Annotated in this window: 97 protein-coding genes, 1 tRNA gene and 1 pseudogene (1 of these 99 only partly in view); 52 read left to right on the top strand and 47 right to left on the bottom strand. The window is 48.1% G+C overall.

Annotation, left to right across the window (positions count from 1 at the left end; all coding sequences use genetic code 11):
• The first annotated feature begins 29 nt into the window (after positions 1-29).
• Positions 30-560: an MltR family transcriptional regulator gene (locus tag BZG76_RS08555; protein WP_077460924.1), complete on the top strand. Its 531-nt coding sequence runs from the start codon at positions 30-32 to the stop codon at positions 558-560.
• Between the two features lie 299 nt (positions 561-859).
• Here BZG76_RS08555 and BZG76_RS08550 read toward each other — a convergent pair whose 3' ends face one another.
• The 3 genes from BZG76_RS08550 to BZG76_RS08540 form a co-directional block, all read right to left on the bottom strand.
• Positions 860-2047, bottom strand: coding sequence for an acetate kinase (locus tag BZG76_RS08550; protein ID WP_077460923.1), 1188 nt, complete (start codon positions 2045-2047; stop codon positions 860-862).
• A 142-nt stretch (positions 2048-2189) separates the two neighbouring features.
• Positions 2190-2576, bottom strand: a complete 387-nt coding sequence (locus BZG76_RS08545) for a hypothetical protein (RefSeq protein ID WP_021024432.1) — start codon at positions 2574-2576, stop codon at positions 2190-2192.
• A gap of 330 nt (positions 2577-2906) precedes the next feature.
• Positions 2907-3392, bottom strand: coding sequence for a TetR/AcrR family transcriptional regulator (locus tag BZG76_RS08540; protein WP_021024431.1), 486 nt, complete (start codon positions 3390-3392; stop codon positions 2907-2909).
• 367 nt (positions 3393-3759) lie between these two features.
• Between BZG76_RS08540 and BZG76_RS08535 the strand changes: the two genes are divergently transcribed.
• Positions 3760-5415, top strand: a complete 1656-nt coding sequence (locus tag BZG76_RS08535; protein WP_077460922.1) for an AMP-binding protein — start codon at positions 3760-3762, stop codon at positions 5413-5415.
• A 249-nt stretch (positions 5416-5664) separates the two neighbouring features.
• The gene (locus tag BZG76_RS08530) at positions 5665-5961 is read left to right on the top strand and encodes a DUF406 family protein (protein WP_021024429.1); all 297 of its coding nucleotides are present in this window, start codon (positions 5665-5667) and stop codon (positions 5959-5961) included.
• Positions 5962-6102: 141 nt separating this feature from the next.
• Here the strand turns inward: BZG76_RS08530 and BZG76_RS08525 are convergent, their stop codons facing one another.
• Entirely contained in the window at positions 6103-6717 is a 615-nt protein-coding gene (locus BZG76_RS08525) for a DNA-J related domain-containing protein (protein ID WP_077460921.1), read from the bottom strand.
• 461 nt (positions 6718-7178) lie between these two features.
• On the opposite strand from BZG76_RS08525, the gene BZG76_RS08520 reads away from it, so the two are divergent.
• The 3 genes from BZG76_RS08520 (at position 7179) to BZG76_RS08510 (ending at position 10073) form a co-directional block, all read left to right on the top strand.
• The gene (locus tag BZG76_RS08520) at positions 7179-7952 is read left to right on the top strand and encodes an EAL domain-containing protein (protein ID WP_077460920.1); all 774 of its coding nucleotides are present in this window, start codon (positions 7179-7181) and stop codon (positions 7950-7952) included.
• A 166-nt stretch (positions 7953-8118) separates the two neighbouring features.
• Positions 8119-9501 carry a multicopper oxidase family protein gene (locus tag BZG76_RS08515; protein ID WP_077460981.1) on the top strand — a complete coding sequence of 461 codons (1383 nt, stop codon included), beginning with the start codon at positions 8119-8121 and terminating at the stop codon, positions 9499-9501.
• 224 nt (positions 9502-9725) lie between these two features.
• On the top strand, positions 9726-10073 hold the full coding sequence (locus tag BZG76_RS08510) for a carboxymuconolactone decarboxylase family protein (RefSeq protein WP_077460919.1): 348 nt from the start codon (positions 9726-9728) through the stop codon (positions 10071-10073).
• 72 nt (positions 10074-10145) lie between these two features.
• Here BZG76_RS08510 and gcvT read toward each other — a convergent pair whose 3' ends face one another.
• The gene (gcvT, locus tag BZG76_RS08505) at positions 10146-11264 is read right to left on the bottom strand and encodes a glycine cleavage system aminomethyltransferase GcvT (RefSeq protein WP_077460918.1); all 1119 of its coding nucleotides are present in this window, start codon (positions 11262-11264) and stop codon (positions 10146-10148) included.
• A gap of 60 nt (positions 11265-11324) precedes the next feature.
• A complete protein-coding gene (locus BZG76_RS08500; RefSeq protein ID WP_077460917.1) occupies positions 11325-11927 on the bottom strand; it encodes a helix-turn-helix domain-containing protein in 603 nt (200 codons plus the stop codon).
• Between the two features lie 596 nt (positions 11928-12523).
• Between BZG76_RS08500 and BZG76_RS08495 the strand changes: the two genes are divergently transcribed.
• The 5 genes from BZG76_RS08495 to BZG76_RS08475 all read left to right on the top strand — a co-directional run bounded on the left by BZG76_RS08495 (position 12524) and on the right by BZG76_RS08475 (position 19235).
• Positions 12524-13924 carry an L-serine ammonia-lyase gene (locus BZG76_RS08495; RefSeq protein WP_077460916.1) on the top strand — a complete coding sequence of 467 codons (1401 nt, stop codon included), beginning with the start codon at positions 12524-12526 and terminating at the stop codon, positions 13922-13924.
• Positions 13925-13950: 26 nt separating this feature from the next.
• Complete coding sequence (locus BZG76_RS08490) at positions 13951-15249, top strand: serine hydroxymethyltransferase (RefSeq protein WP_077460915.1); 1299 nt, start codon at positions 13951-13953, stop codon at positions 15247-15249.
• 128 nt (positions 15250-15377) lie between these two features.
• Positions 15378-15755, top strand: a complete 378-nt coding sequence (gcvH, locus tag BZG76_RS08485) for a glycine cleavage system protein GcvH (RefSeq protein WP_021022957.1) — start codon at positions 15378-15380, stop codon at positions 15753-15755.
• 15 nt (positions 15756-15770) lie between these two features.
• Positions 15771-18635, top strand: coding sequence for an aminomethyl-transferring glycine dehydrogenase (gene gcvP / locus BZG76_RS08480; RefSeq protein WP_077460914.1), 2865 nt, complete (start codon positions 15771-15773; stop codon positions 18633-18635).
• A gap of 192 nt (positions 18636-18827) precedes the next feature.
• Positions 18828-19235 carry a hypothetical protein gene (locus BZG76_RS08475; RefSeq protein ID WP_077460913.1) on the top strand — a complete coding sequence of 136 codons (408 nt, stop codon included), beginning with the start codon at positions 18828-18830 and terminating at the stop codon, positions 19233-19235.
• Between the two features lie 86 nt (positions 19236-19321).
• Here BZG76_RS08475 and BZG76_RS08470 read toward each other — a convergent pair whose 3' ends face one another.
• The 3 genes from BZG76_RS08470 to BZG76_RS08460 all read right to left on the bottom strand — a co-directional run bounded on the left by BZG76_RS08470 (position 19322) and on the right by BZG76_RS08460 (position 22034).
• Positions 19322-20974 carry a phosphoethanolamine transferase gene (locus BZG76_RS08470; RefSeq protein WP_077460912.1) on the bottom strand — a complete coding sequence of 551 codons (1653 nt, stop codon included), beginning with the start codon at positions 20972-20974 and terminating at the stop codon, positions 19322-19324.
• Positions 20971-21336 (bottom strand): diacylglycerol kinase, encoded by a 366-nt coding sequence (locus tag BZG76_RS08465; protein ID WP_077460911.1) that lies wholly within the window; start codon positions 21334-21336, stop codon positions 20971-20973. The genes BZG76_RS08470 and BZG76_RS08465 overlap by 4 nt, the downstream gene beginning before the upstream one ends.
• A gap of 263 nt (positions 21337-21599) precedes the next feature.
• Positions 21600-22034 carry a hypothetical protein gene (locus tag BZG76_RS08460; protein ID WP_077460910.1) on the bottom strand — a complete coding sequence of 145 codons (435 nt, stop codon included), beginning with the start codon at positions 22032-22034 and terminating at the stop codon, positions 21600-21602.
• A gap of 215 nt (positions 22035-22249) precedes the next feature.
• Between BZG76_RS08460 and BZG76_RS15235 the strand changes: the two genes are divergently transcribed.
• Positions 22250-22423, top strand: a complete 174-nt coding sequence (locus tag BZG76_RS15235) for a DUF6435 family protein (protein WP_108743183.1) — start codon at positions 22250-22252, stop codon at positions 22421-22423.
• Here BZG76_RS15235 and BZG76_RS08455 read toward each other — a convergent pair.
• Positions 22420-24231 (bottom strand): ABC transporter transmembrane domain-containing protein, encoded by a 1812-nt coding sequence (locus BZG76_RS08455; RefSeq protein WP_077460909.1) that lies wholly within the window; start codon positions 24229-24231, stop codon positions 22420-22422. The genes BZG76_RS15235 and BZG76_RS08455 overlap by 4 nt on opposite strands.
• A gap of 276 nt (positions 24232-24507) precedes the next feature.
• On the opposite strand from BZG76_RS08455, the gene BZG76_RS08450 reads away from it, so the two are divergent.
• The 5 genes from BZG76_RS08450 to arfB all read left to right on the top strand — a co-directional run bounded on the left by BZG76_RS08450 (position 24508) and on the right by arfB (position 30276).
• Positions 24508-24990, top strand: a complete 483-nt coding sequence (locus BZG76_RS08450) for a DUF3015 domain-containing protein (protein ID WP_021022964.1) — start codon at positions 24508-24510, stop codon at positions 24988-24990.
• Positions 24991-25096: 106 nt separating this feature from the next.
• Positions 25097-27019, top strand: a complete 1923-nt coding sequence (locus BZG76_RS08445; protein ID WP_077460979.1) for an Lnb N-terminal periplasmic domain-containing protein — start codon at positions 25097-25099, stop codon at positions 27017-27019.
• A gap of 256 nt (positions 27020-27275) precedes the next feature.
• Complete coding sequence (locus BZG76_RS08440; protein ID WP_077460908.1) at positions 27276-28901, top strand: HAMP domain-containing methyl-accepting chemotaxis protein; 1626 nt, start codon at positions 27276-27278, stop codon at positions 28899-28901.
• A 163-nt stretch (positions 28902-29064) separates the two neighbouring features.
• Positions 29065-29760 (top strand): pirin family protein, encoded by a 696-nt coding sequence (locus tag BZG76_RS08435; protein ID WP_077460907.1) that lies wholly within the window; start codon positions 29065-29067, stop codon positions 29758-29760.
• 102 nt (positions 29761-29862) lie between these two features.
• The gene (arfB, locus tag BZG76_RS08430; protein WP_021022988.1) at positions 29863-30276 is read left to right on the top strand and encodes an alternative ribosome rescue aminoacyl-tRNA hydrolase ArfB; all 414 of its coding nucleotides are present in this window, start codon (positions 29863-29865) and stop codon (positions 30274-30276) included.
• 14 nt (positions 30277-30290) lie between these two features.
• Here the strand turns inward: arfB and BZG76_RS08425 are convergent, their stop codons facing one another.
• On the bottom strand, positions 30291-31421 hold the full coding sequence (locus BZG76_RS08425) for an HlyD family secretion protein (RefSeq protein ID WP_077460906.1): 1131 nt from the start codon (positions 31419-31421) through the stop codon (positions 30291-30293).
• Entirely contained in the window at positions 31421-31804 is a 384-nt protein-coding gene (locus BZG76_RS08420) for a DUF3302 domain-containing protein (RefSeq protein ID WP_077460905.1), read from the bottom strand. The genes BZG76_RS08425 and BZG76_RS08420 overlap by 1 nt, the downstream gene beginning before the upstream one ends.
• A gap of 159 nt (positions 31805-31963) precedes the next feature.
• On the opposite strand from BZG76_RS08420, the gene BZG76_RS08415 reads away from it, so the two are divergent.
• A complete protein-coding gene (locus BZG76_RS08415; RefSeq protein WP_077460904.1) occupies positions 31964-32965 on the top strand; it encodes a substrate-binding domain-containing protein in 1002 nt (333 codons plus the stop codon).
• A 21-nt stretch (positions 32966-32986) separates the two neighbouring features.
• On the opposite strand, the gene edd is transcribed toward BZG76_RS08415, so the two are convergent.
• Together edd and BZG76_RS08405 are read right to left on the bottom strand one after the other, a co-directional pair.
• A complete protein-coding gene (edd, locus tag BZG76_RS08410; protein WP_077460903.1) occupies positions 32987-34780 on the bottom strand; it encodes a phosphogluconate dehydratase in 1794 nt (597 codons plus the stop codon).
• A complete protein-coding gene (locus BZG76_RS08405; RefSeq protein WP_077460902.1) occupies positions 34777-35298 on the bottom strand; it encodes a gluconokinase in 522 nt (173 codons plus the stop codon). Before BZG76_RS08405 ends, edd begins: the two co-directional genes overlap by 4 nt.
• Positions 35299-35450: 152 nt before the next feature.
• On the opposite strand from BZG76_RS08405, the gene BZG76_RS08400 reads away from it, so the two are divergent.
• The 4 genes from BZG76_RS08400 (at position 35451) to BZG76_RS08385 (ending at position 41188) form a co-directional block, all read left to right on the top strand.
• On the top strand, positions 35451-36830 hold the full coding sequence (locus tag BZG76_RS08400; RefSeq protein ID WP_077460901.1) for a GntP family permease: 1380 nt from the start codon (positions 35451-35453) through the stop codon (positions 36828-36830).
• A gap of 9 nt (positions 36831-36839) precedes the next feature.
• Complete coding sequence (locus BZG76_RS08395; RefSeq protein ID WP_077460900.1) at positions 36840-37448, top strand: bifunctional 4-hydroxy-2-oxoglutarate aldolase/2-dehydro-3-deoxy-phosphogluconate aldolase; 609 nt, start codon at positions 36840-36842, stop codon at positions 37446-37448.
• Between the two features lie 159 nt (positions 37449-37607).
• Positions 37608-39533 (top strand): RecQ family ATP-dependent DNA helicase, encoded by a 1926-nt coding sequence (locus BZG76_RS08390; RefSeq protein WP_077460899.1) that lies wholly within the window; start codon positions 37608-37610, stop codon positions 39531-39533.
• A 230-nt stretch (positions 39534-39763) separates the two neighbouring features.
• Positions 39764-41188, top strand: a complete 1425-nt coding sequence (locus tag BZG76_RS08385; RefSeq protein ID WP_198532318.1) for a transporter substrate-binding domain-containing diguanylate cyclase — start codon at positions 39764-39766, stop codon at positions 41186-41188.
• 4 nt (positions 41189-41192) lie between these two features.
• Here BZG76_RS08385 and BZG76_RS08380 read toward each other — a convergent pair whose 3' ends face one another.
• The 5 genes from BZG76_RS08380 to BZG76_RS08360 all read right to left on the bottom strand — a co-directional run bounded on the left by BZG76_RS08380 (position 41193) and on the right by BZG76_RS08360 (position 45512).
• Positions 41193-41378: a DUF2798 domain-containing protein gene (locus BZG76_RS08380; RefSeq protein WP_274532499.1), complete on the bottom strand. Its 186-nt coding sequence runs from the start codon at positions 41376-41378 to the stop codon at positions 41193-41195.
• Positions 41379-41599: 221 nt separating this feature from the next.
• On the bottom strand, positions 41600-42736 hold the full coding sequence (locus tag BZG76_RS08375) for a M20 family metallopeptidase (protein WP_021022979.1): 1137 nt from the start codon (positions 42734-42736) through the stop codon (positions 41600-41602).
• Between the two features lie 8 nt (positions 42737-42744).
• Positions 42745-43212 carry a YjiG family protein gene (locus BZG76_RS08370; protein ID WP_021022978.1) on the bottom strand — a complete coding sequence of 156 codons (468 nt, stop codon included), beginning with the start codon at positions 43210-43212 and terminating at the stop codon, positions 42745-42747.
• The gene (locus BZG76_RS08365; protein ID WP_021022977.1) at positions 43209-43946 is read right to left on the bottom strand and encodes a nucleoside recognition domain-containing protein; all 738 of its coding nucleotides are present in this window, start codon (positions 43944-43946) and stop codon (positions 43209-43211) included. The genes BZG76_RS08370 and BZG76_RS08365 overlap by 4 nt, the downstream gene beginning before the upstream one ends.
• Positions 43947-44264: 318 nt before the next feature.
• Entirely contained in the window at positions 44265-45512 is a 1248-nt protein-coding gene (locus BZG76_RS08360) for an aromatic amino acid transport family protein (RefSeq protein WP_021022976.1), read from the bottom strand.
• A gap of 443 nt (positions 45513-45955) precedes the next feature.
• Between BZG76_RS08360 and rihA the strand changes: the two genes are divergently transcribed.
• On the top strand, positions 45956-46891 hold the full coding sequence (gene rihA, locus BZG76_RS08350; RefSeq protein WP_021022974.1) for a pyrimidine-specific ribonucleoside hydrolase RihA: 936 nt from the start codon (positions 45956-45958) through the stop codon (positions 46889-46891).
• 135 nt (positions 46892-47026) lie between these two features.
• Here rihA and BZG76_RS08345 read toward each other — a convergent pair whose 3' ends face one another.
• The 3 genes from BZG76_RS08345 to BZG76_RS08335 all read right to left on the bottom strand — a co-directional run bounded on the left by BZG76_RS08345 (position 47027) and on the right by BZG76_RS08335 (position 51059).
• Positions 47027-48610 carry a S8 family peptidase gene (locus BZG76_RS08345; protein WP_077460896.1) on the bottom strand — a complete coding sequence of 528 codons (1584 nt, stop codon included), beginning with the start codon at positions 48608-48610 and terminating at the stop codon, positions 47027-47029.
• A gap of 369 nt (positions 48611-48979) precedes the next feature.
• Positions 48980-49483 (bottom strand): hypothetical protein, encoded by a 504-nt coding sequence (locus BZG76_RS08340; RefSeq protein WP_077457301.1) that lies wholly within the window; start codon positions 49481-49483, stop codon positions 48980-48982.
• Positions 49484-49622: 139 nt separating this feature from the next.
• Positions 49623-51059 (bottom strand): coniferyl aldehyde dehydrogenase, encoded by a 1437-nt coding sequence (locus BZG76_RS08335; RefSeq protein ID WP_077460895.1) that lies wholly within the window; start codon positions 51057-51059, stop codon positions 49623-49625.
• 341 nt (positions 51060-51400) lie between these two features.
• Between BZG76_RS08335 and BZG76_RS08330 the strand changes: the two genes are divergently transcribed.
• From BZG76_RS08330 to BZG76_RS08315, 4 genes are all read left to right on the top strand, one after another.
• Positions 51401-51742: a (2Fe-2S)-binding protein gene (locus BZG76_RS08330; protein ID WP_077460894.1), complete on the top strand. Its 342-nt coding sequence runs from the start codon at positions 51401-51403 to the stop codon at positions 51740-51742.
• Complete coding sequence (locus tag BZG76_RS08325) at positions 51735-53114, top strand: FAD/NAD(P)-dependent oxidoreductase (RefSeq protein ID WP_077460893.1); 1380 nt, start codon at positions 51735-51737, stop codon at positions 53112-53114. The genes BZG76_RS08330 and BZG76_RS08325 overlap by 8 nt, the downstream gene beginning before the upstream one ends.
• The gene (locus BZG76_RS08320; RefSeq protein WP_077460892.1) at positions 53111-54367 is read left to right on the top strand and encodes an NAD(P)/FAD-dependent oxidoreductase; all 1257 of its coding nucleotides are present in this window, start codon (positions 53111-53113) and stop codon (positions 54365-54367) included. The genes BZG76_RS08325 and BZG76_RS08320 overlap by 4 nt, the downstream gene beginning before the upstream one ends.
• Positions 54368-54590: 223 nt before the next feature.
• Positions 54591-55586: a chemotaxis protein gene (locus BZG76_RS08315; protein ID WP_021022971.1), complete on the top strand. Its 996-nt coding sequence runs from the start codon at positions 54591-54593 to the stop codon at positions 55584-55586.
• A 120-nt stretch (positions 55587-55706) separates the two neighbouring features.
• On the opposite strand, the gene BZG76_RS08310 is transcribed toward BZG76_RS08315, so the two are convergent.
• Positions 55707-57095, bottom strand: a complete 1389-nt coding sequence (locus tag BZG76_RS08310; protein WP_198532316.1) for an alanine/glycine:cation symporter family protein — start codon at positions 57093-57095, stop codon at positions 55707-55709.
• A 405-nt stretch (positions 57096-57500) separates the two neighbouring features.
• Between BZG76_RS08310 and trhO the strand changes: the two genes are divergently transcribed.
• Positions 57501-58487 carry an oxygen-dependent tRNA uridine(34) hydroxylase TrhO gene (gene trhO, locus BZG76_RS08305; RefSeq protein ID WP_077457313.1) on the top strand — a complete coding sequence of 329 codons (987 nt, stop codon included), beginning with the start codon at positions 57501-57503 and terminating at the stop codon, positions 58485-58487.
• Between the two features lie 113 nt (positions 58488-58600).
• Here the strand turns inward: trhO and BZG76_RS08300 are convergent, their stop codons facing one another.
• Positions 58601-59932 (bottom strand): sigma-54 interaction domain-containing protein, encoded by a 1332-nt coding sequence (locus BZG76_RS08300; protein ID WP_198532315.1) that lies wholly within the window; start codon positions 59930-59932, stop codon positions 58601-58603.
• Between the two features lie 233 nt (positions 59933-60165).
• On the opposite strand from BZG76_RS08300, the gene BZG76_RS08295 reads away from it, so the two are divergent.
• From BZG76_RS08295 to BZG76_RS08285, 3 genes are all read left to right on the top strand, one after another.
• Positions 60166-60744: a BON domain-containing protein gene (locus tag BZG76_RS08295; RefSeq protein WP_077460891.1), complete on the top strand. Its 579-nt coding sequence runs from the start codon at positions 60166-60168 to the stop codon at positions 60742-60744.
• A 32-nt stretch (positions 60745-60776) separates the two neighbouring features.
• On the top strand, positions 60777-61058 hold the full coding sequence (locus BZG76_RS08290) for a hypothetical protein (protein WP_077457317.1): 282 nt from the start codon (positions 60777-60779) through the stop codon (positions 61056-61058).
• Positions 61059-61172: 114 nt separating this feature from the next.
• Entirely contained in the window at positions 61173-62024 is an 852-nt protein-coding gene (locus BZG76_RS08285; protein WP_077460890.1) for an EamA family transporter, read from the top strand.
• Between the two features lie 100 nt (positions 62025-62124).
• Here BZG76_RS08285 and glpD read toward each other — a convergent pair whose 3' ends face one another.
• The 4 genes from glpD to BZG76_RS08265 all read right to left on the bottom strand — a co-directional run bounded on the left by glpD (position 62125) and on the right by BZG76_RS08265 (position 67410).
• Positions 62125-63666, bottom strand: a complete 1542-nt coding sequence (glpD, locus tag BZG76_RS08280; RefSeq protein WP_077457321.1) for a glycerol-3-phosphate dehydrogenase — start codon at positions 63664-63666, stop codon at positions 62125-62127.
• A 295-nt stretch (positions 63667-63961) separates the two neighbouring features.
• Entirely contained in the window at positions 63962-65485 is a 1524-nt protein-coding gene (gene glpK, locus BZG76_RS08275) for a glycerol kinase GlpK (protein WP_077460889.1), read from the bottom strand.
• 63 nt (positions 65486-65548) lie between these two features.
• On the bottom strand, positions 65549-66418 hold the full coding sequence (locus BZG76_RS08270) for an MIP/aquaporin family protein (protein ID WP_077460888.1): 870 nt from the start codon (positions 66416-66418) through the stop codon (positions 65549-65551).
• Positions 66419-66705: 287 nt separating this feature from the next.
• Positions 66706-67410 (bottom strand): riboflavin synthase, encoded by a 705-nt coding sequence (locus BZG76_RS08265; protein WP_025744340.1) that lies wholly within the window; start codon positions 67408-67410, stop codon positions 66706-66708.
• 153 nt (positions 67411-67563) lie between these two features.
• On the opposite strand from BZG76_RS08265, the gene BZG76_RS08260 reads away from it, so the two are divergent.
• Both BZG76_RS08260 and BZG76_RS08255 read left to right on the top strand, forming a co-directional pair.
• Entirely contained in the window at positions 67564-69738 is a 2175-nt protein-coding gene (locus BZG76_RS08260) for a TonB-dependent receptor domain-containing protein (RefSeq protein ID WP_198532314.1), read from the top strand.
• A 168-nt stretch (positions 69739-69906) separates the two neighbouring features.
• Positions 69907-70920 (top strand): 2-hydroxyacid dehydrogenase, encoded by a 1014-nt coding sequence (locus tag BZG76_RS08255; RefSeq protein WP_077460886.1) that lies wholly within the window; start codon positions 69907-69909, stop codon positions 70918-70920.
• A 96-nt stretch (positions 70921-71016) separates the two neighbouring features.
• Here the strand turns inward: BZG76_RS08255 and yiaY are convergent, their stop codons facing one another.
• A complete protein-coding gene (gene yiaY / locus BZG76_RS08250) occupies positions 71017-72165 on the bottom strand; it encodes an L-threonine dehydrogenase (protein WP_077460885.1) in 1149 nt (382 codons plus the stop codon).
• Positions 72166-72448: 283 nt separating this feature from the next.
• Here yiaY and BZG76_RS08245 point away from each other — a divergent pair, with 283 nt between their 5' ends.
• Positions 72449-73087, top strand: coding sequence for an OmpA family protein (locus BZG76_RS08245; protein ID WP_025744343.1), 639 nt, complete (start codon positions 72449-72451; stop codon positions 73085-73087).
• Between the two features lie 82 nt (positions 73088-73169).
• On the opposite strand, the gene BZG76_RS08240 is transcribed toward BZG76_RS08245, so the two are convergent.
• A complete protein-coding gene (locus BZG76_RS08240; protein ID WP_241824065.1) occupies positions 73170-74726 on the bottom strand; it encodes a cryptochrome/photolyase family protein in 1557 nt (518 codons plus the stop codon).
• Between the two features lie 196 nt (positions 74727-74922).
• Between BZG76_RS08240 and BZG76_RS08235 the strand changes: the two genes are divergently transcribed.
• Together BZG76_RS08235 and BZG76_RS08230 are read left to right on the top strand one after the other, a co-directional pair.
• A complete protein-coding gene (locus BZG76_RS08235) occupies positions 74923-75459 on the top strand; it encodes a hypothetical protein (RefSeq protein WP_077460883.1) in 537 nt (178 codons plus the stop codon).
• 87 nt (positions 75460-75546) lie between these two features.
• Entirely contained in the window at positions 75547-76209 is a 663-nt protein-coding gene (locus BZG76_RS08230) for a glutathione S-transferase (protein ID WP_077460882.1), read from the top strand.
• 23 nt (positions 76210-76232) lie between these two features.
• Here BZG76_RS08230 and BZG76_RS08225 read toward each other — a convergent pair whose 3' ends face one another.
• Positions 76233-76883 (bottom strand): glutathione S-transferase family protein, encoded by a 651-nt coding sequence (locus BZG76_RS08225; RefSeq protein ID WP_077460881.1) that lies wholly within the window; start codon positions 76881-76883, stop codon positions 76233-76235.
• A 338-nt stretch (positions 76884-77221) separates the two neighbouring features.
• On the opposite strand from BZG76_RS08225, the gene BZG76_RS08220 reads away from it, so the two are divergent.
• Complete coding sequence (locus BZG76_RS08220; RefSeq protein ID WP_077460880.1) at positions 77222-78829, top strand: peptide ABC transporter substrate-binding protein; 1608 nt, start codon at positions 77222-77224, stop codon at positions 78827-78829.
• 104 nt (positions 78830-78933) lie between these two features.
• Here BZG76_RS08220 and BZG76_RS08215 read toward each other — a convergent pair.
• Positions 78934-79009 (bottom strand) — tRNA-Asn (locus BZG76_RS08215).
• A gap of 205 nt (positions 79010-79214) precedes the next feature.
• On the opposite strand from BZG76_RS08215, the gene BZG76_RS08210 reads away from it, so the two are divergent.
• The 3 genes from BZG76_RS08210 (at position 79215) to BZG76_RS08200 (ending at position 82615) form a co-directional block, all read left to right on the top strand.
• Positions 79215-81131: an alkaline phosphatase family protein gene (locus BZG76_RS08210; protein ID WP_338013085.1), complete on the top strand. Its 1917-nt coding sequence runs from the start codon at positions 79215-79217 to the stop codon at positions 81129-81131.
• Between the two features lie 103 nt (positions 81132-81234).
• Positions 81235-81474, top strand: coding sequence for a YdcH family protein (locus BZG76_RS08205; protein ID WP_025744348.1), 240 nt, complete (start codon positions 81235-81237; stop codon positions 81472-81474).
• 13 nt (positions 81475-81487) lie between these two features.
• Complete coding sequence (locus BZG76_RS08200) at positions 81488-82615, top strand: PQQ-dependent sugar dehydrogenase (protein WP_077460879.1); 1128 nt, start codon at positions 81488-81490, stop codon at positions 82613-82615.
• A gap of 7 nt (positions 82616-82622) precedes the next feature.
• Here BZG76_RS08200 and BZG76_RS08195 read toward each other — a convergent pair whose 3' ends face one another.
• The gene (locus tag BZG76_RS08195; protein WP_077460878.1) at positions 82623-82970 is read right to left on the bottom strand and encodes a hypothetical protein; all 348 of its coding nucleotides are present in this window, start codon (positions 82968-82970) and stop codon (positions 82623-82625) included.
• Between the two features lie 133 nt (positions 82971-83103).
• Between BZG76_RS08195 and BZG76_RS08190 the strand changes: the two genes are divergently transcribed.
• Positions 83104-84111, top strand: coding sequence for a glycine betaine ABC transporter substrate-binding protein (locus BZG76_RS08190; RefSeq protein ID WP_077460877.1), 1008 nt, complete (start codon positions 83104-83106; stop codon positions 84109-84111).
• 80 nt (positions 84112-84191) lie between these two features.
• On the opposite strand, the gene BZG76_RS08185 is transcribed toward BZG76_RS08190, so the two are convergent.
• Positions 84192-85031, bottom strand: a complete 840-nt coding sequence (locus BZG76_RS08185) for a 2OG-Fe(II) oxygenase family protein (protein ID WP_077460876.1) — start codon at positions 85029-85031, stop codon at positions 84192-84194.
• A gap of 191 nt (positions 85032-85222) precedes the next feature.
• On the opposite strand from BZG76_RS08185, the gene BZG76_RS08180 reads away from it, so the two are divergent.
• The gene (locus tag BZG76_RS08180) at positions 85223-85603 is read left to right on the top strand and encodes a glutaredoxin family protein (protein WP_077460875.1); all 381 of its coding nucleotides are present in this window, start codon (positions 85223-85225) and stop codon (positions 85601-85603) included.
• A 123-nt stretch (positions 85604-85726) separates the two neighbouring features.
• Here the strand turns inward: BZG76_RS08180 and BZG76_RS08175 are convergent, their stop codons facing one another.
• Both BZG76_RS08175 and BZG76_RS08170 read right to left on the bottom strand, forming a co-directional pair.
• Entirely contained in the window at positions 85727-87142 is a 1416-nt protein-coding gene (locus BZG76_RS08175; protein WP_025744878.1) for a Na+/H+ antiporter NhaC family protein, read from the bottom strand.
• Entirely contained in the window at positions 87139-88299 is a 1161-nt protein-coding gene (locus BZG76_RS08170; RefSeq protein WP_077460874.1) for a trans-sulfuration enzyme family protein, read from the bottom strand. The genes BZG76_RS08175 and BZG76_RS08170 overlap by 4 nt, the downstream gene beginning before the upstream one ends.
• A 234-nt stretch (positions 88300-88533) precedes the next feature.
• Here BZG76_RS08170 and BZG76_RS08165 point away from each other — a divergent pair, with 234 nt between their 5' ends.
• Positions 88534-89046 (top strand): hypothetical protein, encoded by a 513-nt coding sequence (locus tag BZG76_RS08165; protein WP_077460873.1) that lies wholly within the window; start codon positions 88534-88536, stop codon positions 89044-89046.
• An 89-nt stretch (positions 89047-89135) separates the two neighbouring features.
• Entirely contained in the window at positions 89136-91055 is a 1920-nt protein-coding gene (locus tag BZG76_RS08160) for a putative bifunctional diguanylate cyclase/phosphodiesterase (RefSeq protein WP_077460872.1), read from the top strand.
• Here BZG76_RS08160 and BZG76_RS08155 read toward each other — a convergent pair.
• Positions 91056-92410 (bottom strand): annotated as a pseudogene (locus BZG76_RS08155) (hypothetical protein).
• A 492-nt stretch (positions 92411-92902) separates the two neighbouring features.
• On the bottom strand, positions 92903-93847 hold the full coding sequence (locus BZG76_RS08150; RefSeq protein WP_077460871.1) for a chemotaxis protein CheV: 945 nt from the start codon (positions 93845-93847) through the stop codon (positions 92903-92905).
• Between the two features lie 415 nt (positions 93848-94262).
• Here BZG76_RS08150 and BZG76_RS08145 point away from each other — a divergent pair, with 415 nt between their 5' ends.
• Together BZG76_RS08145 and BZG76_RS08140 are read left to right on the top strand one after the other, a co-directional pair.
• The gene (locus BZG76_RS08145; RefSeq protein WP_025744876.1) at positions 94263-95192 is read left to right on the top strand and encodes a chemotaxis protein CheV; all 930 of its coding nucleotides are present in this window, start codon (positions 94263-94265) and stop codon (positions 95190-95192) included.
• A gap of 282 nt (positions 95193-95474) precedes the next feature.
• Positions 95475-95780: a DUF496 family protein gene (locus BZG76_RS08140; RefSeq protein WP_077460870.1), complete on the top strand. Its 306-nt coding sequence runs from the start codon at positions 95475-95477 to the stop codon at positions 95778-95780.
• Positions 95781-95828: 48 nt separating this feature from the next.
• Here BZG76_RS08140 and BZG76_RS08135 read toward each other — a convergent pair whose 3' ends face one another.
• The gene (locus tag BZG76_RS08135; RefSeq protein ID WP_077460869.1) at positions 95829-97544 is read right to left on the bottom strand and encodes an IucA/IucC family protein; all 1716 of its coding nucleotides are present in this window, start codon (positions 97542-97544) and stop codon (positions 95829-95831) included.
• Positions 97545-97748: 204 nt separating this feature from the next.
• Between BZG76_RS08135 and BZG76_RS08130 the strand changes: the two genes are divergently transcribed.
• From BZG76_RS08130 to BZG76_RS08115, 4 genes are all read left to right on the top strand, one after another.
• Complete coding sequence (locus tag BZG76_RS08130) at positions 97749-99941, top strand: TonB-dependent receptor (RefSeq protein WP_077460868.1); 2193 nt, start codon at positions 97749-97751, stop codon at positions 99939-99941.
• A 111-nt stretch (positions 99942-100052) separates the two neighbouring features.
• Entirely contained in the window at positions 100053-102719 is a 2667-nt protein-coding gene (locus BZG76_RS08125) for a GNAT family N-acetyltransferase (RefSeq protein ID WP_077460867.1), read from the top strand.
• Between the two features lie 10 nt (positions 102720-102729).
• A complete protein-coding gene (locus BZG76_RS08120; RefSeq protein ID WP_241824064.1) occupies positions 102730-104049 on the top strand; it encodes a lysine N(6)-hydroxylase/L-ornithine N(5)-oxygenase family protein in 1320 nt (439 codons plus the stop codon).
• The gene (locus BZG76_RS08115; protein ID WP_077460865.1) at positions 104049-105245 is read left to right on the top strand and encodes an MFS transporter; all 1197 of its coding nucleotides are present in this window, start codon (positions 104049-104051) and stop codon (positions 105243-105245) included. The genes BZG76_RS08120 and BZG76_RS08115 overlap by 1 nt, the downstream gene beginning before the upstream one ends.
• Positions 105246-105323: 78 nt before the next feature.
• On the opposite strand, the gene BZG76_RS08110 is transcribed toward BZG76_RS08115, so the two are convergent.
• The 5 genes from BZG76_RS08110 to BZG76_RS08095 all read right to left on the bottom strand — a co-directional run bounded on the left by BZG76_RS08110 (position 105324) and on the right by BZG76_RS08095 (position 110769).
• Positions 105324-106331, bottom strand: a complete 1008-nt coding sequence (locus BZG76_RS08110) for a sphingomyelin phosphodiesterase (protein WP_025744874.1) — start codon at positions 106329-106331, stop codon at positions 105324-105326.
• Between the two features lie 161 nt (positions 106332-106492).
• The gene (locus BZG76_RS15540) at positions 106493-107404 is read right to left on the bottom strand and encodes a response regulator (RefSeq protein ID WP_241824063.1); all 912 of its coding nucleotides are present in this window, start codon (positions 107402-107404) and stop codon (positions 106493-106495) included.
• 7 nt (positions 107405-107411) lie between these two features.
• Positions 107412-108764 (bottom strand): sensor histidine kinase, encoded by a 1353-nt coding sequence (locus tag BZG76_RS15535; RefSeq protein WP_241824062.1) that lies wholly within the window; start codon positions 108762-108764, stop codon positions 107412-107414.
• Between the two features lie 144 nt (positions 108765-108908).
• Positions 108909-109994 carry a 4-hydroxyphenylpyruvate dioxygenase gene (hppD, locus tag BZG76_RS08100; protein ID WP_077460864.1) on the bottom strand — a complete coding sequence of 362 codons (1086 nt, stop codon included), beginning with the start codon at positions 109992-109994 and terminating at the stop codon, positions 108909-108911.
• Between the two features lie 430 nt (positions 109995-110424).
• The gene (locus tag BZG76_RS08095; protein WP_077460863.1) at positions 110425-110769 is read right to left on the bottom strand and encodes a hypothetical protein; all 345 of its coding nucleotides are present in this window, start codon (positions 110767-110769) and stop codon (positions 110425-110427) included.
• A 207-nt stretch (positions 110770-110976) separates the two neighbouring features.
• On the opposite strand from BZG76_RS08095, the gene fabG reads away from it, so the two are divergent.
• Together fabG and BZG76_RS08085 are read left to right on the top strand one after the other, a co-directional pair.
• Positions 110977-111708 (top strand): 3-oxoacyl-ACP reductase FabG, encoded by a 732-nt coding sequence (fabG, locus tag BZG76_RS08090; protein WP_021023758.1) that lies wholly within the window; start codon positions 110977-110979, stop codon positions 111706-111708.
• 34 nt (positions 111709-111742) lie between these two features.
• Positions 111743-112450 (top strand): SDR family oxidoreductase, encoded by a 708-nt coding sequence (locus tag BZG76_RS08085; RefSeq protein WP_077460862.1) that lies wholly within the window; start codon positions 111743-111745, stop codon positions 112448-112450.
• A gap of 17 nt (positions 112451-112467) precedes the next feature.
• Here the strand turns inward: BZG76_RS08085 and BZG76_RS08080 are convergent, their stop codons facing one another.
• From BZG76_RS08080 to BZG76_RS08070, 3 genes are all read right to left on the bottom strand, one after another.
• Positions 112468-113157 (bottom strand): hypothetical protein, encoded by a 690-nt coding sequence (locus tag BZG76_RS08080; protein WP_077460861.1) that lies wholly within the window; start codon positions 113155-113157, stop codon positions 112468-112470.
• A 190-nt stretch (positions 113158-113347) separates the two neighbouring features.
• On the bottom strand, positions 113348-114538 hold the full coding sequence (locus tag BZG76_RS08075; RefSeq protein WP_199878835.1) for an acetate/propionate family kinase: 1191 nt from the start codon (positions 114536-114538) through the stop codon (positions 113348-113350).
• A gap of 6 nt (positions 114539-114544) precedes the next feature.
• Positions 114545-115343, bottom strand: partial view of a bifunctional enoyl-CoA hydratase/phosphate acetyltransferase gene (locus tag BZG76_RS08070; protein WP_077460859.1) — the 3' portion only. 623 nt of this gene lie beyond the right edge of the window; only the last 799 of its 1422 coding nucleotides appear in the window; its start codon lies beyond the right edge, outside the window; it ends in the stop codon at positions 114545-114547.

The following is a 115343-nucleotide window of genomic DNA, read 5'->3' as shown; positions in this document are numbered from 1 at the left end:
CCGTTATAACAATAAGCAGTATTGAGTCTATGGCAGAAAATTTCGACGAAACAGACATCATTGAACGATTAAACCAAGCGACAACCGTGCGTGGCTTTTTTGTTGCCGCGGTCGATACGTTTGAAGCGTCTATTGATGGCTTAATCAAGCGGGTTTTTCGCAAAGATAACTTTGCAGTAGAATCAGTGGTGGGGCCTTTGCTGCATGACACGGGGCCACTGGGTGATCTTTCAGTGCGATTAAAACTCTTGTTTGGTCTAGGCGTGTTATCAGATGACGCTTATCACGATATTGAACAGATTATTAAACTTAAAAACCAGCTAAGTAATGATGCTGACGACTACCACTTCACCGACCCTAACGTACTGGATGCGGTAAAAAAGCTTCGTAAAATTGACAATATGAGTATGATTCAGCGCGATATAGGAGCGCCAGAGGATGATGTGGATATTGAGTTTTATCAGCTACAACTGCAACGCCAGCAGCAGGTCCTCCGCTCGGGGCTTTCTCTTGTTATTGTCGAGATTTGCAACGAATTGAGCAAAGAAAGCCCGTTCTAGTACTAAACCGGCGTATAGGCTAATTGACTACCCGGCCAGCACTAACCATATACCAAGCGCTAGCGCTCCCCCTAAAACCAACGTTTCAAATAAGTAAGCCTTAATCGTGTTATACAATTTCATACCTAACCAATCCTTTTATTGTTCGGGTATTAAACCAAAATCGAGAGCAGACTGTCTATCATTATAGACAAAACGCCGAGTGTAAGATCACACTAGGCTTGAGAAGGGTTGATTCATGCGTATGAATTAAAAAGCGAGCCTCTTGGCTCGCTTCGTATTCAAAAAAGACGTGACAATCAGGCCATTGCCATGGCTTGCTGGGCAATCACCAGCTCTTCGTTGGTTGGGATCACCAATGCGAGCGGTGAATCTTGTGTTGTGATTTGTCCTGCGGCACCGAACCGAGCTGCGGCGTTGGCGTCGGCATCTGACTGATAACCGAAAATCGCGAGTTCTTTTAGGATCATCTCACGGACTGGCAGTGAGTTTTCGCCAATTCCACCTGTGAAAACAATCGCATCCAGGCGGGATAACGGCACCATGTAACTTGCGATGAATTTCGCAACGCGATAAGCAAACATTTCCAGCGCGAGTTGCGCACCTCTGTGGCCTTCTTCCGCGGCTTCAACCAGCCCACGACAATCATTAGTGAGCTCAGACACACCAAGAAGCCCTGCTTTATCGATCAGCTCATGATGGATTTGATCCATGCTGAGCCCTTTTTTCGATAAAAACTCTAGAATAGATGGGTCGATATCACCACAGCGAGTGCCCATCATCAAACCGGCTAAAGGCGTAAAGCCCATGCTGGTATCGACACTTTGACCGTCTTTGACCGCACACAAAGAGGCACCGTTACCAAGGTGTACGGTGATGACGTTGGTTTGTTCAGGCGCTTGATTAAGCCATTTTGCCGCTTCACGACTTACGTAATAATGGCTGGTGCCATGAAAACCATAGCGACGAATGCCATAATCATTATAGAGCTGACGCGAGATCGCGTAGTGATACGCTTTTTCCGGCATGGTTTGATGGAATGCTGTGTCGAAAACCGCGACTTGAGGAAGGTTAGGGAAAGCTTTACGCGCGGCATTAATACCAACGACATGAGCGGGGTTGTGCAGTGGCGCCAGGGATTTCAAGGCATCGATCTGTGCAAGTACGGCATCATCGATAAGCGTCGCCTGACTGAAGGTTTCGCCACCATGGACCACTCGGTGCCCAACAGCTTGTAATTTATCACTGAGTTGGTTGTTTTCGATAAGGCCCACAATAATGTCCATGGCCTCTTGATGGTGGTCGCTTCCTGCACTCAATGTCTTTTCAGTTTTGTTACCGTCGACTTTCCAGCTCATGCATGCGTCATCACGACCAAAACACTCTCCGGCGCCTGAAATCACAGCATCGCCTGTTTGCGCGTCCATCAGTGCAAACTTTAAAGACGAACTGCCTGAATTTATAACGAGTACCAGTGCATCACTCATAGGTTTACCTTATTGGCAGAATTGGGATCGCGACTTGCGGCCGCCACCCTATTATTAAAATATTTTTGAATAATTCAACTATCGTTATAGTGATAGCATAATTGCCCAACAATTTACTGCGTAAGATCAAGCTAAGTGCGCATCAACTAGGCAAAAACAAGAATGACAAGTAACCGACGACCCCCATGGTGCTCATTACTAGCGACATAATCGTGACGACTTTGCGGTGCGCGCGAAGTGTCTCCATCATACGCAAAAGCAGGTTGGTCCTTGGTGGTATCACTCCAAGGCGGTGCGCATATTCATCCGCTTGCCGCTGATGGCCTTGCTCGCCCAATATATCGAGCAAATGTTGAACATGAGCCACCGAGCAGTGCCGCAGAACACCCATCGATTCCTCGATTGGCATTACGGTGAGTAGCTCGGCTTGCCGAGTTAATTCGTATTGTAAAAAGGCATTACGAGCCGCGACGATCTCGGAGGTTGAGAAAGTTGCAGTGTTATCAAAGGTGTTGTTCATTACCGTCATGGCGAATCTCCCGATTGGCAACAGGTAACGACCATCAACAACGTATAGCGCCTAAAAGGCAGCATTATGCGTTAGAGCGACAGGAGAAAAATAAAGCAGGTGGGGCCAGCTATCAACAACGGCTGGTAAACTGGCAGAGACAATACCAACAGTCGCTATTTTTCTCCGTTTCGACTCGGAGGATGGTCGGTATTGTTCATAGTTATCTCCAAAAAATGTATTGCTTTGAAAGCGTGATCAATATAACAAAAAAGTTAAGCTCTGTCTGTCAGTTGGGCGTTAATTTTATCGCCGCGTCTGCTCGCTAACCTGACCGGACCCTCTATACAGTTACTTCGCATGCCCCTCACTTTTTTGACGGCACAGTAACAGGCTCGCACCTAATAATTGCGAAAAAGCGACGGTGAGATCCGTTTGCATACGCTGCTCACACTCTTTTTGTAACGCTTTTAGAATTCTAAACGCGGCGCCATTGTCCGCTTTGCCACTAATCAGTAGATAGAAACAGAGTTTGAGCGTGGCTTTGAAGTCACCGTTTGCATGCATCGCCTGCATCCAACTGGTCATAAACGCATTAATGGTGCTGGTTGTATCAAGCGGCATGCGCAAGCTGTCGACGATAAACGGCTCCAGCGCGACCATAAAATCTTGTTTTCGAGGAAAATGATGACTAATCCCAGTACGCGATACGCCGGTCGCCTCGCTTAACGTGGTATACGACATTCCCTCATAGCCAAGCATTAATAATTGGTGTTTCGCCTCTGCTAGGATGAGCTCAATGGTCTGTTGCGTTTGCGCTTTACTCCGTTTAGGCATACGTAACCTGTTCTCCCGTCAATCGCCACTGTTGGCGCAGTGCTGTAACGCGCGCCCGTTTGGCTCGCACTTGCGTCTGGCTCGCGATAAAGCCTAGCCCTTAGTAAAAATAGTACAGACTCACCAATAAAGCCTGACAGTAAACGTCTTATGTGAATACGGAGGCTGATCAAGCTTTTGGCATTGGCGCCTGAAAATGGGGTGAAAAAACTGAAAAGTCAGGCAAAAAACACCGCAAATAGTGTCATCAGTCATAATTTAGACAGTCGTTTAAATGATTATCTTGCGTATGGTGGCCGAGGATCCGTAAGTTAACATTATTATAACGTTTTAACGTATCTCCACGTTGCGACAATGAGGAAGTCCAATGTCACATATCAAACCACATGATCAGATCTTACGTTGGGCCGATGAGCGCCCAAACCATGTTTTTCTGCGCCAAATCCACGGGCGCCGCTTTCATGATTATACCTTTGCCGAGGTCGCCGAGCAGGCCCAGAAAATGGTAACAGCGCTCCGCGATATGGGGCTTAAGCCGGGTGACAAAATCGCACTGATATCAAAAAACTGTGCTGAGTGGTTTATCGCAGATTTAGCAATGATGATGGGAAGCTACATCAGTGTGCCCATATTTCCTACCGCGGGCACCGACACTATCGATCATGTCATCAACCACAGCGAATCGAAAGCAATGTTTGTGGGTAAATTAGATGACAGTAAAGCGCTAACGGCCTCGTTAGAAAGTCTGCCGAACCTAAAAACAATTGCCCTCCCTTATCCTACCGTAAACTGTCATTACGAATGGCACGATCTGATCGCCAACCACGCACCGTCAGACGAGCGTCCTGTTCATCTTGATGGCGATCTCATGTCGCTGGTTTATACATCGGGCACCTCAGGGCCGCCTAAAGGAGCCATGTTAAGCTACGGCGGTTACTGCTGGTCTGCGCAACGGTTGATCGATCATATTGGTATCGAACCTGACGATCGTTTGTTCTCTTACCTACCACTGGCCCATATTACCGAGCGTGTATACATCATGGGGTCAGCCATTATGGGCGGGATCCCGACGGCATTTCCTGAATCACTCGATACTTTCATTGAAGATGTCAAAATGCATCGCCCAACCCTGTTTATTTCGGTCCCAAGGCTTTGGACCCTATTTCAACAGCGAATCCAGGAGAAGCTGCCGGACGGTAAGTTGAACCTACTGCTCCGTATTCCGTTAGTGAGTACGATCGTCAAAAATAAAGTCGCTAAAAACTTAGGCTTGGATCAAGCACGTGTATTGGGCTGTGGGTCCGCCCCTGTCGCGCCGGCATTGTTGGAGTGGTACCGCAAGATTGGTTTGAATGTCACCGAAGCGTGGGGCATGACCGAAAGTTATGCCTACAGCACCATTAATTATCCTTTCCGGGCCGATAAAATTGGTACCGTTGGCAATGCCGGCCCAGGGGTTGAAATCAAGATCGCAGACGACCAAGAAATCTTAGTAAAAAGCCAAGGACTGTTTAGCGGTTATTACAAAAATGAAGAAGCAACCAAAGAAACCTTGGTCGACGGTTGGTTGCATACTGGTGATTTAGGGGAGCTCGACAGCGATGGCTACCTCAGTATCTCAGGGCGCAAAAATGATACGTTCAAAACCGCCAAAGGTAAATTTGTCGCCCCTGTACCGATTGAAAAGCGCTTATTTGAATTATCAAACGCTGAAATGTTGTGCGTAATTGGCTCAGGCATGCCAGCACCGATTCTACTTGCGCTCCCACACCATTTCCCTCATTTTGATCGCGCTCGTTACGAGCGTCGAGTAAAAAAAGTGGTGGATACTATCAATGGTGAACTTGAGTCACACCAGCAAATTAAAGGTGTGTTGATGATTAAAGAACCATGGAGTATTGAGAACGGTAAACTGACACCGACCTTAAAAATTCGTCGCCATAAGCTGGAGCAGGAATACCACGATCTTGGCACTCACTGGCCAAAAGGCACGCTCGTGCAGTGGGAAGAAGACTTGCTATAGCTTCACCGGCGCCCCGTCAATCTATGCTGGGGCGCCGCAAGACAATACGATTAGCACCACCCCTTTCTTTTTTTCGATGCTATTTTTGATTGGTTCACCGGTAGTTTTTCCATCATTAATACAGAAAAGATATCAAAACCTGACCTATCTCAATGTGCCACAGGCATGTGTTTGCTAAAGATCGTACCATTGGTTTGCAGCCACGTCTTAAACGTGACGTCATTGGCTGCGTTTACGTAGGGGAACACCATGAAAGAGAACCAAACTGACGCTTGCGATGCTTGCGGTGTAAGTGCTGAGATTGGCTACATCATCTCAGAGGGCGATGATGTAGCAGAAGTCACCATTCAAGCCAACAGCCCTGAGGCGATAGCGGCGCGCTTCGAGCAGTATCTTGACCTGGCAAAGAGTATTAATCCTGCTGTGAAGCATGACTTTGATAGTCAGCACATTAAAAACGACGCACTGACGATTAAGATGCAATTTGAATGCAGTGCTGAAAAGCTGATTTTTGAACTGCGTAGCCGCAGTTTGAACAACGCCTAGGCGTTAAGAGAGCTTTAATGGCATGCAGGCGATTACGCAGGCTTGCTTCAAAAACACGAAGCAGGGTGAATATTCACTCACCCTGCTCATTATTTAGCTATGATTCGAGCATCTTGGCTCAGTGAAAGCGCTCGCCGCCGGTTAAAGCCTTAAGCTCTGCCACGCTTCACACATTTCACGGAATGTTGTCGCATCACCCTCAGGGCGATCCGGATGCCATTTTAGGGCCATCTTCCGCCACTGGCGACGAATTTCATGTTCGCTCGCATTTTCGTCCAAACCTAACACGTTAAGTGCTTTGTTTCGCTCCAGCATCGCAGTCCCTGGCGTATCATTACCGATGTGGCGCTGGTAATGCTTCCAAAAAGAAGACAGCAATTCTTTGACATCATCTTGGCTAGCATCATAGTTGTTCCAGTCCATATAGTAATCGCGTAATGGATCCTGGTAATCGATTTCTTTGGCCACAAAACCATGACCTCCCACACGCCATTGTAATTGAATATCCATGGATTCAACCTGCAACCATTGCTGGGGCAGCAACATTTCTTGCAGTTGATATAGGGCGTTCATGATCAGGAAATTGCGTTTAAACAGATCAAGATGGGGGTCATCATCGAGTTGCGCCATCATGGTATCTTTTCGCAACTCACCCAGCAGGTGATGCACTTTCCAACTTTGTCGTGTCGACTCTAAAATACTGAGTATCGGCCAAATCAGGGGGTTGTCTATTTCATCCCGTTTTTCAGCAAGCATGACGTTCGTCCTCTGTCACTGGCCAGCTATTTTAAACCGGCACGTCTTAGGTTTGGTCGTAAACCACCTTACTTAAGGTATAAACCAATTCTGAGTGTTTTGTGGTCATAATCGAAAAATTCATTGTTATTGGTCAGTATGCCGCCATTACAATGACACTTTCTGATTGCCGGTTAAAATCTAAGCATATCTGGTGCCAACTTATTTTTAAAAAATCATAATATTGCGTATATTACTGATTAATCTTATAAATAATCTTTAAGGTTACGTCAGTGAATATATTTACTTGAAAGCACCATGTTTTAAGTTTTAAGACACCGCGATGAATTAAGCCTGCATTAAGCAGCAGTAAACCGTGCTTACTCGCATACTTTGCGCCATTTAATTCGCATTCTGTAGAGAACTCCATTAATCTTGATATAAACATAAAAATTTAATTATTTGATTAATGGCATAAGCTTATGGCATCAACGAGTTCACAATGTGAGGCATGTAAAAGTACGCAGCCACTTTCCTTTGCCTTTACCATGGCTTTTCAACCGATCATTCAACTTTCAACGGCAACCGTGTTTGCTTATGAGGCGTTGGCGCGTGGTATTGATGGCAGTGGAGCAGGCAGTGTGTTTAAGCATGTCAACGCAGATAATCAGTATAAATTTGATCAAACCTGCCGAATCAAGGCTGTCAAATTAGCGGCAGAGCTTGCAATCCCTTGTTATCTCAGCATTAACTTTATGCCTAATGCCGTTTACGAACCTGAGCGTTGTATTCAAACAACGCTGAAAGCGGCACGCGATAACCAGTTTCCGCTCGATAAAATCCTCTTCGAGTTTACTGAGGGCGAAGAAGTGCTTGATTACGAACACATTCAACGCATCATTCACCATTATCGCTCTCAAGGCTTTCTGACCGCGATTGATGATTTTGGCTCGGGCTATTCAGGGCTAGCAGCTCTCGCCAATATCGACACGCATATCATCAAATTAGATATGGCCTTGGTGCGCGATATTGATACGGACACCACGAAACAGGCCATTGTTCGCCATAGTATTGCCATGTGCCGCGAACTTGGCCGTCAAATTATTGCCGAGGGCGTAGAAACGGAAGCCGAGCTTGCTTGTTTAGCCGAACTGGGTATCGATTTATTCCAAGGCTACTACATTGCTAAGCCAGGCTTTGAATCATTACCTGCAATTAATCAATCACCTGGTTTAGAGGCCTTCCATCGTCAATAACTCGACGATGGAAGGCCGCTTAGATAGGTAGCGACTGGATAGGCATCTTTTAACTGCCTCACAAATACAACTGATAACCTTTCTCATTTATTGGCCTTGCGATACAATACCGCATGATTTTTGTGAGTATAAAGGGCGTTGTATGCATAAAGGACAAAAAGGATTGATGACGCAGGGTTGGTCTCGTCGTCGTTTTTTACAATCGACAGTGGCGATGGCTGCTATCTCAACTCTCCCCGCCTGCTCCCTGAGATCTGCCTCCCGACAAACCGGGCAGTGGGAATATCACCTAAGCGCTGAACCAGGTCTCGCGTCACTCGTGCCCGGTCATCAAACCGATGTATTGGCGTTTAACGGTAAGATTCCAGCGCCTACTATTCGTTGCCGGCAAGGCGAGCCAGTGACCATTCACTTCACGAATCATTTACACGAGCCGACGACAATTCATTGGCACGGACTGCGTATACCCATAGAAATGGATGGTGTCCCCTTCTTATCTCAAGCACCAATCCAACCGGGCGAAACCTTTACCTATCGCTTTACCCCCCCTGATGCCGGCACCTTTTGGTACCATCCGCACATGAACTCTGTGGTACAGCTGGGGAAGGGACTGGTCGGAGCCATCGTGGTCGAGGAAGCCACGCCGGTTGTGTTTGATGAAGAGCACACACTGACACTCAAACACTGGCACCTTGATCGTCAAGGCAACTGGAAAGATCTCGCTATCCCTCGCTACAGCGCACGCATGGGCACTCCCGGCGAGTGGGGCACCGTCAACGGCGTTCACCACCCTGAATACACACTGCAAGAAAATGCCACCACACGGTTACGTTTGGCAAACGTGGATAATACGCTCACCTATCCGATTCAAGTGCGCGGCGCAGAGGCTTGGATCATCGCCATTGATGGCAACCCCATCGCAACGCCTCAACGGTTAGAGGAGCATAAAATCGCCCCGGGGATGCGACTAGATATCGGCCTGATTGCACCGAAAGCGGGTAGAAAGATCGAAGTCATGTACATGAAAGGACGTTTTCCATTCTTGTTGACAAGCTTTACCACAACACCGTCAACCTTAACAGACAAGCCCCTGCCCGCTCTGCCACTCAACCCCGTTGCAAAACCAGATTTAGTGAATGCCGAAACCCGTCATTTTGTGTTTGAGTGGGCCGGCGCCATTACCCCTGCGGATAAACAAGGAAAAGGAAATCACGACTTTTGGCTGATGAATAAACGTGCCTGGGAGGGGATGAGCAAAGGAAATATTCCTGAGCCAATCGCAAAACTGGAACGAGGGAAGACCTATATTTTCGATTTAAAGAATGTGACCCAGTATCATCATCCGATTCATTTGCACGGCCACACCTTCACGGTGCTGGAAATAGATGGCAAGCCTGTGACGCCGTTCCATACTGATACCGTACTATTAGGTAAAAATGGCCACGCCAAGGCTGCCTTTGTGGCGGATAACCCAGGTCGTTGGATGTATCACTGCCATGTGATTGAGCATATGAAAACTGGCCTGATGGGTTTTGTGGACGTGGTGTAGCAATACGCAAAACATACTGAAAATAGAACGGCGAGCCTATGTGCTCGCCGTTCTTGTTTTGTGGTTTTTACGTTTCCCCTTTCATTCTATATGGATGTATGTTTTTCCTTAACAAATGACAATCTACGCTTTTAAGAGAGTGAATAAAGCTCGCAAAGTTTGATTGCATCTTACATGCAAAGATTATAAATTAGCATAATCTAAACAATAAGGAGCGATTGGGAATGAGTAAAAAAGACTACCAAGAGATTAACCAACAACAGTTAGCTCTCAACAAGCAATTTAAAGCACACAGCAGCGAGACACTGACTGCATTTGGCCAACTTCATCGCGCCGCAATGGCAGAAGGCGATCTCGATGTAAAAACCAAAGAATTGATTGCATTAGGGATTGGGATTGCCGCGCGCTGTGATGGCTGTATCGGCGCACACGTCGCCGCCGCTTTAAAGCACGGCGCGACTAAGCAAGAATGCGTAGAAGCAATTAATGTTGCCATTGTGATGGGCGGTGGTCCGTCGTTGATTTACGGCTCTCAAGCTCTGGAAGCCGTCGAGCAGTTGAGTGAAGCGTAACACTTGAAATAAAAAACATAAAAAAGCGCAGTCGCTGCCAACTGCGCTTTTTCATCTATATAAGCTACCGATTTACCCGCGGTAATATCGCTGTGGCACAAACGGCATTTTTTCGACCGTCATAGGCAATTTCTTGCCACGCACTTCCGCGTATACCTCGGTGCCGGGGGCAATAAACTCAGGTGGGAGGTAACCCATCGCCACGGGCATGCCTTTGGTGGGGCCAAAGGTACCGCTGGTGACCACGCCGATTTCATTATCGTCTGCATCAAATAGCTTGCTCCCTTCACGCACAGGGGCTTTGCTTTGGCCCACCAGCCCAATGCGCTTGCGGCTCACCGCTTTGGTCGCAATTTGATCCAAAATGATTTGCTCACCGGGAAAGCCACCTGCGCGCTCACCATCAGCGCGACGAACTTTACTGATTGCCCAGATTAAGGTTGCTTCAACCGGCGTAGTGGTGGTGTCCAAATCATGACCATACAGGCATAAGCCACACTCCAAACGCAATGAATCCCGCGCACCTAAGCCGATCCATTCTACTGCCTCATCATCGAGCAACACTTTTGCCAACGACGCAGCATGCTCAGCCGGCACCGAAATCTCAAACCCATCTTCGCCAGTGTAACCTGAGCGACTCACCACACACTCAATGCCGTTGACCGTAATAGGCTGAATATCCATAAAGACCATCTCACTGACCTGCGGGTTAAAGGTCGCCAGCACCTCGGCCGCTTTTGGTCCTTGCAAGGCCAGCAAAGCGCGATCGTCAACAACATCGACGGTCACATCCCCTTTAAGATTATCGCGCAAATGCTGAATATCCTGGGCTTTGCAGGCGGCATTGACCACCAAGAACAAGTGATCGCCTAAGTTCGCAATCATGAGATCATCAAGAATCCCACCTTGCTCATTGGTAAACACCGCATAGCGTTGTTTTCCTTTCGGTAAATCGACGACGTCGACAGGCACCAATGTTTCGAGCGCTTTCGCGGCGTCATCACCATGGAGGCGAATTTGCCCCATATGAGAAACATCAAATAATCCCGCCTGTTCGCGGCAATGCAAGTGCTCTTTGCGCACCCCTAGCGGATACTGGACTGGCATTTCATAGCCCGCAAAGGGAACCATTTTTGCCCCCATATCAAGGTGCAAGCCGTGTAACGGGGTGGTTAGTAACTCTGCCATCATTCTCTCCATATTGTGCCTGCGGGCATCATGCCCACGTGAAGCAAGGCGTTTGTGTGGTCATTAAGAAGCGGTCACCCATAAGATCAATGCATCGCCGTCACTCACTGACGCCAACATGTGTCCCATGGTGGCGTCGTAATACACGCTATCGCCCTCATTGAGAGTAATCGCTTCATAAAACTCAGAAAAAAATTGAATGCTACCTTCAAGTACCAGCAAAAATTCTTCGCCGTCATGTCGGATCCAATCACTGTAATCCTCAAAAGCACGCGCTCTTACTCGCGATTTAAACGGCATCATTTTTTTGTTGCTTAACTGTGTGGCCAGTAATTCATGCTCATAGGTGCCGGTAGGGTGCGCTTTGCCCTGGCCCGCAAACGTCACATCTCGCCTTCCCGTTGCCTGCCGCTTTTTTGGCGGAGCAAATAACTGCGGGATATCAATGTTCAACCCGTGCGCGAGTTTTTGCATGGCTTGAAAGGTGGGAGATATCTGCTCATTTTCAATTTTGGACAACGTGGAACGCGCCAAGCCAGTGCGCTGGCTTGCTTCTTCAAGCGTTAACCCTAACCCAACCCGTACGGCTTTTAAACGCGGGCCCAGCCGCAATGGCGCAATGGGTTCGCGTGCCTCCCCCTCATGTTGCGATCGTTCTACCTGCATTGAGGGGTACACATCCTGTGTTGATTGATTGGTTGTCACCTAATTGTCGCCCCTATCGGTTATCTCACAGTATGACGCTTTAACGCCTTAACATTTTTAACAAAAAAGTTTCCTATCGGAAAATAGTGATGCCATAAACGTGACATAGCAAGCGAATTGGCACAGGCACGCTACGCGCTCTCTTCATCACCACCCCACCTCGCTTAAAATCAAATATCATAAAATCAATGTATTATATATCCACTCACGAATACTGTTCCACGTAATCACTGACGAAAAGCGATGTTTTCATCAACATGGATTTGCAATTTACCCTATCTTAAGATAAAAAGGCAAACGTTTGCGCTGTATTGATTGAGAGAGAAAAGGTGAGGTTTTGTCTTCAGGATCACAACATAGGTTTCTTATTGGAAATTTATTTTGCGGAAAAGTGAACGCTTAGGTACGTTAACAAAATGTTTAAATTAATGGTAAAGCGCGAGATCTCACCGCTTAACTGTTTGCTGTAACGTGAAGCAATGTCGGCAACACCCGTTGGCATGTAGGACAGTATAAATAATGATAAAAACGTACCTTACTGATCGAGGAGGCAGGCCATGAGTCACAGCATGTTTGACCTGTTTAAGATAGGCGTCGGGCCATCTAGCTCACACACCGTTGGTCCGATGGTGGCCTGCGCACGCTTTAGCCACTATGCGGCGCAAACACTGTCCGTGACCGATATCGAGCGTGTCAAAGTAGACTTATACGGCTCACTGGCACTCACCGGCAAAGGCCATGCCACCGACGTGGCGTGTGTCATGGGCCTAATGGGCGAAATGCCTGCCACCATCGAGTCAGATGAAATCGATACCATGACCAAAATGGTCAAAAATGGTAGCGAGCTTCCTTTTACGGGCCGCCACTATATTCGATTTAACTGGGAGGCAGATATTGCCTTTCACTATGACAAGGTGCTGCCCGAGCACCCCAATGGCATGACGGTAAGCGCCTTTAACAAATCAGGAGAGTGTCTTGCTCACAAAACCTATTTCTCGGTAGGCGGTGGTTTTGTGGTGGAAGAAGGTGAAACGGATGCCCTAGCAACTGATTTCACTCCGCCGTATCCATTTGAGAGTGCAGCGGAATTACTTGCGCAATGTACAAAAACGAACATGACCATCAGCGAGCTGATGTTTACGAACGAGGTCGCACGCGCCCAGTATCATGACTCGGCAGCAACGCATGAAACCGTCAATCAAGGACTCGACCATATATGGCAAGTGATGCGTGAGTGTATTGATCGCGGGGTTCAACAAGGCGGCGTGCTGCCAGGCGGTTTGAACATCAAGCGACGCGCCAAAGGCATGTACGAGGCCATTCATGACAAGCAAGCCCATGGATTACCGACAGATACCAATGATTGGGTCAACCTGTTTGCCATGGCAGTGAACGAAGAAAACGCCGCCGGTGGCCGAGTCGTCACCGCACCGACTAATGGTGCTGCCGGCGTGATCCCTGCAGTACTGGCGTATTACGATAAATTTGTATCGCCCAATAACCCTGAAGGCATCCGCACCTTTATGGCGACTTCCGCGGCTATCGGCTCTTTGTACAAGACCAATGCCTCTATTTCGGCAGCAGAAGTCGGTTGTCAGGGAGAGATTGGCGTGGCGTGTTCGATGGCAGCAGCCGGATTAGCCGCAGCCATGGGCGCAAGTAATCAACAAATTGAAAACGCGGCAGAAATCGGCATGGAGCATAACCTCGGCCTCACTTGTGATCCAATAGATGGCCTCGTACAAGTCCCTTGCATTGAGCGCAATACCATGGGTGCCGTGAAAGCGATTAACGCGACTCGGTTGGCAATGGGTGGTGACGGCCAACACCATGTCTCACTCGATAGCGTGATTAAAACCATGCACGAGACCGGCCTCGACATGATGAGCAAATATAAAGAAACCTCACAAGGTGGCCTCGCTACCAATGTGATCCCGATTAATGTTGTGGCCTGTTAGCCACCATCGCCAACAAGGAAAGCGAAATGAAACCGAGCTACCCGAATGTAGAATTGGAGCAGTTTTTCTCCACCAATTTATCGGAATCCGATGGTGCCGTGATGTCAGCCGTGCAAGCCGAACACAAACGCCAACAACAGCAAATCGAGCTTATCGCATCAGAAAACATCGTTTCGCAAGCGGTGATGCAAGCACAAGGCACTTGCTTGACCAATAAATACGCAGAAGGCTATCCAGGCCGTCGCTATTATGGCGGCTGTGAGCATGTCGATGAAGTCGAAGCCATTGCTCAAGCCCGTGCCAAACAGCTGTTTAGCTGCGAGTTTGTAAACGTGCAACCGCACTCTGGCGCGCAAGCCAACGGTGCCGTGATGCTGGCACTGCTGCAACCTGGTGACACTATTTTGGGTATGTCACTGGATGCCGGAGGCCACCTTACTCACGGGGCACGCCCTGCGTTATCAGGCAAGTGGTTTAATGCCGTGCAATACGGTGTTAATCAAGAAACTCTAGAAATTGATTATGACGATGTCGCGGCTCTTGCGCGTGAACACCAACCTAAGATGATCATCGCCGGCGGCAGCGCTGTCCCACGCCCAATTGATTTTGCTCGCTTCCGCGCGATTGCCGATGAAGTAGGCGCATATCTGATGATCGATATGGCACACATTGCCGGTTTAGTGGCCACCGGCGCCCATCCATCGCCACTGCCGCATGCGCACGTGGTCACCACCACCACGCATAAAACCCTGCGTGGCCCACGCGGTGGCATGATCCTCACCAATCACGAAGACATCAATAAAAAGATCAACTCGGCCGTGTTCCCCGGTCTACAAGGCGGTCCATTGATGCACGTGATTGCCGCGAAAGCCGTGGCATTTGGTGAGGCGCTAGAGCCTGAGTTTAAATTGTATATTGATCAAGTGGTTGCTAACGCCAAAGTACTGGCCGAGGTTCTACAAACGCGTGGCTGCGACATTGTCACGGGCGGCACCGACACTCATCTGATGTTGGTTGATTTGCGCCCTAAAGGTCTAAAAGGCAACCAAACCGAACAAGCACTCGAGCGCGCGGGGATCACTTGTAACAAGAACGGTATTCCATTCGACACCGAGAAGCCAATGATCACATCGGGTATTCGCCTCGGTACACCAGCCGGCACCAGCCGCGGTTTCGGCACCGAAGAATTCCGTCAAATCGGTGAATGGATTGGCGATGTATTAGATGCCTTAGTTGAGGAACCAGACGGCAACGCTGAGGTTGAAGCGCGGATTCGTAAACAAGTGCAACAGCTATGTGCCCGCTTCCCGCTTTATCGTCAATAAAGGCATAGCAATAAATAACCATATATCAATTACTTAGGATTATGAGGCAGTAGACTAGTATTTGCCTCAATTTACAATGTAAATTGCTCATAAATCGAGCAGTTCGTAATTTAGCAGGAGAGTAGCAAATGGACGCGACACTGAAGTATTCCGAGAGCCATGAGTGGGTCAAAGACAACGGCGATGGCACAGTCACCATGGGGATCACTGATCATGCCCAAGGCCTACTTGGCGATGTCGTGTTTGTCGATCTACCTGAGGTGGGTGACAGTACTGAAAAAGGTGAAAGCTTTTCTCTGGTGGAATCGGTAAAAGCCGCCTCTGATATCTATGCACCGGTTGATGGTGAAGTTGTCGCCATTAACGACGATTTAGAAGACAGCCCAGAGTTAGTTAATGACGAACCTTTTGAGGGCGGCTGGATTGCCAAGATTAAACTCGCTGACGACACCAACTTGGATCATCTGATGGATGCAGATGCTTATGCCGCCGCCATCGACGACTAATTCAGGACGAATATCATGACTAAAACGCGTTTACTCGATAGCTTAGTGGCTGATAACGATTTTATTGCTCGCCACAATGGACCGAATATCAAACAACAAGACGCTATGCTGGCGGCGGTCAATGCCACCAGCCTTGAGCATGTGATTGAAGAAACCGTTCCTGCGGATATCCGTTTGCCGAAGCCGCTTAATCTGAGCGCGCCGAAAAGTGAAACCCAGATGCTGGCAGAACTGAGCGACATTGCTGCGCAAAATACGATAAAGCGTAGCTTGATTGGCCAAGGTTACTACCACACTCATACCCCACCGCCTATTTTACGTAATGTGCTGGAAAACCCTGGCTGGTATACCGCTTACACGCCTTATCAGCCCGAGATCTCGCAAGGCCGATTAGAATCCTTACTGAACTTCCAGCAAATGGTGATGGACTTAACGGGGATGGATTTGGCCAACGCGTCGCTGCTCGACGAAGCCACTGCCGCGGCAGAAGCCATGACCCTGTGTAAGCGTGGCGGCAAGCACAAAGGCAACGCCTTTTTTGTTGCCAGCGATGTGCACCCACAAACCTTGGATGTGATTAAAACGCGTGCCAACTTCTTAGGTTTTGACATCATTGTTGATGACACGGACAAGCTGGATCAGCACGATGTATTTGGCGCCCTACTCCAATACCCCGGCACCACCGGCGAAGTGCGCGATCTCAGTGCGCTTATCGCAGAAGCACAAAGCAAGAAGACGCTGGTCGCGGTTGCTACCGATCTGCTTTCACTCACTTTGCTTAAAGCGCCGGGTGAAATGGGCGCGGATGTGGTGATTGGGTCGGCACAACGCTTTGGTGTGCCTATGGGTTACGGGGGCCCACACGCCGCCTTTATGGCGACACGCGACAAGCTAAAGCGCACCATGCCTGGCCGAGTGATTGGCGTATCGGTCGATAGCAAAGGCAACCAAGCCCTGCGCATGGCGATGCAAACGCGTGAGCAACATATTCGCCGTGAAAAAGCGACTTCCAATATTTGTACCGCTCAAGCCTTGCTGGCCAACATGGCTGCTTTTTACGCGGTGTATCACGGTCCAGAAGGCTTAAAGAAAATTGCTCGCCGCGTGCATCACCTCACCGCGCTGTTCGCCAAATCGGTACAAGCAGCCGGGTTGAGCGTCGCGCACGATAGCTTCTTTGATACCGTAACGTTTAACTCGGGCGAGCAAACCGATGCCTTGTACCAACAAGCGCAAGATGCTGGTTTTAACTTGCGTAAACTGGATGGCCAACTTGGCGCGAGCTTTGATGAAGCGACCACACTGGCAGAAATCAATCAACTGCTTACCGCACTCACCGGTCAAGGCGATGCAGATGCCGTGGCGAGCGACATTGAAGCCGATGAATTTGCCGCGATCCCTGCCACATGCCGCCGCAGTAGCGCGTACCTAACGCACCCTGTCTTTAACCGCTATCACAGTGAAACCAAGCTTATGCGGTATATGAAGGCGCTGGAAAACAAAGACTTTTCCCTCACCCACGGCATGATCCCGCTAGGTAGCTGTACCATGAAGCTCAACGCCGCGGCTGAGATGATCCCTGTCACCTGGCCAGAGTTTGGCGCCCTGCACCCGTTTGTGCCGTTGGAGCAAGCCAAAGGCTATCAAACACTGGGTAAATCACTGCGTGACATGCTGTGTGAAATCACCGGCTACGACGAGATATCCATGCAGCCGAACTCAGGCGCGCAAGGGGAGTATGCGGGCTTAATCGCGATTCAGCGCTACCATGAAAGCCGTGGTGACAGTCACCGCAACGTGTGCTTGATCCCAAGCTCCGCCCACGGTACCAACCCTGCCTCCGCAGCCATGGTCTCAATGAAAGTGGTTGTAGTTGGCTGTGATGACGATGGCAACATCGACATTGATGATCTGAAAGCCAAGATCGATAAACACCGAGATGCGCTCTCGTGCATTATGATCACCTACCCATCGACACATGGTGTGTACGAAGAAACCGTGCAGCAAGTGTGCGAGCTGGTGCACGAGGCAGGCGGCCAAGTTTACTTGGATGGCGCCAACATGAATGCGCAAGTGGGGCTGACAACGCCGGGCTACATTGGCTCAGACGTCTCGCACCTCAACCTGCACAAAACCTTCTGTATTCCCCACGGTGGCGGCGGCCCAGGTATGGGACCGATTGGCGTGAAATCGCACCTTGCGCCTTTCCTTCCCGGTCATGTGGAGCAAGGCGACGAATTTGCCGTCTCGGCTGCACCTATGGGTAGCGCCTCGATTCTTCCTATTTCATGGGCGTACATCGCCATGATGGGTGAACAAGGCCTGACGCGCGCGACCGAGTTGGCAATTCTCAGTGCCAACTATGTGATGGAGCGTCTGCGTCCCTACTACCCTGTGCTTTATCGCGGCAAAAACGGACGCATTGCGCACGAATGTATTATCGACATTCGTCCTCTCAAAGAGGCATCCGGCATCAGCGAAGAAGACATCGCTAAACGCTTGATGGATTATGGCTTCCACGCGCCGACCATGTCGTTCCCGGTCGCGGGCACGCTGATGGTTGAGCCGACCGAAAGTGAAAGCCAAGAAGAATTGGATCGCTTTTGTGATGCCATGATTGCCATCCGCGAGGAAATTGCCAAGGTGCAAGACGGTGAGTGGACGCTGGAAGACAACCCATTGGTCAATGCGCCTCACACCCAAGCGGATCTGATGGCAGACGAGTGGTCTCACGCCTATTCACGTGAGTTGGCTTGCTTCCCATCTGCCCATAATAAGGCAAGCAAATACTGGCCATCGGTCAACCGTGTCGATAATGTCTACGGCGACCGTAACTTGATTTGTTCTTGCCCTAGCATTGAAAACTATATGGATGAGTAATCCGTTCCGCTCGCGGAAAGAGTGATGTTAAAGGCGAGCCGCTCGGCTCGCCTTTTTTATGAATGGCTTTCTCTGGGCAAACGTTGACATAAGGGTATGAACTTTTAAATGCCGCTGACAAACGCTTGACAGATTGTTCTCCGAACACCGCTACATTCTGTGCCATCTGAAAAAGCAGTATTAAGGCACACTATGAAACCTATCGCTCTCGGTCTCCTGCTCGCACTTGGTCTGACCACTCAAGCGTTTGCGCAAGAAAAAACCAGCATCTCGGCGGGTCTCGCCGTTGATCAACAACTAAGCGCTGTACTGGAAATAGACGATCAATACCGTTTTACCCTCGGCAATGATGGCACCGCATTTGATTATCTTTTTCAACAAGGCACTTTTGATAACCCCGATGTCCCGGTTGATTGGTATGTAGGCGCCGGTGGCTGGGCGGAGTGGGACGACGACTATGGCGTTCGTTTACCGATAGGATTAGATTGGGAAATCACCAAGCAGATCACTGCCTACGGCCAAGTCCATCCAGAGCTTAACTTCCACGGCGGCCCAGAGTTGCAACTTGGCGGCGCGCTGGGCGTGACCTACTCGTTTTAGATAAACCTATGCTCATCACGCCAAACCATGCACATCGGCGAGCCTTATTAAGGCTCGCCCTCATTTAAGGATGATGTATCATCCAGCTATTGCATCCGGCATGAAGAAAATATGTCGTTGTCGGGCTGATAGACGCCCGTTTCTATGTCCATTACGCCAAGTAACGAATGAAAAATATTGTCGTGAGAGTAATGGTCTTTCTCCATCGCCTTTTCGCGCAAACACGAGGCATTGAGAGACTTGGCTTGCTTAAAACCATCCGAGAGCCATACCATTAGCGGTACTTTCTTTTGATAATCAGGGGCAAAGCGATACGGAAGACCATGTAAGTAAACGCCATTTTCACCCAGTGATTCACCATGATCAGAGACGTACATCATCGCGGTATTATACTGATCACTTTTATCTTTCAGCGTTTCAATCACTTTGCTCAACACATAGTCCGTATAACGGATGGTGTTATCGTAGCTGTTGATGATAGTTTCTCTTTCACAGTTTTCGATATCTGAGCGCGCACAGTCAGGCTGAAAATACGCCATGTCTTTAGGGTAACGCTGAAAGTACGTTGGACCATGACTACCAATGAGATGTAAGAATATTATCCGATTACCTTGCATTTCATCGATATCGTTATTGATGTGTTCAATTAGGGCCATGTCGTAGCACGTACTTCCATTACACAGTTCATCTTGTCTACGCCTATCAATTTCTATTTTTTTTACATTTTTAGCTACGCCCTTATCACCGCCATCGTTTTCTTTCCATAGTATATCTACACCAGCGCGCTTTAAAATATCTATTGCGTTATCCTGGTATTCGGCGCGATGCCGGTCAAAGCTTTCGCGTGGTGATAGAGAAAACATGCACGGCACAGAAATAGCTGTTGCTGTACCGCAAGACGTCACATCGAGAAATGAAATGACACCCTGAGAAGCGGTATAAGGCGTCGTTGGTCTCGTATAGCCGTTTGCTTGATAATTTTGAGATCGCGCTGTTTCACCAACGACAAAGACTAACAAGTTGGGTTTATCTTTTGAATGATGAAGAGCTAAATCTGATTGCTTCGCATCTTCCCCCACGTTTACATAAGGTATGGGAGCGGAAAAAAACCGCTCTTTTACATAGCCAGAAAGACTGTAAACATATTGTGTCGGTATAATGAGTTTACGCAAGTAGCTATTATTTCTGCCTACGGATGCATAATCTTGGTAGTAAAAAATAAATATAATCGCCAGCGCGATTAACGATACGGTGATGGATATTAGCTTATCCCGTAATAGCGGAAGCCACATTTTTCCGGCTGGCTGAATAGTACAGCGCATCATAAAGATAGCGGGAGTCACACCAATGGCTAACACCCAGATAAGTGCATAAAAACTTAAATACGCCCTTGCCTCTCCGGTATCGGTTTCTACAATATTGGTTATCATATTCGTATCAAACATGATACCGTAATTATACCCCGCGTAACACACCACACTCGAGAGCACCACTAAAATAGCAAAAAATGGTTTAGTTATTCGTGGCCAGGAGAAAAACGAAAAAATAATATTTAACGCAAAGAACAAGAACAGAGGAATAGAAACAATAAACCCAGCTTTCACATCGTCAAGTGATGAAAATATGCCTTTCAATTCTTTATAAAAAGGCGCATTGATAACAACGGAAAAATAGATTGCCGACAGTGCAGTAAACATCGCAACACTAACACTACCTTCATTAAATTTTCTTTCTTTCATTTTATATTCATCAAACACAATACCCATACATACAGGGTGAGAACAATTGAAATAAATACGGCAGAAGATCCAATATCTTTCGCTTTTTTACTGAGGGGGTGCCATTCTTCACTGATACGATCAACAGTCGCTTCAATCGCTGAGTTAATGAGTTCAACAACGAGAACAACGCCTAAACTACTTATCATTAAAATTCGTTCAACAGGCGTCACTGGAATAAAAAAAGAGGAAAAAATAAGAATAATCGCTATCACACATTCTTGTCGGAATGCTGCTTCAGACTTCCACGCTAATTTTAATCCCACCATAGAGTACCCAGTGGCATCTATGACTCGGCGAACACCGGTTTTTCCTGGTTTCACGTCATGACCTAACTGTCAGTTTTTTGGTAGGGACAATTTAAAGGAATTTATCTGATAACTCTGTCAACGTTATGTATAGCTGTGTAATCTTTTGTAAAACCATCAGATAGAAGGTAAGTTATAAATATATATCAGCTATTTATCTTTTAATATCATGTGATGGGATGTGAGGGGAGAGCATCTATCAGGCATAGATGGTGCTAGGAACACCATTTATGCCTTAATATAAAGGCAGGCTGATCTAGCTACGTAAGGAATAAAAGCTAAAAACTAAAAACCCGTGTATTTTTATCTCGCATTATTTGACTGATCTGTGGTGGCTTAGCCACTGAAATCCCGGCGCGCAATGCTGTTTTTCCTTTGTCGCTGTTGGGTAAAAATAATGCGCACACACTTACATTAGCGCCGCCTTTCTTAAGCTTCATCATCAGTTGTTCTGGCGTGACATTTTTAGGCTTTAACGGTGAGTTTTCAGTACCTTTAAACGCCAACTCACCGGCTTTACCACATAGCAACACATCAACATGTGTCCCTTGGGCTTGCATAGTGTTCGCTAATACCATAGCCATCCCTTGTGTTTGCAATTCGCCACTGTTGACCATGACTAACGCTTGTTCCACCGAATCGGTAGATGCTTGAGCGGCGCCGGTGAGTAGCCCTAGTCCAAATAGGCTACCGATCATTTGTTTCTTGTTCATGATGCACTCCTTTTTATAATCCATCAAATATTAGCACATCCTAATTATTGACATCATTTGAATCCAACATTGTGTTAACCCGCCAGAAAAAGCGTGATGCTGAATGCAATCAATTTGCATATGACCAATACAATTTGCATATGACCAATAAATCGGTCATCTAAGCGTAGGTTAATGTCGTACTGAGAGCAGTCATCTATCTAAAAGGATCCACTATGCTCTCGTTTCTAAAACCGAATCCGGTTAAAAAGCTAAAAAAACAGTACGACGCCAAACAACAACAAGCCTTTGAAGCTCAACGCAATGGCGATATCAGAGGTTACTCACTACTCACCGAAGAAGCGGAAAAGATTGACCAACAGATTAAAGCCTTGGAAAACAAGGCTTAGTGACTGGAAGAAGGGTTAAATTGCCGTTTTACCAAGCGCTGGTATAAAGGGCAGCGTGCCGACAACTCGGTATGACTGCCCACATCCACCAACTTACCTTGATCCATCACCACAATGCGATCAGCATGTTGAATGGTCGACAAGCGATGAGCAATAATCAAGGTCGTTCTATTGCGCATCAAGGTGGCCAATCCTTGTTGTACCGCATGCTCACTTTCACTATCCAGCGCGCTGGTGGCTTCATCTAGCAATAAAATCCGTGGGTCCTTGAGAATTGCGCGGGCAATCGCAATTCGCTGCCTTTGGCCGCCCGAAAGCCGTACACCACGCTCGCCCAAAAAGCTGTGATAGCCGTCCGGTAATTGCTGAATAAAGCCGTCAGCGTGCGCTTGAACTGCCGCCTCTTTCACCGCTTGCTCACTGGCGTTTGGCCTGCCGTAGCGGATGTTTCCTATCACGTCATCGCTAAACAGTGCCGGTTGCTGCGGCACCAATGCCATTTGTTGGCGCAAGGCTTGCGGGGACAAGCTGCGAATATCTTGTCCACCCAGCGCAATCGCACCCGACTGCGGATCGTAGAAACGTTGCAGTAACTCAAAGACTGTCGTTTTTCCGGCCCCCGACGGCCCCACTAACGCCACGACTTCACCAGGCTGAATATGTAAGCTCAGTGCATCAATCGCAGGCTGCCGTGGACGAGTGGGATAATGAAAATGCACCGCTTCAAAACGAATATCATTGCTCAGTGATTGGGCATCAACAATCGGTGAGGTAGCGGGAGTACGAATATGACTTTGCACGTGTAAAAGCTCCACCAAACGCTCCGTCGCGCCAGCCGCGCGCTGCAACTCCCCCAGCACTTCCGACAAAGTGGCCATGGAAGAGGCAACCATGATGGCGAAAAACACAAAGGCGCCCAAATCGCCTGCCGACATGGTGCCTTGAATCACATCGCGACCGCCGACCCATAACATCCCTGTAATCGCGCTGAACACAATCACGATCACCCCGGAAATGAGAATGGCTCTTTGTTTCACGCGCTCGCGTCCAATGTGATAGGCACGTTCCACCTCTTGCCCAAATGCGGCTTTGGCGTGATCTTCTACCGCGAAGCTTTGCACGGTTTTAATATTGGTGATGGCTTCACCGGCATAGCTGCCCACATCCGCCATCGAATCTTGGCTTTGCCGCGACAACGCCCGCACGCGACGGCCATAGATAAGTATGGGCACCAAAATAAAAGGCACGGAGGCCAGCACAATTAAGGTCAGTTTAATATTGGTGGCAAACAGCATGATGATAGCGCCCACACACAGCAACGCACTGCGCATCGCCATGGAAAAAGAGGAGCCGATGATGTTTTGCAGCAAGCTGGTATCTGTGGTGATCCGCGACATAATTTCGCCGCTGCCGTGGGTTTCAAAATAACTCGGATGCAGATCAATCACATGATCAAACACCGCTTGGCGAATATCGGCACTGACCCGCTCACCTACCGATGACACCAGATAGAACCGGAAAAAGGTGCCGATCGCGATTAATACCGTGATCAGCAAAATAAACTGTACCGCATTACCCAACTCAACCAGTGATTGCTGTGCAAAGCCTTGGTCGATCAAAAGCCGAACGCCGTGTCCGACCGAGAGTGTTAATGATGCGGTAAAAACCAAAGCCAGCAATGCCGCGCTCACTTGCCAACGGTAAGGGCGGATAAACGCAATAAGCTCCCACAATATAGTCAGATTTTTACTTTTGCGATTCACGGCAGATTGTTTCGATGAGGTATCCGTTGCGGTTTGATTTGCCATAAGTTCACTTAATGCTGTCCTTGCATGTTAGCGTGTTATTGCCTGACGAACATTCCTATTATGAATGCTTTGGCCACTATAAGCTGTTATAGCTCGCTATTTCTCTTTCTTTGAGCAGCTAATCCCACGTTTGCAAAGGTGTCGTTGAAATTATACAAAACAGTCAATATAATCATCACACCAAATTTTTAGGGTTTTCCTGCCTAATAATCTCACCTTTGAGAAGCTATTATGAGGTAAACTCTAGTTGCAACACTTTTAATCAAAAGGATTACCATGAAAAAATTTATCGCTATTGCTGCACTTGCTACCCTTCCACTCTCTGGCGCGGCATTGGCAGATTCAGATATCGGCTGTGGTCTCGGCACAATGGTATTTGATGGTCAACAAGGAAAGGTTTACAAAGTACTCGGCGCCACCACAAACGGCACCTCTGGTAACCAAACCTTTGGTATCACCTTTGGTACGCTAGGCTGTGATGGCACAGGCACCATTGATTCGCAGCAGAAGCTAGCCATGTTCATTGACGGAAACATGGATAACCTAGCGCGTGATATCGCACGTGGCGAAGGCGAAACGTTGGCAACGCTTTCTGAAGTTTGGGGCATCAAAGATGCAGACAAAGCAGCATTTAACGACGTTGCTAAGCAAAACTTTGCATCGATCGTAACCTCTGATCAAGTCACTTCACAAGAAGTACTGACCAACCTAAATACTGTTGTAGCGCAAAACGAGCAGCTTTCAACGTATAAAATTTAAGCGGTATAACGCTTGACGGTTATCCGCCAAACAGTGGCGGTTATTAAGTGCGAAAGTGCCCTACTTGGGCACTTTCATGTTTCTGGACGTGAATCGTTGTACTGATATGAGACTTATTCATTCTCGCACCTCGCTATTTGTTCGTCTTAGTCTCATCATTCTTTCTCTCTTTAGCGCGCCGGCTTTTGCGAGTACGCCTGATTTTACCAACACGGCTACGTTTGCTAAGACCGCTACTGTTACGAAAAATAGTGACTTTAATATTCCCTCCTTGGCCAACCAAGCATACTGGCTAAAACTGGTTCACTATCTACCTAACACGTTATCAGGCTATGAAAGTACGGTTGATTCAGAAGATTTTTTCCTTGCCGCTAACGGAAAGACACACCCGCAACAAGAGCTAGCAGCGACAATTAATGCGCTTTACCATGCCGATGCCTCCGTTGCAAAAGCAGCAAGGTGTCAATATCCCGCGCGTTTTACATGGCTCGAGTCTAAAGCAGGACGCACTGCACAACTCGATTGCCCTGAACTTGAGCGTTGGCAAAAGGTGCTTGATCCAGACGGCATGACGCTGGTTTTTCCAACGGCATTTATGAACAATCCCTCATCAATGTTTGGCCATACGCTGTTGCGAATTGACGCACAAGATCAAACACGAAATAAAGAATTGGTGGCATTTGCAGTCAATTTTGCTGCCGAACCCAGCCAAGATGACAATGCCGCCATGTATGCCGCAAAGGGGCTGTTTGGCGCTTACCCGGGGCAATTTACTGTGATGCCTTATTATCGTAAGGTTCGCGAGTATAACGACATTGAATCGCGAGATATTTGGGAATATCCCCTTAACTTGTCCGAGCAAGAGGTAAATCGTGTATTGCTGCATTTGTGGGAGATGCAAAGCGCGACCTTCGATTACTACTTTCTTGACGAAAACTGCTCATACCAACTGCTCGCATTGCTTCAGTTGGCTCGCGATGATTTAAGTTTGGTCGATGATTTCCCGTTTCAAGCGATCCCGTCAGATACTGTAAAAACGCTAGCCAGTAATGACTTGATTGAGATACCAAGTTTTCGTGCCTCGTTTGGCACTCGCCTATTAAATATGTCGCAACAAGCCTCTCCTGCGGTGTTTGAAGCCGCGAAAAAAGCGAAAAGTGGCCATTTCCCTGACCATCAGCAATATACTGACGAGCAATTGGCCGCTATTTATGAATTTGCTTACGAGTGGCTCAATTTTGATTTTTATGATCAAGCACTTCCTAGAGATCCCTATGCGCAGCGCCTCACTAAATTACTCAGCATGCGCAGCCAAGTCAGTGCAGCCTCTCCGTTTGAGTCCGTAGCTAATATCAATGTATCGCCGGATAAAGGGCACGGCTCTACACGTATTGGTTTTGGAGCAAGAACCGCAAAATACGGTCCCGATGCCCTCTCGTTTGAATGGCGTGCGGCATACCATGACTTAATGGATCCCCAAGATGGCTTTGTGCCCGGCGCACAAATCAGCTTTGTTGATGTCGCTATCAGTCAGGATGAAAACGGTAATACGCAACTGGATAAGCTTTATCTGATCGATGCAATGACAATCGCGCCGAAAAAACGGGTTTTCTCTAGTCTATCGTGGAATATCCGTGCAGGCTTTGACCGTTTACCAGGCACCGAGAGACAAGATAGCCGTTGGTTTGCCCAAGGGGGCGTAGGTCAGTCGTGGGGAGAAAGTGACGGTTTACATGCCTACGCTTTGTGGTCAACAGCATTAACTCATGGCGACGCCAGCGATAACCAATTTAATCTAGCAACCGGCATAGAATCAGGATTGCTATGGCAACTTGCTGATGACCATCGTCTCGGCGTGCAAGCACAGTATCTGCCGCTGCTTAATCGTTCCTCCCTGACACAATCACAAGTCGATATGACTTGGCACTGGCGCGTCACCGATGATTGGTCTATTCGCAGTAAAGCACGCTACCAGCACTGGGAGAACGAAGAGATGAGTGGTCACATTACTAGCTATTTTTACTTTTAAACACCTCAAATCGTGTGCCGTCCTCTCGAACTGACAGCAAGGAAATAGCACGCATCCCCCAGAAAAGCGGGTCTAATAGCATTCAAGATTAACGGCCCGCTTTCATAACAAGTTACTCCTCGGTTTTCCCTCCGCGCGTTTATATCCTTCTCTCACAATTAATAATATTTTTATCATCTAAATCGTCTACGCTTAGCTTAATGTTGTTACAAAACACCTTTGCGCTAGTTCATAAGCGCGATGAACAGGAAAGCAGATGATGAAAGATCTTAGTGTTGTCAAAAAAATAGGGCTCAGTTTTATTGCCGTTTTTATCGTTTTTGCCTCCGTTGCCATCATGTTTATGCTCGGCCTATCCTCGATAAGTAAAGACATCACACAACTTTCAAACAAAAGTCTCCCCTCGGTATCAATATTAAAAGGCATTCAGGTCGACATCACCAAAGTCCGGAAAGATGAATTTTCACTGCTACCAAACAGCGGTAACCCAAAAATATCGCAATGGTTAAACGATCTCGACCAATGGCGTGCCGATGTACAAGCTGGGATCAAAGCTTATCAAGCTCTGGACCTCACATCACAAGAAAAACAATCATTTAATGTGTTTAAGAAAACGTGGAATCAGTACATTGAGGAAACCCAGTCTTATAACCAGCTTTTAAGAAATGACGATCCTGACAAAGCGAATGAAGTCGTTTTAGCCAGTTTTGGGACCTATTCCGATGCGCTAAAAAGCTTGGATAACACACTCGAATTAAACGATGACTTAGTAAAGCAAATTGGGGCAGAAGCCCAGAGTGCAGCAACCGCCGCTCAGATAAATGCAGCCATTGGAACACTTGTGATCATTTTAGTGATTATGGCTGCATCTATTCTGCTTTCTCGCGCTATCTCTCGCCCAGTCGGTAAAGCGCTCGCGTTTGCATCGAGTATTGCCAAAGGTCAGCTCAACAACAAATTTGATGAAAAGGACTTGTCCAAAGATGAGCTTGGCTCCTTACTCAAAGAATTGGTGACGATGCAAAACAATCTTCACGGATTGGTATCAGAAATTAACGATTCTACTATTCAGTTAACTGCCGCCGTTGAAGAAGTGAGTGCGATTTCATCTCAAAATGCGTCAGGTATGCAAAACCAGCAGCAAGAGCTTGGATCGGTGGCGTCAGCGATGACCCAGATGCAAGCCGCTGTCAGTGAAGTGGCACAAAATACCGAAGAAGGCGCAACATCAGCGCATTCGGCAGCAGATATAGCAAAAAAAGGGAGTGGTTCATTAGCCGATGCGATTAGCATTATTGAACGCGTATCTAGATTGATGCAAGACTCAGAGACGTTAACAGAGCAACTTAAAACAAGCTCCGAAGACATTAATGTCGTGGTTGATGTGATTCGTGGTATTGCCGAGCAGACTAATTTACTTGCTTTGAATGCGGCGATAGAAGCAGCCCGTGCCGGTGAGCAAGGCCGAGGGTTTGCTGTGGTAGCCGATGAGGTTCGCTCACTGGCACAGCGTACTCAAGAATCGACCGAGCAAATCGTTAATACCATCGAGACACTGCAAATAAACACGACTAAGGTCCGCGAATCCAGCCATGAATGCCAAACAGGCATTACGCAATGTGTAGAAACGGTCAGCGATACCGGCGAACAAATGCGGGAAATTGAAGTCTCTGTTGATGATATCGCCCAACGCAGTACCCAAATTGCTACCGCCTGCAGTGAGCAAAGCTCTGTCTCTAACGAGCTTAACCGCAGCGTTGAGAACATTAATAGTGCCTCAACGGAAATGGCCGAGGGGGCAACGCAAACAGCGATTGCCTGTGACCAAATCAGCAATCTTGCGCATAACTTAAAAACACGCATGGAAACATTTAAGCTTTAGTACATTATCTGATGCGTGCTATTTCTTCTGCACGATACTCGTTCAATGTTTTAGAACAAGATGCACAATATTACGCCGTGTTCGCACGGCGTTTTTGTTTCTACACTGCATCTATTGTTCAGCGTCACCGCTGTTCAACATCGAATCAGTGAGGAGAAGCGTTATGATTACAGTACGTCATGCCAGCGATCGCGGTCAGGCCAACTTTGGCTGGCTACAAAGCCGCCATACCTTTTCATTTGGTAGCTATTACGATGCCCATCATATGGGCTTCTCTGCACTACGTGTGATCAATGATGATATCGTTTCGCCCGGCGCGGGCTTTGATACCCATGGACACCGTGATATGGAAATCATCAGCCTGGTGCTGGAGGGGGCAATCGAACACAAAGACAGTCAAGGCAACCGACAAACTCTACCCGCTGGCGAGTTCCAGCTGATGTCGGCTGGGCGTGGTATTTATCACAGTGAATATAATGCCTCGTCATCCCAGCCATTGCGTTTTTTACAGATTTGGATTGAACCTAACGAAAGAGGCGGAGAGCCGGGCTATCAGCAAAAAGATTTTGGCAACCAAGCCGGCTTTACCGTCATTGCGACACCAACGGGTGAGAATGGCTCGTTAAAAATAAAACAAGAGGCACGTTTGCTGCAACTTGTCTTGGCGCCGATTGAGTCTGTTACCTTCGCTTTGGAGGCAGGACGCAACGCCTATGTGCATCAAGTCGCGGGCACTCTTAAGGTTGAAAACACATCTCTTTCTCCCGGTGATGGCGCGAAAGTCGAAGATATCCGTCACATCACCTTTAGTAATGTCGGCAACGAAATCAGCCAAACACTGGTATTTGATTTATCCTAAAGTGCCGATTAACGACTCAAAAAGACTCGGCCTGCAGGCTTATTTGCGCCACAGGCCTAATGCTATGTACACTGCGCGCCTCTTGTTAATATTTGAGGCCGTATGCTGACTCTATCCAACAAAGTAGCGATTCCCGACAGTGAAATCGAGCTCACGGCCATCCGCGCCGCTGGGAAAGGCGGACAAAACGTCAATAAAGTGTCGAGTGCCATTCATTTGCGCTTTGATATTCACGCCTCGTCACTGCCTGATGCCTACAAAGCACGCTTAATGACACTGTCCGATTCACGCATCTCCAAAGACGGCGTCGTGGTGATAAAAGCGCAAAACTACCGCACCCAAGAGCTAAACAGAGAAGACGCGTTAGAACGCCTCGCTGCGCTAATTAAAAGCGCGATGGTGGAGCAGAAAAAACGCAAGCCAACTCGGCCAACCAAAGCGTCACAACGCCGCCGCGTAGAATCCAAAAAGCGTAAGAGCCAGACTAAGTCTTTGCGCGGAAAAGTGGCGCCGTGACAAATCGCATTGGCTTAATGATCAATATAAAGATAGCTTTGCCAACTTTTCATGCGAATCAGGATCTTTCTCATTATTGATACATGATGTACGCGATCCGAATAAACGGCAACTTCAAAACTCGCCCCAAGCGGTAATTGATGAGCGATGGCGTCATCGTCAAGCTTGAGGGACACCAGTGCGCGTCCGTTTTCTTTAAACGCATCGGTACCGATTAAGCTCCCTTGTGCACGAAACTGACTCTCTGCGATCGCAGGTAGTACCTCAATCACTTCACCTTGGAATACCCTCCCCGGCATGGAAGGAAAAATAAATTCAGCCTCAAATCCAGGAGCTAAGCGCTGAAGTGAATTTTGCCTAAATGCGGCAGTAAATATTCTCTCTTCGTCATGGATAAACGTCATGACAGGCGACAAAGGAAACGGCACCGCCATCATTCCAGGACGTAATGACAATTGTGTCACAAATCCATCTGTTGGCGCCCTTGCCACCGTTTGCTCTAAATTAAACCGTGCTTTTCTGTACTCTGACAGTAAACGCGCAACAGTGGTGTTTTGACCTCCTATCTGTGAATTTAAAGCAAGGTTAGCTTGATTAAGCCGCGCCTCAGTCACATTGATGGCTTCTTCAGCGGATAAATAGGCTTGTCTTTTTGTATCAAGCTCCTGTTCAGTAAATGCACCTTTATTGAAGCCTTTTTGATAGCGCTCGTATTCTCGCTTTGCTTTGTCCCGCTCAGAAATGGCTCTTCGTCTTTCCGCTTCGGCCTCCAATACCGTGGATTCTAAGCCGAGTGCATCTTGACTCGCTTCTTTAATTTGCGCCTCTATTTTATCTACTTCCGCTTGGAACGGAGTCGGATCCAGTTTAAATAAGACGTCACCTTTTTCGAGAGGTTGGTTGGCTTTTACGGGAACATCAATCACGCGACCACGCACCCCAGGGACAATCGGGGTTGTTGAGAACGCTTGCTTGCCGAGTTGTGTAAACGGATGGTTGTAATTCATTAATAACGTCATGGCCCCCACGATCACAATGCCACCCAAAATTGCCGTAGGTATACTCCATTTGTTCAAAGGAATTTTGAATATTTTAAAGATAGCGATGCAGATCGCCGTATAAGTCATGATAAGCAGTAGGTCCATTAGTCATTCTCCTGCTTTTCTTGGGTCATCGTTTGGTCGTTTTGTTGTTGCTGTTGCTTGAGGGATTCAACGTCACTTTTCAGCTGTTCGATTCGCTCGCTCAACTGTGTAACATGATGATTAATATCATGCTGCTCTTCTTTTAATGTCGTGAACCCCCAACCGCGATCCTCACGCCATAACGTTGCCCATATCCACAAAAAAGGCCATAGCGTATGAAGTGTAAACAAGCTTATCCAGCCCGCCACATGGATAGCATCTTGTTGGGGATGATTACGCCTTTTCGCAATTTCATAAGGAATGTCATGAATCGCAATCACGCCATAAAAAATAACTAAAACCACAAAAACCAACATCCCAAGAGCAATATAATCTAACGCCATAGAACACTCACTAAACAACGAATTAACAGTCATGTTATGGTTAAACGTAGCACATACATATTCGGTATAGGGCTTTATCGAGACTCAACAATTTTCACTTGCTTATCAGTGAACAGATTGCTCTAATGTTACATGTAACATTTTCGGCTAGTGCATGAGATGACAGAAAAAAGAAACCGGGCCACCTTACAAGATATTGCTGACCGCGTCGGGATGACCAAAATGACAGTCTCGCGCTATATGCGCAATCCGGAGTCAGTCGCCCCTGCGACACGCGACAAGATTGCGGCGGTGATTGAAGAATTGGGATACATACAAAATCGTGTGCCCGCGATGTTATCTAAATCATCGAGCAAAGCCATTGGAATTGTGCTTCCTTCATTGTCTAACCAAGTCTTTGCTCATTTAGTCCAGGGCATTGAACGCGTGACTAAGGCACATGGCTACGACATTTTGATTACGCACGCCGGCTATAGCGAGCAGGCAGAGGAAGAGAAAATTGCCTCTTTGCTCTCTTATCAAGTGGATGGCTTAATCCTCACTGAAACTAACCACACCCCACGTACGTTACAAATGTTAAAAACCGCCGCCATTCCTGTGGTAGAAACCATGGAGCTTCCAGAAACGCCGATTGATATGGCAGTTGGGCTTGATCATGAGCAAGCCGCTTATGATGCAGTTCAAACGATGATCAACAAAGATAAAACGCAGATTGTGTATTTGGCGGCTCGTCTGGATACCCGCACTCAGCTGCGGCAAAAAGGGTACGAACGCGCGATGACACAGGCAGGACTCACTCCTCGCTGTGTTGCCACCGAGGAGCATTCTTCATTCAGCTTAGGCGAGACCTTACTTAACCAAACCTTGGCTCAGTATCCAGATTGTGACGGGCTGTTTTGTACCAATGATGACCTCGCCGTCGGTGCGTTACTTGCCTGTAAACAGCAGGACATTGAGGTACCTAAAACGCTTAGCATTGTCGGCTACAATGCGTTGGATATTGGCACTGTGGTCAGCCCAAGACTCACCAGTGTCGCGACGCCCCGAGAGTTAATCGGTGAGCGCAGCGCGACACTTTTGATTCAAGCATTAAGCGGTGAAACTATCACCGAAAAAGTGCATGCTATCCCACACACCATCACAGACGGTGGCAGCTTGTAACCATCACGGTTGACCGAGCGATCACGGAAATAGATACGTCGCTCCTTCATCGGCGCGAGACACCTGCTGACGCGCCGCAGCAAACAAATCACGTCCCCAGGTTGTAGCAGCTTGAGGCGTATTAGCTACATATCGTTGAGATAAGTCAGCATGGCAGGTCAATACGCCAGTATTCGCGTCCAATGTGATCAGATCGCCGTCTTGAATGGACGCCAACGCACCGCCATGCATGGCTTCCGGGCAGACATGCAAGGCCGCAGGGACTTTGCCTGACGCGCCGGATAACCGGCCATCTGTTACCAGTGCGACCTGATAACCCATTTTTTGCACATTGCCGAGAATAGGCATGAGTTTATGGAGCTCTGGCATCCCATTAGCAGCAGGGCCATTAAAACGCACCACCACAATCACATCTTGGTTGAGCTCACCGCGTTGATAGGCCTGCTCGACCTCGTGCTGACACTCAAACACCCGTGCGGGCGCACAAACTACGCGATGCGCGGGATCAACCGCTGAGACTTTGATCACCGCGTTACCCATATTGCCAGACAGCATGCGCAAACCACTAGTTGCACTGAAGTGTAAACCGGGCTGGGCAATGACCGCTGTGTCGGTTGATGGGGTGGCGGCTTCCCAAACAAGCTGCCCCTGATCTAATCGTGGTGTGGTCAGCTGGTCGCTAAATTGGCCGACGGCAGGCAAGGTATCGGCATGCAATAACCCTAGCGCATGTAAGTGAGCCATTAACGTCGGTACGCCTCCGGCCGCTTCAAAGGCATTAATATCGGCCGGCCCATTGGGGTAGACTCGAGTCAGCAAGGGCACTATACGAGAGAGCGCATCAATATCTTCCCACGTTAGGATAATCCCTGCTGCTCGCGCCATGGCCACCAAATGGATGGTATGATTGGTGCTGCCGCCTGAAGCCAACAACGCAACCACACCATTCACCACGCTTTTTTCAGTCACCACATCGGCTAATGATCGGTAAGTTGCACTTTCGGCACACTGAGAGGCTAACGCTGTCGCTGCATAGCAAGTCAACGCTTGGCGCAACGCTGAGTCTAGTGGGACAAAGGCAGCGCCAGGTAAGATTAATCCCATCGCCTCGAGCACCAGTTGATTGGTATTGGCCGTACCATAGAAGGTGCAGGTTCCCGGGCTGTGATAAGCCTGACATTCCATGGCGAGTAATGCGTCTTTGCCTACTTCGCCTGCCGCATAGGCTTGACGCACCGCCACTTTTTGATCATTGCTGGTGCCCGTTGTCATTGGGCCGGAGGGAATAAATAAGGTAGGTAAATGGGCGTAGGCCAGCGCGCCCATCAATTGTCCCGGTGCAATTTTATCGCATACACCAAGCAATAATGTTGCGTCATACACATTGTGACTCAGCGATATCGCAGTCGCCTGTGCAATCACATCACGTGAAAACAATGACATTTCCATTCCCGGTTGGCCTTGGGTCACTCCATCACACATCGCAGGCACACAACCTGCCACTTGCGCGGTATGACCTAACGGCAGCAAAGCGGCTTTGATCTGATCAGGGTAGTCAGCATAGGGCGCGTGCGCGCTCAGCATATCGTTATAGGCGCTGATAATCGCCACATTGGCGGTGGTCATATCCAGCATGTGCTGTTTGTCTTGTTGGCACGACGCCGCCACCGCATGCGCTATGTTACCGCAAGACAAACTGGTACGCGCTTTCCCGGTATCGGCTTGCTGTTGAGTCCGATTCAAAAACGCGATGCGCGTCGGTTGGCTGCGCTGGCATAACGCCTCTGTCACTGCCATCAATGTCGGATGTGTCATTCGGCATCCTCCTTGTCTTTTAAAGCGTTCACTGCACGTATCACCACAGTATCAATGTCTGCATCAATGCCGACTCGGACCACATCAGGCTCATCGTCACCCGGCACCTCCAACGTGGCAAACTGGCTATCCAGCATATGGGTTTTCATAAAATGCCCTTTGCGCGCTCGAAGCCTTGCGAGGATCAACGCATAATCTCCGTCCAAAAACAAAAAGGTAACGTTCTGATTGCCATCTCGGATCTGGTCTCGATAGCGGCGCTTTAAGGCTGAACACACAATCACGCCATATTCATGTTTATGCTCCAAACTAAAAGCGGCATCGCTAATCCGGCCCAGCCAGGGAGTTCGGTCATGATCATCAAGCGGCTTACCCGTCGCCATTTTTTCGATATTCGCACGCGGGTGTAAGTCGTCTCCATCAATAAACTTTGCCCCTAAGCGCTGTGCCAACTTTGCGCCAAGGGTGCTTTTCCCCGAGCCACTGACGCCCATCACAATCACACTGCCAATTGCCATACCCACTCCTTAGCGAGATTTTAACCAGATCTCATTTTTGATAACGCATTCAATAATTGTCTTTATCTTAGTGTGGTTACCGGTAACATGTTACCGGTAACGTTGAGATTTGTGAAGTTTAACACAAACATCCTGGTCGGAAGAGGTGAGCCATGGAACTACTCGCACAAAGCCCTGAACCCACTACTTTACTCTTGATAGCATTGGGCGCTATCGCGTTGTTATTACTACTGATAATGAAACTTAAGGTGCATGCGTTTGCATCACTCACATTGGTCAGCTTAATCACTGCTTTGGCCACGGGGATCCCTACCGATAAGGTAGTGCCGGCCATGATGACAGGGTTTGGCGGCACCCTGGCGTCGGTCGCCTTGCTCGTTGGACTCGGCGCCATGATTGGTAAAATTCTCGAAGTCACCGGTGGCGCAAATGTATTGGCCGATACGCTGATCGACCGCTTTGGCGAAGCCCGTGCTCCGTTTGCACTGGGTATCGCTTCTCTACTATTTGGCTTTCCGATCTTCTTTGATGCGGGGCTGATTGTGATGATGCCCATTATGTTTAGTGTCGCGAAACGTTTAGGTGGCTCACCGATAAAGTATGCCCTACCCGTCGCGGGTGCATTTGCGGTTATGCATACCTTCGTTCCCCCGCACCCCGGCCCCGTTGCGGCCTCAGATTTACTCGGCGCAGATATGGGTCTTCTCTTGGTCGTTGGGCTACTGGTTTCGCTACCCACTTGGTATCTAGGCGGTTATTTATTTGGTTTGTATGCCGGCAAGAAATTCAATATTCCCCTTGCGAAGGCGTTTTTAAATACAGAAGTGATGTTTAAAAACAAAAAGGACCATCCCACCTTTTCTACGGTGCTGATGATCTTACTCCTACCTGTCATGCTAATTTTCCTCGACACAGGCTTAAACGCACTCAGTGTTGCAGGTATCGTTGACGGCGAAAACCCATGGGTTGGTTTTCTGCGTATGCTGGGTAAAACACCGGTTGCACTGCTCATCACGCTGTTAACTTGCTTGTTAGTCTTCGGCCAAAAGCTTGGCAAAAGTAAAATGGAGAAGCTGTGCTCCGACTCATTGGCACCGATTTGTGCGGTGATTTTGGTGACCGGTGCGGGCGGGATGTTTGGAGGCGTACTTCGTTCTAGCGGCATTGGTGAAGCACTCGCCAACATGCTGTCAGATACAGGGATGCCGATAATATTGGCCGCGTTTGTGATTGCTACCTGCTTGCGTGTCGCACAAGGCTCAGCCACCGTTGCACTCACAACCACAGCCGCGCTGATTGCGCCCACGGTGTCGCACACTGTCGGCTTATCTCAACTCGATTTATGCTTTATTGTCATCGCGATTGCCGGTGGAGCTACCGTTTTATCGCATTTCAACGACTCGGGTTTTTGGCTCGTATCACGTTTGCTCGAAATGGATGAAAAAACCACGCTAAAAACTTGGACTGTGATGGAAACCCTGCTCGGGACTATCGCGTTTGTTATCGTAGCGCTATTAAGCATTTTACTATAAGGGAATCCCATGACTGAACTACACCAACGTCTCAAGGCAATTCGCATTGTGCCGGTGATTGCGATTAATAATGCGGACGATGCCGTCCCACTCGCCAAAACCTTGGTCGACAATGGCTTACCGTGCGCCGAAATTACCTTTCGTACCGACGCGGCTGTCAGTGCTATCCGCCAAATGCGCGATGCCTATCCCGAGCTACTGATTGGTGCCGGAACGGTACTGACGCCTGCACAAGTCGATGCTGCGATTGACGCTGGGGCGGATTTTATTGTTAGCCCTGGGCTTAATCCCACTACAGTAAAACATTGCCAACAACGTGGGATTGCCATCGTCCCTGGGATCAACAACCCGAGTTTGGTCGAGCAAGCCATGGAACTTGGTCTTGATACGTTGAAGTTTTTCCCCGCGGAAGCGTCGGGAGGCATTGCGATGTTAAAAGCGCTATCTGCGGTGTACCCGGTCAGCTTTATGCCAACCGGCGGCGTGAGTGAAGAAAACGTGAGCGATTATCTCGCGTTGCCCTCTGTACTGGCATGTGGCGGTACTTGGATGGTGCCCGCCAAGTTGATTGATGAGCAAAGGTGGGATGAGATCGCAGCACTGATTAAGGCGCTGTGATAGCTCTCGCATCCGTTAAGAAAAGATCGACCCCACTTATTGAAGATAATGGGGTCGCTCGCACGCATACCGCCTGTGCTTGCAACCTCGGCACATAGCCGATACCTTTTCCCGCCTGTTCATAAACAGACACTTGGTTAAAAGTAGGGGAAAGACAGTATGTTGGCACAAGCACTTGAGCAAATTTTTGGTTTTTCGTCATTTCGTGCGGGACAAGAAGCAGTGATCTCGCAGGTGATGCAAGGTGAATCGGCCTGTGCGATCTTTCCCACCGGTGCAGGTAAATCATTATGCTATCAATTGCCGGCCACACAGCTGCCCCACTTAACATTGGTGATTTCGCCTTTGCTGGCATTAATGCATGATCAACTTGCATTTATGACCCGCAAAGGCATCCCAGCGGCCACCATCGATTCAACGCAGACACCCGAACAAACCAAACAAGTGATGGATCAAGTCCGTCGCGGCGACATCAAGGTACTGATGATTTCAGTCGAGCGTTTGAATAACGAACGTTTTCGCCAGTTTATCACGCCTATCCCGATCTCGTTATTGGTGGTGGATGAAGCGCATTGTATCTCTGAATGGGGACACAATTTTCGTCCTGATTACCTCAAACTCCCTGCTTACCGACAGCAATTAAATATTCCGCAAGTCTTGCTTCTCACCGCCACCGCAACGCCAGCTGTGGTTAAGGACATGCAGACGAAGTTTACCATCCCGGCAAATAACACCACATTAACGGGGTTTTATCGTCCTAACCTGCATCTAAATGTGGTCGCCGTGGAAGAGACGCATAAGCGGCAAGCCCTGGTTGAGCAGTTAAAGCCCGACCCCGATTTGCCGACCGTCATTTATGTCACCCAGCAGCAGACCGCGGAGAATATCGCCCAGTGGTTACAATCCCAGCATATATCCGCGACAGCTTACCATGCCGGTATGAGTCACGATGTTCGCGTGTCGATACAAGAGGCATTTATGTCGGGCCAATCGCCATGTATTGTTGCGACCATCGCCTTTGGGATGGGCGTCGATAAGGCGGATATTCGCCGTGTCATCCATTTTGATTTGCCGAAGTCGATTGAAAACTACAGCCAAGAAATTGGCCGCGCGGGACGGGATGGTCACAAGGCGACCTGCACGGTACTCGCTAACCAGTCGAGTCTGAATGTACTAGAGAATTTTATCTACGGCGATACGCCAGACAAAATGGCGATTCAGGGGTTACTGGAAGAAGTACAACAGGCCGGTCAACAATGGGAAGTCATGCTCCATAGTCTTTCACGGACATATAATATTCGGCTCTTACCGCTTAAAACCTTGCTCGTTTATTTAGAAATGGCCGGCGTGATCACCAGCCAATACAGTTACTTTGCCGATGTGAAATTCCAGTGTGTGGAGTCACCCGCCGCCATTACGGCCAAATTCCATGGTGAGCGACGCGAATTTGTTGCCCAGCTATTTGCATGCGCGATCAAAGCAAAAACCTGGTACAAGATGGATTTCCAACAACTGTGGCAACGCTTTGGAGCAGAAAGAAAGCGCGCGTTAACTGCATTGGAGTACTTTCACGAACAAGGTTGGTTATCACTCGCGACCCAACAAGCCACACAAGTGTTTGGCGTGAACACCCACGAGATTGATATTCACGATCAAGCTGAGACGCTGTATGCCCTTTTTGCCAAAAAAGAACAGAGCGAGCTTGCCCGCATCAAACAATTACTGACCTTGTTATCTTCTTCAACCTGTATTAGTCAGCGCCTTGCCGACTATTTTGGTGATCATGCGGCACCAACCACCTGTGGTCATTGCTCGGTATGCCAAGGCGAGATCGCCCATTTACCTCCGCGCCCAGAATTACCGGCGATCGATGCGCAAGCGTTATCCTCATGGTGTCAGCACTTTGCGGCTGCTTGCGACGGCACGCCAACTTCGGCGGCAATGACGCGCTTTTTACTCGGCCTATCGTCACCGCTTCATACCAAAATTAAGGCGAAGGCCATACCTGGGTTTGGCGCCCTTGCATCTTATCCGTTTCAAACTATCAAAGAACAGGTGATCGCTGATCACGATACCTATCATTAAGAAGTGGCGATTTGATTCATTGACCTTTGCGTGCGTTAACACCCGTTTAAGCGGCTAGCCGAACAATCTCAGTGTTATGCAACAGCCGCGATCACCTTTATAACCCTATAGTTATAAGAAAACGAGACAAATTTATCCCAGAAGTTAAGAATTTATTCATATACTGATGATAAAGACGTGATGCGGTGACCACCGCACACTTAATGTATTGTCATATTCAGGGTTTATTTATGCTGCATTCTGGGGCGTTGTATGTTTTGGCCCGCCAAATTGTTTTTACACTGTGCGTTGGCGTGTTGTTATCGATAAGCCCCAGCGCTCACTCTGATAACAGCGAACAACCTGAGTCACAAAAACCTGTTTTAAAGGTGGCTAATTCGCATGCATGGCGTCCATTTTCTTATCTCAATAGCAACCAAGAACCCAGAGGGATCTTGATTGACTTTTGGAAAGAATTTGGCGACCGCAATGGCTATGATATCGAGTTTCTATTGACCGACTGGCAAACGTCAATCGATTTAGTGCGTACCGGTCAAGCTGATGTGCACGCTGGGCTCCTTCAGTCACCGGAGCGGTTGCAATTCATGGATTTTGGCACGCCTCTATTTGCCATTGATACGCAAGTATTTTTCAGTCAATCCATGATGGGCACGTCTGCTGACTTTGTCCTTTCTGGTGAGACCGAACATAAGATTGGCGTGGTACAAGGCGGGTACGAAGAAGAGTTTATGAGCGCTAACTTTCCAGACGTAGCATTGCAGCTTTTCCCGAATAACCAAGCCATGCTTGATGCGGCATTATCTGAAAAAATTCAAGCATTTGTGGCCGACCTGCAAGTGGCAAATTATCACCTTTATACCACCACGAACCACAACCTTTTTATCCCTGTCAGGCACCTTTATACAGAGATGCTGCACGCTGGATTTGCGAAAGGCAACGCGGCATTACTTAATCGCATAGACAATAAATTTGCTTGGTTAGATGACGATACTAAACGCCAGCTACTCAATCGCTGGGTCTATTATGACGTTGAAACGGTTTACCCTACACATTTATTTCCTGCTTTAGTCGCTATCAGTATTTTTATCGTTACCAGTTACATTGTCTTACTTAAGCGAACGGTCAAACAAAAAACGCGCGCGCTACAAACAGCCAACGATATGCTTCAAGATCAAGCCATTACCGACTCATTAACGCTGTTGCGCAATCGCCGGTATTTTTATCAATACCTCTATGACTTGGATAAAACGAGAGGCGACATCGCACTAATGGTTTTTGATATTGATGACTTTAAAGCATTTAACGATGGTTTTGGTCATGCTCATGGGGATGAAGTGCTCTGTTTTGTGGCTAAAACGGCGACAACTCTATTGCCGAAAGATGCCATTATCGCCCGTATTGGCGGCGAGGAATTTGCAATACTCCAATACTTCTCAAGTGCAGAGGGCGCCTTGGCACAAGCAAGGGTTTTATGTGAAGAGATTGCGCGACAGAGTTTAGCGTTATTTAATCACGCGTCTAAGCCTGTCACGATCAGTTTAGGCGTTGCTTATTATCCTAGCGGCATGCCTCACAGTGAAATTATCGATGCTGACAAAGCCATGTACCAAGCCAAAAAACAGGGTAAAAACTGCGCGGTTCTACACGTGCTGTAACCCTTTACTCGCGGCTACACAACCACTGAGCTAATCGTTGAACATGTCTTGACGAAACAAAAATAATAGTAAACGCAATGGGCCAAGCAACGATAAAGGCCTCTAACCAACGCCAAACAAACCCACTGCTCAGCCCGGTATTCACAGCGGTGATTACCGCTGTCATCAACGTCACCATTAACACTGACATCAGAAACGGCGCAACAATAGGGAAAAATCGTTTTGGTAACATACACACCCAATAATTTAGCAAGTACTAATGCTTATAGTAAATGAGCAAGCAGAAATAACAAGTGGTGTTACTGCGTCGATCAACTATAGCAGATCAACTTCCCCCCTAATTTGTAATATGACATGGTCACTTGATGGGAAACGCCATCGCGGCTACCGCTTATTGTAGCCGCGCAATGTTTAGACTGTTTTTTGCTCTGCTAAACGTGATAACACTCGAGTGAGCAAGCGGATCCTTGGTTCAATGGAGTCGAGTTGCAAATACTCACCATCACTATGGAAGTTGGCTCCTACTGGGCCAAATCCATCTAAACTAGGGATCCCCAATGCTGCGGTATTATTGGCATCGGAGCCGCCGCCCACCGCTTTCCAATGGATAGGCACGGTTTCCTCAAAGGCTGCCGCTTCAACAAGACCCATCAAGTGTTCCGTTTCAGGGGTCGGCACCATCGCTGGTTTATAGGCTTCGCGAACCAATTCAATGGTGACATCGGGGGTGTAAGGGTGAGAGGCGCGCGCTTGAATGGCTTGATCAAGCGCGCAATAAGCATTGTTGTCCCAGAACCTGACGTCAACCAGTGCCGATGCATAAGCAGCGACAATATTCGCCCCCGCTCCACCTTCAATCAAACCAGCATTAATACTGGTACCGGCCTCTAGATCTTTCATACTATCGAGGGTCACCAGCCAATGAGCTAACTCTGTAATCGCGCTACGTCCTTTTTCTGGCTCGTTACCAGCATGAGCGGCACGACCTGAAACGGCAATTTTATAACGCGCCATGCCTTTACGCGCTTTTACTAAGCCACCATCTGCGCGGGCCGCCTCTGCCACCAGCACATAGCGTGCATCACGAGCAACGGACTCAAGCCAGGTACTGGAATGTATCGAACCCACCTCTTCATCCGGGTTCATGCAGACACAAATGCTCAATGCATCACGTTCTGCTTGTGGCAATGCGCGCAGTGCATACACGATATTAAGCAAGCCTGATTTCATGTCTGATACACCGGGACCGTATGCGAAGCCGTCCTCCACATGCATGGGACGCTCTGCCGCCGTCCCCTGAGGAAAGACCGTATCCATGTGACCAATCAGCATCACATCGATATGTGGATGGGTTGGCTGGTTGCGAATTTCCAATCCAATCCCTGCCTCTCCACATTCCACTCGCTTAATATGCCATCCTGCCATTTGCTCATATTTATCGGCCATTAGGGCCGCAATCACCTCAATACCTTCTCGTTGAAAGGTGCCACAGTCGATATTGACTAGAGGCGCCAACTCATCTAGGTAGCGTTGCAAAGAAAACGTCATCATGCCTCCTAAAGTAAAAGATTCATCACCCACATGGCGCCAAAAGCATTCAGAATAGAAATGCCGACCATAATAGGGATGTAGCGGCCTTCAGTGCCAATCGGGCCCATTACTCGGCCAATGTATTGCACTTGCGAACCCATTAAATAAATAGCAGGAACCAAGATAGCGATATGGGTACCGGTGAGAATGCCTTGGTCAAACAAAGTGATCACGACACCAACAGCGCCTCCCATCGACATCCATGCCCCCATTAGCACTGCGGCGGCTTCACCGGGTAATCCGAATACAGCCATCACAGGTGCAAACACATCGCCCATCAAGGCCAGTAGGCCGGTAATTTGAAGTGCTTTGATAATCACAAACGCCATGACAACATTAGGCACGGTTGATGTTGTTGCAATATGCCAACCTTTCTTAGCGCCTTCGACAAAGATGTCAGTGATCATCGGTTTACTGGTAGAAGACTGGGTCATGATGCGTGCTCCTCTTGATAGGATTGTGTCTTTTCTCGCTGCGGTCCTTTGCCCTCAGTTATATTGAGGTACAAACGAAAGACATTGGCACCAATGAACTTAAATAAGAAGATCACGCCAATAGCAAGACCAATTGACGATGTCACCGCTAACGAACCGTCTGACATGGTTAAAGTAAAAAGTACCGCACCCGAGGAAAAAAAGTTGACGATGGTTGCGCCTGCCGTGAACTGAAACATGGTGAATACATCGGTTTCACGCTTGGTCAGGTAACCCTCATCTTTCAATTGACGAGTCATCGCTGCGCCAGCATCTGTGCTTTGCATGGAGGCAATCAGTGCTAGTCCTGAATTTCCAGGAATGCCTAATACAGGTTTAAGAAGAGGCGTTAAGAGTTTGCGCGCGGCATCAAGCGCTCCATAGTGCTCAAGTACACCAATCATACCCAGCGCAAACATCACGGTAGGAATTAAGGTCAACGCAAAAATGAAACCATCACGCGCACCGCTCCCGCCCTTACCGCGAAGTGATGTTGTTGCCACCTCTACCGTGCCGTCTGTCGCAGTCGTGGCCTGATACGCAACTTGTCCGAACGAACCATTCAAGGTGGTAAAGTCGAACACGCCGTACCATTGATTGGATTGTAACAATCCCGAGAAAAACACCACAGCGAATACCAGTGCCAAGTAACATCCCCATGTCACTTGCCGATCTGTATCGGTTGGATGTGTCATAAACAGCCCTCATGATCAATGAACATTGACCTCATCATCGGCGCTGACACACAAACAAAGATTGATAATTATCAATTTATCCCACAAGTAATAGGCTAGCAGTTACATAATATGAGCTCATTCATAAGCTGACAAACAAAGTCAAAGAAAACAGAAATGAATGTGACTTTAAAGGCTGATTTAAATGCATTTATATGTCACAACTGAGAGATATGCGCAGAGAACATCGGATAAGAAAACCGCTTATAATAGATTAGAAAATATAACCCAAAAAGCGCCCAGTGGGCGCTTTTTAAATGGATGATTACGAATACTTAATTAGCCCATCAGGTTATAAAGCAATGCTGATATCGCAAGCATCCCTGTGATGAAGATAAAGTAAGTACCTACTTGCCCACGATACTGCGCCAGGGCTTTGACCTTGTAAGCGGCAACCGTTGGCATGATGAACAAGATCATCGCAATCACAGGCCCAGACAATGCACCCATCATGTCAAGGATACTGGGGTTGATCACGGCACAGCCCCAAATAGCAAAAAACATCACGATGACGCCCAGTTTGTCGGCGCTTTTGTAAGTGAGTTTACTGTGCTTCGTCACCAAGCCGTTCAAACTTTCACGCGCGCCAAGGAAGTGTCCCAAAAACGATGAAGTAATCGCAATGAAAGCAACCAAAGGCCCCAAGGTACCAATAAACGGGTTATGGGTGACATTAGCAAGATACGACAATACAGACACATTTTGTGCTTTTGCTTCTGCCATTTGTGCTGGGGTGAGTGTCAACACACACGAGAACACAAACAGCAACACAAAAGCCACCAGCATAATACCGGCACGTTTAAGAATTTGCTCTGACTTACCTTGAGCCTCGTCGCCGTAATGCCGGCGCTGAATGTTGGCAAAGCTAGAAATCGCCGCTGCATGGCTAAACGAGAAAATCACCACAGGCACCGCCAACCAAAGACTCATACCCAGCTCACCCATCGGCGGTAAACTGAGATTAGGCGTTTGCCACGATGGAACAAGATAAAAAGACAGAAACGCCAGAATGGCAACCAACGGATAAACCATCGCCGCGAACGCACGCAGCATCAGGCGTTCACCACCCAACATGATCGCAATCATACCAGCGACTAGTACACCCGACAGCAACACGCGATTTGGTGATACCCATCCCAGTTGGTTGACTAAAAAGCTATCAACCGTGTTGGTCAGCCCAACGCCGTATATCAATAAAATGGGGAAAATAGAGAGGAAATACAGCATCGAAATCATACGTCCGACATTGGCGCCGAAATGTTCTGCGACGACATCGGTGAAATCGGCATCGTTGTGACGCGACGATAATACAAAGCGCGCTAGGCCCCGGTGCGCCATATACGTCATCGGAAACGCTAGTACCGCCATAATAATCAGCGGCCAAAAGCCTCCCATTCCTAGGTTAATGGGTAGAAACAAAATTCCGGCACCGACCGCGGTTCCAAACAAGCTAAGCGCCCAATGGGTGTCATGCTGGGTCCAACGGTGCGATACACTTTTTGAGGAGATATCTATAGTCTGGTTCACGTCAAACTCTCTTAGTTATAATATTTTGTGCGGTTGCATAGTACCGAGTTCGACCTAAACTATCACATATATGTAATAGATATATGTCCTAATTGTATCACCAAAAACACGCAAATCCAGCTGGGCGATTCTTCAAATGGCAGCATAAATAACCAATAAATTGACAAATAATCAGAACAATATTCCAAATTATTTATATTAATTAGATTGATTGAATTGTTTGCAAAACAATGCAACAACCACATTTTCGTTTGCTTGTTGTTGACAAATTGTAACTGTTTACATCTCATTTTTTGATGATAAATCACGCACATGTTACATCTCGCGCGACTACATCTCGCGCGACATGGCTGTTTAGCGAAAGGGATCACAAGCACAGTGCAGAAACACATTTATCCTAAGCATGATTCAACGGATATTTACCTCAACGGGATAGGTTGTTTATGAATGAACCCATTATTATTGACTGTGATCCGGGACATGACGATGCCATTGCACTGGTAATGGCTTGTGCATTACCGCAACTCGATATCAAAGCCGTGACGACCAGTGCGGGCAACCAAACCCCTGATAAAACGCTTTACAACGCACGGCGCATTCTCACCTTACTGCAACAATCGCATATTCCCATTGCGGGTGGGGCACATAAACCGCTCACCCGTGATTTGATTATTGCCGATAATGTTCACGGCGAGTCGGGCTTGGATGGTCCTGAGCTGCCAGAGCCTATGATGGATCCTGATCCTAATAATGCTGTTAATCTGATGGCCAGTGTCTTAAAAAAAAGCGATCAGCCGGTCACCTTAGTTGCAACAGGTCCATTGACGAATGTGGCGTTACTTATCGCTGCCTACCCTGATCTGACCAACCGAATTAAGCGGATTGTATTGATGGGGGGAGGCGTGACTTTTGGCAATTGGACACCCGCCGCTGAATTTAATATTTATGTTGACCCTGAGGCGGCAGACTGTGTTTTCCGTGCAGGGATCCCCATAACCATGTTTGGGTTAGATGTGACCCATCAAGCCCTAGTCAAAGATGAAGACGTGGCGTCTATCCGAGCCATTAATAATCCTGTCGCGCAAACTGTCGCGGGGTGGCTTGATTTCTTTATGCGCTACCATCGCGATCCTAAATGGCGACTTGATGGCTCACCGTTACATGATCCATGCACGATTGCGTGGTTAGTCAAGCCTGAGCTTTTTGACTGTGAATCCGTTTGGGTGGGTATAGAAACTCAGGGAGCACTGACAACAGGTATGACAGTGGTCGATCGTTATCAAGTTACAGGTAATCCAGCCAATGCCGAGGTTGCAATGGCAATCAACCGAGAAGGGTTTATCGATTTACTGTGTAAGTGTATACGCCACTACAATTGACTGCTCTCCTACCTAAACGAAGAGGTTTTCGGCAAGTCTGATAAATAACGCGCGGATCATATCCGCGCGTTTAACTCGGTATCTTACTATTCATCACTTGTCGTGCAGCGAATGCTATTTATTGCCAACAAACGCCTAGTAACGGGCGGTCACGCTGACACCACTAAATGCTGCGTAGCCGTTCAACATCACATGATAGCGACCTTTCTGGGTGTTCTGCACGGTACACACTTCGCTATTACCGTAATTGTACGGTCGACAATCCCAGTTATTAAAGGTTGGCTTTGAGCCATAGCGCAGGTACAAATCAGCATCGCCTGAGCCGCCGCTAATATTCACCGTGAGGCGTTGCCCAGCGTCTACATCAACATAGAAGAAGCGCTGGGCGCCTTGCCCACCCGAAATATCTGTTAGCGCCTGACCATTTTTAAGCTCACCCTTAGGATCAGGCTCTGTACCGCAATTTGGCTCACAACTACTATCGGCTTGACTATACAACAGTTTGTTGACGGAGCCACGAGGGTCGTTAATTTTATCGACACTCGCGCGGTTGCTAATTAAATTCGCTAATTGTACAGGCGAAAGGCTGCTGTTTTCTTGTAGGTACAAGGCAGCAACCCCAGCAACATGAGGGGTCGCCATCGAGGTGCCGCTGATGGTGCGATAACTCCCATCATACCAAGCGGACTTTATGTCCGATCCTGGGGCGAACACATCCAAGCAGCTTCCCCAGTTTGAGAAGCTAGAGCGGGTATCGCGAATCGTGCTAGATCCTACAGTGACACCGCTTGGCTCTCGTGCAGGCGAACTATTACAGGCATCAGCATTGGAGTTACCCGCTGCTAGCATAAAACTCACGCCAGATTGTACCGCACTGGCAACGGCACGATCGAGCGCTGTTGATACGCCTCCACCTAGGCTCATGTTTGCCACTGACGGGCCATTCGCATTGGCTGCTACCCAATCGACACCACCAATCACACCGGACGTCGACCCCGAACCGCTACAGCTGAGCACCCTCACCCCGACAATATCGACATTTTTAGCGACTCCGTATTGACTACCGCCAATGGTGCCAGCCACATGCGTACCGTGGCCGTTACAGTCAGTCGCATCTTGATCGTTATCAACAAAGTCATATCCGGAGCGTGCACGACCACCAAACTCAACATGTGACGTTGTCACACCAGTATCAATAACATAAGCAGTGACACCTGTGCCATCAAAGTTAGTGCTGTAGTTGTTGTCTAGAGGAAGATTGCGCTGATCAATACGATCTAACCCCCAAACAGGGTTATTTTGGTTCGCGTCAGGGGTAATCACCGGGTCCAATGAAATGGTCTTATCTTGTTCAATAAAATCAACTTGCGAATCCATGCGTAATGCACGTAATTGTGCCGGTGTGAGCTTAGCTACAAACCCACTTAACGAGCGATCAAACACTTTTTCTACCTTAACCGCATGTTGGTTAACCATGCTAGACACGGCTTGTTGAGTAAAGGTTTTCAACGCTTGCGGATCATCACTCAGAGTCATTGGCTGCTTGAGTACCACGATGTACTGATCCTCAATCCCCCGGTTTTCCGCCGCAACCATCAATGGCGCTAGCGTTTGCTGCTGAGAGACGCCTTGTTTACCTTCATGTTGTTCAGATAGTGCTGTGGGTGATGCCGCCATCAGCGCCGACGCGACGCAACAGCTAAGAGCATGCTTTAACATATTGTATTCCTTACAATGGTTAAATGTATTAGCAATTATTGCCTACAAAAATCAACAATAACGCTTTAAAGCTATACAACTAAGGCTGTTTTTTCCGTAGTGAAAATCACTTTATTAAGGAGATTCATTAGTATTATTGACCTTTTTGTCAGCCAAACATTTTTTAACCAATTGTTTACAATGCGTTAATTGACTCAGCTCACTCACATCTAACACTTTTTAACTAGGCATTGTTAGTCCTTTATTTTAGACACCCACCACACTCTATATGAAAACTAAATTGGGACTCACAGCCTATTAGTGATCTCTGTGAACAGAAAAAAGCCAGCGGTTTCGCTGGCTCATTACATATTTCTTAATGCTTTTTTTTTAGGCAGATTCTTCGTGAATCAACACGCCGCCATCAAGCGCGCCCACTAACACATTAGGTACTTCAGTATCTGAAGACGTGACAGCGATACGCGTACCCGGCCCAATGGCAGAGATAGGCGCTGCAATCATTAAAGGGCCAAGTTCTCCTTGATAAGCGAGCTTCCATGAGGGCGCAGCCGCAGCGTGATCGTTGGCATAAAGTCGACACTTGTTTCTGTCCGGCTCAATTAAACAATCCAGGCCATATTCAATATCGTCATAAAAAAACGACCACTGATAATAGCCCGCATTAACGCTGCATGGGGTTTTGATAAAACTCAACGCCTCTGCGTTATCTTGGGTTAAGGTAATAAAGCGCTGCGCATCGGGCACCATCGCCAAATACCCCAGTGATTTGCCATTAGCATCGGTGACGGCGAGCTTTACCTCTTGCTCGACCATTGCTCGTTCATGATTGCTAATATCTGGCAGCATAGAATCGGGTTGTATTGAAAAAGCCATTAGGTTGCTCCCTTGGTTGCCCGCATCGATTTTAACACTTATGTAACAACCAAAGGTATAGATCAATTCCCCTAAAAAGTTTAGTGATTTAACCGAATAATGTATAGATCGGAAGACAATCCAAAACAGATACTCCTAATTATCTGAGCAACCACCAGCGCATTAAGCGTTTATACCAGCGGTTGTATGGCGGTTTAACTAAAAAGCTGGTGTCCCATCTATCACGGGTGAGCACGGTTTTACTGTGACTAAAGGTATAAAAGCCTTCAATGCCGTGGTAATGCCCCATGCCGGAATCACCAATGCCCCCAAAAGGCGCATCTTCTGCCGCGACATGAAACAAGGTTTCATTAATCCCCATGCCGCCGGCGTGAAGCTGTGTGGTGACCTGCGAGCGTTTCTCCGCATCATTACTCATCAAATACAAAGCGAGCGGTCGTGGACGTGCCTGAATATAATGCAGTGCCTCGGCAAAATCTTGATAAGTGACAATGGGCAAAAGCGGACCAAAAACCTCTTCTTGCATCACCCGCATGTCGTCAGTGACATGGGTCAGTAACTGAGTTGGCCAGCATCGTTTTTCTGCGGTCGGTATGGTTTTTTGATCGAGCGCACACCAGCGCCTCGCACCTTTATCTAACGCATCTTGCAGTGTTTCTTCTAGCCGGGTTACTTGAGTTTGGTTAACGATCTGGCTGTAGTCTTGGTTGGCCTCAAAATCAGGATACATGGCACGAAACGCTTGTTGGTAGGCGTGGATAAACGCTTCTTGCCGATGTTCAGGGCAAAGCACATAGTCGGGGGCAACACATATCTGCCCAGCGTTTAAGCACTTTCCGTAAATAAGCCGCGAGACGGCGACGTCCATATCAATCTGATCATCAATGATCACGGGAGATTTACCCCCCAACTCAAGGGTCACCGGCGTCAAATTATCAGCTGCAGCCAGCATGACCTGGCGTCCAACTTGGGTCGAGCCGGTAAAAAATAGATGATCGAACTCTAATTCGGTAAAGCGACGCGACACTTCCACTTCCCCTTCAATCACGGCCACTTCCTTAGGGCTAAACACATCCGCGATGAGCTCGCGTAATACCCGATTGGTGTTCGGTGTGAACTCCGAAAGCTTGAGCATTACCCGATTGCCGGCCGCTAAGGCGCAAATCAATGGACTGACTGCCAGCATGATTGGAAAATTCCACGGTACGACAATCCCAACTACCCCTTTTGGCTGTTGGTGTACCGCCAATTTAGTTCCGAGTAAGGTAATCCCAGGACGCCGTTTTTGCGGCTTCATCCATCGTTTTAATCGGCGACGGGTATAATCAATTTGGTGTATCAGTGGCAAAATATCAGCGATTTCGGTATCACCAAAAGCACGGTGGCCGTAATCGTCGCTAAGGGCTCGTTGTAGTACAGGCGATTTTTGCTTGATAGCCTGACGTAAGCGCAGCAGCGAGTCACGGCGATGGCTGTACTCTAAAAAAGGTCGCTGAGATACCTGTTCTTTTTGCGCGTCGAATGTCTCTCGCATCTCTTTAACCGTTTCCAACCACTGTGAGCCTGACTCTGTCATCCTTGCCTCCTCTACCGATACAAGATCGCGATAAACCACTTCTTCATTGATGACATAGCCACCTTGTTTACGCAACAGCGATTGACCGATATAGCGTTACTGTTCACAGGCCCCTCTCCGCGCAAACCTGATCGTTATCATGATAAAGCTCACAACATCATCATTATTTCCATATATTTTGCGAGGGATAACAAATGCGAAACAAAAAGTAACTACATATTCACAAAGCAAGTTTATTATACGCCTCGCCTAACAAATAAGACAATAAGGTCCGCTCACTTAAACAGACTGAGTGGGAGTCATCACTGTCCCGACAACATACGAATGAGCAAATTAAAACGATGAAACGATCCCAAGACATTACCGATGCAGTTGGTCAAACCTTCTCAATCCGTGTCAATGGCGAGACTGTTCCTGCCATCGCTGGAGAAAGCGTGCTAAGCACCTTGCTTGCGAGCAATATCCGTGCGCTATCTAAAAATGATTATGGCCGATTAGCCAGTGCCTATTGCGGCATGGGCGTATGCCATTGCTGTACGCTGGAAATCAACGGCCGCCATAAACAACGCGCATGTCAAGTCGCCGTGCAACCGGATATGGATGTCCGCACTGAAGCCAACATTGTGGTTGAGAGCAAGGATCTTGAAAGCAGTACCGTCGAGCAAGGAGAAACCCATGTCTAAACCTGTTGTTATTGTTGGTGCTGGACCTGCCGGTCTGTCTGCAGCGGTCACACTGGCCAAGCACAAGGTCGCTAGTATTATTGTTGATGAAGCGCCCAAACCCGGTGGCGTCGTCTACCGTGGTCCATGGCGAGATACTGACGCGCTGCCTCATTTGGATGATAAATGGAAGGCCACGTCACAATCCCTGCGCGAACAATATCGCCAGCATCAGGATTTGATTGACCTACGTAGTTTGACGCGGGTACTGGGGCCAATGGCGGATCAACACCTCCTCACTGCTCATGAAGACACGCTATCAACGATTGACTACGAGCAGTTGATCCTCGCCACCGGTTGCCAAGAGCGCAGCATTCCCTTTCCCGGCTGGGATATGCCTGGGGTGATGCTTCTCGGGGGTATCCAGCTTCAAATAAAAAGTGGCTTAGTCCGTCCCGGTCACCGCTGCGTGATCACCGGCACAGGTCCTTTGCTTGTACTGGTTGCTTGTCAACTTCACAAAGCTGGTTGTGATATCGCGGGTATCTATGAAGCGACGCCATTCAAAGACTTGGCACGTGAAACGCTCGCCCTCCTCAACCGTCCACAGCTCGCGCTAGATGGTCTGTCCATGATGATGTATCTCAAACGCAACCATATCCCGATGCATTACGGTTGGGGCGTAGTCAAAGCCTCAGGTGATCCTCAAGTCGAGCAAGTTACGGTAGCCCCCTACAGTAAAGACTGGCACCCAGATGTTAGCCGTGCCGAAACCATAAATGCTGATGTACTTGGTGTGGGTTACGGCTTTGCGGCACGCTCTCAGCTCGCACAACTGATGGGACTAGATATGCAGTACGATCACATGAGCGGGGCGATCCCCGTGGTGGACGAGTGGCAACGAGCCAGTCTCGACAATGTTTACTGCGCCGGTGATACCGTGAAATTTGCCGGCGCAGAAGCCGCCATGTTGGAAGGAAAGATTGCAGCGTGCTCCGCACTGAAGGCACGCAATATTTCAATGCCTAATCTTGACAATGAATTTAAGGCTCTACGTCATCAGCTCGAAAAGAGCTACCGTTTCCGTAAAGGCTTTGATACGGCAGGCTACCGTCGCCCAGGCCTGCTCAGTTTGCCGGAAAAAGACACAGTGATCTGTCGCTGCGAGCAAGTGAAAAAGGCGGACATTGATAACGCCATCAATCAAGGCGTCAAGGATGTGATTACGTTGAAAATGCGTACCCGCGTTACCATGGGTGACTGCCAAGGAAAAACCTGTGCGCACTATTGCTACGACCGACTCAATGAGAGCACGACGTCGCCTCAGCCTTTGATTCGCCCTCGATTCCCACTCGACCCTATTCCTTTTGCTGCGTTGGAGGATGACGCATGAAACGGTACGACATCGTAATTTGTGGCGGCGGTGTGATCGGCGCATCGGTGGCTTATCATTTAAGCCGCGAGCGCGACTTATCCATCGCCGTTGTGGACTATAAATACCCCGGAAATGCCTCACGTGCGTCAGCCGGTGGCCTATGGGCGATGGGCGAGTCAACCGGCCTTGGCTGCGGCGTTATCCTGTTTAAAACCCTTTCTAAGCAGATGCAAGAAAGCGGCGAAGGGGGATCACCAGAGATCAAACCGCACATTATGCCCAAGCCGTTCTTCGATATGGCGATGCTGTCTAACCAGCTCTATCCGGCATTGTATGATGACCTGATGACGCATCACGGTGTGGACTTTAAGTTTGAGCGTACCGGTTTGAAGTTTGTCATGTTTGATAAATACGACAAACTCTATGCCGAACATATTGCGGCCGCCATTCCTGATCGCCAAGAGCATGTACGCTGGGTGTCTCAAGACGATCTTCACGCACAAGAGCCTAACGTGTCGCGCGCTGCAATTGGTGCGATGGAGTTTGAGGGGGATCACCAAATCAACCCCTATCGCCTCAACGAGGCCTATTTGGAAGCAGCACGGCAGAACGGTGTCGAGCTATATCTTAATACCAAAGTCACGGGCGTGGTGAGACAAGGTAACCGGGTTGTCGCGGTTGAGACAGAAAACGGTAAGCTAGGTTGTGGCACCATGATCAACGCCGGTGGCGCATGGGCGGAAAAACTCAGCTTGTGGGCAACGGGGATGCCAATGCCTGTCTTCCCAGTCAAAGGCCAAGTGATCGTTTCCGAGAAGCTACCTAAGCTTTTAAATGGCTGTTTGACCACCAGTGATTGTTACATCGCCCAAAAAGATAACGGCGAAGTCCTGATTGGCTCAACCACCGAAGAGCGCGGTTTTGATACCACCACAGACATGAAATACATCAAACAGCTGGCACAAGGCGCCATGAAGTCTATCCCTGAGCTGAAAAAGATGAACATCAAGCGCTGCTGGGCAGGCTTACGTCCAGGTTCACCAGATGAACTCCCGATCCTAGGTACAGTACCGGGTATTGATGGTTACCTGAATGCATGTGGGCATTTTCGTACCGGAATGTTGACCTCTGCCATCACAGGGAAAGTCATCAATGAAGTCGTGCGTGGTATGCCAACCACCATCGATCTTGAGCCGTTCTCCTACACGCGCTTTTTAGACGACCAAGGAAAGATGATTGGTCACTATCATTTGGACGTAGCATTGCCTTAACCTTTCATCTATCCGCAGGTAAAATCTGCATTATGCTAGCGTCTCTTATGTTAAAAGCCTGTGATTGGATGACGTATTTGATACATCAATTAGCGCGATAGGCCACAGATCATCGTTTGATTGATGCGCAAATATTGTCGCTTTAACGATCTCGGGCTTATACTGACCAAACGTAAGCTCACATCAGCGTTGTTCGCTGTTATCGAAAGGAAATGTGGTAGGCATGAATCACGAGCCATCAAAGAACGAAATACTAACGGAAAGTGGGACGAATGAGCTCGAAATCATCGAGTTCCACTTGATAAAACAACTTCCTGACGGTAGCACCAAAACTTGCTACTACGGTATCAATGTGGCCAAGGTTCGTGAAGTCATTCAAGTCCCTGAAACAACGGATTATCCCAATGCACAATCACACATGATTGGTGTGTTCTCATCGCGCGACAAGCTAACCCCATTGATTGATCTCGCTGGCTGGTTGGGGGTGCCTACACGACCAGAAAAAGATAACAAATTTGTCATCGTTACCGATTTCAACAATATGACCAATGGCTTTTTGATCGATAGTATCAGCCGCATTCATCGGATTTCATGGGAAGCCGTTGAGTCTCCTAGCCAGTTTTTAGAAGCTGGCGAGCAAGATTGTGTGGTTGCTGTGGTACGTAAAGACAAAAATCTGATCATGATCTTAGACTTCGAAAAAATCATCGCTGACATCAATCCTGAATTGAGCATGGAAAAATACGATGTCACTCAGGATAGAAGCGTCAATATATCCGAGTCTAGCGCTAAAAAACGCGAAGCTAAAACCGCGTTGGTCGTCGATGATTCCGCCTTTATTCGTAGTTTGATCGAAAACACCCTCCGCTCAGCCGGCTTTAATATTATTTCCGCCAAAGACGGTGGTGAAGCGTTCGAAAAACTGATCGAGTTTGAGCGTATATCAAAAGAAGAAGGCGTCGCCATCACTGAATTTGTCGATGCCATTGTCTCAGATGTTGAAATGCCCCGGATGGACGGTATGCACTTGGTCAAGCGCCTACGTGAAACAGACGCCTACAAAACCATGCCAATTATTATGTTCTCATCCATTATGAGTGAAGATAACCGCGCGAAAGCCTTGCAGCTCGGTGCAAACGACACCATTACAAAACCTGAGATTGGGCGTATGGTTAGCTTGGTTGACAAGTATGTGTTTGGTGCGCCGCTGGATGACTAACACATATACGCACGAAAGCATTGCCTTCTTCGATAGAAAACAGTCTACTTTGATAAAAAAGGCTGCCGAACATAGGCAGCCTTTTGATTTTGCTCTTTCGGCTATAACAAAAACAGCGGTTTAATGATGAGGCGCGCGAGACTGAACCTGGGCTGCCCCTTTATATGCCTGACTTGAAAAATAGGCTTTCGCCGCCTGATTGACTTTTGGTGCCAATAACAGCCCAGAGACCATCGTAGGAACCGCCATCAGGCCATAAGCGCCGATCAAGAATAAGAAGACGACATCCAATGATACAACCGCCCCTAACACCACCAATGAGAGATATAAGTACTTGTAGTACTGTCCTGCCGTTTCGCCAAACAGATAAACAAAACACTTATACCCGTAATACCAGAACGTAAATACAGTGGTAAAAGACAGCACCAAAACTTGTGCGGCTAATAGCCATGCACCAGGCGCACCAAATGCGGCTTTAAAAGCAGCCATCGTCAAACTGACACCTTGCATGCCGTCAGCCTGGTCCAATACCCCCGTAACTAAGATAACTAAAGCGGTACAACTGCATACAATTAACGTATCGATAATTGGCCCGAGACTTGCGACTAAGCCTTCGCGCACCGGTTCATTGGTTTTCGCCGCGCTATGAGCCATCACTTCAGTGCCAATCCCTGCTTCATTCGAGAAAGCGCCTCGACTGACACCAACAATAATCACACTGATCAAGCCACCAAACATAGCATCAGGCGAAAAGGCGCTAGCAAAAATGGATTGAAAAACCGCCGGCACACGCTCTGCGTTGAGCAGCAAAGCTACAATCGCCATCACCATATAACTTCCAGCCATCAGGGGAACCAGTGCGCCAGCAACGTCCGCAACCCGCTTCAAGCCGCCCCAAATCACCAACCCGACAAAAATAGCCAAGACAATACCCAGCCCCCACGAAAAGGCCGTACTTTCTAGCCACTCAATCCCTGGAAACAGTTGTGTTTGGACTACCGCGCCGAGCTGATTAATCTGAAAAGAGGGAACAAAGCCCATTAATCCCGCGATAGCAAATAACACCGCGAGCCATTTAAACTTGTTACCCAAGCCATTACGCACCGTGTACATGGGTCCGCCATGTACACGACCTTCGCTGTCTTTGTGGCGATACATCACGCCAAGTGTGCAGGTATAGAATTTCGTCGACACACCCAGTAACGCAGTTAACCACATCCAAAATACCGCGCCAGGACCACCCGCACTGAGCGCCAAAGCGACGCCAGCAATGTTGCCCAGCCCAAGCGTCCCCGACAAGGCAGCCGCTAAGGCCTTCCGGTGCGATAAATCACCATGCCCCGAGCCATCATCAACCCGCCCTGTAAGGAGTTTTAAACTGTGCCCCATATAGCGAAATGGCGTAAACTTGCCGTATAGGGTAAAAAAGATCCCTCCCCCGACAAGTAAGATGAGCATGGGCTTTCCCCAAATAAAGCCGACGAAGGCATTAATCCATTCTTCAAGCATCTGCGAATTCCTTCCTTTGATTGTGCAGCCATCGCTCAGCGCCTACCACAAGCCAGCGAGTCACGCCTAGCCGCAAATGGTTAGAGCACAAAATAAAAACAAACATGGCGTGACTAAAAACGCATTCAAATTACGACTATAATCTTACATGAGCGATATTTTTGCCGCTAATTCATGACTTTTGTCACATAAATATTGGCTTTGATGTCTCCGTTACAGGCTTTATTTGATTTGAGAGCGAAACAGTTGGAGCGCACCAAGCCGTGCATGGTACGTTTTTTGTTTAGTAACCATACTTTATGTCGGTGTTTAGAGGGTTGTCATTTCGATATACTCCGCGCCCTGCTTTATTCCCCTAATAACCCATGCACTGGATTTACGCTCCAGCCAGCAAGAGGAAAAAACATGTCTACTTATGTCATTTGTGCTTTGTACAAATTTGTCACCCTTGAAGACTATCAGTCTTTGCAAGCGCCATTGCTTGAGGTAATGGAAGCCAATCAGATAGGCGGTACACTCCTTCTCGCTCACGAGGGCATCAATGGTACAGTCGCTGCGACACGAGAAAATATGGATGCGCTATTTGCGTGGTTTAAAAACGACCCACGCCTGGCCGATATTGACTATAAAGAATCGTTTGAAGACAGCCAGCCGTTTAGTCGTACCAAGGTAAAACTGAAAAAAGAAATCGTCACCATGGGCGTGGAAGGCATTGACCCACGCCAAAGTGTCGGCACCTATGTCAAACCGACCGAATGGAACGCATTAATCAGCGATCCGGATGTGTTGGTGATTGATACGCGCAACGATTACGAAATTGAGATCGGTACCTTTGAACGCGCCGTTAACCCGCATACGGATAGCTTTCGCGAATTCCCGGACTATGTCGAGCAGCAACTTGACCCCAGTACCCACAAAAAGGTGGCGATGTTCTGTACTGGCGGGATCCGCTGTGAAAAGTCGACGGCATTTTTGAAAGAAAAAGGCTTCGATGAGGTATATCACCTCGAGGGCGGGATCCTAAAGTATCTTGAAGAGGTGCCTGAAAGTGAGAGCTTATGGAACGGTGAATGTTATGTTTTTGATAGCAGAGTTGCCGTTAATCATGAATTAGAAAAAGGCTCTTACGCAATGTGTAACGCTTGTCGTCTGCCAATAACCCAAGCAGACATGGAAAGCGAGCACTATGAACAAGGCGTCTCCTGTCCAAAATGTATCGATAAACACACCGACGCGCAAAAAGCTGCGTTTCGTGAACGAGAATATCAAGTTCGCCTCGCACGTGAACGGGGTGAACAACACGTCGGCGGTGAAGCGAGAAAAGTCATTGAGCAACGTCGCGAATTAAAGAAACAGCGCCAACGGCAACAAAGTAAAAAAAATAAAGCTTAATCAGACTAGAACACGCCCAAACTGCTTCTGCGAAACGGTGCGCGATCCCTTGCGCACCGTTACTTGTCTACTGTATGCGCGATATTACCCGCTTTATTTCACTCGATATCGATTCAATGCTGTAATTTGTTGTAAAGTGTTTTCGGGCTTATCCCCAATGCAGCCGCTGTGCGTTGACGATTACCATTGTACCGAGCCAAAGATTGTTTGATTGCCATCTGCTCTAGTTCTGAGAGTGTCATTCCTTCAGGGATAAAGCAGGAAGCGGTCATTTTATCATCCTTGCGAACAACCGTTTTAGGTAAGTCCGACACCTCAATGTGTCCATTACTTAATAGAAAACCATGCTCAACTGCATGTTTCAGCTCTCGCACATTACCCGGCCAACGATGCTGAGTCAGTACGCTTAAAGCTTCTGCACTTAGGCTAGTTTGCGCGTTATAGTGATGATTAAGTTCAGCGAGAAAATGCGTGATAAGTGCATGAATATCATCACCTCGTTCGCATAAAGGCGGGACGGTGACAATAAATTGCGCAAGGCGATAATAGATATCTTCACGAAGTTTTTCCTGAATGATTGCCTGATCTGTATCTCGGTTCGTTGCCGCTACTAAACGCACATTGGCCGTTTGATTCTTTGTCGCACCAACAGGGCGATATTCACCAGATTCCAGCACCCTCAGCAACTTTACCTGAAGTGTTTGAGGCATCTCGGTTATTTCATCAAGGAATACTGTTCCCCCCTCGGCTTGATAAAAAATACCTTGGTGATCTTGATGCGCCCCAGTAAACGCCCCTTTTACATGACCAAACAATTCACTCTCTATCAATTCCGGGCTCAGCGCACCGCAATTGATGGCCATAAAAGGGGCGGCAGCTTGTTGACTCAAACTATGCAGTGTTTTCGCAACATGCTCTTTCCCCACGCCGCTCGCACCAACAATCAATACATTTGCATCCGTTGGTCCAAGCCGTTGAAGTTGGTGATATAGCGATCGCATTGGCTCAGACGAGCCCAACAGATAACCATATTGATTTGCTTGGCTTTTGAGCACTGGGATTGCGGTCTGATGTGAAACAAAGCGCGTGTCTAAGCGATCAATAAGCAACGTCTGAACCGATTTACCATCTAGCGGTCGCCGAAAAACAGTTGCCGCACAGTCCTGTACTCGCGCATTCCAAGCGGGATTTGGTGCACCATTGCTTATTAACGCCCAATGGGTATGTCGATATTCTCCCATCACACGAATAATCGTTTCGGTACACATAGTGTCTAAATCAATATCAAGCACTACCCAGTCCGGCGGCTGTAATTCAACAGCGCGAAGAAGATCCGTAGGCGTATCAAATGTAGAAAGATCAACATGCTCTAGCCTTTGTACGGGTTGAAGCAGCTCAATATCCGAGGTTTGGTTGACACAGGCAAACAGGCGAGATTTACACATTACTCTTCCTTTCATATTGCGAATGTACGCATGACCTTGCCACATCGCTTACAACTAATTAAGTAATAATTACACCCACACAAGTAATTATTACTTAATTAATGGTTAAACAAGCAAAAGAAAAATCATAACTAACTGATTATTAATTAAATTTAAAACTGGCACAGTATTCGCAGGCTTCAAGGTAGCAACGCCACCATGTTACTCACATTCATAGGAAAAAGGAGGAGTTAATGAAGACGACTCATCAAGGTCGATTTCATCCTTTGTTCGTATCATTGGGGTTAGCACTAACACTGGGTGCTTCGTCGGCATATGCAGACAGCAGCAAAAACCAGTGGCAAGACCAAGCTAAAGATGCGTGGATTGATGGCAAAGCCGAATCCATGCTGATGGTTAATACTGACCTAAACAACTTTGATATCAACACAGATGTAGAGCAAGGTGTGGTTATCTTAACGGGAAACGTAGACACTGAGTTGGATAAGAGCTTAGCTGGCGGTCTTGTGCGCCAAATCGACGGGGTCAGTCAGGTGGAAAATGATCTCACCGTTTCTCAACCCGCCAGCAAAGCCGCAGACTTAGGGCAAGCCGTTGTCGACACAAAAGTAAGTGCGGCATTAAAAACGAGCTTGCTACTTAATCCAGATATTAGCGGAACCAATATTAATGTCTCCGTTGAAGACGGCGTGGCAACCTTATCCGGAAACGTCAAAAGTGATGGCGCTCGTGATCTAGCCGTCTTAATGGCGGAAAACGCCCAAGATGTCGAGCGTGTCATTGATGAACTTAAAGTAGAAGAAAATGCCTAAGGGTAATGACAAACCCCTAATAAGGAGATGCTATGCAACGCCAAGAAATGATTGAAAAATTACACGGCCGCTTACATGACTGGAATCAAGAAATTGATAAGCTTGAAGCCAAAGCGAACGTCGCATCAGCAAATGCAAAAGCCGAATACCGTGAGTCGATCGAGCACTTAAGAGCGCGAAAAGAACAAGCAAAAACGCGCATTGATGAGCTTCAAAATGCCAGTGACGAGGCGTGGGATGATATTAAACAAGGCGCCGAACAAGCATTAACATCACTTAAAGAAGCTTACGACTCGGCCAAACAGAAATTCTAGCTAACACACTAGGATTGAGACAATTCGCTCCAAAATCTTTGCCGCTCTCATCGGAGCGGCTTTTTTTTGTCTTTATGTTAAGGTAAGACTTTAATATCACCAAGGAGAGGAAACATGCAGGCTCGCGCGCTTTTTATCGCTATATTGAGTGTTTTTGGCGCCATGTGCGCGATTCAATTCGGTGCCTCGTTTGCCAAGCAGCTGTTTCCTCTGGTGGGGCCTGTCGGGACAAGTGCTCTACGAGTCGGGTTTTCCGCCCTGATACTATGGCTGGTTTTTCGGCCTTGGCGCCAATGGCCTCATGGACGTCACTGGCGCGCTATTAGCGTTTATGGCAGTTGCCTGGGTGGCATGATGCTGCTGCTTTATTTAGCGATTGAAACCATTCCTCTCGGGATTGCCGTTGCACTCGAATTTACGGGTCCTCTTCTGGTTGCATTGCTTTCAATACGGCGCGCGCGGGACAGCCTTTGGATTGTGCTCGCCGTCGGCGGTGTGATCACATTGCTCCCGGATCTATCAGGCGTGAATGCCCTCGACCCACGAGGGGTTGCATACGCCCTAGCCGCCGGGGGCTGCTGGGCTGGCTATATTTTATTTGGTCAAAAAGCGGGTAATCTAGCGCCAGGCGGCGGCACTGTTGCACTGGGGATGACGGTTGCTGCGCTCTATCTTGTACCCGCGGGCTACATTGCCACCGATGGCGCTCTGCTCCAGTGGCAACTGCTGCCATTGGGCATTGCGGTGGCACTCATTTCTAGCGCTATTCCCTACTCGTTAGAGATGATCGCGCTGCGAAATATGCCTAAGCAAACCTTCAGTGTGATGATGAGTTTAGAGCCCGCTGTTGCCGCAATGGCAGGGCTATTGATTCTCGACGAGCAACTTGCACTGCGCCAATGGCTCGCCATCGGTATGGTAATCACTGCCTCGTTAGGCAGTACGTTATCGGCTAAAAGGCATTAACGAAAAGGCACTAACACCAACCAATAGAAAAGAGCGCCGATGGTCGGCGCTCTTTTTAGTCATCGAATCTTGTTCTCTGAACGACTCACTTTACCGAGTGTTAGCTCGCTTCACTCAATGGCAGTGCATGCACCTTAACGCGCTGTTGCTCGATGTACTGGCTAATCGCATCAGCCTGCTCTTCAGTCAAATAGAGACCAAGCTTCGTACGGCGCCATAGCGCGTCTTCAACATGCTGCACAAACTCGTGTTGAATGAGATAATTTAGCTCAGCTTGATAAACACCATCTGCAAACTGACGTCCCATATCTGCCTCGCTGGTGCAGCCTTTCATCAACTGATGGGTGCAAGTACCGTATGTGTCCACAAATCGCTGCGCCGTCTCGTGACTTAACCACGGGTAACGTTGCTTGATTGACATGGCCAGATCATCGCGACCACAGCTAAAGTCACCACCAGGTAACGTTCCGTTTGCGGTCCAAGGCTGACCCATTTTATCGAAAAATGGCTCAAGTTTATGCATGGCTGATTCGGCCAGTTTACGATACGTCGTGAGCTTACCGCCGAAGATAGATACGAGCGGCGCTTGACTGCCCTGCTGCTCTAACTCAATGGTATAGTCACGTGTCATTGCCTGCGGCGAATCCGATTCGTCATCACATAGAGGACGCACACCACTGTAGGTCCAAATAACATCCTCGCGTTTGATTTGATGCGTAAAGTGCTGATTGACCACATCAACCAGATAATCAACTTCAGCATCATCAATTTTAGCTTCACGCGGATCCGCTTTGTGTTCAACATCCGTGGTGCCAATCAGTGAAAACTTATCCAGGTAAGGGATCACAAATACAATACGACCATCATTATTTTGCAGAATATAGGCTTGTGGATCTTGATGGATACGTGGCACCACCATATGAGAGCCTTTGATCATTTTGATCCCACGTGGCGATTTTTCATGAAGACTATCGTCGTAGAATTGTTTGACCCAAGGCCCTGTTGCATTCACCAAGGCTTTCGACTTGCGCTCAAAACGCTCGCCGGTATGTGCATCTTCTAAGGTAACACGCCAGATATTGTTTTCACGCTCTGCCGTCACCACTTTACAATAGTTACGGACTTCACCGCCTTTCTCTTTGGTAAACTGAGCGTTAAGCAGTGTGAGACGCGCATCATCTACCCACGCATCAGAGTACTCAAAACCGATCTTCATCTCTTTTTTCATATAGCCGGTTTTACTGAGATCCACTTTGTGGCTACTTGGTAACGTCGAACGTTTACCTAAATTGTCATATAAAAAGAGGCCACAACGAATCATCCACGCGGGGCGCAGATAAGAGCGATGCGGCAAACGAAAGCGCATAGGAAAGGCAATATGCGGCGCTTTATTGATTAGCACTTCACGCTCTGCTAGCGCTTCGGAAACCAAACGAAATTCATAATGCTCTAAATAGCGAAGCCCGCCATGAATCAACTTTGAGCTTGCTGACGATGTGGCCGATGCGAAATCTTTTGCATCGTACAATCCAACATTAAGCCCGCGACCTGCTGCATCTGCAGCGATGCCCGCACCATTGATACCGCCTCCCACGACGATAATATCGAGTAATGCTTCTTGATGAGTATTATGCGTAGTCATTATTAGCCGACCTTGTCCAGATATGAGCGAACGAACATTAATTGATGGGTATAACTGTATATCAACTTTCGTTTTCGGTCACTATTAATGTTCGAAAAATTATTATCGAGTGTGACAAGTGTAGAATAAGTGTTATAAAAATGCGTGAATTGTGAACCGTAAAGCCAAGATTAACGTAGCAGAAGCAGGTCGTTGTCACTCTGTTATTCAATAAAGCAGAATTCACCCGTCTGCGTTCAGGCATAAAAAAAGGCGCGAAAACGCGCCTTTTGAAGATAACTCGGTTTAGACGTAATTAAATGTCTTCTTCCTCATCATGAAGCTGTGCCCATGCCTGAGCACATTTTACCGCACGCTTCCAACCACGGTAACGACGGTTCCGCTTTTCTTCATCCTGATGAGGCTCAAAGCTACGATTGAGTTTCGCTTTGTCTTTTAACTCATCCAGGCTACCCCAGAAACCAACAGCCATCCCCGCAAGATAACCTGCGCCCAGCGCCGTGACTTCCGTCACTTCGGGACGGTGAACTTCCGTATTAAGCACATCGGCTTGGAATTGCATCAAGAAGTCATTGGCAACGGCACCACCATCCACGCGTAACGCCGCGAGCTTGATACCTGAATCGGCTTGCATTGCATCCAATACGTCACGAGTTTGGTAAGCAATCCCTTCCAATGTTGCTCGAATAATATGGTTTGAATTCACACCGCGCGTTAAGCCTACAATAGTACCGCGGGCATATGCATCCCAGTAGGGGGCGCCTAATCCCGTGAAAGCCGGGACCACATAAACACCATTTGACGTATCGACTTTAGTGGCAAAATACTCAGAATCGTGCGCGTCTTCGAGCACTTTAAGCTCATCACGTAACCACTGGATAGAGGCTCCGCCCATAAAGACCGCGCCCTCAAGCGCATAAGAAGGTTCACCCTGTGGACCACAACCAATCGTCGTCAGCAGGCCATGAGAAGACGTAACTTTCTCTTGCCCGGTATTCATCAGCAAGAAGCACCCTGTGCCGTAGGTATTTTTCGCTTGTCCGGCTTCTACACACATTTGACCAAATAGCGCAGCCTGTTGGTCACCCGCGATCCCAGCAATTGGAATACGTGTCCCGCCTTTACCGCCGATATTCGTTTGCCCATATACCTCAGAAGAGCGACGCACTTCAGGTAACATTGAAGCGGGGATACCGAGCTCATCGAGCATTTTTTGATCCCAGCACATATCATTGATATTAAACAACATAGTTCGTGACGCATTGGTATAATCCGTCACATGCACACGCCCTTGGGTCATTTTCCAGACCAGCCAGGTATCCACGGTACCAAACAATAGCTTACCCGCTTCTGCGTCCTCTCGCGCGCCTTCGACGTTGTCCAAAATCCACTTCACTTTTGTACCTGAGAAATACGGATCAAGTACAAGCCCAGTGTTATCGCGAACATATGAAGTTAAACCACGCTCGCGCAAGTCATCACAAATGTCGGCGGTACGACGGCATTGCCACACAATCGCGTTGTACACAGGTTTTCCGGTTTCTTTATTCCAGACTACCGTGGTTTCACGCTGGTTTGTAATACCAATACCCGCAATCTCATCACTGCGGATACCCGTTTTGCCCAACACCTCCACTAAGGTGGAGCTTTGTGTCGCGTAAATTTCCATTGGATCATGCTCGACCCAACCGGCTTGAGGATAAATCTGGGTAAATTCGCGCTGAGACACACCCACAATATTGGCGTCATGATCCATGACGACGGCGCGTGAGCTGGTAGTACCTTGGTCTAGAGCCACGATATATTTGTGCGCAGACATAATCGGGTTTCCTTCTATCTCTTATATTTTAGTCGTTGTGGCGCACTAACGCGCCCATGCTACTTATGCGTTTACTTTTTGCGTCTCGGTTTCAGCCAGCTCCAGCTCCTCATCATCACACTGGTTAGGAATGGTGCAACCATGGCCCTCTTGAGGCAGGTATGGGGCAATCACTTTTGGATACAGCCAACCACCGAAACAGGCCCCTAAAATTGGTGCGACAATGGGCACAATAAAGTACGGAATATCGCGTGCGCCTGTCAGGGCATAATCCCATCCGGCAAAGAAGGCAAATAGTTTAGGACCGAAATCACGCGCAGGGTTCATTGCAAAACCGGTCAATGGACCTAACGAGCCACCGATAACCGCAATCAAAATACCGATGAGTAATGGATTCATTGGGCCACGTGCAGCGCCATTATTTTCATCGCCTAGCGCTAAGATGCCAAACATCAACACCGCTGTGATCACAAATTCAACCGCCATAGCCCCCATGAAAGACAGAGCTTGATGCGGATACGTTGAGAAGATACCTGCGGTTGCTAAGGCCTCGGGGCTACTCCGAACAACATTATTGGCTAACTCCCACTCGACGAAAAGATTGCTATATAGACTGTAAACAAGTGCGGCGGACGCAAACGCACCAAGCATTTGCGAAATAATGTAGGGAACAACTTTACTTTTATCAAAGCCATGGAAGGCAGCGAGCGCGATAGTAACAGCAGGGTTGATGTGCGCGCCTGAAACACCTGCTGTACAGTAAATGGCAATTGCCACACCCAGCCCCCAGACGATACTGATTTCCCACTGACCAAAGTCCGCGCCGGTCAGTACCAGCGCTGCCACACAACCTACGCCAAAGAAGATAAGCAAGCCCGTGCCGATAAACTCGGACACGCACTCGCCTAATAGAGTCGACGATGCTTTTTTCATAATGATTATCCTTGTCACTGTTAGTCGAGGTTACACGTTCAAAACCACACTACCATTTTGCATAATCACAGCATCTCGAAAACAAACTCACAACAAAAATGAGCGTTCGAGCATAATTTTATGACTTAATACTGACATTTTTGTTAACTACATCATTATTTGAGCATGTTCGCGCACAAAATGCGCAAACACAGTGGGATGGCTAGAAAGCTAGGGATGGCAAGGCTTGGCGCCCCTCATATCCATGCAGTGATCGTTGAGGAGCGCGCTTTGTTGTTATCTTTTTGTTATCGAGAGGTTGGCATTGAGACCCCAAGTGTATCAAGATCGATCCCTTTCTCCTTTGCTAACGATTCGAGCACAGGAAGTAAGGGGCCAAGCTTTTCGCTCAACGTATCACGCACGGTATCCACCATCACTTGGGTTTGTCGCTCGATTTCTATATTAACGGAATCACCGACAGTCTTTCGCTCGAACGTTGTCATTCGCCGCGTCTCTGGGATCAACCAAACGTCAAACCACCCTTCATCCTTGTTTACGTCGGCAATGGTCAAGCTTGCACCATTAATAGCGATATAACCTTTGGCAAAGATGTAGCGCATCCATGACGTTGCTAAGGAAAATCGCAATCGACAATTTTCCTCTTGAAACAGCACGTCATGCACTAAAGCACAGCAATCCACATGCCCCGATAACGGATGTCCGCCGATTTCTGCGCCATCTTTCGCTGCTCGCTCCGCATTCACGCTATCGCCAGTATTAAACGAACGTAACGTCGTTATCGCTAAGCTTTGTAGCATCACATCAAAACGCACAAGATTCGCTTCTAATCGCTCAGTGACCGTCAAACATACGCCATCAATGGCGACACTGGCACCAATTTCTAATCCATCACAAAAGCCATCTGGGAAGCGAATATCGAACGTTCGGATACCTTGGTGATCGCGACAAACGTCAATATTTGCCACCGCTTGAATAATTCCGGTAAACATGGGGGATATCCTCTTAAGAATTTCCCAGTATCATACTGCTTGGCAACAAAAATAACCAACGCGCACAAGTGATAATCAATCTCATTAGCATTGATAGTTGTGATTAGCCGGCGTATAGTGCGCATTTTTATACGTCAGTAAAGTATTATGAGTATGCCGTATCCTTCTTTATGCTTTGCCATTTTGGCAGCCTTCGCTATTGGCATTCATACCGCCAGTGCTAATACGAATCGCTCTCCCGACAGCATTGAAACCATTAAGGTGCAAGGTGAGCAACTAAACCATCCTATTACCCTTATTTCACCGGGAAAATCGACTCTAGAGCTGGACGATATTCAACGCGAACAGGCTCATAACATCGGAGAGTTGGTCATGAAAATGCCCGGCGTCTCACTTGATGCCGGTGCGCGCCCAGGCAGTGAACGTATCAATGTGTGGGGGTTTTCTCACCCCTCAGCACTATCTGTCCGTATAGATGGTGCTCCAGTCGGATTTCAACAGTATCGATATGGCAGTTTTTTCCTCGATCCTCAGTTGCTAAGATCTGTCCGCGTGGTAAAAGGCGACCATAACGTTCGTGCCAGTGTGGGCGCCTTTGGCGGCAGTTTTATTATGGAAACAAAAGAAGCTGCAGACTTTCTTGATGCGGATGAGTCAATCGGTGCGACGGCTCAGGCTGGCTTTAATAGCGTGAACCAACAATGGAAACGCAGTATTACTGCCTTTGGCAAATCCGACTCTGGCTGGTCGGTATTGCTCCATGGGTCAAAACGTGATGCAGATGATATTGAGCTAGGAAACGGAGAGACATTTGATTTCTCGGGCTACGCCCAACATAGCTTGCTCGGTAAAATTCATTATCAATCTGGTGCGCATGATTTTATGTTAAGCCACACACGGTATGACGACCAGGGAAGAAAACCGTGGGCAAATCGACGCGGCGCCATGCCTTCGATTAGTGATTACAAAATAGATAAGTATGGTAGCTACGAAGCGGCATTATTTGCCACATCGGTGGATAATCATTATCGCGAGTATACCAGTACCCTGAATTACCACTATCAACCGTTTAATAACTTTATAGACACTAGTGTCGTGATCGCACATTCACAAAACCATCGTTATTGGGAAAGACCCGACAGCACCTATCAATCTTATATTTCTTCGGGTCAATACGGTCATCAGGTATGGTTATCATATGAGCGTTGGTTTGCAGAATTGACGAATACTAGCCACTTCGGTGATCACGAAATTATGATCGGCGCTCAATACCAAGACCAAAACCGAGACTCTCGCGTTTACAATCATACTTATCGAAAAAAACCAGCGAAAAACTACGGGTACTATACACCAAACTTTGAACCATCTGGTGAACAGCGAACTCAAAGTGCGTTTGTCCAAGATAGATACTTCATTACTCCAGATCTCGAACTAACCGCCTCGCTGCGCTATAACCATATTCGATCAGAGGGCGTTCCGAATTTAGCACCTGATTATAACGACCCATCTGTGGGTCATGACTATAGTGCTGTTACTCACCAGGGTTGGGAGCCGCGTATTGCATTGGTCTACGATGTCAGTCCATCTACGCAAATCAAAGCCGCCTATGCTTATGGCTTGAAAGCACCAACAATTGACGAATTGTATACGGTGCAGTATGCAAGAGCCTCTAAACGGGCCTCGACAAGTCGGGATCTTTCCGTGACTCGAGTCAATGCGTATCTATTAGGTATGACTAATGAGCATCAACGTGTGTTGACTGAAAGCGATCACCTTGCTACTGAGGTCACGCTGTTCTGGAATGACATCATTCATGACGTTGCTCAGCGTCGTGGCATAAATGCGACAAAACAAAAAGAAGGCTACTATACCAACCTAGAAGGGCTATATACCTACGGCCTCGACGCACAGTTACAATATCGTCTCTACGATTGGTTCACCGATGCGTCTGTTTCTATTGTTAGGGGGAAACATAAAGGATCATTGCGCGATAGCACGTGCGCAGACGAATACTGGTACGAAACCCCACCACTAAGTGCAATGTTCGGTATCGGACGCCAACTGACAGATACCATTCAAATCGCATGGCAAGGGCAGTATTGGGACGAGCAAGATCGTGTTCCTAACGAGCCTTCTTTGCACACTGCAAACGTGGAAAGTGACGCCTACTTTTTCCAAAACTTGTATGGTGAATGGAAGCCCAGTGATGATTTTGTACTACGTGCCACTATCATCAATCTTACCGATCAATATTACTCACCCTACCTTTCTGCCGGCGTGCCAGCAGCTGGCCGAGATATACGCATTAATGCCACTATTAGGTTCTAGGCAAGCGAGGGAGACACAACATTATCAAAGCCGAACACAAGTTCGGCTTTGCAATTTCGTACCATAACCGACACGATTATCCTGATAAATTTAATGGTTTATTTCTGATCAAAATCACGTTATTGATAGAGACCATTCACCTCCCCCGATTAAACCGGAGGCTATTTAATGACGACCATTGCCGTATTTAGCGCGAAATCTTATGACAAGGCCGCCTTCACTCATGTCAACGACGCATTTGCGTACACGTTTGAGTTTCATGATTTCCAACTCACTGACAAAACAGCCAAAATGGCGCAAGGTGCCGAGGTGGTTTGTGCGTTTGTAAACGATGATTTGTCTCGCCCCGTACTTGAAATTCTCGCAAAGACAGGGACTTCTCTCGTAGCCTTGCGTTGCGCTGGCTACGACCGTGTCGATCTCGACGCAGCTAAATCACTGGGGATCACGGTTGTGCGCGTGCCCGCGTATTCGCCTGAATCGGTCGCCGAGCACACGGTTGGCATGATGATGTGTCTTAATCGTCGTTTCCATAAAGCGTATCAACGTACCCGCGACGCGAACTTTGAGCTTGAGGGTTTAGTCGGCTTCAACTTTCATGGCAAAACAGCGGGGATTATTGGTACAGGAAAAATTGGTATTGCGACCATGCGCATTCTCAACGGCCTAGGGATGCGTCTACTCTGCCACGATCCCTATCAAAACCCACAGGCCCTTGAACTGGGGGCGGAATATGTTTCAAAAGAAACGCTTTATGCGCAAAGTGATGTGATTTCTTTGCATTGCCCCATGTCTAAAGAGAACTACCATTTGCTCAGTGCCAACGCATTCAATCAAATGAAAGACGGTGTGATGGTGATAAACACCAGTCGGGGCGAGCTACTCGACTCGGTTGCCGCGATTGAGGCGCTCAAACAAGGACGGATTGGGTCTTTGGGGCTCGATGTTTACGATAATGAGCATGAATTGTTTTTCCAAGACAAGTCGAATGATGTGATTGTCGATGATGTATTCCGTCGCCTTTCAGCGTGCCACAATGTGCTGATCACCGGCCATCAAGCGTTCTTGACCAAAGAGGCACTGCACAATATCGCCGAGACGACGTTAACCAATATTCAAACCGTTCTGAGCGGACAAAGCTGCCAAAATCAAATTGCCGAAGTGGAAGATCGTAGTGATTAATCGAGACTGGACCATTGATTAATCTTGACCTCTAACTAAGAAAGCAGGCCTGAATCATCAGGCCTGCTTTATAATGGGGCGATACGCTTTGATACGTTACATGGCTTCCATGAAAATCTTGGCGATTTCGTCGTGTGTTGCTTGTTTCGGGTTAGTGAAACCACACGCATCTTTCAACGCATTTTCAGTCAGCACATCAATATCTTCTTGCTTGGCACCTAATTCGTTCAAGCCCGCAGGAATACCTACGTCCGTTGAAAGCGACTGAATGGCTTGGATGGCGGCTTTCGCGCCCTCATCAGCCGTCATATTCTCCGTATCCACGCCCATTGCAGTGGCGACATCACGCAAACGCTCAGAACAAACCTGTGCGTTATAGCGCTGAACATGGGGGAGCAATACCGCGTTACACACACCATGAGGGAGGTCATAAAACCCGCCGAGCTGATGTGCCATGGCATGCACATAGCCGAGCGACGCATTATTGAATGCCATACCGGCCATAAACTGCGCATAAGCCATTTGTTCACGTGCCTCAATATTCTGTCCGTCAGTCACGGCGGTACGAAGGTGATCTTGAATCAAGGTCATTGCTTTGAGCGCGACGGCATCCGTGATCGGTGTCGCGGCGGTTGACACATACGCTTCAACGGCGTGAGTTAACGCGTCCATTCCGGTCGCCGCGGTTAGTGAAGCTGGCTTCGCGAGCATAAGCTCAGGATCATTCACAGAGATAATTGGCGTGGTGTGCTTATCGACAATCGCCATCTTAATATGACGTTTTTCTTCAGTAATAATACAAAAACGCGTCATCTCAGATGCCGTGCCGGCCGTTGTATTGATCGCAATCAGTGGCAGTTGAGGTTTTGCCGATTGATCGACACCTTCATAATCACTGATATGGCCGCCGTTCGTGGCAACTAAAGCGATACCCTTCGCACAATCATGCGGCGATCCGCCACCCAAAGAGATCACGCAGTCACATTGATTCGCTTGCAAAAGCTCAAGGCCTTGCGCCACATTGCCGGTCGTTGGGTTAGGCTGAGTACCGTCATACACCACACTGTCAACCTGGCGACTATCCAGTAACGCCGCGATTTGTTTGACGACACCAATTTCGTTCAGCACCTTATCGGTGACAATGAGGGCTTTTTTAAATCCATGCGATTGAATAGCGTCTGCGGCTTCTGAGAGGCATCCGGCACCCATAAGGTTAACCGCTGGGATAAAGAAAGTGCTCGACATGATCCTTGACTCCTTTTGTAGGGATAACAGAGGTTTTAGCAGAAAGTGCTTTCCCCTTTTGATGCCATTTTGTAACACGCTATTAGTTCGTCACATTTTGATCCAGCGCAATTTGTTAGGCAAGACAAGTAAAATAAAAGACAAAACTGAGAATTGTGTCTGCGACGAAGTCCATTGTGTTTAAAACATCAGCAGAAAATCATTTTTTTGACACTTTCTTGAAGAATAATGTCTAACATGCCATAGAGTAGAGTCATCGCTAACTTGTGATAGAGAGAACACAATGGGAACAAAATATAAACTGACTGCGGTTGCGGTTTTGACTGCCTCACTGGCATTAACAGGCTGTGAATCCATGTCGAATGCCCAAAAAGGTGCGGCCATTGGCGCGATCACCGGTGCGATTGCGGGTAAGTCCACCTCCAACCACAAAGATAAACGCGCATTCATCGGGGCGGCCATTGGCGCGATCGGTGGTGCCGCGGTGGGCAACTATATGGATAAGCAAGAGCAGGCTTTCCGTGAAGAATTGGCAGGTTCCGGCATTCAAGTAGTGCGAGAAGGGGATAACATTCGTTTGATCATGCCATCGAATATTACCTTTGGATTGGATCAAGATGCTATCGCCGCCGACTTCTATCCCACCCTCAATGCGGTTTCCAACGTCATGCGCAAATACGACAAAACCTTTTTAAGCATTGAGGGCCATACCGACAACACAGGGGCAGCCTCATACAACCAAGGCTTGTCTGAGCGACGTGCGATGAGCGTTAAACGCTATCTTGCAAGCCAGTCTATCGACAATGCGCGCCTTTATACCTCTGGATTTGGCGAAACACGTCCACTCGTTGCCAATAACAGTGCATCCAATCGCGCATTGAATCGTCGGGTTGAGATTCAAGTGGTGCCAAACACCCAATAGCGGCGGTGATTAGTCAAGAGTGACACAACACAGTGCGCTTATTGGCAGTAAGCGCACCATAAAGAGGTATTGACCACCAACACTAGAGGTTATCGAGGTGAGCAAGCAAATAGTCTGCACGCTCAAGCATGGCCTCGCGCTGGGCAGCGTCCATTTTATCCCAGTTTCTGTAAGGCATGGCCATTCTTGGATTTCGACTAAAGCGATCGCGATGACGCTGCATAAAATGCCAATAAAGTGCATTCAGTGGACACGCGTTATCCCCCACTTTCTCTTTCACTGAGTAATGACAATCGCCGCAATAATCACTCATGCGATTAATATAAGCGCCACTAGCCGCATAGGGTTTCGTGCCAACCAACCCGTTATCAGCAAATTGCGTCATCCCCCTAGTGTTAGGCATCTCAACCCATTCTATCGCATCAATATAAATTGATAAGTACCAGTCATCAACGGCATCTGGGTTAATACCTGCTAGCAAGCAAAAGTTCCCCGTTACCATGAGTCGTTGAATATGGTGTGCGTAGGCCGTTTGCAATGACTGGGTCACCGCTTGAGACAAACAGCGCATTTTGGTTTGCCCATCCCAGAAATAACGCGGGAGTGGTCGATTTGCCTCGAGGACATTTTTCTCTGCATAAGCAGGCATATTTGCCCAATATACGCCACGTATGTACTCCCGCCAGCCTAAAATTTGACGCACAAAGCCTTCGATCTGCGCCAGGTTGATGGCATCACTATGTCGGAAATACTCAATCGCGACGGTAATAACCTGCATGGGATGAAGTAACTTTGCATTCAGTGCAAACGACAAACGACTGTGATAGAGGCTCCATTGGTGATCGCTACGACCCGTCATGGCATCTTGAAACTGACCAAACAGAGGCAAGCAATGACGGCAAAAGTGATCCAACAAGGCTTTCGCCTGTGATCGTGTCACAGGCCAGAGTAGGTCTGGTGCAGGTTCACCGATCGTCGCAACGTTATGCCGTTCGATACGAGCTAAAATATCGCGAACATCGTTACTGAATACTAAGGGAGACGGAATGGCAGCTAAATCGCTTTTTTTGAGCTTGTTACGATTATCTTGATCGTAATTCCAGCGTCCTCCTTCTGGCGCATCACCGTCCATCAGGACACCAAACTGGCGACGCATATCCCGATAAAAATACTCCATTTTACGATGTTTATTCGCCGTAAACTGAGTCGCTATATGCTCGTAAGGCAATAAAAAGTGCTCTGTATCAACACATTGGATTGCCACTTTATCGGGGAGATTGAGCGCGATGAGTTGCTGCGAAAGCCGATACTCGTCCGGCCGCTGATACGCAAAGGTGTTTACCTGATAATGTTCACACAAAGCACTTATTAGCGCGGGTAAATCTTGATAGCGTTGAGTGTCATCTAAAGTGAGGTAACAGACATGGTGACCCGCCTGCTCAAGTGCATGGGAAAAGGCCGCCATCGCCGCGAAGAATGCGCTTACCTTTTGGACATGATGCCTGACATAGGTGGCTTCTTGGTTAAGCTCCGCAACCAAATAAAGCACAGAGTCATCGGTCTGTTTAAACCATGAATGGCTCGCATTGAGCTGATCGCCCAGCACCAAGCGCAAAGTTCTATAGTGCGTGCTCTTCACTGGCACCTCGTTGTCATAATAAGTGTTGCAAGATAAATGTTGCAAAATCATACGCAGCAAACCACATTTTCGATGATTGCCTAGCTCAACCAGCTTGAATATCTGCCAAAACGCTCTACATTGGACCAAACACTAGCCATTATGCCCTACTCTTATGCGCGCACTTCTTGTCAGATTTTGCCTGTTGATCACTCCAATGATAGTTGTCTATCCGACATTGGCAATGAATGAGCCCGCTAGCCAGTTTGTACAAGACCTTCGCTTCCACGGCTACATAGATAATTACGGTAACGTAAAACTGCGGTTTGCGCCGATTACAGCACTCCCTGCAGGGTTCAAAACAAAAGGGTACCTGGATATTGAAGCCAGTGATATTGTACGGCTACCTCGCGGATTAGAGGTGGGCGGGTATTTTAACGCGGCCAATACCGCTTTGAAGCAGCTACCGAGGATGAAAGTCGGTGGCTATATTAACCTGACCAATACACAAATAACGCGTCTGCCCCCTAACCTCGTGGTGCGAGGCGATTTAAGCCTGGTCAATACGCCATTGACAGCGCTCCCTCAGCGTCTATTTGTTGAAGGCAATTTATACCTCACGAACTCACCGATAAACGCTATTCCTGACGATATCTATATCGGCGGCAATCTGTATATTCGCGGTACAAATATTCAAGAAATCAGTCCGGATCTTCGTATCGAAGGACAAGTCCTTCCCGCTCTTACCCAATGATCTGCCAACCATTATTGATCGAATCAGCATTAGAGTCGTACGTTATCCCGAGCCTAGTTTTTAAATTACAGTCTAAAACGGTCCGATATGATTACTTTACATCATTTAGAGCAATCGCGGTCTCAGCGTATTGTTTGGTTATTGGAGTCTTTGGCGGTTCCATATCAGTTGGTTCGCCACCAGCGTGACCCAAAAACCAAACTCGCACCGCGTGAGTTGAAACAAATACACAGCTTGGGGAAAGCGCCCGTGATCGAAGACGGGGACATTGTGATTGCGGAATCTGGCGCAATCATTGAATATTTGTTAGATACATACGGGGATGGCAGCTTAATACCTGAAACAAAAACAGAGAAGAGCCTCTATCGATACTGGATGCATTATGCCGAAGGCTCTCTGATGCCACCATTGGTGATGTCTCTGATATTCAGTAAAATTCCAGAATCTCCCATGCCATTTTTTATTCGGCCCCTAGCCCGGAAGCTGATGGATGGTGTGAAGCAGCAGTTCCTGACGCCGCAGTTACACGACCATTTCGCTATGATAGATAATCATTTAGCGCATCATAAATGGCTCTGTGGGGACCAAATCACAGCGGCCGATATTCAAATGAGTTTTCCATTATTGGCAGCGCGCCCACAGCTTCATACCGAACATCACGCCAACATTTTTCGCTATCTGGAGCAAGTTGAGCAGCAACCCGGCTACCAGAATGCGTTATGCGTGGTCGGCCCCCTAAAAACACTGTAACAAAGACAGTGTTAAGGCTTGTATTATGCAGGCAGAGTCGACTCTGCTTGCATGATCCAACGCTGATAGCCTGGCAAATCAGCTAACTGCTGATACCAGCGAGAGATATTAGGTGGCAAGGTTAAAGACGCCTCATTATGCAAGCTATGGATCAAACTTCCTATCGCAATATCAGCCAATGTTATGCGATCTGATGCGAGATATTTTTGCTCCGCCAGTACCTCATCGATTCGTTCCAGATGATAACGACACTGCTCTAGCGCCTTTTCTCGTGATGACATAGCTTGTGAAGACATAGCTTGTGAAGACATAGCATGTGGGTGGTCAGAGGCTGAAGAGAATAACGCCCTTTTAATAACGGGTTGGAATGAGGAGAGACACCAGTCCATCCAGCGTTCATAACATGATCGTTGAAACGCACAATCCGGATACCACATTTTGTTACCATAACAAGCAACGAGGTAGCGCAATATGGTATGTGACTCCCACACGCTATTCGGGCCGTCTTCTAAAACGGGGGTTTGTTGCATCGGACAACGCTCAGCGATGGCTTGTGCGTCACGATGGCTATGACGAATATCGACTTCTTCTAGCGCAATACTTAAATCCAGCTCCTCAATCAACCACATCACTTTCTGAACATTTATTGACAGCGGATGTCCGTACACTTTCATTTTACTCTCCTTGTAACAGTCAGAAGCAGTTCCTTGCCTTGATTTTATTTGATTTAAGATGAATGTTTGAGGCTCGCATAATCCAACGAGCTTAGCAAGTCATCGTGTTTCTATGCTAAAAGCATGACAACTTAGCCATACAAACACCAGGAAGACCAACGATCATGCTGCTTTAATCGCTTAAACCCCTGTTTAATGCTGCTCGCGAGGTGTCACCTTTTATTGCTGTCACCAACGCGCATCATATTTCTTTCATCTAGGTTTTATTTCATCAGCAATTAGGGTTAATCTATTGATTGTTAAGATTTATTAACAAAACACTCAACCAAGGAAGGCTTATGAAAATCAAGATACTCGCCAGTGCCATGGCGTTAACATTATGCAGTTCAGCGTTTGCCGCCCAAGTGCCAGAGAATGTCACCCTCGCTAATGAACAGACCCTCATTTGGGGCGTCGCCGGTGAAGTACCAACACTAGACCCGACCAAATCCAGCGATACCGCCAGCAATAAAATTATCTCCGATTTATTTGAAGGGTTAATGATTCGTAATCCAGAAGGCGAGGTTGTGCCCGGCCTGGCGAAAGACTGGGAAATCAGTGACGATGGACTTAAATATACGTTTCATCTACGTGATGCGAAATGGTCAGACGGTGAGCCTATAACGGCCGACGACGTTATCTTTACCTTACGACGCGTCGTCGATCCTGTTACAGGTGCGCCTTACGCTTGGTATTTAGGGACCGCCAATATTCAGAACGCAAAAGCGATCACTGACGGCGAAAAGCCAGCAGAGCAACTCGGGGTTAAAGCCATTGACGATCACACGGTTGAGTTTACCCTGGAACGTCGTACGCCTTACTTCCCCAATATGCTGACTCACTCATCAACGTATCCAGTACCACAGCATGCGCTTGAAGCGTTTGGTGACAGCTGGACTCGCCCCAACAATATGGTGAACTCGGGTGCCTACAATCTCACTAACTGGGTCATTAATGAGCGCATTGATCTTGAGCGAAATCCGCTTTATTGGAACGACAAAGAAACAGTGATTAATAAGACTTCGTATGTTGCATCAAGTAATGTCAATGCTGAATATAACCGTTATCGTACCGGCGAGATCGATATCACCTCGAGCTTCCCTTTGGAAGCGTATGATCAAATCAAAAAAGAACGCCCTAATGAATTGATCACCATGCCGTCTTTGGCAACCTATTATTACTTATTTAATACCGAAAAGGCCCCTTTTGACGATGTCAGAGTGCGCAAAGCCTTATCTTATGCCATTGATAGAAACATCATCACCGATATTATTCTCGGCCAAGGCCAAATTCCTGCGTATGGCGCTACCCCACCAGCGATTAACCACTTTGAGGCACCCAAGCTTGAATGGGCGGAAATGAGTCAGGATGCGCGCTATCAAAAAGCCAAATCCTTATTGGCGGAAGCCGGGTTTACGCAAGACAATCCACTGGAGTTTGAACTGGTTTACAACACCATGGAGTCACACAAAAAACTGGCGTTAGCCGTGACGTCTATGTGGAAGCGTCACCTTCCTGTCAATGTCAACTTGGCCAATCAAGAGTGGAAAACCTTTTTGCAAAAGCTTCTGCAAAAAGACTTTGATGTTGCACGTTATGCGTGGGTTGGCGATTACAATGAAGCTTCTACATTCCTGAGTTACTTCAGTAGTGATGGCATGAATGAAACCAGTTGGGGGAATAAAGATTATGATCACGCGCTGGATCAGGCTTTGACGGTCGTCGACCCGGAAAAACGCAACGATTACTATCAAGAAGCCGAGCGTATTTTTGCTCGCGACATGCCAGCCATTCCGCTGTACTTCTACACACGTAGTGTGATTAAAAGCCCTAAAGTAGGCGGTTATAACGTTGAGAACCCGAATAAATTGCGGTACACCCGTAATCTATACATAACGCAAAATTAATGGCAGAAAGTGCAAACGCCACGCTACCTAGCGTGGCGTTTGACAATACGTGACAAAAGCCAAAAAAAAAACGCCAGTCTTTCGACTAGCGCTTTCTCTAAATTTGGCTCCCCCAACTGGACTCGAACCAGTGACATACGGATTAACAGTCCGCCGTTCTACCAACTGAACTATGGGGGAATTGTCTTTTTCGACAACGAGCGAGATGATAGGCAATCCATTATCTCGGTGCAACCCTTTTTTCAATAAATCCCCACATACTCGGCTCGAATGGCTAAAAAGGCAACAAATCAGACGATTAAACTATCTTCTTTGCACTCACGTAGGTAAAAGTACAAATATACAACCCAGTAGCCCAGTAGCTGATTTCGAGGACCCAGAGACATTGGATAAAGACGCATCGCTCCCACTCTTTATTGCCGGCCCCATGCTACGGCGTACGACACAGCATGAAGTGACGTTATGGTCAGTGCTAACACAAAAGCCCGAAGATAGCACCGTGTCAGTTTATCAGCACAACCAGATATTAGCATCCATGCCATTGTCAGCCGGACATTGGTTTCGTCTTGGCGAGCGTGCGTGGGTCGTGCTTCATCATCTCCGGTCGGCTCATGGGTTTCCCGTCGATCTCCCGTTGTCATACGATATACAGATCAACCACAGGGGAATGGCGGACATCCAACCGGATATCTTGTATGACAACGAGCAAGCGCCCTCTTTTTGTATTCCCTCAAAAGCCACCCACATCGCACATGGCTCATGCCGACATCCCCACCATCGCTGCGATGATGCCCTCGTCACTCTCGACCAACATTTGGCCACGACCCCCATACCACACTGGCCCAATATGTTGATTATGAGTGGGGATCAAATCTACGCAGATGACGTCGCCACGCCGATGCTGCAGCGTATTCGCCGGTTAATTGCCGTATTAGGTCTTAAAAATGAGTATTTCGAGGCCGCGCCCATTGTCGACTGCCGTGCCTTGGATACACATCCTGACAGCTATGTTCAACGTGGCAAGCTCCTCCCTAGCCAGCGCGCGGAAAAGGGCGGCCGTTTAGAGAGACTGTTTGGTCAACCACAGCCTATTTTTACCTCCAAAACCGTCTCCAATCACTTGATAAGCTTTGCAGAACACGTCGCCATGTATTTGCTGGTTTGGGCTCCCGTTTCTTGGACGCTAACAGACGGACCTCATCTTCATCCCCCCAGTCAACTTACCGACAGTCAACGCGAACGCTATCAACAAGAAACACTCGCACTCAATGCCTTTCGTTCCGGTTTAACCGGTGTGCAGCGACTATTCGCACATCTATCAACCTATATGATCTTTGATGACCATGACATCACGGATGATTGGAATATCACCGTCGGTTGGGAGCAGGCCGCGTATCTCAATCCCTTTTCTCGTCGCATTATCGGCAATGGTCTGATGGCTTACTGGTTGTGCCAAGGTTGGGGCAATGCGCCCGATAACTTTGGCCAAGACTTTCTCACTACCGCTCGCCAAAGCGCCTATCAGCCCATTAGTGTTTGCGACCTGGACACACAAACAGAGACGCACCAGGCTATGGTGGAGCAATGTCTGCGCTTTGAGCACTGGCATTACACGGTACCAACCACGCCACATCTTGTTGTGTTAGATACACGCACTCGTCGCTGGCGATCCGAGTCACAAATGAATAAACCGTCGGGCCTGATGGACTGGGAAGCACTGATGGATTTTCAACATGATCTGTTAAGGCATGATAGCGCGGTGATCGTCTCTGCCGCTCCCATGTTTGGCGTTAAATTTATCGAGGTATTACAGCGAATTGCGACCTGGCTAGGCGCGCCGACTGTCGTCGATGCCGAAAACTGGATGGCCCACCCAGGGAGTGCCAATACGCTACTCAGTATTTTTCGTCATCAACGTACGCCCACCAATTACGTGATTTTATCTGGGGATGTGCATTACTCGTTTGCTTATGATATTCGAATCCGATTTCGCACCCATAGTCCGCGTTTGTGGCAAATAACTGCCAGTGGTTTCAAAAACCGCTTCCCCGAGCCACTTCTGAGCTTTTGCGAGTGGTGCGATCGCGTTTTATTCAGCCCACTGTCTCCACTGAATTGGCTCACTAAACGCAAGCGTATGCGCATTGATCGGCGCGACCCTGATACGCCAGGCCCGAAGCGTCTCGTCAATGCCAGCGCCGTAGGATTGGTCACCTTGAATGAAGATGGCTCTCCACGCACCATTAGCCTTCTGAAGACCGATGGTCAACGCGTCTCTTTTCCCGAAAAGACAAAGACCTAGACAGCTCGCCTACTACATCACCGTGATTATCATCGATGAAATTTGGATAATCGCGGTAAGCAGGCCTAACCTTATAAAAGGCAGGCCGATAACAGGAGGCTGTATGCAAGGAGAAAACCACGCACTCGTTTTTGATTTCCCGGAGCATCGCGATCGTATCCACCACCTTAAGCAATATGACCCCGCGTTTCAGCTCGATGCGCAACGCTATCATCAACTCGATCACCATATTCGTGGTTTAGAGATGAACCAAATCCCCACCAGCGACGACATCTTTACTGCCATGAAACGACAGCGCGCGCACCTCAAAGACCGCTTGTACGAAAAACTACGCACACATTAATGGGAGGTGAGCAATGCGTTTGTCGCATTCACTGTGCTTGGTCGTTCTGTTTCTTGGGACAATAGGGGCTGCAGAGGCAAAAACCATCAACACGGAGGCGGTGAGCCTTCGTGTCGAAACACTGAAATCCGGCTTTTCTCATCCATGGGGGATCACTGAGCTTCCGGATGGCGATCTACTGATTACCGAGCGTGACGGCAAGCTTAAACGGCTGACACCCAATGGGCTGGTCGTCTCCATTTTAGGCACCCCAAAAAACGTGTTTCAAGAGGGGCAAGGGGGCCTATTAGATATCGCCTTGGCACCTGATTTTGCGACCAACCAGCGTTTATATCTTTCCTATGCCGCCGTCGACGAGCGAGGACAAGCCGGTACTGAGGTTATAATGGCCACACTGTCTAAAGATGTACTCATTGACAGTCGTGTTATTTTTAAAGCCTCTCCCAAACGCAGTGGCGGGCGCCATTTTGGCAGTCGTTTATTGGCTACTTCTGAGCACCTATATATCACGCTCGGCGATCGTGGCCACCGCGATCGCGCGCAATTTGCCGACGATCATCTGGGCACGCTCGTGCGTCTTAATCTTGATGGTACAGTGCCGAAGAGTAATCCCTTCCTACAGGCGGATGACAAACGTGCGGAGGTGTTTAGCTTCGGGCACCGAAATATCCAAGGCATCGCCCTCGATAACACAGGCACACGTATTTGGGCACATGAGCACGGTCCCCAAGGTGGCGATGAACTCAACGTTATCCTCGCCGGTGAAAACTATGGCTGGCCGACCATAACACATGGCGTTAACTATGGGCTAGGCACACAAATCGGAGAAGGCACATCCAAACCTGGCATGCGCCAACCTGTGTATTACTGGGATCCCTCTATCGCACCATCAGGCATGATGATGGTGAACAGCCAGCAGTTTCCCATGTGGAAGGAGGATTTACTGCTCGGGTCGTTAAAGTTTGGCTTACTGGTCAGGTTAGAGCTGGAGAACGGCCAAGTCACACATGAAGAACGAATGTTCGACGGTCAGTTTGGCCGCATTCGCGATGTGATCCAAGCACGTGACGGCAGTTTACTCATCCTAACTGATAGAAGAAATGGCAGTGTATTGCGGGTCACACCATTGTCTCAGTCGTAGATGGGCGCTAGGAAAGACTGGACGTCAGCTCGCCATCATTGTGAGGCATCGACAGACGATATTGCCCACCATCGTAGTCTAAATTGGTGACCAACCACGCGCTTCGTGACTTAGAACGTTCATCAAATTGAAACCCACAATGATAGCGACCGCCCATCAAACGGCAGTTCATTATAACACCACTGATACCCATATCTTGACTTGCAGTGGTGTCGGTCAAACTCAACTTTAGTCGGTGTCTGAATATGAACACGCACCAAGATTCCCCCCCCAACTTCAGTACCGCTTGAGTGACAGCTAACAGCGATGACTTCTTGTTTTTTTCTATCGCATTGAGTTGCTCTTTTCTTGACATAATGACGATCGTTAGCTTCCGTTAATATGAATTTCAGTATTTTCATCAAGATCGGTTGCCCTGAGTATAGATCGCGCTCTTACCTCATGTTACTTTTTCGACACTTAAAGCACTTACCAAGCAAGGACACGCCATGATAACGACACCAAATCGGCTGCTGGTTAGCATCCTATTCGTTTGCGCCACCACAGCGCAAGCCAATGAAAACAAGGCTTGCGGCGATGTTTCCATTGCTGATATGAATTGGAATTCAGCCACTTTAATGGCACATGTCGATCAGTTTATCTTGGAACATGGTTACGGATGTAATGCGTCTTTGGTTCCAGGCGATACCATGCCTACTGGTGTCTCAATGACAGAAAAAGGCGAACCTGATATTGCGCCAGAGTTTTGGACCAACTCTCATAAAGCAATGTTAGATAAAGGCGTCAATGAGGGGCGGCTCCGCTATGCCGGTGACGCGTTCTCACAAGGCGGCAACGAAGGCTTTTGGGTCCCCAAATACATGGTTGATAAACACCCTGAGCTAGCAACGATTGAGGGCATTAAAGCCCAGCGAGATCTTTTCCCGCATCCTGAAGATCCCGATAAAGCAGCATTCATGGGTTGCCCCGCGGGATGGACGTGTCAAATCTCCGCTGAACATATTTTTAACGCCCTTGAGCTCGACAAAGCCGGCTTTGAAATTGTCGATCCAGGCTCCGCCGCTGGATTGGCCGGCACCATCGCACGTGCTAACGAGCGACAAAACCCTTGGTTTGGCTATTATTGGGCGCCGACGCCTGTGATGGGAAAATATGAAATGGTTGAGGTCGACTTAGGCGCTGATGTCGATCTGGAACACTACAAACAATGCATCACCCAGGCAGATTGCCAATCACCTAAGGTCACTGCATTTCCGGTCTCTCCCGTACACTCTTTGACCACTGCATCCTTTGCCGAGCAAGCGCCAGCAGCATTTAACTATATCAATCGCCGTGAATACGATAACCAAGTGATGAGTGACATGCTGGCTTGGATGGATACCTACCAAGCGGACGGTGAAATAGCCGCTGACGAATTTCTACGCCGCTATCGCACTGAATGGCATCAGTGGGTCGACGAAAAAACGGCACAGCGCATTGAAGACGCCTTGCAGTAGAAAGGGAAGCACACTTGCTGACCAGGTAAATCATCCTTGCCAAGGCAGACCCCCCCCTTGGCAAGGATAAAGGACAGACACTAGATCACGCCCAGCTCACGCAGACGTTCCATTAAGTAGCTTTTCGCAGTGTGGCGAGAAGACAACACCACTTCTGGTTTGGGATGCAAAAACAGTGGTAAGGAAATACGTGCTTTAGTTTTATCCGCCCCCTCAGGGTTTATCACGCGATGGGTGGTTGATGGGAAATAGCCGCCCGATGCCTCTTGCAGCATATCACCAATATTGACAATCAAATTGCCAAAATCACACGGTACATCCAACCAACTACCATCTTTGGCTTTCACCTGCAGGCCCGGCTCATTCGCCGCCGGAAGGATAGTGAGCAAGTTAATATCCTCGTGCGCGGCGGCCCGGATTGCACCTAGCTCTTCATCACCGTTTAACGGCGGATAATGTAATACGCGCAGTAACGTCTGTTCACTCCCCGCAATCATACTCGACAGTGATTGTGAGTAGTGCTCACTGACGCTGACAGGCGATTGACGCTCAACCCAAGACAACAAGGTTTCAGCTAAACTGGTCGCTTGTTGATAATAAGATTGCAGGTTATCTCGTCGTGCTTCAGGACACTGCCCCCAAGGGTAATAATGAAAGAACTCCTTTAGATCACGCTTGGTATGGCCTTTCGCCGTTTCCGCAATTTTAGCGGGGAAAAAGCCATCTTGCGTGTCTGACTTAAAGGTGAAATCGTGCTTTTCCTCGGTGTTAAAAAAGCCTTCCCACTCTTGGTAAATATCAGCGACTCGCTGCTGTTGTAGCGGGTGGTTTTTAAGAACGCCAAAGCCTGTTTCACGTAAAGATTCAACAAATGCTTGCTCCGCATTCGGTGCTTGGAAGTCAATAGCTTGCAGTATCATAGGGTACTCGTAATCGTTTGCTTTTTATCGTGAGGTTGTCGCATGCATAGTCTAACAGCGCGATCGAGAGGCACAACGCGATTCTGTACTCATGTGGAAACACTTTATTTCCATACAGGAACAATATGTTAACGATGAGCAAACGTGTTTGGCGTGTTACACTCTGGCTTTATTGAACGCATGGAGGTTATATGGGCGTTATTCGTTGGATCCTTGGAAAAATTATTCTCGTTGTCGAGGCCTTAACCAAACCTAAGTCTCCCAAGTTAAGTGCAGAACAAACACAAGCACTTGAGCGGTTGTCAGAACAATTCACGCTCTATCAATTTGCTGCATGCCCGTTTTGTGTCAAAGTTCGTCAGGCGAGTCGCAAACTGGGGCTACCTTTGGCGGTTAAAGATGCCAAACGTGATCTGGCCGCACGGCAAGCGCTTGAGCAAGGTGGTGGCCGTATTAAAGTGCCCTGTTTGCGTATCGAAGATGATGCTGGAGACACACGTTGGATGTACGAATCGGATGACATTATCGCGTATTTAAATCAGCAAACAGCACCAATCATCAACAAGATCTAGCCAATCGTTTAGAGGGGGCTTTTTTGGTAACAACGCCCCTGCTTGCCTTTACGCCTCAATGCAGTAACAACGCTTGCATTGAGGTTATTCAACCGCCCGCGCCATCGCTTGGGGAGTCTCTCTTTAAATACTCCCTAAGACCGCAAATGCCACTGTGCTGACAGCTCCCACGACCATAACGTAAGGAAATTGCGTACGGATATGATCAACGTGATCATTGCCTGTTGCCATCGACGCAACAATGCCGGTATCACTGATTGGTGACGTCATATCGCCAAAAATCGCCCCAGATATCGATGCGCCAATCATCAAGTGCGGGTCAATGCCTGCCGCAGCGCCAACCTGAATACCTATCGGGATCATGATTGCAAACGTGCCCCACGAGGTCCCGGTCGCCAGTGACATGATAGCGGCAATCACAAAGACAAAAGCGGCTGATAATCCCGCAGGCAAAATGCCATCAATCACCTGAGTGATGTAGTGTCCCGTATGTAAGTCTGCCGATAAATCCCCCATTAAAAATGCCAGCGACATAATTGCCCCCAGAGGCATCATATTGGCGTATCCGGCTAACAGGTGGCGGAAAAAGGCATCTAACGACAAGACACGCGTGCCGATAAAGAAAGCCATCGCGACCGCAGTCCCTCCCATCACCGCCCAAAAAACAGCAGTCGAGCCAGACCCAGAGGCAATATCGCCATTACCGGTGATAAACAGGCCCACCGGCACCATTAAAATGGTGCTCAGTAACGGCAGAACAAAATAGCTCACTTTGCCTAGCGGCTCATCATCGCGCTGATGATCGCCAGCAATAGGAAAGGCGCCCTCACGCAGTACTTGCCCGGCTGCTGCACGTTGGTCAGCTTTCGCCATTGGCCCCCAACTCGCCCCAGTGAGCACATAAAACAGCACTGCTAGCAAGGAGAGCCACGCCATTAAGTTGTAAGGAATAGCGTGCAATAGAATGTTGAAGGGCTCCCCTTCAACATAACCTTTGCTGACTTGCACGCCGATAATCGCCATCATCGCGGCACCCCAACCATTGATCATCACACTAGAGCAGGTCGCGACGCAGGATGACTGGATCACATAGGCGAGCTTCTCGCGAGAGACGCGATAGTGATCGGCTAAATCACGACTCACCGTCCCCGCTGACATAATGGAAATGGAGCTTTCAATAAAAATCAGCATGGTGGTGACCATCGCGAGCAACTGCACCGCAATCGGATTTTTCACCAATTGAGCACGCTCGGTGAGCGCATGAATCACGGCCCGCGTGCCACCAGTGACTTGGATAAGACGAATTAATCCACCCACCATAAAACAAAACAAGATGGTGCGCGTGTTTCCCGCACTGGCAAACACACCAATATAACTATCCAGTGCCTTGGCGACGCCAGCGAATGGATTGAAATTGGCGATCACGGTATAACCCACCATCGCCCCTGTCAGTAGCGACAAAATGACCTGACGCGTGACCACCGCAAGCACAATCGTGACCAGGGGCGTCACCACCGTCCAGACGCCATAATCGGTCATGATGCCTCCTGATCGAGCGCATACAGGAGATCATCAATCAAGTCACGACTGTCTTCAATGCCGACCGAGAGCCGGAAGGTGGTATCGAAAACCCCCATCGCCTCGCGTTCCTCTTCACTCATGGAGCCGTGAGACATGGACGCTGAATGGTTAATCATACTTTCCACACCACCCAGCGATTCCGCCAAGATAAAGTAACGTAAGCGGCTTAAAAATCGCTCGCTTTCGACCCGCGTGCCTTTTAACTGAATGGTGACGACTGCTCCCCCTGAGCGCATTTGCGTCTGACAAAGCGCATGTTGCGGGTGTGACGGTAAGCCCGGATAGAAAACCGCTTCAATGGCAGGGTGGTTTTCCAGCGCGGTCGCAACGTTTAGCGCATTATCGCATTGACGCTGCATACGCAGATCGAGCGTTTTTAATCCGCGTAACGCGAGATAAGCATCAAATGGCGAGGCAATTGCGCCGACCGTGGTTTTGGCAAAATCAATTTTTTTCGCCAAGGTTTCATCTGCGGTGACCAGCGCGCCGCCAATCATGTCAGAATGCCCACCAATGTATTTGCTGGTCGACAACATCACAATATCCGCCCCCAAGCTCAGTGGCGTTTGGTTCCAGGCGGTCGCAAAGGTGTTATCCACACAGGTTAATAAGGCATGCTCGCGGGCAAACTGGCAAATCGCAGCAATATCAACCAGTTCTAACAAGGGATTCGTCGGAGTTTCAATCCAAACCATGGCAGTACTTGGTTTGACGGCTGCCGCCACGGCGTCCAAGTCATTGAGATCAACATAATCGACACTGAGTCCGTTATTGCGGGCGCGGAGTTTGTCGAACAAGCGATGTGTACCCCCATACACACCACGCATCGCAATAATGTGCGCGCCTGCGGGTAGCAGTTCTAAGGCCAAGGCTGTCGCAGCCATCCCCGAGGCCGTCGCGGTCGCATAACAGCCTTGCTCGAGCGCCGCCAACGCACTCTCGTAAGCATATCGTGTTGGATTGCCAACACGGGAGTAGCCAAAGTCTGCTTGATGGCTCAGATCGGGCTGAATAAAGCTACTGGCGGTATAAATCGGAGTAAAAGCCGCATGGTGACCTTTGTCGGTTTGATCACCACCATGAACAGCAAGGGTAGAAAAATGAGGATTTCTCATGTCAGAGCTCTTTATTGGTATAAAAAATCGTCAAAATGGCAAATATAAGTCATTATCACGACTATAAAACATAATGACATGATAATACCCGCACAAATAAAAACTTTAACAGAATTATATTCTATTACGTTCTATATAATAACTGAGGGCATGTTAGCGATTTATCCGTACTTTCTTGAGGAAGTTACCCGCTCAAGCTAGGTTTAAAAAATAACAGCACAAGGAAGGAACAACATGGTAACCATCGAGAGTGCAACGACACAGTCGCATAAAAAGCGCAGCACACACTTTCTTTTGATAGCGACAGTATTCTTGGCATTGCTAGCATCACGTGTTGAAGCTACGCCAATGCTGAAGATATCCGGTGACGTAGCAAAACAAACGCTAACCCGTGAACAACTCATTCAGCTGGCGGATCGCACGATCAAAACACAAACGCCATGGACCGAAGGAGAACAGGTTTTTCTTGGTGTCTCTGCCCAAAAACTGTTAGAAACGGTGAATAAGCCCGCACATAGCCTCAAAGCCTATGCGCTGAATGATTATTGGGCGACAATTCCGAGAGACGATATCAAAAAATATAATCCCATCTTCGCGATTAAAAAGAATGGCGACTGGATGCGGGTTCGAGACAAAGGTCCCATTTGGGTTATCTATCCACTCTCGGCCTTTAGCCAACTTGAAAATGAAGTACTACACAGCCGAATGGCATGGCAAGTCAATCGTGTTGAAGTGTTAAAAGAGTAGCGTCCAGCGCCTATATTAAAAAGCACAATGCGGCGAAAAACAGCCGATAACACCACTTGAGATAGAGAGTTGATGAGGTACAAAGTCGAATGGTAAAGCGCCCTCTTATTGCTTTTGTTATGTTTGTCTTCACGGCTCTACTCTTGACCGCGACGGCGCTTTATCAATTTCATCAAGCTTATACGAAACAAACACTTCATACCCAGCTGTCTGCCTGGGCACTTGCCCAAATGGAATTAGAGACCCTCGAGTTTCGAAATGACTTGGCACTCTATCTTGTCGAGGATTCAAGCCCAAGACGATCACTGCTTCTTACCTATGACATCTTATGGAGTCGGTACGATACATTTTTAAGTAGTCAAGAAACAGCGGCAATGCGACGCGCTTTCAATGCCCAACCTATTGTGGAGCGCGCTTTTCGACTCATTCAACGGCATGAGCAGGCTGTGTTAAACGGTGATCGAGAACGGCTTCAAAATTTGCTCAATGAAATAGACATTGTGCTTCCCCAAATTCGTAACTTGATGGTGAATAACTTTACGGGTCCAGCCTCCATCGAACAGCGCGCATTTCTCGATGAGAAAATCAAAGTGATGTACGCTGCAATGTTCATACTCACATTAGTATTGATTTTTTTCGCGTTTCGCCTGTATCGCAATAGCAGCAAGCAACAAGAATTGGCGTGGCAGGATCGCCTCACCGGCTTACCCAACCGAAACTATCTTCTGGACTGCCTGTATAAAGCGGTCCAGCAAAACCGTATACATACCTTACTGTTGATAGATATCCGTCGTTTTAAAGACATCAACGATTTGATGGGGTATGAGCAAGGGGATAAGGCATTAACAAAACTTGCCAGTCAGTTAAACAGCATTTGTTTGCCTTATGGGTATCCATGTGCGCGTGTCAGTAGCAATGAGTTTGCAGTGCTTGCTTACTCGGATGGTCGTCATCTCAGCTTTTTCACCCAACCATTATGTGACTCACTACGTCGTGCTATTGACAGTATTTATCCAGGCCATCGATTGTCCTTGGCAATAGGTATCGCAAAAAGTCTTGATGTTGATACCCACTCAGGAAACAGTCACTGGCAGTTTGCCAATGAGTTGCTTAATAACGCTGACCTTGCCTTAATGAGAGCCAAACAAGCGCCTGTCACGAAAGACAGTATTGACACCTTTAAAACGGAGTATGAACAAGAAGCGCAACAACGTCGTAGGCTCCGCGATGAATTAAAGGCCCACTTGATAGACCCATACCAAGATGCACTTTATGTCGCTTTTCAGCCTATTGTATCGGCGGATCCAAATCGATTAGGTTGCGAGGCTTTAGTTCGCTGGCATCATCCTGAGTACGGGCCAATTAACCCGGAACTTATCGTAAATGTCGCCGAAGAGTCAGGGCTCGGGCAGCGCTTAGGTACGTGGATACTGCAACAAGTTCATCTCGCGCTCAATACAGAATGGCAAAGTATCAATACGCATATTGATATCGCCGTTAACCTTTCCGATTCATTTTTCAATGAGTCTTTAATTGCTGATGTAATAACGATTTTCGCCAAACACCCAGAACAACGCAAACAACTCATTTTTGAAGTCACAGAAACAATGACCATTGATGATATCGGTCGATTCAGTCTTTTGATGAACCAGCTTCGTGATGTCGGGATCCGTATCGCGCTTGACGACTTTGGAACCGGCTGGTCGTCCATGGCAGTGCTCAATCATTTAAGCTTCGACAAAGTCAAAGTCGATCGCTCATTTGTCACTGGCATGGCAGATATAACACGACAGCAAGTGCTCGTTGATACCATTTGCCACATGGCCCACCAACTTGGTATCCATGTGGTCGCCGAGGGAGTTGAAACTAGGGAGCAGTTAACCAGCCTTCAGCAAATGGGGGTCGATGAGTTTCAGGGTTATTTTTTCGCCAAACCCCTATCAGCAATAGACTTTTATGCATTTTGTATTGACTACCTGAACCAGAAGAACGTATTACTTTCCAAGTAATCAATCAAAAACCTCTTCAATATCAACAACTTTTGACCTATTTACTGTGATTTTCCAGCGCTGATAAACGGTTGACTGACCTTTAATCCGTTGGCAGCTGATCAGATTAAATTGATGCCGTTTTTCCACCGAATCTTTTAGCACTTGTCCTTCATTAAGGCGATACAAGCGTTGGCTACCGCGGTCCATTAACCGAGAAAAAGAGCGAAAGTCAAATTTCCATACATCTCTGGTGGTGTCGTATCCCGATAAAAAACGGGTCGTTTCTAGTTGTGTTTTTACCTTAAGTCGTACAACCGCTTCTTCTCGCTGACGCAATTTACCACGGCGTAGCTTTTTCACCTCATCAGGTAAGGTGTTATAGTCAAGGTAATCAAGCCATTCAAGCTGTCGTCCAATTTGCCTATTCGACGTCGGATCAATAAAGCGCTTACGCCATTTGGGGCGACCTCTACGGATCCACCGCCAAAGCGCTTCACGCAAATCATCTTTAAAGATCTCACGTAATGCATAGATCCCTGCCATTGCAAGCACAAAAGACAACGTGATTTCTCCCAGATACTGACGAGCATGAATAATCACCGTGGTCACAAAGAGCATCACAAACGCGGTCGCTGAAGCCTTAGCAAGCTTATTCAGATTTTTGCCCAAAGCCTGTGGAATTTGTCGAATCGTGACAGGAAATTCAATCAATCGGCGTGCTAAACGCATCTTATTGACCATACGCGTTGGATCGCGCACCGCTTTATCCGAGTTATAGCGATTAACCAGTCGATGCGCCTCTTCAGCCTGACATAGCTCAATCAATTGTTGACGGACCGTTTTATACACGTTCCCACGTGGCATATGCGCAAGTAGCGAGAGGAAACGCTGTTCCGTCAACCATGACAAGTAATTATCTTATGATAGTACTTGAGCAGTTTGGTATCTTGCGGTTTATAGCGGCGTAAACGACGCAAAATTTCAACCGCCATTTCAATGGTATCTTCTAACTGCTCAAGAGCATCAGCGTCATCAAGCCCTGATACGGACTCAAAAAAGTCATGCGTCGCTTTTTCCAGTGACAAGGCGTATTGATAGGCATAAAGACTCAAGCTGACGCGATATTGCTCAGTAGGAAGTTTATCGCGACTGGCTAGACGGGCATGAACGAGCGGTAAGTGATAGCGGGACGTGAAATAAGTACGACTATTAGCAAGCACGCGGTAGTAAAAATCGTCTTCAGACAGCACATGTTTACCAAACTTCAGTTCGCCAGGCACGAAAAGGTAGAATGCCACCTCTTGCGCACTCACTTCTTCATTAAGCACCGCTATCCTGACTGACAGCCCTTCATGTTTGTCTACCGTGATCACGACTACTCTCCTGTGAACGCCACCCTGTTTATGCCGCGCCAACCCTGTTACGCGACCGCGCTATGTTTCAACCAAGCAAGATCTTTCAACGAAACAGGCGCTTCGCCTCGCGAGTATCGCATATTTGCTAAGATTCTGTTTGAAAACTTAGGCTCTATTTAAAAACTTAGGCTCTGTTTAAAAACGCAGATCCTGTTTAGAAACGTTATCACCGCTCAAAACAATATGGTTAAATTTTAGCCAAACCGTATAAATTAGGTTTCCTTCCCGCTCTTACCTGACGTGTTACCATTACTTACAAAGAAATTAACGAGGTTATCCACAGATACGGTAGATAACTTTATGCCCCGAACGCTAAATGTAGTTCAACCAACACCATATCTAGTATGCGTTTTAGCGACCCACGAATAATGGTCGTGGCCAGATCCTCACAATGTCATACAAAAAAAGCGAGCCACTGCCCGCTTATGTATTCTCAGACGCCAAGGCTATTTAACTTGCCACAACCTGACGTAAGCGCTCCTGTACCACATTCACTAGAAGATCAGGTTGGAATTTGGAGATAAACCGATTACACCCTACCTTCTCAACCATTGCTTCGTTAAAACTGCCACTCAACGAGGTATTTAGTGCAATGTACAAGTCACTCATTCGGCTATCAGAACGCACTTCGTGCGTCAGTTTGTAGCCATCCATTTCTGGCATTTCTGCATCGGTGATCATCAGCAAAATTTCGTCACTGACATTTTTGCCTTCATCGCACCAGCTCTTCAGCAAATTCAATGCTTCAGCACCGTTTTTCTTGATGATGCACTCGACGCCAAACTGCGACAGTGTTTCACTAACCTGCGCTCGTGCCGTCGATGAGTCATCCACGACCAATACACGCTGTCCAGCCATGTAAGGCGTAATTTGCGGATCAAGCACATCTTCCGACACACCAACTTCATAGGCGACAATTTCTGCCAAGACTTTTTCTACATCGACAATCTCAACCAAACGAGTTTGTCCATCAAAGTCTTGGCGAGTAATCGCGGTCAGGTAGTTATTACGGCCTGAGCTTGCCGGCGGCTCCATGATTTCATCCCAGCCCATATTCTTGATATTAATCACTTGACCCACCAAGAAGGCTTGAATAGTGCGATTGTATTCCGTCACGATGACGTTGCACTCATCAGACATCCCGATGGTTCCCATACCAATCGACTGGCGTAAGTCAATCACTGGGATCGATTTACCTCGGATCATCGCCACGCCACGAATATTAGGATGCGAGCCCGGCATTTGGTTGAGCTTAGGCACCTTGATAACTTCGCGGACTTTAAAAACGTTGATGGCAAAAGGTTGGCTAGAACCTAGATAAAACATTAACAGCTCAAGGCGGTTCTCACCCACCAGCCGTGTCCGCGAATCTACCGAATCTAAAATATTGGTCATAGTTCACTCAACCGTCGTGTTACTGCTCATTCGCATGTATCCGGACACGTATATTTGCTTATCGACGTGCCGCTGTTCACGACTTTTCTATTGTGCTCTGGGCACCGAGACAAAAAAAAGTCTAGTCTTATTTTAGGTAAGATATGGCGACAGGCAACCTATTTGCTCATATTAGGCATACCTTTCGCCTTACAGCTTACCCGTTTTAGTCCCACATTTTAACAAAAGGTGCGAGGAAAAAGCGTGGCTGACACCACGTTTAAATGAGACTATCAATAAGTTTCAAATATGAGACAATACGGATGGATTAGGTATCTTTTCCCGAATCAGACCCTATCCTTGTATAAGAATAGGTGAACAATGCTAAGGCTGTTACCATAACTAAACGATTGACGATTACACGCAGAGTGATGCTATGAAGAGCAAAGCTAATCAAGCACAAGGCATGTTGATGTTCCGCCTCACCGCCACCCAATCTTTCGCGATTGGTACGCTAAAAGTGCGGGAGATCATTCCTTTTCAGCCGCTCACGGATTTGCCCGGCTCCCATCCAACGGTGATAGGGACCACCAGTTTCCGTGGCATCGCCACCCCCGTGATTGATATGGCGAAAGCTATTGGCTACAAGCCTGTTGCCAAGTCCGAGTGGGCGTCTTGTTATATCATCGTCACGGATTGCCAACGCCGCGTGATGGGTTTTTTGGTACGTGGAATCGATAAAATCAGCGAATGTGATTGGCGCTCTATTTCTGAGCCGCCCGAAACCTTAGGAACGCGCGCGTTCTTAACCGGTGTTATGCACATCGACGATAAACTCGTGCAGCTCCTTGATGTGGAATACATCATGGAGCATATTTTCCCATCCGATCCCGACAAGCTCCATCCTATCTTAGCCGATGTGGATCGTGAAAAACTCAAGCCGATGAATATCCTGCTAGTCGATGACTCCTTAACCGCCAGAAGACAGCTTTCTGAGGCATTGGATAGTATTAACATCCCCTATTTTGTGACGAATAACGGCCTAGAAGCGCTGCAAATGATGAAAAACGCCGCATCAGCCGGCAAGCCATTTGACATCATTGTCAGTGATATTGAAATGCCAGGCATCGATGGCTACGAGCTGGCGTTTGAAATCCGTAATGATGATAAATTGGCAGAAGCATACTTAATCCTGCATACCTCATTGTCCAGTGACATTAGCGTTGATCGTGCTAAACAAGTGGGCGCCCATGAAGCACTCACAAAGTTTGACGCCACCGAGCTGGTACAAGCGATGTTGCGCGGCGCCATGATGAAAACATCGGGTTCATCGGTCAAGTTAGAAGGTAGCCCAACCGACTATTGACGGTCATCGGACGGGCCATGGCTGGGATTGATATGTGTCATAACACTGTCAATGTCAGCCTGTTATCTTTGCCACCATCAAACAAGTTCATCGAGATGTAGGATGGTCGAAAAGGTGTTCGCCTCAGGGTATCTCAGTATCAAGGCTCATACTGACTCTTCTATCGCCCTCTCGGCGACTCAAGTGACCAAAAACTCCCCACCTCAAGCGGAAAAAGGCTGGGTTTGCTGCCGCGCTTGTGGTTTAATTTTTTCATACTTCAAAAAATAGAAGGCGACTATGATGACCAGCGTATACGAGATCGTTAAGCACTCACGACAAAAGAACAAGCTAAAACGCGAAATCCAAGACAACGACAAAAAAATCCGAGACAACCAAAAACGTGTTGTCTTACTCGAAAACTTGTTGGATTACATCCAACCAGAAATGTCGTACGAAGATATCGTCGAAATCATCAAGAACATGAAAGGTGATTATGAAGACCGCGTCGATGACCACATCATCAAAAACGCGGAGATTTCTAAGCAACGCCGTGAAATCAGCCGCACCATCAAAGAGCTCACCAAGCAAAGCAAGAGTGGGAAGTAATCCCGTTGCTTAACCGACTAAAAGAAACCCGCCAAAAGGCGGGTTTTTTTAAATGGCGAGAGGGTTAGCGATAGGCTCACCAAACATGGGCAACGGCCGTTCATTGCTATCATCGTAACCAATGTTGAATCTGACCCGATTGATACACACTTTCTCTTTGGTCTCACTCAACACATCAAACAGCGCAAAACGGGCGCTAAGCGCCGGATGCGCGTGTTGATAAGCCCGAAGCGTATCACCTAACTGGCGATAAAACTGAGTTTCACTAACGCCAAGTGAGACAAACCATGGCGAGATAAAGCGTAACGTCGTCACGAAATGTCCGGTATACAGGTCGTGAACTAGATAGTGTGGTGGCAAGTGTTTAATATTACCTCGTACATCTTTATCCAAGCTATTTAGCTCCGGAAATGGCTGATCGACAAAGCGTAGGTCACCATGAAAATCTTTGATCATACAACCTACAGGGACGTCACCCTCAAGCACTACCGTTATGTTTTGCCCATGGGCGACGAGACCAATCCCGTATTGACACAGCAAGTGATAAAGGGGCACAACAACGTGATCAAACAAACGCTGCAACCATTCGTTAGGCGTTAACGCGGTGCGCGTAATCAGCGCTTCCACACAACTTATCCCATCGCCTCCGGCTTGCATCAACGTCGCCAAACTCATAGGTCGCTGATTCGATAGCAGCAAGCTTTCCGCACGTTCACGCCAAACACATCCCAACATCTCATGGTATTTGTAGCAACTGTCTATCTGCGCCTGATAAGGCTGTGGGCAATATATCCCTGCCACTTCTTGTTGCACGTGCATGCCAAGACGGGACAGTAGATCGTCCTGACTCACACACTCTGAGAGCCATTTTGACAGCACGGGGCCGTGCGCAATAAAGCTGCCGGGCACGCCGCGATAGCAAGACGTATTAAGGATCGTCAGCGCGGTTTTAACATCGTATTTTCCTTGGTTATCCGCACGACTCAAGGTACGAATAGACTGTTGCGCTAGCCACTGCTCAGGACGCGTACCTAAATCAATTATCTTTCCAGAAGCAATTGAAGAAGCGTATTGGCTGTAGATATAACGCTGCATCTGCCAAGGATGAACCATCATGATAAGGTAATCATGCTTATCCGCCGGCAAGCGCGACATAAGCGCGTCATAAGCAGCTGGCGATAGTGTATCGATGAGCAAACTTGCCTGATCCAGCCCCTCACAAAAACCATGTTGTGCGCAGTCTCGATGTACAGCGATATAATGCAAGGCAAAAACGTTACCGTATTCAGGTGCATACTGCTGGCTCTCTTGCTGTCCCCAGCCTAACCGGCCTTTGTTGGCAAGAAACTTAGGGTGTGCATCCAAATAGGCCTGGCGAGCCGATTCAGATAACGCGACCAGTTCATCGGCTGGCATAACATCTAACATTGCAAGATGTTGCTGTTCGGCGCTGAGGGTTTCTTGTAACTCTTCAATCAGCCCACCGAGGTGGAGTGGCGTCATCTTAATCTCTGGCTGTAAATCTATTATTAGCGCGATGAGCTCGGGCTGATGATTATCCCCACGTGACACACTGCCGATATCCACAATCACCATGCCCCATAGGCTCATGGTGGCTGAAAACGACCAGTTCGCATTAGGGAGAGTGAGTTGATAGTCGCGCCCTTCGGTATGAGAGACGGTAATCGCGTTTTCAAAATGAAGCTCTCTGATGGTTTTTGCGAGCAACTTCTGATTGGCTGCTTGCAAATAATTCCCCTGCATTTCCTATGTCCTTTATGCGTTATTTTTCACCAATTTAAGTGAAATGTGGCAATTCGGTTATCAATGTATTGACATAAGGAACAAAGATCAATAATCATAATGATATCCATTATCATTTGATGATGGGAAAAAGGTAGTGATTCAGTAGTACTGCAGGGATGCAGCCTCACCAACCCTGCAGTGTTGTGACGAATAAGGATAATTATGAACACCATAAAAGCAGTCGGCTTTTCACTCTCGCCGCTGGCGTTAGTGATCAGCGCCCATCTCGCCCATGCCGCCCCTTCTGCGGCCAATACCGAAACCATCATTGTGACCGGTAGTAAGATTCAAACGACCATCGCCGATTCCGCCAGCACCAACTGGGTAATCACCAATGAAGAATTAACCCGTGAAATTCAAGGCGGTGAGTCATTAAAAGGCGCGCTCGGGAAGCTGATCCCAAGCTTTGACTTTGGCAGCACCAACGCACGCACCAATGCCTCACAGAATTTGCGTGGTCGCAGCGCGCAAATCATGATTGATGGCGTCGCATTGAATGCCGCGCGCACTATCAGCCGCCAACTGGATAGTATCGACCCCTTTAATGTTGCTCGTGTTGAGGTACTGTCAGGCGCGACCTCCATTTATGGCGCGGGCGCAACCGGCGGTATTATCAATATCATCACCAAACGCGGTGAAGCGGGCGATGCCCAGCTCGAGGTTCACACCGGCGTCACCACTGGGTTTAACAACAGCGACGACCTGACCAAAAAAGCCGCGGTCGCGGTATCCGGCGGCAGTGATACCTTGCAAGGGCGCTTGTCAGTAGCGTATGAAGGCAAAGGCGCGGCCTACGACGGCAATGGCGATCCTATTCTGCCCGATGTGACCCAAACCGATACCCAATTTAATGACAGCATTGATGTGATGGGCAGCCTCGATTACCGCCCAGATGACGAACAGCACCTCTCTCTGACTGCTCAATACTATGATAGTCAGCAGGATACGGATTATGGGATTGATTATGGGCCTATGTTTGCGGGTCTTAAAGACGATTCGCTGATTAAACGCTCCGATGGGCTAAAGCTGGATGAGCAACCCTTCACTGAACGCATGATGCTCAACGCTCAATACAGTAATGCTAACGTCTTTAACCATTCCTTACTGGCCCAAGCTTATTATCGTGAAGAAACATTTGGATTCTTTCCGTTCCCCGTTAGTGCACTACAAATGAAATATCTTGGGGCTTCAGAGCAAAGCAACCAGGTTATCGGCGCAAAAGTCTTGTTCGAGAAAGAATTCGATAATCTAACACTCAACTACGGAACAGACTTTAGCCAAGAGAAATTCGATGCATTTCAGCGTATCTATGATCAAGGAACGAGCCTGACCAGTAATGGACTAGAGTTTAAGCACCTCGGGGATGTAGGTCGTTATCCTGATTTTACTACCCATAATGTAGGCGTATTTGCTCAAGCAGATTGGTCCGTTAACGATAAACTAAATGCCTTTGCCGGATTACGCTACCAGTACACCAAGTATAAAGGCGATGACTTTATCGGTTTTGCAGAGCAAGCCAAAATACTCGTTGGAAAACTAAATAGCGCGGGTACTATCCTCGGTGGCACGACGGATAAAGATATTTGGCTCGCGAATGCAGGACTCAAGTATGAACTGACCGACAACCAACAAGTTTGGGCCAACTTTAGCCAAGGCTTTAATATGCCAGACCCAGGCAAATTCTACGGAAAAGGCAAATATTCAGGTGGCACAGACGCCACTTTAATAGATAGCGTGAGTGTTAAAAATACGGAATTGGATGGGGTAAAAACCAACTCCGTTGAGCTAGGCTGGCGAACTCAGCAACAAGACTATAATGCACAAGTCGCAGCGTACTATTCGATTTCGGATAAGTCGTACAAGTACAACGGAAACTTGGATGTCGAGTTAGATAACGACAAACAGCGTATTTACGGACTTGAAGGGCAGCTCAAATATTATCTTACCGATACGTGGTACAGCCGCGCCCAAGGGCACCTCGTACAAAGCGAGGTAAAAGAGGATGGCAACTGGGATGAACTAAGCATCTACGACGCGAGCCCTTCTACCGCGATGGCGGCAGTCGGCTATGAGAACTTCGATTGGGGCACAGAGCTCAACCTCCAACACGTTGGCGATCTATCTGATCAAGATAATGATCGCATCGAAGGTTACGAGCTTGTCGGCCTAAATGGTTACTACACTTTGCCAATCGGCCAACTTAACTTCGGCATCCAAAACCTGTTCGATAAAAACTATCAGACTATTTGGAGCCAAAAAGCGCAAAAAGTCTATAGTGACTACGGACTTGGCAATTTATTCAACTACGCCGGTGTGGGCCGTACCTTTAGCTTGAGCTACAGCGCCACGTTCTAATTATGTTCCTTTTCGCGCCCAGTCCTCGCTGGGCGCCTTTTCTCCCAATGTGTTTCAACCATAGTTGCACCACAACATTGCCCAATAAGCCCGTGTCTGTAAGGAGTTGTCATGACACATCCCCTGAGTTTGAATGCGTTTTTCAATGCGTTGTTTGTCGAGCACCCACACACGCGTGTGATAAAAGGTCAGCCTGACCACGCCTGTTTTCCGTGCGAGCAGGGCGAATTATTGTTGCCGCTCACCTACACCTCAGCAGCCGGTCGTCATCGCTATCAAGGGGACATACTGTGGCGCGGTGGCGAAGGTGAAGCTGCCCCTACTACCTTTGCCGATGCAGTATGCCGTATCGCCGAGTTGGTACCCGAGTTGAGTGGCGAGCGTATCGATCGCTTTGCATCACGTGTTAGTCAGTCTGACGCCTATGTGCAGCGGGCAGAGGCACATTGGCAACACAGGTTCGCCGACCGCTGGCCACAGCGTTTTATCGAATCGGAGCAGTCTCTGACCGGCGGTCATAGCATGCACCCTGCCCCCAAGAGCAATGAACCACTGACGCCCGAACAGCAAGAGACGTATCTACCCGAATTTGCGCAGTCATTTGCGATTGAATGGTTTGCGGTTGCGCCGGGGCAATGGACAGGTGAAGGGGTCAACCATGATGTACTCGACACCTTGCAATCCTTGTTTGTCGATAGCGTGGGCTTAACCCATGCGGCCAATTTGCCGCAAGGCTGGCTTCCCTTGCCCATGCATCCTTTACAAGCGCAAGCATGGCGTGACAGTGATGACGCACGTGCACTCAAAAACAGCGTGATTGATTTAGCCTTGACCAGTAGCGGCTGGCTGGCGACCTCATCGTCACGCGCCATCTATCATCCCGACCATCAGTGGATGTTAAAAGTCTCTCTGCCTGTCAAGCTCACTAACTCGGTACGGCTATTAACCGCCACTGAAGCCAAGCGTGGTGCCTTACTGAGTAAAATGCTCAACGCAGCCCCCGGACAAACGCTGCAGCAGCGAGCCGCCACGACGACCTTTATCGAAGAGCCGGTCTGGTGCACTATTTTGTCCGCGCAAGGTGAGCCTTTATCACTGCCTCTGGTGAGCTTGCGCGACAATATTTTCGCCCACCAAGCCGATCAAGATGTCCACCTGCTCGCCAGTATCAACCAGCCACATGGGCAAGGCAGCCAAATTGGCGCGCTGATCGCGCAAGCCGCACAACATCATCAATGGACACAGCACGACGCCGCACATCATTGGTTAGCCGCCTTCTTGGACCATATTCTGTATCCCCTGTGTTTGGCACGCAGCGATTATGGCATCTTGTTACTGGCCCATCAGCAAAATATCTTGCTGCGTACCGCGCACGGTTTGCCTAGCGCCATGATGTACAGAGACTGCCAAGGTATTTGGGTCACCGACCCTGCCCCTGCGCTGTTCCCCGATGCATTCAGTGAAGGGTTACCAAGCTGTTACGTGCCAGCCGACAAGGTTGATCCGTATCTGAGCTACTACCTGATTGGTAATACACTAATCAATACACTTTCCGCGATCAGCGAAGCCACCGGTGTCACCGAGCAGCGTTTGTGGCAGGTATGCCGTCAAGCTTTCGCAACTTGGCGAGCGAGCCATCCTGTGGATAGCCGCCTGTATGACTATCTTCTCGACTCGCCGACTCTGCACTGGAAACGGAACTTCCACACTTTCCTCGCCGATCACAATGAAGCGACACTGGCCGATCCCAGCCAAATTTACACGGATATCGATAACCCATTTTATGGTGATAACGCACTGGGCTCATGCGTATTTAAACCGGTCAATCTTGATCGCACCGTGGGGCTTCGCAGCCACTCGCTCGACGCGTCTTATCACCTCATCGACGTGATGGAACATGGTCAAGCCAAAGCGACCTTCGTGCTGCACAAACCGGACAATGACACCGCAACGCTAACCACGCGCTATTGCAATGATCAATCACTCTGGTGGGCGGCGGTTGAGCACGCCTTTTATCAGCATCAGTGCCAAGCACTGTATGCCAGTGATTATCCTCACGCTCTGCAATCCGTCGTCGCCCCCTGCACACCACTGACACTGTCGCAGTTTAAACAACACTGCCCGATTTGGCACCAAGCTCAGTCACCCTCCAATGAGGTATACCAAACCGCAGAGAACGGTTTAACCCACCCAACGCGACCTGAGAAACCACAAGGCGTGTTCTATCGTCGCTACTTTTATCACCTCAAGCGCACACTAACGCTACGTCCAGCAGAAACGAAACGCGATCTTGCTTGCTTTCACGCCTGGCACAACCATCCGGATATTGCCCCGATTTGGGAGTTAGAGGGCTCGCTCAAGTTTCATCGCCAATATCTGCAAAAGGCCCATCACGATGCGCACTTGCTCCCCGTGATTGGCGAGTTTGATGGAAAGCCTTTCGGCTACTTTGAAATTTATTGGGTCGCGGAAGACCGGCTTGGACCTTACTACGATGTCGATGCTTTCGATCGTGGTATGCATATGTTAGTTGGTAATTCCGACTTTTTGGGTCGCCAATACTTTAATACCTGGGCGCAATCTATTATCCATTACTGTTTCTTAGCCGAGCCTCGTACCCGAAACGTAATGGGTGAGCCTAATGCAACAAATTGGCGCGTAGCCCGAATTGCTCGCGGTGTGGGCATGAAAAAACAAAAAGAATTCGATTTTCCCCATAAGCGCGCTGCACTGATGCAATGTGAGCGTAACGACTTTTTCGCACGTTATGCGCAATAAGGATGCAGTTATGACAAGGCATTATTCTATTTTAGGTGTAGGGCTTGGCCCCTTTAATCTCAGTGCGGCGGCGCTGCTGGCTCCCTACAGTCAGTCCATTTCGAATTTGTTTGTTGAGCAAAAGCCACGGTTTGCGTGGCATCCCGGCTTATTGCTGGATGATGCGAAAATGCAAACCTCATACCTAAAAGACATGGTGACGGCCGTCGACCCAACGAGCCCTTACACCTTTATTAATTACCTGGTTAAGACCAAAAAATTTTATCCCTTTACCGCGCGGGGCGAACAGACGGTATCGCGGTTAGAGTTTTCTGATTATATGGCTTGGGTGGCTCATCAGCTTCCCAACACCCAATTCGATACGCCAGTACTGAATATCATGCCTCACGGCTCAGGCTTCGCGGTGAGTACGCCACACGGACAATTGAGCTGCGATCATTTGATCGTTGGCACCGGTACCCAACCGTTTATGCCTGACTGTGCTGCGCCATTTGTGGGTGAGCGGGTCTTTCATGCCAGTGAACTTGCCCTCCGACAACCGGACTTAAGGGGTAAAAAAGTTGCCATTGTTGGTGGTGGTCAAACCGGTGCCGATGTCTTCCAGCATCTCTTTGATGGTGAATTTGGTAAAGTAGCGCATATTGATTGGATTTCTCGCCGTCCTAACCTGCAAGGATTAGATGAGAACCCTTTTACTGATCAGTATTTTATCCCTGATTACGCAGAGCAGTTTCATAGCCTCGACCCCAAGATCAAACACACTCAGCTTGCGCAACAAAAGCTTGCCAGTGATGGGATTACCGACGACTGCTTGCAAGGACTGTATCAACGCCTGTATCACGATAAATATGTGCGCCGGTCACCGCAATGGTGGCGACTGCTTCCAGGACAAACGCTTACTGGGATGCAATCACACCAAGCAGGTTACCAGTTAGCGACCACAGCTACCTTGACCGGAGTAACCACAGCACTCGATGCAGAGGTGGTGATCTTGTGTACTGGTTTTTCTCGCGCACTCCCTCAGTGCCTCGATACTTTAAGCGACCACCTCGACCTTGATGACGAGGGACGACCGAATGTGAATGCTCACTACCGAGTAAAAATGCGTGAAGGCAGTTCACTCGCTTTATATATGATGAATGTCGGCACCCATTGTCACGGTATTATTGAGCCACAATTGAGTCTCGCGGCCTGGCGGGCAGCAACCATTATTAATGCGATTAGCGACACGCCCCTATACGACATTACGCATCATCACGGCTTACTCGACTGGACGCTGACTGAGTCCTCCACACAGTCAGCTCAGATGCAAAAGGTAGCAGGCTGGTAATGGCGTACACACAAACAAAGCCCGCGACACAGACCGCTAAATGGCAGTCTATCACCTTAACGTCTATTGCTGCTCTGATGGGCATTGGACAAAACGGGCTGTTGGTCTCGCTGCCACTGTTAGTGGCACAAGGCGGATTTTCATTGTCAACCTGGGCGGTGATCATAGCGGTGGGTAGTGTACTCTTTCTCCCTGCTGCGCCTTTTTGGGGACGTATAAGCGATCAGTACGGCCCCAAATTTGTGGTTCTTCAAGCCTTAATCGGCATGGCTATTAGCTTTGTCCTGTTACTGATCGCCACGCTGGGCGCGCAAAACAGCCTCAACCAATGGCCTTGGTTAGCATTAGCGCTGATGGCAAGAGTCGTGTATGGCTTAACCGTGGCGGGCATGGTTCCCGCCAATCAGCATTGGGCCGTGTTACTCGCTGGCGAGGCACGCCGCATGCAGGCGATCACCTCAATCAGTATTGGTTTAAGTCTCGGTCGCTTGGCCGGCCCATTAATCGCCTCGGCGGTTTTGATCGTCAGCCCGTATGCCTCACTTGTGCTGATGTTATTACTGCCATTAATCGCCACATTGGTTATCAGCCTCATGCCTCACCGTGAGGGCCAGAAAGATACATCAAGCTCGCCTGTCAGTCAGTGGCTGGCGCCAAAAGCTATTTGGCCCTATATGGGATATGGACTCGCCGTGTGTGCAGCAATTGCCCTATTGCAATACAACCTCACGCCGATACTCCATACCATCACCGAATGGTCTGCCAGTAAAGTTAGCCAGATGATGAGCTATTTGCTTACCTTAAGCGGCATTGCAACGCTCACCGTACAAGTGTTGGTGGTAAAAAAACAGCGTCTAAGCATCGACCACATGCTGGGCATCGGCGCAATCAGCTTAGTTGCAGGTTATAGCTTACTTTTACTCCCTACCCTGGGCGCATTAATCGTTGCTATGCTCGTAATATCAGGGGCCTGTGCGTTGCTGATCCCTGCCTATACTAGCCAAGCGATGCAAAGGCTCGACAATGAACCGGGGAAAGTCAGTGGTTATATCGCTATGGCGCATACGCTCGGATATGGATTCGCGTCACTATTAGCGACATTAACACTTAATTATCCACCTCTTCCCATCATCACTTGCGTCAGCCTTGCAACCATGGTGCTACTGGGCATATTAAATGCAGCATATAAACAGTGAACCAACTAAGGCTCACCGTTTTTTCCAGCGAGTTTTTGCCGTTTTCCGGCAAAAACTGAATGAGATCACTCAATCACACTATTGATATTTAAACTGAATCATTACCGGATAGTGATCAGAAAGCTCATTGTAGTAACCATCATGATAGGTTTGTCCTGCTTCTTGTGGCCACTCACCTTCTAAGTAATCCCAGTACCAGCTATCCTTCGCTTTTAAGCGCACAACCTGCATTTGCGGCTGGTTAACAGGCTTGCCATGATCACGACTCCATAAAATATAATCTAACGTCGTGTTGTAATTCAGATCATACTCAAAGTGATACGCGTTTGCTTTAGTAAACCAGTTATGTTCAGCGGAGAAAGAGGTCACTTCAGGCTCAGAGAAGCGCAGTGCACCATTAAGTGCCGCTTTCATATCCTTAATTTCATCTTGACGGCTCCATTCCACATTCATATCTCCGCCGACAATCACGGGTTCGTCAGTCGGTATGTCTTTGTTGCTAATAAATTGTTTGATCTCGCCAAGTTGCCCTAAACGAACCTCGTGTTCTTCATCAGACATGCCATCATGCGTGGCTTGTAAGTGCGTACCTATCAAATGGAAGATCTCGCCATTTTTATCGATCTTAGCGTACGCAAACCCCTTATTTGCTTGATAGTCCCAGCTGCCCCGTAAACTGTTATTATAAATGTGCGCTTGCTGGGTCAAAATCGGATACTTGGAAATAATGGTGACGCCACCCCGGACGACGAAAGGAGAGTTAGAGCAATCTCCTGTTAATGCATCCCAACCCTCACCACTGCAATCTTGCCCCACATTGGGCGTTTGGTAAGGATATAGGTTGGCAAGTTGGTTCATTGCTTGCTCTGCTTCAGCGTTGAAGGCTTCGCTAACCAAAATGATGTCGGGCTGGGTATCCATGTCGGCAATCGCAGTCGGTAAACGAGCCGCTCGTTCTGCTTGATCCCAATCTTGTAGGTTGCTCAATTGCATGATGTTATAAGCCATCACGTTAAGTTCGCCAGCATGAGCGCCGACACTTAGCAATAAAGCCGCTACCCCTGAAAACAGTTTTTTTCTGTTCATATTTCCTCTTTGCGTTTTGCTTTCTAATTATGTTTGGGGCCAAGCCCACTCAAAGATTAGAACCCTAACGAAAAGAGGTTAGACCACACCAAGAATCCTTCGTATTTTATGATATGTTTGTAACTAAGATCACACTTGCGTAACAGCGCTGACTATTTCGCTTACTCTTTGGTCAATAGTTGTGTGTCTGTGGTAAACGTATGCTTTCTTAGCATGGTTGCTAGTTCGTGTTGTCGAACAGGCTTAGCAATATAATCATCCATGCCAGCCGCTAAGCATGCTTCTTTATCTTCTGCTGTTGCGTTGGCAGTTAATGCAATAATGGGGATTCGGTCCGTGCGAGACGCTTTACGCCTGATCAGTGCTGCCGCCTCATAGCCGTCCATGACCGGCATTTGGCAGTCCATGAAAATGGCGTCAAAAGGCTGACTGCTCCAAAGGGCTAACGCTTGCTCGCCGTTATCCGCTGATCGCACATTGATGCCTAACTGCGTCAGCATAGCTTCTGTAACGCGTTGATTAACTTTGGAATCCTCAACCACGAGAACATGTAGCCCTGCCAGTGATGTCCCCTTTCCTGTTGAACGCACAATACCCAGCGTGGGCTGTCTTTGTTGAAGGATCCGAACTAAATTAGCTTTTAAATCATTAAATTGATAAGGGCGTCCAAGATAACCTTCAATGCCTGATCGCTCGATGCGCGGTCTATCAATCACATCAGGCGCAGCCGTCAGCATGATAATGGCTGGGCTTCTCTCACCCAATTCAGTGACAATTTGCTCGGCGAGACTAAAGCCATCCATTTTGGGCATGATCTTATCAAGCAAAACGACTTTAAATGGAGATTGGCTATCAAGCCGTTCTTTAATAAGCGGCAACGCATCATCGGGATGCATACAACAGGTCACTTGACAGCCGAGATTACTCAGTTGCGCGGTTGTAATCCGCATATTAAGACGACTGTCATCAACCAGTAGCATTGGCGCGCCCGCGAATAAATACGCCTCTACGGGCGTCGCAAGCGGCACATCTGCACATTCAAAGCGCGCCGAGAACGAGAATAGGCTACCCACATCCACTTCACTTTCTAGGGTGATTCGCCCCCCCCATCAGGTTGACAATTTGCTGAGAAATCGCGAGGCCTAACCCAGTACCACCTGCGGTTGCTGCTGAAGCGTCGCCTTGCTCAAACTTACCAAAGATACGATTTTGCGCTTCAATCGGAACACCAGGTCCAGTATCTTTCACTTGAAAACGAAGTACACAAGCGTTTCCCTCATCAAGAACTTTGGTAATCGAAACGGCGACTTCGCCTTGTTCAGTGAATTTAATCGCATTCCCGACTAGGTTGATCATCACTTGGCGTAATCGCGGTGTGTCACCAACCAGCAAGGGCGATATCTCTGGGTCAATCTCACAGCCAAACTGTAAGTGTTTCTCTTTAGCTCTCAACGTGAACAAGTTTTCCAGATCTTTACCCAACTCAAATACATTGAGCTCTAATGGTTCTAACTCTAACTTACCTGCCTCTATTTTAGAGAAGTCCAAGATATCGTTAATCACATCCAGTAACGACATCGAGGAGGTTTCTAGCATTTCAACGAACTCTTGTTGTTCATCATTCAAACGCGTACTTTTCAGCAGCGATGCCATCCCGATAATGCCGTTCATTGGCGTACGGATTTCATGGCTCATGTTGGCCAGAAACTCGCTTTTTTTGTGGCTGGCCTTTTCGGCATCCAGCTTCTCGTTCTCAACCCGCGATAGCGTTTGGCGAAATTGAGTGACCATAGCATTGTAGCGCGCCTCAAACCCCCACCAACCGCGACATTCTGGTGGGACACTGATTTGATTTGGTAAGCCGTTGTCCCATTGATTCACCTGTTGGTGCAGAGCCGATAATGGTGCGGTGAGATACCGTTGCACTATCCACATTGACGCTATCACGCCCAGCCCTGAAACCCCCAACCAACCTAGAAACGCCCACTTCGCACTCTCTCCTAGATAAGCACGTAATGCGGTATAGTTCGAGGCCACATCAAGCTGGCCAAGTACATATTCATTGCCTTCTTTTTTGGCAATTAATGGCCAACTCATCTGGATCGATTGTTGAGTTGGCTCTACACCACGTTCAATTTGTGTGCTGTCAGCATCATAAACGTGTATGTAATCGATTTCTGGTTGTGCAATAAGTTGTTCAATTTGTTGTTCAAATGCTTGTGTTTCTACTCGCCATAGGTGATCAGTCATGGTGCGGACATCACGGCTGCCAACATCTTGTAACACGCGCTGGACCTGTGATTTATGGGATTGATAATCGGCAAAAAGTAATAGTGATGCGAATAAGGCGATGAGTATTACCCAGCATAGCGCCAGCTTCGTCATCAACGATACTGATAAGGAATGGCGTAAAATGGCTTTGCCTGCTTTCATAATCACCTATTTAATCGAAGAGCTTGCCCTATAAGCATAGAGCCCGTTCGTCGTTGGGGCGAAAAATATCCGGCTAGATACAAGGAAAGGTAGACAAAAAGGCGCTCCGGTTAAAGAGCGCGAAGGGTTTTATTTTCTGAGCGATCAATCCAACACGCCGCGACGTATTTGATCAAGCTCAATCGATTCGAACAGAGCCTTAAAGTTACCCTCACCAAAGCCTTGATTGCCTTTACGCTGGATAATTTCAAAGAAAACAGGACCAATAACTGTATTGGTAAAAATCTGTAGCAAGATGCCAGTATCCGCGTCACCATCAATCAGAACACGAGTATCACGGAGCTCATCAATATTTTCTTCGTGACCGCTAACACGCTGATTCACTTGCTCATAATAGGTCTCTGGCGTATCCATAAACGCCATTCCCCGATCTCGCAGCGTGCGTACTGTTTGATATATATTCTCTGTCGTCATTGCAATGTGCTGAATACCCTCACCATTGTACGCTTTTAGGTACTCGGCAATTTGTGACTTATCATCACTGGATTCGTTAATCGGGATACGGATTTTTCCGCACGGAGCAGTCAATGCACGAGATTTTAGCCCTGTTTTTTTGCCTTCAATGTCGAAAAAGCGGATCTCTTTGAAATTAGCGATACGATCATAGAAATCAGCCCATACATCCATGTTGCCAATATCGACATTGTGCGTCAGGTGATCGATAACCTTCAATCCTGCATCGGCTTCTTTAAGGCGCGCTTGCCAATCAGGATAGAAGTCGAAATCAACCTCGTAAATACTCTGATCACCGTAACGATCAACAAAGTAGAGTAACGAGTCGCCAATGCCATATACCGCCGGGATGCTAAGCTCCATCGGACCGATATTGGGCTCAACCACTTTGGCACCTTGTTTTGCCGCGTAAGCAATTGCATGAACAGCATCTTGCACACGGAATGCCATCGCATTCACGCTCGCGCCATGATGCTCTGCAAAGCTTTGTGCCTGAGACTCGGGTTCGCCATTAACAATAAAGTTGGTATCGCCTTGGCGATACAGCCAAACATGCTTGTGTTTGTGCTTGGCAATTTCAGCAAAACCCATCAATGAAAATAGACTTTTCAACGCATCAATACCAGCTTGATCGGGGGCGGTATATTCCACAAATTCAAACCCATCTGTCCCTAATGGGTTAATGGTTTTTACCGGTTTTTGCAGTGTGGATGTCATAATGGTTCCTCCTTGTTGATGCCAGTAGGAATAGCATGACGCCAAAGTAAGCACTAGTGATCCAGCACGCTCAGGTCGTTACAATACTGTTAACCAATACTGTAATACTTACTGAACAGGAAAGGGAAAGCCTCAAAAAGTTGTTTTTTATCAATGCGATAAAACAAAATGGCATGTAAAGAGACTCAATAATCTCTATACACTTTGTTTACATAAAAGAAACAAAAACAGGAGAAAGGGCGGGGCATTTCAGATAAACGCACCGACGCTACGAAGAGCGACGGCCAACCAAGTAGGTAAGAGAGGCGTGACCGATTGATAATGGCTTCCGATGAGCAGAATGTCGGGAAACCCGCTGTCTACAGGTGGGATCCTGTTGAACATCGTCTGCCATCAAGGTTTAAACCTTCAAGCTCTAAATCTTCAAGCTTTAAACCTTCAAGCTATAGCTGGTTTGCTGTGCGTTGGGGGTAACCGTTTTTTGAACTTGGTCCATCAATGCCTGTTGCTGCTGATTGTACGCGTCCGCTTTTGTCTTTTGCGCCTCTTGCTCAGCAACACGATCAATTAAAGCTTGATAGTCGCGTTTATCCTCGCGCTGCTCACTCGATGCGGCAGTCTCTTTTTGCTCCTCCCGCTCTTTACGGATGACTTCAGCGCGTTCTTGCACACTCATCGAGTTATTGAGACCGCCGTTGACCTGATCATCCTGACGGTCACGTTGACGCTGCATATATTGCTGCGACAAAGGTTGCGAGTTGATTGACGTCGGCATAGGTCCTCTCTTAAACAAGGTGACATCTTGATTAAATTTTAGCCTATTTCTCCTCAGATTGATATCACAATGTATGCTTAAGACGCTTGCCTTTGGCCCAGTTGTTGCACGTTGATCTTTCAGTGGCGCAACGTTGCGAGAAGAAGCAAAGGCTTAGATGACCAACCGCCCAAGAACCTATTGATCAATACAACAAGGAGAAAAACTATGCTGACCGGTAAACACTGTGTCATTACGGGAGCCGCTCAAGGTATTGGCCGTTCCATCGTCGAGACATTTGTCGAACAGGGAGCACACACCGTTTACGCGCTAGACCGGACTGTAGATAACATGCAAGACTGGCAAAACCATGCCGTAATAAAACCCGTGGCGCTCGATGTCTGCCACAGAGACGCTGTCGCCAGCTGGGTGCAGACGCTGCACCAACACAACGCAGTCATCGATGTGCTCGTTAACAACGCAGGGATCACGCGTGATAATTTGCTAACCAAAATGAGCGAAGAGGATTGGGATGCTGTCATTGATGTGAATCTTAAAGGGGTATTTACCATGACACAGGCGATAACACCGCTGATGCTCGCTCAAGAGCATGGCGCGATTGTCAGTTTATCGTCAGTGGTCGGTACCGATGGCAATATTGGCCAAACCAACTATGCCGCATCAAAAGGAGGTGTCATCGCAATGACAAAAACCTGGTCAAAAGAGCTCGCTCGTCATGGCGCACAAATTCGCGCCAACTGTGTCGCACCTGGATTTATCGAAACGCCTATGACCGCCAACTTACCAGATAAAGTCATCGACATGATGAAAGGGAAGACACCACTCGGGCGAATGGGTACCGCACAAGACATCGCGAATGCGATCAGTTTTCTTGCCAGCGACAACGCGAGCTTTATCACAGGTCAAACACTTAAAGTTGATGGTGGATTAGTCATATAATGACGTGATATCCATCTACAACATTGAGCGTTTTATGACCCCGACACTTCTTATCACTGGCGCGAATCGCGGAATCGGCTTAGCCCTTACCGAGCGGTATCTTGAACATGGCTGGCGTGTTATTGCTTGTTGCCGCTTTCCGGGTTCCGCGCCGCATTTAATGACGCTAAAAAATCACTATGCCTCACTGACAACACAGGCGTTGGACGTGACAGACCACGCCGCAGTGCAACAACTTGCATCAAACCTCAGTGACACGCCCATTCACTTACTGATCAATAATGCCGGTCAATATGGTCCCAAAGGCTATCAGCTAGGAGAAACGGACACAGAGGCGTGGCGAGAGGTGTTAGCGGTCAATACCATTGCGCCACTAGTCATGGCTGAGTCGTTTATCCTACATCTCACGCTTGCCAACAATAGCGGACATACTCCTATTTTCGCCTTCATCTCATCAAAGGTGGGGAGTATGAGCGATAATCAATCAGGAGGGGGTTATATCTACAGAAGCTCCAAAGCCGCTCTAAACGCAGTCGTCAAAAGCTTATCAATTGATTTACGACCAAAAGGGATTCGCACCGTCGCCCTACACCCTGGCTGGGTACAAACCCAAATGGGCGGTCCTAATGCGCTGATTACCGCCGACATCTCGGCGCAAGGGCTCAAGCAAGTTCTCGATACACTCACCGACAGCCAAAGCGGACACTTTTTAGATTATCAAGGAAACACCATTGCGTGGTAGGCCTGTAGCGGTGGCGTTCAAATCGGGAAAAAGGTCATAGAGGCCATACTGTGTACCACTTGATTGATATTACGATTGGTACTGTCCGCCACCATCAGTGCCATCATATCTTGGATCAAGATCATCTGACTCAGTAAGCGCTCATAACTATAATTGGGGACACCATTTGCATTCATGCCGTTACTGAGCAGCAGCAAATGATCTTGATCATCACGACGGTTATTTAACAGCCACGCAATTTTTTCAAGGTTACGTGCACAGTTATAAAGCTTTTGCTGATCAATATCATCGAGTAAGAAGAACTCAGTCTGGTGATTATAGCTAGCGCTTATCATCCCAGTGACACCGGCCATCAGTGCGAATACACGATCACCCTCGAACTCAGTAGAAAATGCCAGCGGCAACAATGCAATGCCGTCCATTCCACCCAGCTCACGGAATCCATTCTGGGGACGCTGCTCCGCCATTAGCTGGTGAACGCGTTGGTCGATAGTCATTCCGGGCACTTTTTTTAGCTCTCTGGGATTACGTTTATAGAGCTTGATCAATAGTCGTTCGGTGATCTGACGAATTTCGGCGATATGAATATCGGTAATCAAATCCATATCTGATTTCGCAAGATTTTTTATATCAAACGGCCGTCCCAGCTTTTGTGCACATCCTGTTAGGCTGAGTATCAATAACCCCACCCAAAACCCGCGCATCATAGTGTTATCCTTACATCCTTTGTCGGCGCTAAGGATACGCATTTCACGCCCAGTCGTGGACTGAAAGAGATAACTTTGTATGGAATATCACATTTTTAGCTTTTTCGAGCATTCCCTTTTCGACTGCAGCATCACGCGTCAGAAGAACAAGATTGAGAAAATCGTTTTCTTGCCTCTGAATAGCCTAGTGTCAACGCAATAAATCAAGGCAATCCATCGCGATCACGCGTTCTTCATCGGTCGGGATCACCCAAACGCCCACCTCACTGTCAGCGGCTGAGATACAGATTTGGTTCAGTTGATTCGCCGATGCATCTAACCTGATGCCAAGCCAACCACATTGGCGCACGACACTGTCTCGTACGGGTGCTGCATGCTCGCCAACACCCGCCGTAAACACCAAATGATCGAGTCCTCCCAAGGCGGCAGTCAAACTCCCGATCTCTCGGGCGATACGATAACAATAATGGTCGATCGCCTGCTGGGCTCTGGGTTTATCACTACGTAATAATGTTTGCATATCACTGCTGATCCCAGACAAGCCTAACAGGCCAGACTCCTTGTAAAGGAGTTTGCTCACCTCAGCGACCGTCATTCCTTCTTCACCGATGAGATGTAAAACCAATCCGGCATCAATTGCGCCACAGCGCGTCCCCATGGGTAACCCTTCTAGCGCTGTAAACCCCATGGTCGATGCAATACTCTGTCCTGCTTGGATCGCACATAAGCTGGCACCGTTACCCAAGTGGGCCACAATCACACGTGCTTGGGGATCATAATTAGGAATCATGGAAGGTAAGCAACGGCAAATATAATCATAGGAAAGCCCATGAAAACCGTACCGTTGAAAGCCGCGATCGTACATCGCATAAGGCAACGCAAATTGGCGAGCCTCTAAAGGCTGCTTCGCATGAAAGGCGGTATCGAAGCAGGCAATTTGAGGCGTACCTGGCAATCGCTCGTCTAGCGCTCGAATGGGTGCGAGGCTATAAGGTTGATGCAATGGCGCCAAAGACGTCAATGCGCCCAGTAGCGTCACTTTATCCGGATCCAGGCGGGTGGCACAATCATAGTACATCCCCCCATGAACCACACGATGTCCGACCGCAATGAGGCGTTTGAGCACATTATGCTGCCCTAACCAATCGAGTAACGACATAATAGCCGCCTGATGATCGTTGGCCTCAGCCGGAGCAGTGGCATAGGTATGATTCCCGGCATGCATGATCACCGCGGTTCGTTCTGTCCCTAGTCCAGAGAACTGCCCCCGAAATACACAGACTTGCTGATCCGTGTTGTCAGAATTAGACATTTCGCCAGCGTCGAACAACGCAAACTTTAGGCTCGACGAACCACTATTGATTACGAGTATATTTTTCATCATCCACTAGACACGCGACTTATCGAGCGATTTTCGTTGATAGTCCGCCAGTAATAACGCTAGCGCGCTTGACGCTATTCGCGTTAAAGCGTCATCGGCTCGACTGGTTAACATAATGGGCACTCTTGCGCCCACCACGACACCAGCGCCTTTGGCATCGGCAAGATAGCTGAGTTGTTTCATCAGCATATTGGCCGCTTCTAGGTCGGGAGCCATCAAGATATCAGCACGCCCTGCCACTGGCGACTCAATACCTTTTGTTGCACGCGAGTCCTCAGAAACGGCACTATCAAAGGCCAGTGGGCCATCAAGGACCCCACCCGTGATCTGACCACGTTCAGCCATTTTGCACAGCGCGGCAGCATCAATCGTCGCATTCAACTTCGGATTAATCGTTTCAACGGCTGACAATATGGCCACTCGCGGATGGGCGTTCCCGATCGCATGCGCCAGCTCAATCGCGTTTTGAATGATATCGCGCTTTTGCGCGAGCCCTGGGTAAATATTGATCGCAGCATCGGTAATAAATAACGGTCTTGGATAGGTCGGAACATCGAATGCCATTACATGGCTTAAACAACGTTCAGTACGCAATCCTCCCTCACGTTTGACAACCTCGTGCAACAGTTCGTCAGTATGCAACGCGCCTTTCATTAATGCTTCAATTTGACCCGCTCGTGCCATTTGCACGGCGCGCTCTGCAGCCGCGTGACTATGCGGAGTATCGACAATTTCGAAGTCCTGAATATCCACTTCGGCGGTGTCTGCAGCGGCGAGAATTTTATCTCTTGGCCCCACCAGCGTT

This window comes from Salinivibrio sp. AR647, from assembly GCF_001995415.1.
GTDB lineage: Bacteria > Pseudomonadota > Gammaproteobacteria > Enterobacterales > Vibrionaceae > Salinivibrio > Salinivibrio costicola.
Note: the sequence above shows the minus strand (reverse complement) of the source record. Positions and strands in the feature narration are given on the sequence as shown.

What these genes read in the sequence shown, in the direction of transcription:
- BZG76_RS08270 (WP_077460888.1), bottom strand. Translation starts at nt 66,418, where the DNA reads ATGAAAAAAGCATCGTCGACTCTATTAGGCGAGTGCGTGTCCGAGTTT.
- BZG76_RS08175 (WP_025744878.1), bottom strand. Translation starts at nt 87,142, where the DNA reads ATGACCGATTATGGCGTCTGGACGGTGGTGACGCCCCTGGTCACGATT.
- hppD (WP_077460864.1), bottom strand. Translation starts at nt 109,994, where the DNA reads ATGACATCCACACTGCAAAAACCGGTAAAAACCATTAACCCATTAGGG.
- BZG76_RS08365 (WP_021022977.1), bottom strand. Translation starts at nt 43,946, where the DNA reads ATGACACATCCAACCGATACAGATCGGCAAGTGACATGGGGATGTTAC.
- BZG76_RS08495 (WP_077460916.1), top strand. Translation starts at nt 12,524, where the DNA reads ATGAGTCACAGCATGTTTGACCTGTTTAAGATAGGCGTCGGGCCATCT.
- gcvH (WP_021022957.1), top strand. Translation starts at nt 15,378, where the DNA reads ATGGACGCGACACTGAAGTATTCCGAGAGCCATGAGTGGGTCAAAGAC.
- BZG76_RS08190 (WP_077460877.1), top strand. Translation starts at nt 83,104, where the DNA reads ATGATAACGACACCAAATCGGCTGCTGGTTAGCATCCTATTCGTTTGC.
- gcvP (WP_077460914.1), top strand. Translation starts at nt 15,771, where the DNA reads ATGACTAAAACGCGTTTACTCGATAGCTTAGTGGCTGATAACGATTTT.
- BZG76_RS08260 (WP_198532314.1), top strand. Translation starts at nt 67,564, where the DNA reads ATGCCGTATCCTTCTTTATGCTTTGCCATTTTGGCAGCCTTCGCTATT.
- BZG76_RS08235 (WP_077460883.1), top strand. Translation starts at nt 74,923, where the DNA reads ATGATAGTTGTCTATCCGACATTGGCAATGAATGAGCCCGCTAGCCAG.
- BZG76_RS08420 (WP_077460905.1), bottom strand. Translation starts at nt 31,804, where the DNA reads ATGGCGTTAGATTATATTGCTCTTGGGATGTTGGTTTTTGTGGTTTTA.
- BZG76_RS08380 (WP_274532499.1), bottom strand. Translation starts at nt 41,378, where the DNA reads ATGTCAGTGTTAATGGTGACGTTGATGACAGCGGTAATCACCGCTGTG.
- BZG76_RS08170 (WP_077460874.1), bottom strand. Translation starts at nt 88,299, where the DNA reads ATGAGAAATCCTCATTTTTCTACCCTTGCTGTTCATGGTGGTGATCAA.
- BZG76_RS08425 (WP_077460906.1), bottom strand. Translation starts at nt 31,421, where the DNA reads ATGGACCTACTGCTTATCATGACTTATACGGCGATCTGCATCGCTATC.
- BZG76_RS08115 (WP_077460865.1), top strand. Translation starts at nt 104,049, where the DNA reads ATGGCGTACACACAAACAAAGCCCGCGACACAGACCGCTAAATGGCAG.
- BZG76_RS08550 (WP_077460923.1), bottom strand. Translation starts at nt 2,047, where the DNA reads ATGAGTGATGCACTGGTACTCGTTATAAATTCAGGCAGTTCGTCTTTA.
- BZG76_RS08450 (WP_021022964.1), top strand. Translation starts at nt 24,508, where the DNA reads ATGAAAAAATTTATCGCTATTGCTGCACTTGCTACCCTTCCACTCTCT.
- BZG76_RS08165 (WP_077460873.1), top strand. Translation starts at nt 88,534, where the DNA reads ATGGTAACCATCGAGAGTGCAACGACACAGTCGCATAAAAAGCGCAGC.
- BZG76_RS08455 (WP_077460909.1), bottom strand. Translation starts at nt 24,231, where the DNA reads ATGGCAAATCAAACCGCAACGGATACCTCATCGAAACAATCTGCCGTG.
- BZG76_RS08080 (WP_077460861.1), bottom strand. Translation starts at nt 113,157, where the DNA reads ATGATGCGCGGGTTTTGGGTGGGGTTATTGATACTCAGCCTAACAGGA.
- BZG76_RS08195 (WP_077460878.1), bottom strand. Translation starts at nt 82,970, where the DNA reads ATGTCAAGAAAAGAGCAACTCAATGCGATAGAAAAAAACAAGAAGTCA.
- BZG76_RS08095 (WP_077460863.1), bottom strand. Translation starts at nt 110,769, where the DNA reads ATGCCGACGTCAATCAACTCGCAACCTTTGTCGCAGCAATATATGCAG.
- BZG76_RS08530 (WP_021024429.1), top strand. Translation starts at nt 5,665, where the DNA reads ATGAAAGAGAACCAAACTGACGCTTGCGATGCTTGCGGTGTAAGTGCT.
- edd (WP_077460903.1), bottom strand. Translation starts at nt 34,780, where the DNA reads ATGACACATCCGACATTGATGGCAGTGACAGAGGCGTTATGCCAGCGC.
- BZG76_RS08515 (WP_077460981.1), top strand. Translation starts at nt 8,119, where the DNA reads ATGACGCAGGGTTGGTCTCGTCGTCGTTTTTTACAATCGACAGTGGCG.
- BZG76_RS08415 (WP_077460904.1), top strand. Translation starts at nt 31,964, where the DNA reads ATGACAGAAAAAAGAAACCGGGCCACCTTACAAGATATTGCTGACCGC.
- BZG76_RS08330 (WP_077460894.1), top strand. Translation starts at nt 51,401, where the DNA reads ATGAAACGATCCCAAGACATTACCGATGCAGTTGGTCAAACCTTCTCA.
- BZG76_RS08245 (WP_025744343.1), top strand. Translation starts at nt 72,449, where the DNA reads ATGGGAACAAAATATAAACTGACTGCGGTTGCGGTTTTGACTGCCTCA.
- BZG76_RS08125 (WP_077460867.1), top strand. Translation starts at nt 100,053, where the DNA reads ATGACACATCCCCTGAGTTTGAATGCGTTTTTCAATGCGTTGTTTGTC.
- BZG76_RS08145 (WP_025744876.1), top strand. Translation starts at nt 94,263, where the DNA reads ATGAAGAGCAAAGCTAATCAAGCACAAGGCATGTTGATGTTCCGCCTC.
- BZG76_RS15235 (WP_108743183.1), top strand. Translation starts at nt 22,250, where the DNA reads ATGCTCTCGTTTCTAAAACCGAATCCGGTTAAAAAGCTAAAAAAACAG.
- BZG76_RS08500 (WP_077460917.1), bottom strand. Translation starts at nt 11,927, where the DNA reads ATGCAGGTAGAACGATCGCAACATGAGGGGGAGGCACGCGAACCCATT.
- BZG76_RS08265 (WP_025744340.1), bottom strand. Translation starts at nt 67,410, where the DNA reads ATGTTTACCGGAATTATTCAAGCGGTGGCAAATATTGACGTTTGTCGC.
- BZG76_RS08520 (WP_077460920.1), top strand. Translation starts at nt 7,179, where the DNA reads ATGGCATCAACGAGTTCACAATGTGAGGCATGTAAAAGTACGCAGCCA.
- BZG76_RS08110 (WP_025744874.1), bottom strand. Translation starts at nt 106,331, where the DNA reads ATGAACAGAAAAAAACTGTTTTCAGGGGTAGCGGCTTTATTGCTAAGT.
- BZG76_RS08285 (WP_077460890.1), top strand. Translation starts at nt 61,173, where the DNA reads ATGCAGGCTCGCGCGCTTTTTATCGCTATATTGAGTGTTTTTGGCGCC.
- BZG76_RS08200 (WP_077460879.1), top strand. Translation starts at nt 81,488, where the DNA reads ATGCGTTTGTCGCATTCACTGTGCTTGGTCGTTCTGTTTCTTGGGACA.
- BZG76_RS08255 (WP_077460886.1), top strand. Translation starts at nt 69,907, where the DNA reads ATGACGACCATTGCCGTATTTAGCGCGAAATCTTATGACAAGGCCGCC.
- BZG76_RS08140 (WP_077460870.1), top strand. Translation starts at nt 95,475, where the DNA reads ATGACCAGCGTATACGAGATCGTTAAGCACTCACGACAAAAGAACAAG.
- BZG76_RS08310 (WP_198532316.1), bottom strand. Translation starts at nt 57,095, where the DNA reads ATGCTTGAAGAATGGATTAATGCCTTCGTCGGCTTTATTTGGGGAAAG.
- BZG76_RS08395 (WP_077460900.1), top strand. Translation starts at nt 36,840, where the DNA reads ATGACTGAACTACACCAACGTCTCAAGGCAATTCGCATTGTGCCGGTG.
- BZG76_RS08315 (WP_021022971.1), top strand. Translation starts at nt 54,591, where the DNA reads ATGAATCACGAGCCATCAAAGAACGAAATACTAACGGAAAGTGGGACG.
- BZG76_RS08375 (WP_021022979.1), bottom strand. Translation starts at nt 42,736, where the DNA reads ATGACGTTTTCTTTGCAACGCTACCTAGATGAGTTGGCGCCTCTAGTC.
- BZG76_RS08335 (WP_077460895.1), bottom strand. Translation starts at nt 51,059, where the DNA reads ATGACAGAGTCAGGCTCACAGTGGTTGGAAACGGTTAAAGAGATGCGA.
- BZG76_RS08525 (WP_077460921.1), bottom strand. Translation starts at nt 6,717, where the DNA reads ATGCTTGCTGAAAAACGGGATGAAATAGACAACCCCCTGATTTGGCCG.
- BZG76_RS08460 (WP_077460910.1), bottom strand. Translation starts at nt 22,034, where the DNA reads ATGAACAAGAAACAAATGATCGGTAGCCTATTTGGACTAGGGCTACTC.
- BZG76_RS08290 (WP_077457317.1), top strand. Translation starts at nt 60,777, where the DNA reads ATGCAACGCCAAGAAATGATTGAAAAATTACACGGCCGCTTACATGAC.
- BZG76_RS08230 (WP_077460882.1), top strand. Translation starts at nt 75,547, where the DNA reads ATGATTACTTTACATCATTTAGAGCAATCGCGGTCTCAGCGTATTGTT.
- BZG76_RS08085 (WP_077460862.1), top strand. Translation starts at nt 111,743, where the DNA reads ATGACCCCGACACTTCTTATCACTGGCGCGAATCGCGGAATCGGCTTA.
- BZG76_RS08300 (WP_198532315.1), bottom strand. Translation starts at nt 59,932, where the DNA reads ATGTGTAAATCTCGCCTGTTTGCCTGTGTCAACCAAACCTCGGATATT.
- BZG76_RS08490 (WP_077460915.1), top strand. Translation starts at nt 13,951, where the DNA reads ATGAAACCGAGCTACCCGAATGTAGAATTGGAGCAGTTTTTCTCCACC.
- BZG76_RS08135 (WP_077460869.1), bottom strand. Translation starts at nt 97,544, where the DNA reads ATGCAGGGGAATTATTTGCAAGCAGCCAATCAGAAGTTGCTCGCAAAA.
- BZG76_RS08180 (WP_077460875.1), top strand. Translation starts at nt 85,223, where the DNA reads ATGGGCGTTATTCGTTGGATCCTTGGAAAAATTATTCTCGTTGTCGAG.
- BZG76_RS08150 (WP_077460871.1), bottom strand. Translation starts at nt 93,847, where the DNA reads ATGACCAATATTTTAGATTCGGTAGATTCGCGGACACGGCTGGTGGGT.
- BZG76_RS08370 (WP_021022978.1), bottom strand. Translation starts at nt 43,212, where the DNA reads ATGACCCAGTCTTCTACCAGTAAACCGATGATCACTGACATCTTTGTC.
- BZG76_RS08405 (WP_077460902.1), bottom strand. Translation starts at nt 35,298, where the DNA reads ATGGCAATTGGCAGTGTGATTGTGATGGGCGTCAGTGGCTCGGGGAAA.
- BZG76_RS08120 (WP_241824064.1), top strand. Translation starts at nt 102,730, where the DNA reads ATGACAAGGCATTATTCTATTTTAGGTGTAGGGCTTGGCCCCTTTAAT.
- BZG76_RS08160 (WP_077460872.1), top strand. Translation starts at nt 89,136, where the DNA reads ATGGTAAAGCGCCCTCTTATTGCTTTTGTTATGTTTGTCTTCACGGCT.
- BZG76_RS08205 (WP_025744348.1), top strand. Translation starts at nt 81,235, where the DNA reads ATGCAAGGAGAAAACCACGCACTCGTTTTTGATTTCCCGGAGCATCGC.
- yiaY (WP_077460885.1), bottom strand. Translation starts at nt 72,165, where the DNA reads ATGTCGAGCACTTTCTTTATCCCAGCGGTTAACCTTATGGGTGCCGGA.
- glpK (WP_077460889.1), bottom strand. Translation starts at nt 65,485, where the DNA reads ATGTCTGCGCACAAATATATCGTGGCTCTAGACCAAGGTACTACCAGC.
- BZG76_RS08320 (WP_077460892.1), top strand. Translation starts at nt 53,111, where the DNA reads ATGAAACGGTACGACATCGTAATTTGTGGCGGCGGTGTGATCGGCGCA.
- BZG76_RS08555 (WP_077460924.1), top strand. Translation starts at nt 30, where the DNA reads ATGGCAGAAAATTTCGACGAAACAGACATCATTGAACGATTAAACCAA.
- BZG76_RS08545 (WP_021024432.1), bottom strand. Translation starts at nt 2,576, where the DNA reads ATGACGGTAATGAACAACACCTTTGATAACACTGCAACTTTCTCAACC.
- rihA (WP_021022974.1), top strand. Translation starts at nt 45,956, where the DNA reads ATGAATGAACCCATTATTATTGACTGTGATCCGGGACATGACGATGCC.
- BZG76_RS08445 (WP_077460979.1), top strand. Translation starts at nt 25,097, where the DNA reads ATGAGACTTATTCATTCTCGCACCTCGCTATTTGTTCGTCTTAGTCTC.
- BZG76_RS08220 (WP_077460880.1), top strand. Translation starts at nt 77,222, where the DNA reads ATGAAAATCAAGATACTCGCCAGTGCCATGGCGTTAACATTATGCAGT.
- trhO (WP_077457313.1), top strand. Translation starts at nt 57,501, where the DNA reads ATGTCTACTTATGTCATTTGTGCTTTGTACAAATTTGTCACCCTTGAA.
- BZG76_RS08225 (WP_077460881.1), bottom strand. Translation starts at nt 76,883, where the DNA reads ATGAAAGTGTACGGACATCCGCTGTCAATAAATGTTCAGAAAGTGATG.
- BZG76_RS08475 (WP_077460913.1), top strand. Translation starts at nt 18,828, where the DNA reads ATGAAACCTATCGCTCTCGGTCTCCTGCTCGCACTTGGTCTGACCACT.
- BZG76_RS08440 (WP_077460908.1), top strand. Translation starts at nt 27,276, where the DNA reads ATGATGAAAGATCTTAGTGTTGTCAAAAAAATAGGGCTCAGTTTTATT.
- arfB (WP_021022988.1), top strand. Translation starts at nt 29,863, where the DNA reads ATGCTGACTCTATCCAACAAAGTAGCGATTCCCGACAGTGAAATCGAG.
- BZG76_RS08390 (WP_077460899.1), top strand. Translation starts at nt 37,608, where the DNA reads ATGTTGGCACAAGCACTTGAGCAAATTTTTGGTTTTTCGTCATTTCGT.
- fabG (WP_021023758.1), top strand. Translation starts at nt 110,977, where the DNA reads ATGCTGACCGGTAAACACTGTGTCATTACGGGAGCCGCTCAAGGTATT.
- BZG76_RS08185 (WP_077460876.1), bottom strand. Translation starts at nt 85,031, where the DNA reads ATGATACTGCAAGCTATTGACTTCCAAGCACCGAATGCGGAGCAAGCA.
- BZG76_RS08345 (WP_077460896.1), bottom strand. Translation starts at nt 48,610, where the DNA reads ATGTTAAAGCATGCTCTTAGCTGTTGCGTCGCGTCGGCGCTGATGGCG.
- BZG76_RS08510 (WP_077460919.1), top strand. Translation starts at nt 9,726, where the DNA reads ATGAGTAAAAAAGACTACCAAGAGATTAACCAACAACAGTTAGCTCTC.
- BZG76_RS08325 (WP_077460893.1), top strand. Translation starts at nt 51,735, where the DNA reads ATGTCTAAACCTGTTGTTATTGTTGGTGCTGGACCTGCCGGTCTGTCT.
- BZG76_RS08385 (WP_198532318.1), top strand. Translation starts at nt 39,764, where the DNA reads ATGCTGCATTCTGGGGCGTTGTATGTTTTGGCCCGCCAAATTGTTTTT.
- BZG76_RS08540 (WP_021024431.1), bottom strand. Translation starts at nt 3,392, where the DNA reads ATGCCTAAACGGAGTAAAGCGCAAACGCAACAGACCATTGAGCTCATC.
- BZG76_RS08295 (WP_077460891.1), top strand. Translation starts at nt 60,166, where the DNA reads ATGAAGACGACTCATCAAGGTCGATTTCATCCTTTGTTCGTATCATTG.
- BZG76_RS08470 (WP_077460912.1), bottom strand. Translation starts at nt 20,974, where the DNA reads ATGAAAGAAAGAAAATTTAATGAAGGTAGTGTTAGTGTTGCGATGTTT.
- BZG76_RS08340 (WP_077457301.1), bottom strand. Translation starts at nt 49,483, where the DNA reads ATGGCTTTTTCAATACAACCCGATTCTATGCTGCCAGATATTAGCAAT.
- BZG76_RS08400 (WP_077460901.1), top strand. Translation starts at nt 35,451, where the DNA reads ATGGAACTACTCGCACAAAGCCCTGAACCCACTACTTTACTCTTGATA.
- glpD (WP_077457321.1), bottom strand. Translation starts at nt 63,666, where the DNA reads ATGACTACGCATAATACTCATCAAGAAGCATTACTCGATATTATCGTC.
- BZG76_RS08435 (WP_077460907.1), top strand. Translation starts at nt 29,065, where the DNA reads ATGATTACAGTACGTCATGCCAGCGATCGCGGTCAGGCCAACTTTGGC.
- gcvT (WP_077460918.1), bottom strand. Translation starts at nt 11,264, where the DNA reads ATGATGGCAGAGTTACTAACCACCCCGTTACACGGCTTGCACCTTGAT.
- BZG76_RS08075 (WP_199878835.1), bottom strand. Translation starts at nt 114,538, where the DNA reads ATGAAAAATATACTCGTAATCAATAGTGGTTCGTCGAGCCTAAAGTTT.
- BZG76_RS08535 (WP_077460922.1), top strand. Translation starts at nt 3,760, where the DNA reads ATGTCACATATCAAACCACATGATCAGATCTTACGTTGGGCCGATGAG.
- BZG76_RS15535 (WP_241824062.1), bottom strand. Translation starts at nt 108,764, where the DNA reads ATGAAAGCAGGCAAAGCCATTTTACGCCATTCCTTATCAGTATCGTTG.
- BZG76_RS08130 (WP_077460868.1), top strand. Translation starts at nt 97,749, where the DNA reads ATGAACACCATAAAAGCAGTCGGCTTTTCACTCTCGCCGCTGGCGTTA.